Origin of the sequence: Luteibacter sp. 329MFSha (genome assembly GCF_900111665.1) — a bacterium.
Classification (GTDB): domain Bacteria; phylum Pseudomonadota; class Gammaproteobacteria; order Xanthomonadales; family Rhodanobacteraceae; genus Luteibacter.
The window spans coordinates 1,393,656-1,506,473 of the sequence record NZ_FOJE01000001.1 but is presented as its reverse complement, the minus strand read 5'-3'; the positions used below and the strand labels follow the sequence as shown (position 1 = coordinate 1,506,473).

Genomic DNA, 112,818 nt, shown 5'->3' with positions numbered 1-112,818 from the left:
GTCGGCACCAGGGTGTAACCCTTGCGCTCGACGGCGCCGATCAGCCGGTCGATCTCCTCGCGGTGGAGCAGCAGCTTGCGCGTGCGCCGGTCGTTGGCCACCACGTGGGTGGAGGCGCTGATCAGCGGCGGGATCTGGGCGCCGACGAGGAACACCTCGCCGTGCTGGATGATCGCGTAGCAGCCTTCGCCGAAGTTGATCCGGCCGGCACGCAGCGATTTCAGCTCCCAGCCCTGCAGGGCCATGCCGGCCTCGAAGCGCTGGTCGATGTGGTATTCGTGGCGCGCGCGCTTGTTCAGCGCGATGGTGCCGCGACCTTCCTTTTCCGTGTCCTTTGCTTTCGGTTTTGCCATGTCCGTTAAAATCGGTCTATCGGGTCCCTGATACAAGCCCGGCGTATCCATGCGCCGGCGAGATGAGACGAGGTCTTCACGTGATTGAAATCCGCCGCAGTGCGATCGTGCCGTTCACGCCCGCGCAGATGTTCGACCTGGTCAACGATGTGGAAGCATACCCAAAGCGGTTCGGCTGGTGTGACGCCGCCACGGTGGTGGAGCGGACCGACGACGAACTGGTCGCGCGGCTGGATCTGAAATTCGCGGGCATGAAGCAGCATTTCACCACTCGCAACACGATGCAGCGGCCGGAACGGCTCACGATGAAGTTCGTGGAGGGGCCGTTCCGCTCGCTCGATGGCGTCTTCACCTTCCAGGCCCTCGGCGATGTCGGCTGCAAGATCGCCCTCGCGCTGGATTTCGACTACGCGGGCCTGGGCGGCAGCGTGCTGAAGATGGGCTTCCAGCAGCTGGCGAACCGCATGGTCGACGACTTCTGCGACGAGGCGCGCCGCCAGTATGGCTGATGTCGCGATCGAGGTGGCTTACGCCGGGCCGCAAGGGCAGGTGGTGCTGCCGCTGACGGTGCCCGCGGGCACGACGGCCTGGCAGGCCGTGGAGCTGGCGTTGCCGGCGCTGCCGGCGGGCGTGTCGCCCGATCCGGCGAGGCTGGGCATCTTCGCGAAGAAGGTGGCGGCCGACCGGGTGATGGAGGAGGGCGATCGTCTGGAGCTCTACCGCCCGCTGATCCTCGATCCCATGGAGGCCAGGCGGCGCCGCGCGGCGCGCGGCGCCTGATTGCCCGTTCTTACTTCTTGTCGTCGGACGAACCGCCGCCAAAGATGCCGCCGTCGTCGGCGTCCTTCTTCGGGCTGGTGTTCTTGTCGCCTTCGGCGCCGCCCGTCGGGTTGGCCTTGTACTTCTCCGAATCCTTCAGCAGTTCCTTGGCGTCCTCGGCGAAGAAATCGCCTTCGGTGCGGACCAGGGTGTCGTTGTTGAAGGTCAGGGTCAGCGTGCGGGTGGTCATCTTCTTGCCGCGATGGGAGAAGGTGGACACGTAGTCCCAGCGATCCTGGTCGAAGGGCGAGATGACGGACGGGGTACCCAGCAGCACGAGCACCTGGCGCTTGGTCATGCCGGGCTGCAGCTGGTCGACGTTCTTCTTGTCGAGCAGGTTGCCCTGCTGCACGTCGGGGGTATAGACGAGGCCACAGCCCGCGATGGCGGTCGCCATCATGGCCAAACCCAGCGTGCGGATGAGCTTATGCATGCGTAGTAACGTCCGGATCGTGAAGCCTGTGATGATACACTAAGCGCCTTATGGCACCGCGAGGGGTCTGACATGGACCAGGAAACCAAAGAGCTCCGCAAGGCGGGCCTGAAAGTCACGCATCCGCGGATGCGCATCCTCCAGATCTTCGAGGAGGCCGACCAGCCCCACCTTACGGCTGAAGACATCTACAAGCGGCTGCTCGCCCATCAGGAAGACATCGGGCTGGCCACCGTGTACCGCGTGCTGACCCAGTTCGAAGCCGCCGGCATCGTCATGAAGCACAACTTCGAGGGCGGGCAGGCCGTTTACGAGCTCGACCGCGGCAAGCACCACGACCACATGATCGACGTGGACAGCGGAAAGGTGATCGAGTTCATCAGCGAGGAGATCGAGCGTCTCCAGCACGAGATCGCCGACCGGCACGGCTATGTGATCGAGGACCACAGCCTGGTGCTTTACGTGCGGCCGAAGAAGAAGCGCTGAGCGCTGGAATCATTGAAGACGAGAGGGCCCTTCGGGGCCTTTTTTGTGGGCCGAGCCGGTCCGGGGAGCGGGTCGCGAGAAGATGTCGCGCGCAGGGCGCGCTCCTACGGGTAGCGCACATAAAAACGCCGCCGGTGGACTCCTGTCCACCGGCGGCTTGATCCGGCGTTTCCATGGCCCGTGGACCGCGAGTTGCTCGCTGGTACACGGGGTGCCATGTCGCACCGGCGAGGCCGACATCCTGTCGCCTCATCAGGCCGATCGTCCCCACGACCGACCTGGGCTCACCGTCTCTCGACGGCGGCTCCCCCACATCGATAATGGGATGCTAACGAAGCGTTCATGCCCCCGGTATCGGAAAATTTCCTATGTCAGAACCGATACTTGTGCTGCGCAGCAGCACCCGCAGGTGAAGCCCCACGGGCTCCGGGCGGATTCTGAACAGCCCCCCGAGGGCGGTGATCCGGTCGCTCATTCCCTGCAGTCCACGGCCTCCGCCATCGGTTCGGACGGGTCGGGGCGTTGACGGAAGGCCTGCGCCGTCGTCACGAATGTCGAGGATGGCGACGGGCCCGCTGTCGCGTAGCCCGATGCGCAGGCGCAGCATCATCCGACGCGCACCCGAGTGGCGGACGACGTTCGTCGCGCTCTCCTGGACGACACGATAGATGGCCGTCAGGGTGTCGTCGTCGAGCAGCCGGGGGTCTCCGCGCAGGTCTGTCACGTAGTGGATACCCGCGGCGGTGAGCATGTCGCGGATCGGGCCCTCGTCGAGCGCGCGCAGCAGGCCGAACTCGTCCAGCACCGAGGGGCGCAGGCTGTCGAGCATCTTGTGCAGCGCCCGGCGCATGTGGCCGAGGATGCCGTTGATGGACGTGCCGATGTCGTCCAGGCCCGCGTTGCCCAGGCGATTCTGCGCGAGCTTCAGATGGGTCTGGATGGCGGTGAGGTTCTGGCCGAGCTCGTCGTGCAGTTCCGCCGCCATGTGCCTGCGCAGGTTTTCCTCGGCCTGGAGGTTGCCTCGCGCGGCATCGCGCAGCTGGCGCGCCAGCTGGTCGAGGCGCTGGTTGGCGGCGGCCAGGTGGGTGTTCTGCTGGGCCACGCGCTCGCTGCTGCGGCGGAGGGCGTCGGTGGCCGCGCCGAGCATCAGCGTGCCCGTGCCGGCCACGGCGAGGAACAGGTGGGCGGCGGCCGTGGGTGCGCCCCGGCCGATCATGTCCTCGGTGACGTTGAGGCCCACGCTGGTGATCAGCATCGCCAGTCCGGCGCCGCGCCAGCCGTGACGGAAGGCGAAGAACAGCACGGGTGCCAGCGAGAGCACGCGGGCGAACTGGGGTTGCGGCGAATACTCGGCCAGCGTGATGAGGATCGCGAGCGAGGGCAGCATCACCAGCAGGCCGTCGAGCAGCAGTTCCGCCATGGCCGTCCGCGTCGGCCGCTCGCGGAACACCAGCACCATGACCGGCACGACCAGCAGCACGCCGAGATAGTCGCCGAGCAGGTCGCTGCCGAAGGTGGTGCCGAGCATCTCCACCGGGGCGGCCGGGTGCATCGAGGCCATCATCGCGGCATTGCCCGCGGTGGCGACCGTGGCCGTGACCATCGCCGAGAGCAGCAGGCGCGCGACGTCCTCGGGCGTGTTGAGGCTGGCGTGCAGGTGGGCGCGCCGCAGCAGCCAGAGGCAGGCGGCCACCATCAGCGGTTCCGGCGCGTCGCCGAGCACGAACCCCGCGCCGCCGATGGGCAGGCCGCTGCGCCATTCGCAGAACGCGCTGGCGAACATCTCGGCGCCGAGGATCCAGAACCAGTCCCGCGTGCGCATCAGCAGCAGGGCGCCGAAGCGAAGGCCGAAGGGCAGCACCCAGTAGGGCTGCTCGGTCGGCCAGAGCATCACCCAGGCGAGCGCATAGGCGATGGCGAAGAGGGGGCCGGCGAAGCGGGAGGAGCCGAGTAAGCGCATTCCAGAATGTTACACGGCGCATGAGGCGGGCTGACGCATCGGGCGAGCCCATACGCACGCGTCGGGAGAGCCTGCTACATTCTGTCCATGCCAAGAATCGTCCTTGTAGATGACCACGCCATCGTTCGAGAGGGTTTCAAGCGGCTCATCGAGCTGGAACCCGATCTGGACGTCGTCGCCGAAGCCCGCAACGCCGACGAGGCGGTCGACGCGGTCACCCAGCACCGGCCGGATCTGGTCGCGGTGGATCTCTCGTTGCCGGACGGCAGCGGCCTCCCGCTGATCGAGCATCTGGGCAGCATCGCGCCGGGCATGAAGATCGTCGTGCTGAGCATGCACGACGGCGAGCCTTACGTGTCCGAGGCCTTGCGTCGCGGCGCGCGCGGTTACGTGACCAAGGGCGTCGCGCCGGAGGAACTGGTGGCGGCCGTACGCTCGGTGCTCGGGGGCGATCAGTACCTGAGTTCGGACCTACGGGAGCGTCGTTCGGGCCGCACCACCGCCGACCTCGATCCGTTCAACCGGCTCACGGCGCGCGAGCGCGAGGTGTTCCTGCTGCTGGCTGCCGGCCGCGCGCCGAAGCAGGTGGCGGCCGAGTTGGGGATCGGGCAGAAGACGATCTACATCCACCGGGCGGCGGTGATGAACAAGCTCAACGCCGGGTCGGAGCTGGATCTGTACCGGATGGCGCAGGAGCGCGGCCTGATCCGCGCCTGACCCTTCCGCCGTCGTAGGAGCGGACCTGGCCGCGACCGCTCTTCGCGAAGAGCTACAGGGCCTGTTCCATCTGGCGAAAAGCTGTCGCGGCCGGGGCCACTCCCACAAGGGAGGGGCTTCAGCCTTGCGCCTTGTCCAGCATCTTCTTCGCGTGCGCGCGGGTTTCCTTCGTGATTTCCACGCCGCCGAGCATGCGGCTGAGTTCGTCGCGGCGGCCGGCGGCGTCCAGCGAATGGATGCGCGTACGGGTGGCTTCGCCGTCGCTTTCCTTGGCGACCTTCAGGTGCGAATGACCCTGCGCTGCGACCTGTGGCAGGTGCGTGACGCAGAGCACCTGCACGCGCTCGCCGAGCGCCCGTAGTTTCTGGCCGACCACTTCGGCCACGGCGCCGCCGATGCCGGTGTCGACCTCGTCGAAGATCATGCAGCCGATGTTGTCGTTGCCCAACGTGGCGACTTCGATCGCGAGGCTGATGCGGGCGAGTTCGCCGCCCGAGGCCACCTTGCGCAGCGGACGCGGAGGCTGGCCGGGGTTGGCGCTGACGAGAAGCTCGCAACGCTCGCGGCCCTGCGGATCCGGATCGTCGGCTTCGGCCGGTTCCAGCGACACCTCCAGGCGACCGCCGGCCATACCGAGTTCGCCCATCAGCGCGGCGACGGCCGTGCCGAGGCGCGAGGCGGCGTCGCGACGGGCGGTCGACAAGGCGGTGGCGGCGGCGTCCCACGCCGTGCGCAGGCGGTCGCGCTCGCGCCCGAGGCGTTCGAGCGCGTCGCCCGCGCCTTCGAGTTCGGTCAGGCGCCCGCGCAGTTCCTCGGCCTTCGCCGTCAGTTCCTCGATCGGTAGCCGGTAGCGGCGCGAGAGATCGTGCAGATGGGTGAGGTGGGTGTCGACCTCGGCGAGGCGCTCGGGGTCGAGTTCGACGTCCTGCGCGTAGCGGCTGAGGCCGTCGACCGCTTCGCCGACCTGGATCTGCGCGCTGTCTAGCAGTTCCAGCGTCGGGGCGAGCGTGGCGTCGAGTTCGGCCAGCCGCGAAAGCTCGGCGTGGGCGCGGAGCAGGGCGCGACCGATGGCGAACTCGCTTTCGCCGTCGAGCATCTCGACCACGCCGTTCGCGCCCTCGGCCAGACGGCCCGCGTTGGCGAGGCGGCGATGCTGCGTCTCGAGGTCTTCCAGTGCGGCGGGCGCGAGCGCCCAGCGGTCCAGTTCCTCGAGTTCGTGGCTGAGCAGGTCGATCTGGTGCTCGCGGTCGTCGCCACCCGAGAGCGCGCGGATGCGCGACACGGCCTCGCGCCAGGCGCGCGCCGTCTCGCGCACGTCGGCGAGCAGGGCCTCGTTACCCGCGTAGGCGTCGAGCAGCGCCATCTGGTGCTGGCGCGAGAGCAGCGCCTGGTGTTCGTGCTGGCCGTGGATCTCGACGATCAGCGCCGCCAGCGCCGACATCTGCGCGAGGCTCGCCGGGCGGCCGTTGATCCAGCCGCGCGAGCTGCCCTCGGTGCGGATCACGCGGCGCAGCTGGCAGGTCTCGCCGTCGTCCAGTTCTTCCTGGCGCAGCCAGTCGAGCGCTTCGGGCAGGCCGGCGAGGTCGAATTCGGCGGCCAGCTCGGCGCGGTCGGAGCCCGCGCGGACCATGCCGCTGTCGGCGCGCGCGCCCGCGAGCAGCATCAGGGCGTCCACCAGCAGCGACTTGCCGGCGCCGGTTTCGCCGCTGACCACGGTGAGGCCCGGGCCGAAGGCCACCTCGGCTTCTTCGACGACGGCGAACTGGCGGACGTAGAGCGAGGTGAGCATGGGCACCGGTGGTGGCGGATGGAATCGCGCCGATTGTAGCGGCAGCGGCGTCGCAGAAGCCGAGACTTGCAAGCCGGAGCCCCAGACCTTATTGATAGCGCGACGATCCGATCCCTCCACCACCCGCCCAGGCGCATGAATCCGTTCTCCGGTCACGACATCGATGCTCGCGCGCGCCGGCTGCTGCGGACCCTGATCTCCCAATACCTGTCCGACGGCGAACCCGTCGGCTCGCGCACGCTGGCGCGGTCCTCCGGCCTGGAAGTCAGCCCGGCGACCATCCGCAACATCATGGCCGACCTCGAGGACGCCGGACTGGTCGCGTCGCCGCATACGTCGGCGGGCCGCATCCCGACGCCGCGCGGCCTGCGCCTGTTCGTCGACAGCCTGCTCGAACTGAAACCGCTGCCGCGCGACGAGATGGCCCGGCTGCAGGGCGGACTGCCGCCGCACCAGACGACCACGCGCGACCTGCTCGGCAACGTCTCCAACCTGCTTTCGGCGATGACCCACTTCGCCGGCGTGGTCACCGTGCCGCGCCAGGGCGACTTCCCGCTGCGCCACATCGATTTCGTCTCGTTGCCCGACGCCCGCGTGCTGGTGATCCTGGTGTTCTCCGACAACCAGGTCCAGAACCGCGTGGTCCAGCTCGCCCGGCCGATCGACGCCAGCGAGCTCGAGCAGGCGGCCAACTACCTCAACGCGCAGTTCGCCGGCTTCCGCCTGGCGGACATCCGCGCCCACCTGGTCTCCGAACTGCGCGAGGCGGGTGGCGAGCTGAACCGCATGCTGGCGGCCGCCGTCGAACTGGCCACCGCCTCGTTCGCGAGCGATGACGCCGACGACGTCCTCGTCAGCGGGCAGACGAACCTGATGGGCTATTCCGAGCTGGCCGACATCGACCGGCTCCGCGACCTCTTCGACGCCTTCCAGCAGAAGCGCGACCTGCTCCAGCTCATGGAAATGTGCGTCAAGGCGCCCGGCGTGCGCCTGTTCATCGGCGAGGAGTCCGGTTTCTCCGCCCTCGACGGATGCAGCATCGTCACCGCCACCTACGGCACGAACGGCCGCATGCTCGGCGCGATCGGAGTTATTGGACCGACGCGTATGGCATATGAGCGGGTGATTCCGGTGGTCCAGGCCACGGCGGGATTGCTCAGCGACGCCTTGAATCGCGCCGCGGCGACCTCATAAACCGCCTCGGGAGGCGGGTTTAGTAATTTCCCGCGAATGTTCGGCCGCTCCATGGAGCGGGCCGGTAAGCTGACATTTGGAGTAAGCATGCAGAACAACGATCCCCACGTGCCGGATCCGGCGCAGGACGGCGGCGCGGCCGAAGGCATGAATGCCGATCTGGACGCGCTCACCGCGAAGCTTGGCGCCCTCGAGTCCGAGCTCGCCAGCGCGCGCGAGACCGTGCTGCGCGAGCGGGCGGAGATCGAGAACCAGCGCCGTCGCCTCCAGCGCGACCTCGACCAGGCCCGTCGCTTCGCCAACGAGAAGCTGCTCGGCGAGCTGCTGCCGGTGTACGACGGCATCGCGCTCGGCCTGACCAACGAGTCGGCCGATGCGAAGACGCTGCGCGAAGGCCTGGAGCTGACGCTCAAGCAGCTGGAGAAGGTCACGCAGGGCAACGGCCTGAGCGTGGTCGATCCGCTGCACCAGCCGTTCAATCCGGAACACCACCAGGCGATCAGCTCGGTCGAGTCGAACGAGCACGCGCCGGGCACCGTGGTGGCCGTCGTCCAGAAGGGGTTCGTGCTCAACGATCGTCTGCTGCGTCCGGCGCTCGTCGCCGTGGTGCGCGACAACTGAACGAAGCCCCGCGCGTCGCGTGTTCCGCGCCGCCGGGGAGTCTCACAAGGTATTGAATCGATGGGGCCGGGCCCCACTTCACAAACAGTCGCGGCCGCGGGGGCCGCTTAGGAATACGGAGTAACTTCAATGGCCAAGATCATCGGCATCGACCTCGGTACGACCAACTCCTGCGTCGCAGTGATGGAAGGTACGACCGCGCGCGTCATCGAAAACGCGGAAGGCGATCGCACCACGCCGTCCATCGTCGCGTTCACCAAGGACAACGAAGTCCTGGTCGGTGCGCCGGCCAAGCGCCAGAGCGTCACCAATCCGAAGAACACCTTCTACGCGGTGAAGCGCCTCATCGGCCGCAAGTTCACCGACGCGGAAGTGCAGAAGGACATCAAGCTCGTCCCGTACGCGATCGTCGCGCATGAGAACGGCGACGCGTGGGTGCAGACGGCCGACGGCAAGAAGATGGCGCCGCAGGAGATCTCCTCGAAGGTGCTGATGAAGATGAAGAAGACGGCCGAGGATTTCCTCGGTGAGGCCGTCACCGAGGCGGTCATCACCGTCCCGGCGTACTTCAACGACAGCCAGCGCCAGGCGACCAAGGACGCCGGCAAGATCGCCGGTCTCGACGTCAAGCGCATCATCAACGAGCCGACGGCCGCCGCGCTGGCCTACGGTCTCGACAAGACGGCCACGGGCGATCGCAAGATCGCGGTGTACGACCTCGGCGGCGGCACGTTCGACGTCTCGATCATCGAGATCGCCAACGTCGACGGCGAGAAGCAGTTCGAAGTGCTCTCGACCAACGGCAACACCTTCCTGGGTGGCGAAGACTTCGACAACCGCGTCATCGACTACCTCGTCGAAGAGTTCAAGAAGGAGCAGGGCATCGACCTGCGCCAGGACCAGCTCGCGCTGCAGCGTCTGAAGGACGCCGCCGAGCGCGCGAAGATCGAGCTGTCGTCGGCGCACCAGACGGACGTCAACCTGCCGTACGTGACGGCCGATGCCTCGGGTCCGAAGCACCTCAACATCAAGCTGACCCGCGCCAAGCTCGAGTCGCTGGTGGAAGACCTCGTCAAGGGCACGATCGAACCCTGTCGCACCGCGCTGAACGACGCCGGCCTGCGCGTGTCGGACATCAACGAGGTGATCCTCGTCGGTGGCCAGACCCGCATGCCCAAGGTGCAGGAAGCCGTGAAGGACTTCTTCGGCAAGGAAGCGCGCAAGGACGTCAACCCGGATGAAGCCGTCGCCGTCGGCGCCGCGATCCAGGGTGGCGTGCTGGGCGGTTCGGTCAAGGACGTCCTGCTCCTCGACGTGACCCCGCTGTCGCTCGGTATCGAGACGATGGGCGGCGTGATGACCAAGCTCATCGAGAAGAACACCACGGTGCCGACCAAGGCCTCGCAGGTCTTCTCCACGGCCGATGACAACCAGACCGCGGTCACCGTGCACGTGCTGCAGGGCGAGCGCGAGCGCGCCAACGCCAACAAGTCGCTCGGCAAGTTCGACCTGCAGGGCATCCGCCCGGCGCCGCGCGGCACGCCGCAGATCGAGGTGACCTTCGACATCGACGCGAACGGCATCCTGCACGTGTCGGCGAAGGACAAGGACACCGGCAAGGAACAGAAGATCGAGATCAAGGCCGGTTCGGGCCTCTCGGAAGACGAGATCCAGCGCATGGTCGCGGACGCCGAGGCGAATCGCGAGGAAGACAAGAAGTTCCACGACCTCGTGCAGGTGCGCAACCGCGGCGACCAGCTCGTCCACGCCACGCGTAGCCAGCTGAAGGAGCACGGCGGGAAGATCCCGGCCGATCAGCTCGCCACCATCGACGGCGCCGTGTCCGACCTGGAGAAGGCGCTGACGGGCGAGGACAAGGACGCCATCGAGTCGAAGATCGCGAACCTCGAGCAGGCGGCCCAGTCGCTCGCGGCGGCGGCCCAGTCGGGCGGCGCGCAGGACACCGCGCAGCAGTCGGCGCCGGGCGGCGGTTCGGCCCAGCCGGACGACGTGGTCGATGCCGAGTTCACCGAGGTCAAGGACGACCACAAGTAAGTCGTCCGATCAGCAACGAAGCGCCGCGGGTGGATGCCCGCGGCGCGTGGCCAACAGTTGACCGGACCGATCGCGCCGAGGGGTTTCCCGTCGGCGCGTTCGTCCGTCCAGGGAAAGCACACCCGCGATGAGCAAGCGCGACTACTACGAAGTCCTCGGTGTCGAACGCACCGTGACGGAGGGCGACCTCAAGAAGACCTTTCGTCGCGTCGCGATGAAGTACCACCCCGACCGCAACCCGGACGATCCGGAAGCGATCGACAAATTCAAGGAAGCCAAAGAGGCCTACGACGTGCTGTCCGATGCGCAGAAGCGCGCGGCGTACGACCAGTATGGCCATGCCGCCTTCGAGAACGGCGGTTTTGGCGGTCGCGGCAATGGCGCCGGATTCGGCGACGTCGGCGACATCTTCGGTGACATTTTCGGCGACATCTTCGGCGGTGCGGGCGGCGGACGCCAGCGCGCGCGCCGCGGCGCCGACCTGCGCTACATGATGGACCTCGATCTCGAGGAAGCCGTGTTCGGCGTCGAGAAGAAGATCGAGGTGCCCACGCAGGTCAACTGCCACCACTGCAACGGCACGGGTTCGGAAGACGGCAAGGTGTCCACGTGCACGACGTGCGCGGGCCATGGCCGCGTGCGCATGCAGAACGGCATCTTCTCCATCCAGCAGGCGTGCCCGACATGCCACGGTTCGGGGCAGAAGATCGACAAGCCCTGCAAGAAGTGCCACGGCGAAGGCCGCCTCGAGGAAGAGCGCACGCTTTCCGTGCGCATTCCGGCGGGCGTCGACAACGGCGACCGCATCCGCCTCACGGGGCAGGGCGAAGCCGGTCCGGCCGGTGCGCCGGCGGGCGACCTCTACGTCGAAGTGCGCGTGCGCGAGCATGCGATCTTCCAGCGCGACGGGTCCGACCTCTACTGCGAAATGCCCATCCGCTTCGCCCAGGCCGCGCTCGGCACGGAGCTCCAGGTGCCGACGCTGGAAGGCGAGGTCGCGGTGAACGTGCCGCCGGAAACGCAGACGGGGCAGCAGTTCCGCCTGCGCGGACGCGGCGTCAAATCCGTTCGCGGCGGCCGTACCGGCGACCTGATCTGCACGGTGGTGGTGGAGACACCGGTTCGCCTGACGAAGGAGCAGCGCGACATCCTCACGCAGCTCGAAGCGACGTTCGTGGGCGAGGAAGCCGCGAAGCACACGCCGCGCTCGAACACCTTCATGGACGGCGTCAAGGAATTCTGGTCGCGCGTCACCTCCTGAGGGCGCGCTCCTACGTGTGGCGCGCCTGCTACGATCCTCGTTCATCCTGATCGGAAGGCCACCGCATGACCCGCCCCATCCGTCTCGCCATCAGCGGCGCCTCCGGCCGCATGGGCCTCGCGTTGCTCGACCTCGTGCGCGACGACGACCGCTTCGAACTGGTGCAGGCGATCGTCTCGAGTGGCTCGCCGCGCCTCGGCAAGTCGGCGTACGGCGACGTTTCGGCGCTGCGCTTTTCCGACTGGAGCGAGTCCCAGTCCGCTGACGTGGTCATCGATTTCAGCGGTCCCGACGGGCTCGGCGCCGCGCTCGCGTACTGCGAATCCAGCGGGGCATCGCTGGTCACCGGCACCACGGGTCTGTCGGCGGAGATCGAGGACCACCTGGCGAAGGCCGCCGAGCGCATCGCCGTGCTGCGTGCGGCCAACTTCAGCCTCGGCGTGGCCGTCCTCACCCGGCTGTTGCGCGAAGCCGCCGCGGCGTTGCCCGGCTGGGATCTCGACATCGTGGAAGCGCATCACGGCCGCAAGGAAGACGCGCCGTCCGGCACCGCGCTGGCGCTCGGCCACGCCGCGGCGGCGGGACGCGGCGCCACCCTCGACGAACTGGCCGTCTACACGCGCGAAGGCCGGCCGGGCGCGCGCAAGGCGGGCACGATCGGCTTCGCCGTCGTGCGCGGCGGCGACATCGTCGGGGAGCACCAGGCGTGGCTGATGGGGCAGGGCGAGCGCATCGAACTCGGTCACCGCGCGACGGATCGCTCGATCTTCGCCCGCGGCGCTCTGGAAGCGGCCGCATGGATCGCCGGCCGAGCGCCTGGCACGTGGACGATCGAGGATGTGATCGCCGCGAAGGTGTGAGCCTTCCGCGAACGGACCCGCTTCGCGGGATCGCCAATGCGATCGGCTCCCGCGGCGTTGCGAACGCGTCTCACGGCATCCTGCAACCCGTGCTACCATCCGCGCCGATGTCATTGGGGAGTAGCCATCCTCGTTCCCCCTGAGGAGTTCGCGTCAACAGACTTGGCGGCCTTGTGCCCCATGGCGCGAACGGCAGCGACGCACGATCCGTGCGGCGCCGGCCCGGCGAGACCTTTGGCCATCGACACGCTTACCCGGGCCGGGCGAGCGGTGTCGTTGTGCCATCGGTTCTGCGCGCTCGCCCGGCCTCGAAACTGAACATGCTGCTGACGTGTTTCCTGTTCCTGGTGTCCGCCGGGGCCATCTATTTCGCCTGCGAGTACTTCGTCAACGGTGTCGAATGGTTCGGGCGAAAGCTCAGCCTCGGCGCCACCACCACCGGTACGGTGCTCGCCGCGTTCGGCACGGCGCTGCCCGAGAGCGCGGTGACCTTCGTCGCCGTCATCTTCGGCAAGACGCCGGAGGCGCGCGACATCGGCGTCGGTGCCGCGCTTGGTGGCCCGCTGGTGCTCGCCACCATCGCCTATGCGGTGGTCGGATTCGCTTTATATGCGGGCCGTAAGCGGCTGAAGCGCAAGGACACGCGGGTGCGCGTGGACAACCGCCGCCTCGCCCGCGACCAGTCCTGGTTCCTGGCGATCTTCGTGGTGAAGGTCGGCCTGGGCCTGGTGGCGTTCGCGTGGAAACCGTGGCTCGGCGTGCTCTTCCTCGTCGCGTACGCGTTCTACGTCTGGCGCGAGATGCGCGACGACACCAGCGGCCCGGAGGACGAGGAGCTCGAACCCCTGACGTTCCGGCCGCGCGATGCGGACCCGGCCATGAGCTGGGTCGTCCTGCAGACCGTCCTCGCGCTGCTGGTCATCGCCATCGCCTCGCGCACCTTCGTCTGGCAGCTGGAGGCGCTCGGCACGCACTTCGCCCTCTCGCCGCATCTGATCGCGCTGGTGCTCAGCCCGGTGGCCACCGAGTTGCCCGAGACCGTCAACGCGCTGATCTGGGTGCGCCAGGGCAAGGAGCGTCTGGCGTTGGCCAACATCTCCGGCGCCATGATGATCCAGGCCACCATCCCGAGTTCCCTCGCGCTTTTCGCGACGCCGTGGCTGTTCGACACGCCGCTGATCGTGGCGGGCGCCGTGACGATGGTGGCGGTGATCGCCCTGTGGACGATGTTCCGCCGCGGCGCGGTCGAGGCCCGCTGGCTGATGCCGATCGGGCTGCTCTATGGCGTCTTCGCGGTGTTCGTGGGGTGGTACTTCGGGGTGCGCTGAGGAACTCCGGATCGCCGATACGATCGGCTCCCACCCGTTGGTAGCTACCGGAGGGTGGGAGCCGATCGTATCGGCGATCCCGCGTCAGCGGGAAACCCGCGACGACGCTCAATCCGGATGCGAGGCGTTCCGGTCGCGGTCGGCGCCGACCTTGCGATCGAGCTTGCCGAAGATCTTCTTGAACACCCGCGAGAACTTGCCGCGCTTGGTCTTGCGGGCCTTTTCCTCCTCGGAGGTGAGCCAGGCCACCTGGATCACCCGGCGCTCGCCCTCGTAGGGCAGGTGCCCGTGGAAGGAGTTCTCGGCGCGGCGGAAGACGGCGAACTCGCCGTACAGCGGCTTCAACTCGGGCGCGACGATGTCGTCGATGTCGTTGATCGACTTGAGGAATCGCAGGCAGCCATCGCTGGTGTCGGGCCACATCGGGTTGAGGTAGATCAGCGCGGTGGCGATCTTCGACTTGCTGTCGGTGTGGATCGTGCCGTGGCGGCGGTTGAGCAGGCGGCAGAGGGTCACGAGGGTGGGGTAGTTCTCGAGCCCGTCGATGCCCAGATGGCGTCCGATCGCGGCGGAAAACTCCCGCGAGGTCATCTGTTCGACCAGCTCGTTGACCGACGGCCCGCAGTCGCTCGCGTCGTACGGGAAGAAGCCGGCGCTGCTGTACTGGGGGAAGTCCCGGTCAAGGTCGCCGCGGGCGTCGTCCGGCAGCTGCCCATGGGCGATCATGAACGAAAACGGCTCGTGCCTGATGTCGGTGTCGGGACGTTCCAGGCGGGCGGGGTCCAGCAGCATGCGGGCGGTTCTCGGATGGGCTACCACGGTGAGCATTGTATCGTGTCAGGCCGGGTTCCCCGCGACATTCGCGCACGTTTCATTCAGCGATTCCCGGTGGACAGGAAGGGCGTTCGCACCTATCATTCTTACCCGCCCTACGATTCCTTATCCCCAAGGCCCACGAGCCGCATTCCTGCTGGCTTGCGGGCTTTGCTGCACCTGAAGGCGGCCATCCCATGCGTACTCCTGCTCTGCTTGCTCTCGAAGACGGCAGCGTTTTTCACGGCCACGCGGTCGGTGCCCGCGGTGAGACGGTTGGCGAGGTGGTGTTCAACACCGCCATGACCGGTTACCAGGAAATCCTGACCGACCCGTCGTACTCCCGCCAGATCGTCACCCTGACGTATCCGCACATCGGAAACACCGGCACCAACGAGGTCGACGTCGAAGCCGACCGCGTCCACGCCGCCGGCCTGATCGTGCGCGACGTGCCCCGACTGGCGAGCAACTGGCGCAGCGTCGAACCGCTGCCGCAGTACCTCGAACGCCACGGCATCGTCGCCATCGCCGGCATCGACACGCGCCGCCTCACGCGCATCCTGCGCGAGAAGGGCGCCCTCAACGGCTGCATCGTCGCGGGCGACGCGATCGACGCCGACGCGGCGGTGGCGAAGGCGAAGGCCTTCCCGGGCCTCAACGGCATGGACCTGGCCAAGGTCGTCAGCACCACGAAGACCTACCAGTGGTCCGAGGGCGTCTACGACCTCGACAAGCAGGCCTTCTACAACGCGCCGAAGAAATTCCGCGTGGTGGCCTTCGATTACGGCGTGAAGCAGAACATCCTGCGCCTGCTCGCCGGCCGCGGTGTCGACATCACGGTGGTGCCGGCGCAGACGCCCGCCTCCGAGGTGCTCGCGATGAATCCGGACGGCATCTTCCTGGCGAACGGCCCGGGCGATCCGGCCGCGTGCGATTACGCGATCGAAGCGACGAAGCAGATCCTGGAAACGAAGATCCCGACCTTCGGCATCTGCCTCGGCCACCAGATCATGGCGCTCGCGATCGGCGCGAAGACGCTGAAGATGAAGTTCGGCCACCACGGCGCGAACCACCCGGTGAAGGACCACGACACCGGCCGCGTGCTGATCAGCTCGCAGAACCACGGTTTCGCGGTCGATCCGGCGACGCTGCCGGGCAACGTGCGCATCACGCACACCTCGCTGTTCGACGGCTCGCTGCAGGGCTTCGCCCTGACGGATCGCCCGGCGTTCTGCTTCCAGGGCCACCCGGAAGCGAGCCCCGGTCCGGAAGACGTCGGTTACCTGTTCGACACGTTCATCGCCTCGATGGAAGAGCACAAGGCGAAGCGCGCGTCCTGACGCGCCGCTCGTCCCGTACCGCTCATCCATCCGCATAAGCACGCGAGAGAAACCATGCCAAAGCGCAGCGACATCAAGACCATCCTCGTCATCGGCGCCGGCCCGATCGTCATCGGCCAGGCCTGCGAGTTCGACTACTCCGGCGCCCAGGCCTGCAAGGCGCTGAAGGAAGAGGGTTACCGCGTCGTCCTGGTCAATTCGAACCCGGCGACGATCATGACCGACCCCGAGACGGCCGACGCCGTCTACATCGAGCCGATCAACTGGCAGACGGTGGAACGCATCATCGCGAAGGAGCGGCCGGACGCCGTGCTGCCCACCATGGGCGGCCAGACGGGCCTCAACTGCGCGCTCGACCTCGCCGACCACGGCGTGCTCGACACCTACGGCGTCGAGCTGATCGGCGCGTCGCGCGAAGCCATCCGCATGGCGGAAGACCGCGACCTGTTCCGCAAGGCCATGGCCGACATCGGCCTGGAATGCCCGAAGGCCGAAGTGGCCCGTTCGATGGAGCAGGCGCTGGAGATCCAGCAGACCGTGGGCTTCCCGACCATCATCCGCCCGAGCTTCACGCTCGGCGGTTCGGGCGGCGGCATCGCCTACAACAAGGAAGAATTCGTCGAGATCGTCGGTCGCGGCCTCGAGCTCTCGCCCGTGCACGAAGTGCTGGTGGAAGAGTCGGTGCTGGGCTGGAAGGAGTTCGAGATGGAAGTGGTCCGCGACAAGGCGGACAACTGCATCATCGTCTGCTCGATCGAGAACTTCGATCCGATGGGCGTGCACACCGGCGACTCGATCACCGTCGCGCCGGCGCAGACGCTCACCGACAAGGAATACCAGCGCCTGCGTAACGCCTCGATCGCGGTGCTGCGCAAGATCGGCGTGGACACCGGCGGTTCGAACGTCCAGTTCGGCATCAACGCCGAGGACGGCCGCGTCGTCGTCATCGAGATGAACCCGCGCGTCTCGCGTTCGTCGGCGCTGGCGTCCAAGGCCACCGGCTTCCCGATCGCGAAGGTCGCGGCGAAGCTCGCCGTCGGCTACACGCTCGACGAACTCAAGAACGACATCACCGGCGGCTTGACCCCGGCGTCGTTCGAGCCGTCGATCGACTACGTCGTCACCAAGATCCCGCGTTTCGCGTTCGAGAAGTTCCCGGCCGCGGACGCCCGCCTCACCACGCAGATGAAGTCGGTGGGCGAGGTGATGGCGATGGGCCGCACCTTCCACGAATCGATGCAGAAAGCGCTGCGCGGCCTCGAGATCGGCAAGACCGGCCTCAATCCGACCGGCCTCGACATCGGCAGCGAGGAAGGCTTCCTGACGCTCAAGCGCGAACTGCGCGAGCCGCGCCCCGACCGCGTGTTCCACGTCGCCGACGCCTTCCGCGCGGGCCTCTCGCTGCAGGAAGTGCACGACCTGACCCGCATCGATCCCTGGTTCCTCGCCGCGTTCGAGGACATCGTGATGACGGAAGGCGAAGTGCAGCGCCAGGGCCTCACGGCGCTGGACGAAGGCCGCATGCGCGAACTCAAGCGCATGGGCTTCGCCGATGCGCGCCTGGCCGAACTGGTCGGCACCGACGAAGGCGCCGTGCGCCACCTGCGCCGCACGCTCGGCGTGCGCCCGGTGTACAAGCGCGTCGACTCCTGCGCCGCGGAATTCGCCACGACCACCGCGTACATGTATTCCACGTACGAGGAAGAGTGCGAGGCGAATCCGACGAACAAGGACAAGATCATCGTCCTCGGCGGTGGCCCGAACCGCATCGGCCAGGGCATCGAGTTCGACTACTGCTGCGTGCACGCGGCGCTCGCCCTGCGCGAGGATGGTTTCGAAACCATCATGGTCAACTGCAACCCGGAAACGGTCTCGACCGATTACGACACCTCCGACCGCCTCTACTTCGAGCCGCTGACGCTCGAAGACGTGCTGGAGATCGTCGATCTGGAGAAGCCGAAGGGCGTGATCGTGCAGTACGGCGGCCAGACGCCGCTGAAGCTCGCGCGCGCGCTCGAAGCCGCCGGCGTGCCGGTGATCGGCACCAGCGCCGACTCGATCGACCTCGCGGAAGATCGTGAGCGCTTCCAGAAGATGATCCAGAAGCTCGAACTGAAGCAGCCGCCGAACCGCACCGCCCGCAACGCGGACGAAGCGCTCGCGCTGGCGCGCGAGATCGGCTATCCGCTGGTCGTGCGTCCGAGCTACGTGCTCGGCGGCCGCGCCATGGAAATCGTCTACGCCGATGCCGACCTCTCGCGCTACATCCGCGAGGCGGTGCAGGTGTCGAACGAATCGCCGGTGCTGCTCGACCGCTTCCTCGACCACGCGGTCGAGGTCGACGTCGACATCGTCGCCGACGCCGACGGCAACGTGCTCGTCGGCGGCATCATGGAGCACATCGAGGAGGCCGGCGTGCACTCGGGCGACAGCTCGTGCTCGCTCCCGCCGTATTCGCTCAGCCAGGAAGTCCAGGACGAGATGCGCCGCCAGGTGAAGCTGATGGCGCAGGAGCTGAAGGTCGTCGGTCTGATGAACACGCAGTTCGCCATCCAGGGCGACGACGTCTTCATCCTCGAGGTGAACCCGCGTGCGTCGCGTACCGTGCCGTTCGTCTGCAAGGCCACGGGCATGTCGCTGGCGAAGATCGCCGCGCGCGCCATGGCCGGTCGCTCGCTCGTCGAGCAGGGCGCGACGAAGGAGGTCATCCCGTCGTACTACTCGGTCAAGGAAGCCATCTTCCCGTTCCTGAAGTTCCAGAACGTCGATCCGATCCTCGGCCCGGAGATGCGTTCGACGGGCGAAGTGATGGGCGTGGGCCGTACCTTCGGCGCCGCGTTCGCGCGCGGCCACGAGGCGGCAGGCATCAAGGCGCCGCCGAAGGGCAAGGTGTTCATGTCGGTGCGCGACGCCGACAAGGATCGCCTGCTGCCGATCGCGAAGGACGTCGCCGAACGCGGTTACGTCGTCGTCGCCACGGCGGGCACGGCGAAGTTCCTGCAGGACAACGGCGTGCCGTGCGAGCGCATCAACAAGGTGCTCGAAGGCCGTCCGCACATCGTCGACCTGATCAAGAACGGCGAGGTGGTCTACATCGTCAACACGACGGAGGGCAAACAGGCCATCTCCGATTCGTTCTCGATCCGCCGCGAAGCGCTGCAGCAGCGTGTCACGTATTCGACCACGGTCGCCGGCGCGCGCGCCCTCGTGCACTCGCTCGACTTCCATGCGGATCCGGAAGTGAACAGCCTGCAGGAACTGCACAAGGAGCTGAAGGCATGAGCGCGACCCGTCCTCCCATGACCCAGAAGGGTGCCGATCGCCTGCGCGACGAACTCGAGTACCTGAAGCGTGTGAAGCGCCCCGAAATCGTCGCGGCGGTGGCGGAAGCCCGCGCGCACGGCGACCTCAAGGAAAACGCGGAATACCACGCCGCGCGCGAGATGCACGGTTTCAACGAGGGCCGTATCGCCGAGCTGGAAGCCGCGCTGTCGAACTCGGAAGTCATCGACACCGAGCGCCTCAGCGTGGGCAAGCGCATCGTGTTCGGCGCCATCGTCGAGCTCGTCGATCTCGACACGGATGCCGAGGTCACCTACCAGATCGTTGGCGACCTGGAAGCGGACATCAAGCAGAACCTCATCGCGGTGTCCTCGCCGATCGCCCGTGCGCTGATCGGCAAGAGCGAGGGCGACGAGTTCGACTTCAAGGCGCCCAACGGCGTGAAAACGTACGAGATCAAGGGTGTACGGTACGTCTGATCCGCACGCCTGGCGGCATCGTGAAAAGACGCCCCTTCGCGGGGCGTTTTTTTTTCGTGCCTCAGTCGCCCAGCGGCGCGAACCCCTGCAGCCCGAGCACGATGCGCTCCAGTTTGTCCGGATTGCGCTGCACGTGGATGTTGTGGATCGTCTCGCCGTCGGTGACGTACGTTTGCGCGGATTCCAGGACGCCGTCGATGTAGCGCAGCAGCGACCATTCGCCATTGATGCGCACGACACGCACCTGCACGCCCGCGCCGAAGCGCAGGTGCGCCGCGTAGAAGAGCTGGGCGATGCGCTGTCCGCCGAGCAGCGGCTTCGGGAAACTGGTGACCTTGCCTCCGCCGTCGCCGGAGAGCTCGGCATCCGCCGCCAGCATCGAGCGGATCGCCGGGAAATCGCCGCTGGCCATCGCCTCGGCGAACCGCCGCATCAGCGACAGGTGCTGTTCCGTGGGGACACGCTGGCGCGCGCGCTCGTTGCGTAGCTGGTCCTTCGCGCGATGCACGAGCTGGCGACACGCCGCTTCGCTCTTGCCGATCGTCGTGGCGATCTCCGGATAGTCGACGTCGAACACCTCACGAAGCAGGAACGCGGCGCGCGCCTCCGGCGAGAGCCGTTCGAGCAGCAGCAGGAACGCTACGGAGACGTCGTCGGCGAGCTCCCGGATGTCCTCTGGCGAGGCGCCCTCGTCGGTCAGGATGGGTTCCGGCAGCCAGATGCCCACGTACTCCTCGCGGCGCGCCTTGGCGGCCCGGAGGCGATCGATGGAGCGCCTCGTCGTCGCGGCGACGAGCCACGCCTCGGGATTGTCCACGCTGTCCGGACACACGCCGTTCCAGCTCAGCCAGATGTCCTGCACGACATCTTCGGCTTCCGCGACGGATCCGAGCATGCGATAGGCGATACCGTGCAGGCGGGGACGCAGCGCGGAAAAAGTGGCCGTGGCTTCTGTCATTCCCATCAAGACGATCCTGATGGGAACTTTGTGACATGTCTTGTGAAAAAAGTACCGGCCGGTCGCCGATAACGGCCTACTTATCTGCCAGCGTGAGGATCGGCGCGCCCTTGTCCTTCAGGAAGAACACGACGAACTTCGCCGGCCTGGTGGCGCTGGCGTTGCGGCCGACGGTATGCAGGTCGTCGGGGCCCTCGTAGTAGACGTCGCCCGGGTTCAGGGTCTTGTTGGGCTGGCCCTTCACACCCATCACGATCTGGCCCTCGATCACATAGACGATGGCCTGGGCGTCGTGCCGGTGAACGGGGTCCACCGCGCCCGGCGGGTATTCGACCGTAATCAGCTCGAGTTCCTTCTTCGGGTTGTCGGCGGCCACCTTGGTGAACAGCTCGGTGACCTTCGCCATCGGCGCGCCGCCGTTGCCGTGTTCGTCGCCGTGGGCGAGCGCGCCGAGCGGCGCGAGGGCCAGAAACATCGCGATTGTCTTCATCGTACGCATGGTCGATCCTCTTCGCGGTCGGGGGAGTCAGCTCAGGTTGGCCTTGTCGAGGTGCCATTCCTTGTCGAAGCCGCCCGGCACCGGGCGGAAGGCGACGTTCGCGCGGTTCCACGCGTTGATGATCATGATCGAGTACGTCAGCTCGGCGAGTTCGGCTTCCGAGAACTGACCGCGCACCCGCTCGTAGATGTCGTCCGGCACGCCCTCGGCCGGAATCCGCGTGAGCACCTCGGTCCACGCCAGCGCCGCGCGCTCTTTCGGAACGAAAAGGTTCGACTCGCGCCATGCCGCGACATGGTGCAGGCGCAGTGCGCGCTCGCCGTGGATCGTCGCTTCCTTCACGTGCATGTCGATGCAGAAGCTGCAGCCGTTGAGCTGCGAGGCACGGATCTTGACCAGATCCTGGATCGTGTCGCCGAGCGCGCTCTTCGCGGCGACCATGCTCAGTTCCATCAGCTTCTTGGTCAGCGCCGGCGCTTCCTTCATGTAGTCGAGACGCGTCTTCGGCACTACGGGCTGCTGGACGGAGTCGTCGCTCTGCGACGGGGCGGTCTGGGCGTTCATGTCGTCATCCTTCGTCAGGGGTGAGGGTTCCCGCCGCAGGGGGCGGGGCGAGTACAGGCTAGGTTCGCGCCATCGCTGCCGGTAGATCCGTGGGCGTGACCACGGTGTTGCGCAACGGGAACCAATCGGAGGCGTCACAGATCGACCGGCTGCTTCGTCTGATCGATATGGACCCGATGCATTCCACGTACGAGCGGCTGCGACGAGAGCTGGCGAGCCGCCAGCCGGAACCGGCCGTGTGGCTCGGGCTCCTCGATGCGCTCGACCGGCTCCCGGCGGATGCCCGCCTGGCGCTGCTGTTGAGCGACGTGTTCGAAGCGAGCATCGACGACGTGGCGGCCTTGCTGCACAGGGACGCGGCCGCCTGCCGGCGACTGGTCGACGAGGCGCACGAACGAATCCATGCGGCTGCCGCGACGAGGAAGTAAGACATGTCCATCCACCCCATCCATCCCGCGCGGGCGAACGCCCCGGATGCGCTCGCCTCGTCGTTCTCAGCCAGTTATGCCGGCGTGATCGCGTTCATCGCCGTGGTCACGGAAGGCAGTTTCGCCCGCGCCGCGGACCGTCTCGGCATCGGCCGGTCGGCGGTGAGCCGAAGCGTGCAGAAGCTGGAACAGCAGGTGGGTGCGCGCCTCTTTTCGCGCACCACGCGCAGCACCGCGCTGACCGCCGAGGGCGCGATCTTCTTCGAGAATTGCAACCCGGGTGTCGAGCGCATCGCGCAGGCGCTCGACGACATGCGCGAACTGCGCGACGGGCCGCCGCGAGGCCAGTTGCGCATCGGCGCGCCGGTCGGATTCGGTCGCCAGGTGGTGGCGCCGCTGTTGCACCGGTTCCGAGACGCGTTTCCCGAGATCGGCATCGACCTGGTGCTCGACGACCGTCCGGTCGATTTCACGGGTGACCGCATCGATGTCGCGTTTCGCGATGGTCGCATGGAGGACAGTCAGGTGATCGCGCGGCAGATCGTCCCCATGCAGATGTTCGTCGTGGCGACGCCCACGTACCTGCGCGAGCGCGGCGACATCGACCAGATCGACGACCTGCTCGCGCGGCCGGCGGTGCATTACCGCACGGCGTCCGGCCGCATCGCGGAATGGGAGTTCAAGGTCGATGGCCGCCTGCGCAAGGTGCTGCCGCCGTCGATGGAGGTGTTCAACGATGCGGACCTCGTCCTGCAGGCGGTGCTGGAGCATCGAGGCGTCGCCCAGCTCGCCGGTTACCAGGTGTGCGAGCACCTGCGTGCGGGACGGATCGTCGCCTGCCTGCCGGAGTACGCGCCCGACGATCGCGGCCACTACGTCTGTTACCAGAGCCGGCAGCAGCTGCCATCGCGCATCCGCGTGTTCATCGATTTCATGATCGCCGCCATTCGGGAGCTCGATCTCGAATGCGGAACCACGCTTCCGATTGTTGCCGCTTCGGCAACACGGTGAGCCATGCGCCGGGGCTACTGGCTACAAGCCGGCGGTCCTAGCATTCCTGTAAGCCAGTCAAGAAAGGTGATCCACCATGAAGATCCTCGTCATCGGAGGCACGGGCCTCATCGGTTCCAAGGTCGTCGACCGTCTGCGCGACGCGGGCCATGACGTGACGCCTGCCGCGCCTTCGACGGGCGTGAACACGCTCACGGGCGAAGGGCTGGACGCCGCCATGGCGGGCGTCGATACGGTCGTTGATCTTTCCAACTCGCCGTCGTTCGCGAAAGACGATGTCATCGCGTTCTTCACCACCGCGGGCAGGAACATCGCGGAAGCCGAGAAGAAGGCAGGGGTGACGCACCATGTCGCGCTGTCGGTCGTCGGCACCGACGATCTCGATCGCCTCGGTAGCGGCTACTTCGCCGGCAAGGTGGCGCAGGAGCAGCTCATCCGCGCCGCTGGCGTCCCTTACACGATCGTGCATTCCACGCAGTTCATGGAGTTCCTGCCGGGCATCGTCGCCTCGGGCGAGAAGGGCGCGGACGTCCACATGCCGACGGCCGACATCCAGCCGATCGCGTCCGACGACGTCGCCAGGCTGGTCGCGGACGCCACGCTCGAGCCGCCGACGACGCAGGTCGTCGAGATCGCGGGCCCTGCCAGGTTCAGCATGGCGGACCTCGTGGCCACGTATCTGACGAAGACGGGCGATGCTCGCCGCGTGATCGGTTCCGCGGAGACGCCGTACTTTGGCGCGGTGCTGGATCGGGACACGCTGGTGCCGCGCGGCGCGGCGCGCCTGGGCACGATCGGGTTCGACGAGTGGTTCGCCGCGCGGACGCCCGCGGCCGCGGCCTGAGGAAGGACGTCCACGGTGAAGCCGACGCCCCCGCCGCTTTCCTTCCTCGACAGGTACGGTGGCCCGGACTTCCAGCCGCTGTACACCGCGAGCGTGCGTGTCACAGGCGGCGAGGCGCGGCACGGTCGCGCCTCCGGCAGCGCACGCTCGACCGACGGCCACCTGGACGTGGCCTTGCGCCTGCCGGCCGAGCTCGGCGGCCCGGGCGGCGGCACCAACCCGGAGCAACTGTTCGCGGCCGGCTTCGCCGCCTGCTTCCACGGCGCCCTGAACCTGCTGGCGGCGCGCGAACGGGTGGACATTCCGGATGCCGAGGTGACCGCTGAGGTGACGTTCGGCCGCGATCCCATGGACGGCCTGTTCACCCTGGCCGCCAGGGTCCGTATCGCGCTGCCGGGCGTCGATCGGCGCGTCGCCGCCGCGCTGGTGCGCAACACGGAACGCCTTTGTCCTTACGCGAAGATGGCCCGTCAGGGTATCGACTGCGTCGTCTACCTCGACGGCTGACGCGTGCCTCCGACGATGCCTGTCGCGCCAGGTATCTGATCCGCCATTACATTTCCTTTTGTCCCCGGCCGAGTGGCCTACTACTCGACGCGCTCCCATGGGGCTATGATCCGTGCGCGGGCGGCCTCGAGGGGAGGCTGGCAGGGTGGGCCGGGCGCGCTCCCGGCTCAAGGGGCGGGTAGATGGCGAAACTGATCGAATTCCTCGAGCGCGTCGGCAGCGATGCGACGCTTCGCCATGCCGACGCGGAAGCGCTCGAGGCCGCCCTTGCGGACACCGACATCGACGAGGAAACGCGGGCCGCCTTGAGGGATGGCGACCGCGACGCGCTGCATCGCCTCATCGGCGAACGGCCCTTCATCGTCGCGCAGATGCAGATCGGTCCGGACCATGTGGAGACGCCGGACGACGACACGGACGACGACAAAGACAAGGACGACGATGGCACCTCGATTTCACGAACGCCGGTCTCGGGCGAGACGCTCTGACGCCGTGATGCGCCTCGCGCGCCATGCGCTGCTCCTGATGGCTGCCGCGGCGCTCGCGCTGGCGACGGCGGCGCAGGCGGACGAAACCGAAGCGAACCCTTCCTCGCCGGCGGCGATCCTTTCCCGCGCCGACGCGATCAAGGGCTCCGACCCCGCGACCGCGGGAAAGCTGATCGACCAGCTTCTGCGCATCGAAGCCAAGCTCGCGCCGGAGGAGCGCTGGCGGCTGCACTACATCCAGGGCTGGCGCGCCACGTGGCTCGGCGATTACGACCTGGGCAGGAAGGCGCTCGAAGACGTCGCCGACAACGCGAACAACATCGTATTGCGCTTCCGCGCGACGGCGACGCTGATCAACCTGCTCGGCATCGCGCATCGCTACGAGGAAGCGTTCAAGCGCCTCAACCAGCTGCAGGAGATGATGCCCTCGATACGCGATCGCAAGGCGCGTTTCATGGGGCTGGGCGAAGCGTCGCAGCTGCTCAGCTCGGCCGGCCAGTTCGAGCAGGCGGAAGCGTACGCGCAGGAGATGGTGGACAACCCGCCGCCCGGCGACACGATCTGCAAGGGCGCGGAGCACCTCCTTCGCGCGCGCCGTGAAGCCAACCGCCTGCAGTCCATCGATCCGATGTTCGAACGCGCCATCGAGGTCTGCATGAACGTCGGCGACGACGTGTTCGGCCAGACGATGCGCGCGGACATCGCGGCCTTCCACCTCGACAAGGGGCGTCCCGAGGAGGCGGTGAAGTTGCTCACCGCGAATCGCGAAGCCATGCGCGCGCTGAGCTATCCGGTGCTGCTCGCCGAATTCGACGCCACGCTCGCCAAGGCCTATCTCCAGCTCGGCGACCTCGTCAACGCGCGCCGGTACGGGCTTTCCGCCGTCGCCAACGCGAGCCAGGAGGAATTCATGGATTCGCGGCGGATCGGCTACGAGGTGCTGTACGAGGTGGAGCAACGCGTGGGCAACGCCGCCGCCGCGCTCGCGTACCACAAGCAGTACATGGCGGCCGACAAGGCCCATCTCGACGACGTGAGCGCGCGTAGCCTGGCCTTCCAGATCGTCGACCAGCAGCTCGTCGCGCGCCGGGCCGAAGTCGAAGCGCTCAACCGCCAGAACGAGATCCTGCGGCTGACCGGCGCGCTCGATCGCAAGGAGGCCGAAACGAGCCGGCTGTACATCGTGGTGCTGCTCGCCAGCCTGGCCGCCATCGTCTGGCTCGTGCTGTGGCTGCGCCGCTCGCAGCTGCGTTTCATGAAACTGGCGCGCCGCGACGGCCTCACCGGTATCTGCAACCGCGAGCACTTCGTCGAGCAGTCGGAGCGCGTGCTCGCGTACGGCGCGCGGTCCGATCGCGGCGCCTGCCTGATCCTGTTCGACCTCGATCACTTCAAGAACGTCAACGACACCTACGGCCATGCGACGGGCGACGAAGTGCTCAAGCGCGCGGTGGACGTCTGCCGTCGCGCCCTGCACGCATGCGACGTGTTCGGGCGGCTGGGCGGCGAGGAATTCGCGGTGCTGCTCCCGGACTGCAGCCCGGCGCAGGCGCGTGCGCGCGCGGAACAGCTGCGGCTGTCCATCGCGGCGACATCCGCCACGCAGGCGAAGCCGGACCTCGTCGTGACGGCGAGCTTCGGCATCGCCAGCACCATGCCCTGCGGCTTCGAGCTCCATCGCCTGCTGGTCGTCGCCGACGCGGCGCTCTACCGCGCCAAGCGCGCGGGCCGCAATTGCGTGTTCATGGGCGACACCGGCGACATTCCGGATTCGCCGTATCTGACGGAAGCGCGGGGGTAGGGCGGCTCATCGCGACCGATCGCCCCGCCGTGACGCACCGTCATACCGGCGGTATCGACATCCCAGGTGCGGGACGGGTAGCCGGGAGCGCCAGATTCGGGCGCAAAAAAAAAGGCCGCTTTCGCGGCCTTTTCTTCAGAACCCGTCGCAGCCGATCAGCGCTGACGAGCCTTGAAACGCGGGTTGCTCTTGCAGATCACGAACACTTTGCCGCGACGGCGAACGACTTTGCAGTCACGGTGACGCGACTTCGCGGACTTCAAAGAGGAAAGCACCTTCACGGCCAGCTCCTGAAACTTTAAGGACAAGGAAAAACGGGATTGTAACGACCTGGGCGGGCTAGCGCAAGCGCCCGTCGCCATTCGTCTTTCAGCCGAGCCCGAGCTTGGCGCGGGCCTCGCGGACCGTGCGCAGGAAGCTCTCCAGCACGGGGGACGTATTGTCCACGCGCGAGGCCGCCGCGAGCAACAGGTGGGCCTCCGGATCGTCCACGGGAACGAACGCGACGCCGTCCAGCTTCACGGCGCGAAGCGACGCGGGCACGAGCGCGACGCCGATCTCCGCCGCGACCAGCGGCAGCAGGGAAGGGATCTGCTGGGCCTCCTGGCGGATGTTCGGGTGAAACCCGGCCTTGTTCGCGAGCAGTCCAAGGCGGTCGGTCAGGGTGACGGCGTGCGCGCGGGGCGGGGCGACGAAGCGCTCGGTGGCGAGCTCCGTCATCCGGATGGCGTCACGCTTCGCCAGGCGATGGCCGGCGGGCAGGGCGATGACGAGGGGCTCGTGGTCGATCACTTCCACGTTGAGCTGGCGGGCGTTGGCCACCCCTTCCGGACGGGCGCGCAGGAGGCCGACGTCGATCTGCCCCGAGAGCAGGGCGTCGTACTGGGCCCCGGTGAGCATTTCGCCCAGGTGCAGGCTGACTCCGGGTGCCGCATGTGAGAACCGCAGCAAGGTTTCCGGCAGCGCGCGATGGAATGATACGGAGACGGCGTACGCGAGCCGCAGCTGCCCGGTAAAGCCGGCGGCGGCTTCGGTCACTACGGTCCGGGCGCTTTCGGCGCGGGCGAGGATGGCCTTCGCTTCCGCGAGGAACAGACGTCCCGGCTCGGTCAGCGCGACTCGGCGGCGATTCCGGTCGAGCAGCCTGACGCCCAGGTCGGCCTCGAGCGACTGGATCTGCTGCGACAACGGTGGCTGCGAAATATGCAGGCGCTGCGCGGCCTGGGTGAAACTCAGGGTTTCCGCCACTTCGACGAAGTAGCGCAGCTGGCGCAGGTCGAACATAGTCGTTTTTCGTATAAGTGGTCGCTGAAAGATATATTGGCCGGAAATTCCTAGGAAATCTAATATTGATCCTGACCTACCACCAACCCCTCCCCCGGGTCGGTAGGTCCCTCGCCCCGCATCGACGCTAACTACCGGCATCTGGCCTACCTCCCCCCCCGAGGCCCATGCTGAGGCGTCCTCTGCGGGGCGACTTTATTTCCGGGCCCCGGTCGCCAGACCGGGGCCTTGTCGTTTCAGCGGGGCGAAGAGCATCGCCGATGCGATCGGCTCCCACCCTTCGGTAGCATGTGCGACGTACTCAATGCAGGCGCGTCTCGAACCCGCAGCCCGTCTTCTCCCGAACGCTGGCCTCGTCCACGCCCGGCGCGAGTTCGATCAGCACGAGGCCCTCAGGCGTCACGTCGAACACGGCCAGCTCGGTGATGATGCGGTTGACGACGCCCTTGCCGGTGAGCGGCAGGGTGCATTCGGTGAGGATCTTGGGCGAGCCGTCCTTCGCGGCGTGCTCCATCACGACCACGACGCGCTTCACGCCGGCCACGAGGTCCATCGCGCCACCCATGCCCTTGACCATCTTGCCGGGCACCATCCAGTTGGCGATGTCGCCCTCGCAGGTGACCTGCATGGCGCCGAGAATCGAAATGTCGATGTGGCCGCCGCGAATCATCGCGAAGGAGTCGGCGCTCGAAAAGAAGGACGCGCCGGCGCGGGCCGTGACGGTTTGCTTGCCGGCGTTGATGAGGTCGGCGTCCACCTCGTCCTCGGTCGGGAACGGGCCGATGCCGAGCAGGCCGTTCTCGGACTGCAGCCACACGTCGACGCCGTCCGGAAGGTGGTTGGCCACCAGGGTCGGCAAGCCGATGCCGAGGTTCACGTAATCGCCGTCGGAGAGTTCCAGGGCGGCGCGCTGCGCCATCTGATCGCGGGTCCAGGCCATGGGAGTCTCCTTCAGGCGCGCACGGTGCGCTGTTCGATGCGCTTGGACGGCGCGGGATTGTGCACGATGCGGTCGACGTAGATGCCGGGGGTGTGGATCTGGTCCGGATCGAGCTCCCCGATCTCCACCATGATCTCGACCTCGGCGACGCAGACCTTGCCCGCGGTGGCGGCCATCGGATTGAAGTTGCGCGCGGTCTTGCGATACACGAGGTTGCCGGAGGGGTCGGCCTTCCAGGCCTTGACCAGCGCCACGTCGGCGACGATCGAGCGCTCCATCACGTACATGTGGCCGTCGAATTCGCGGGTTTCCTTGCCTTCGGCCACCTGCGTGCCGTACCCCGTGCGCGTGAAGAAGGCCGGGATGCCCGCGCCGCCGGCGCGCAGCTTCTCCGCGAGCGTGCCCTGCGGGGTGAACTCGACCTCGAGCTCGCCCGCGAGGTACTGGCGCTCGAATTCCTTGTTCTCGCCGACGTACGACGAGACCATCTTGCGGATCTGCCGCGTCGCGAGCAGCTGGCCCAGGCCGACGCCGTCGATGCCCGCGTTGTTGGAGACCGCGGTGAGGCCCTTCACGCCCGAATCCCGCAACGCCTCGATGAGGAGCTCCGGGATGCCGCAGAGGCCGAAGCCGCCGACGGCGATCGTCTGTCCGTCGGCCACGAGGCCTGCCAGGGCCTCACGGGCCGAAGCGACACGTTTGTCGCGGGAGTGCGACTTCACCTGGTTCATGCGTCATCGATCCTTCCGGACGGTCCGGCCGCCGGTTCGCCGCTCATGATAGCGGAGGGCGGGGCGGCCCCGCGGGTGCCCTTTGGTCCAATCGCGTCCGTGCACGATTCCGCCAAGAACTCGCCCGTGGACGGCGCTTTGATGGGCGGCGTTCCATCCTCGGCACCTTAGTCATCCGGAGAACCCACGTGAGCAAGCAGAAGATCGGTGTGATCGGCATGGCCGTGATGGGCCGCAACCTGGCATGGAACATCGAGAGCCGCGGGCACGCGGTGTCGATCTTCAATCGCAGCAAGGAGAAGACCGACGAGGTGATGGCCGAGAGCTCGGGCAAGAAGCTCGTGCCGACGTACAGCCTCGAGGAATTCGTCGACTCGCTGGAGAAACCGCGCCGCATCCTGCTCATGGTGCAGGCCGGCAAGGGCACCGATGCCGTGATCGAGCAGCTGCGTCCCCTGCTGGACAAGGGCGACATCCTGATCGACGGCGGCAACACGTTCTACAGGGACACTGTGCGGCGTGGCGACGAGCTGGCCGCCGACGGCCTGCACTTCATCGGCACGGGCGTGTCCGGCGGCGAGGAGGGCGCGTTGAAAGGGCCGTCCATCATGCCGGGCGGACCGCGCGACGCATACGACCTCGTGGCGCCGATCCTCACCGAGATCGCGGCCCGCGCACCCGACGGCGAGCCCTGCGTCACCTACATCGGCCCGGGTGGCTCGGGTCACTACGTGAAGATGGTCCACAACGGCATCGAGTACGGCGACATGCAGCTGATCGCCGAAAGCTACGCCGTGCTCAAGCACGTGCTGGGGCTGTCGAACGAGGAACTGGCCGACGTCTACCGCGAGTGGAACGAGGGCGAACTGGACAGCTTCCTCATCGAGATCACCTCGAAGATCTTCCGCCGCAAGGACGAGAAGACCGGCAAGATGCTGGTCGACGTGATCCTCGACCGCGCGGCCCAGAAGGGCACCGGCAAGTGGACGAGCCAGAGCGCCCTCGACCTCGGCGTGCCGCTGACGCTGATCACCGAATCCGTGTTCGCCCGCGTGCTTTCGTCGATGAAGGACGAGCGCGTGGCGGCGAGCAAGGTGCTCGCGGGACCGCCGGCGAAGCCATTCGGTGGCGACCGCAAGGCGTTCATCGAATCGGTGCGCCGCGCGCTTTACATGAGCAAGATCATTTCTTACGCCCAGGGCTTCGCCCAGCTGCGTGCCGCCTCCGACGAGAACCAGTGGGACCTCCACTACGGCGCCATCGCCAAGATCTTCCGGGCGGGCTGCATCATCCGGGCGCGCTTCCTGCAGAAGATCACCGAAGCGTACGACCGCGACGGCGCGCTGAAGAACCTGCTCCTCGATCCATACTTCCGCGACATCGCGCAGGACTACCAGGCGGCGCTGCGCGAGGTCGTCGCGGCGGCCGTGGGTACCGGGGTGCCGGTACCGGGTTTCTCGGCGGCCGTGGCTTATTACGACAGCTACCGGGCGGACACGCTGCCGGCGAACCTGATCCAGGCCCAGCGCGACTTCTTCGGCGCCCATACCTTCGAACGCGTCGACGAGAAGGGCAGCTTCCACGCCGAATGGGCGGAATGAGATCCTGAACGGCCGTCCGGAAAGCCCGGCCGCGGCGGGCTTTCCGGGCTCGCGCCGTGTCGTGGTGCGAATTGCGCCACACCGTCTTCACGCGACGCTGGCGCTGTAACAACCCTCCCTTTAGAGTTGGCGCATTCGGCGGCACCCCAGGGTGTGCCGACCGGGTCCAACGAGGGAGTACGTTGTTTCATGTTGAGAAGTTCGCTGATCGGCGCTACGGCGCTCGCGGTCGCTCTTGCCGGATGCACGACGCTGCCGCAGCCCCGCGACGATGGGTCGCTGCAGCGCGAGGCGCTCGCAGGCACCGAAAAGCCCGTTCCCCGGCCGCTCACGGTCGGCACGACCAACCCGCCGGTTCCGCCGGCCGCCCAGCCCGACGTCACGACGGGCACGGGTGAATTCGTCAAGGCCGTCGGCCTGCCGAAGGCGAAGCCGGTCGACGCGGGCGCGGGCACGGTCACCTTCAATTTCGAGAACCAGCCGGTCGAGTCGGTGGTCAAGGCGATCCTCGGCGACCTGCTGCACGAAAATTATTCGATCGTGCCCGGCGTGCAGGGCAACGTATCGTTCTCCACGTCGCAGCCGGTCACCGCCGAGCAGGCGTTGCCGATCCTCGAGACGCTGCTCTCGTGGACCGGCAACGCGCTCGTCCGCTCGGGCGACCGTTACGTGGTGCTGCCCGCGAAGGACGCGGTCGCGGGCAACCTCGTGCCGAGCATCGGCGCGTCGGCACCGCCCGGCGGTCTGCAGGCGCGGCTGTTCCCGCTGCACTTCATCTCCGCCACCGAGATGCAGAAGCTGATCAAGCCGTTCGCGCGGCCGGACGCCACGCTGCTGGCGGATCCGACGCGCAACGTGCTGGTGATGGCCGGCACCCCGAGCGAACTGGAGAACTACCAGCGGACCATCGCGACGTTCGACGTCGACTGGCTGCGCGGCATGTCCGTAGGCGTGTTCAGCCTGCAGCGCGCGGAAGTGAAGGACCTCACGCCGACGCTCGACAAGCTGTTCGGCGAGAAGGGCAACACGCCGATGGCGGGCCTGCTGCGCTTCATTCCGATCGAGCGCACCAATTCGCTCGTCGTCATCAGCCCGCAGCCGGCCTACCTCGACGAGGTGAAGAGCTGGATCGACCGCATCGACCGCGGCGGCGGCAACGAGCCGCAGCTGTATGTCTACGACGTGCGCAACGTGCAGGCGGCGGATCTGGCCGATTACCTCTCCGACATCTATGGCGGCGGATCGGGCGGCGGCCGTTCGGGCGATCGCGGCGGCCGCGTGGGTCCCGGCCTTACCTCGGGCACGCTCGGCGGCGGCGACAGCGACCTGGGCAACCGCGGCGGCTCCGGTCTCGGCAGCACCACCGGTTCGTTCGGCAACAGCACGTCGAATTCGTCGGGGCTGCTCAACACCACGAACAACAGCGGTTTCGGTAGCGGTTCCTACGGTTCGAACGGAAGCATGGGCTCGTCGTTCGGCGCGGGCGGCTCGTCGGGGAGCGGCTTCGGCGACGACGACTCGTCGCGCCGGCAGCACAGCGGTCCGGTCACCACCGATGAAGGCGTGCGCATCACCTCGGTGGACGCGAACAACCAGCTGATGGTCCGCGCGCGTCCGTCGCAGTGGGCCGAGATCGAACAGGCGATCAAGCGTCTCGACGCCGTGCCGCTGCAGGTGCAGATCGAGACCCGCATCCTCGAGGTCGCGCTCACCGGCAGTTTCGAGTTCGGCGTGCAGTGGTACCTCGAAGGCCTGGTCGGCGGCACGAACGGCTCGGTCGGCCAACCCGGCAACAAGCAGCAGTGGGCGCTGGGCGACGGTGGCAACGTCTTCACGCAGGGGAAAGATGCGTTCTTCTATTCGTTCGTGAACAACAACCTCGCGGTCGCGCTGCGTGCGATCGAGAAGAGCGGCAATACCAAGACGCTCTCCGCGCCGTCGCTGGTGGTGCTGAACAACCAGAAAGCGCACATCCAGGTCGGCGACCAGATTCCCATCACGCAGACGTTCGTCAACACCAATGCCAATTCGGACAACACGATCGGCCAGGTGGAATACAAGGACACCGGCGTGATCCTCAACGTGCGTCCGCGCGTCAATCCGGGCGGCCTCGTGTACCTCAACATCAACCAGGTCGTGAGCGCGCCGGGTCCGAGAGACATCAACGCGACCAACTTCCCGATCCAGCAGCGCGAGGTCTCCACGCAGGTGGCGGTGCAGAGCGGACAGACCGTTCTGCTCGGCGGGCTCATCAAGCAGCAGGAAGGCACGTCGGATACCGGCATTCCGGGACTGAACCGCATCCCGGTGTTCGGCCGCCTGTTCGGCTCGACGGTGCGCAACCGCGACCGCACGGAGCTGATCGTGCTGATCACCCCGCGCGTGATCAGCAATGGCGACGAAGCGAAGCAGGTCACCGACGAGTACCAGCAGAAGTTCGAATCGCTGCGGCCGTTCCGTGCCGAGGCGCCGGCCGGCACCCGTCCGGCGACGGTCGTGTTGCCGCTCAACAAGCCCTGAGGCGGCGCCGGCGGCGCGTGAGCGCGCTCCCACCCGAAGGTACGCGGGTGGGAGCGGCCCCGGTCGGGGAGGATGCTCGCGGCAGGGCCGTGGCTTGCCAGAGCCACCGTCACACAAATTCGGCAGCGTCGAACCGTGACGCAAGCCGCACACGCCGTACTCACGGAAGCCGTCGCAGATTGGGCCAGCGACTCCTGTGGGGAGAATCCGGTGATCCACGACCTGGCTGGCTGGTCGAAGGTGCTCGAACTGATGCCGACCGCGATGTTCATTCGCGACGCCAGGCACCGCTGGGTGCTGGTGAACCGAATGGGCTGCGAGTATTTCGGCATCCATCCCGACGAGGTGATCGGGCGCAGCGACAGCGAACTCTTCCCGCCGGACCAGGCCGCGCGTTTCGCCGCCGGCGACGACGCCGTGCTGCGCAGCCACGAGGTGGTGGAGACCGAGGAAACCGTGACCGACCTGCAGGGCCGGGTCCGCACCCTGCTCACGCGCAAGACCTGCGTCGAACTCGACGGCACGCCGCATGTGCTGGCGTCCGTCACCGACATCACCGAACTGCGCGAGTCCGAAGCGCATGTGCGCTGGCTCGCCTGCCACGACGCGCTGACCGGGCTGTCGAACCGCACGGCGCTGTTCAGCCGGCTGGATGCCGCGATCGCGCGGGCCGCCGGGGGCGGTGGCAAGGCCGCGCTGTTCTACCTCGACCTCGACGGCTTCAAGCGCGTCAACGACACCTACGGCCACCTCGCCGGCGACGAGCTGCTCGTGCAGTTCGGAACGCGGCTGCGCAACCTCGTCGCGCCGGGCGACACGGTCGCGCGCATCGGCGGCGACGAGTTCGCGCTGCTGGTGGAAGACGGCGGCGACCTGGATATCGAAGCCGTCGCAGAGAAGATCCTCGTCCTCGCCAGCATGCCGTTCGACGTGCCGGCGAATACCGCGTTCATCGGAACCTCCGTCGGCGTGGTGCCCATCGATGCGGATGCCGTCGCGGCCGGCGAAATGGCACGCAAGGCCGACAGCGCGCTCTACGAGGCGAAACGCGCGCGTAATCGCCATGTGATCTACACCAACGAACTCGACAATGCGCTCGCCCATCGGCGCAAGGTCGAGATCGCCCTGCGCCAGGCCCTGCGCACGGGCGAGGGCCTCGACTGCTACTACCAGCCGCTCGTGCGCGCGAGCGACGGCAAGGTGATCGGTTTCGAAGCCCTCGCGCGCTGGCGGCATGCCGAACTCGGCGCGGTGCCGCCGGTGCAGTTCATCGGCGTGGCGGAGGAGACCGGGCTGATCGGTGCGCTTGGCGAATGGATCCTGCGCACCGCCTGCATGCGGCTGGCGCCGATGGGCGACATGTTCGTGGCGGTGAACGTCAGCGCGGTGCAGCTGCGCGACGACCGTTTCGCTGCGATGGTGCTCAACGCGCTGGCCGAGTCCGGCCTGCCGCCGCACCGCCTCGAGCTCGAGATCACCGAGACGGCGATCGTCAACGCGGACAGCACGACGGTCCGCCTGCTGAAGAACCTGCGCCGCGACGGCGTGCGGATATCGCTGGACGACTTCGGCACGGGTTATTCGAGCCTGACGCTGCTGAAGGACCTCGACGTCGACAAGGTCAAGATCGACCGCTCGTTCGTGCAGATGGCGCCGTTCGCCGACGATTCCGCCGCGATCGTGCGCGCCGTGTCGAACCTCGGCGCGGCGCTGGGCCTGTGCGTGGTGGCGGAGGGCGTGGAGACGGAACAGCAGCGCGCGTTCCTCCGCGAGGCCGGCTGCGACGAGTTGCAGGGGTACCTCTTTTCCGCCGCGGTGCCGCAGGAGGGGATCGACCGGGTCCTCGGTTTCTTTCCCGCGAACGAGCCGGTCTATTCGGCCGGGTAAGCCTCGGCCGGCATCGGCCAGGTGCGGCGCAGGTCGGGCATGCCGGGCACGGTGGTCGGCTGCGGGAGCGGCAACGGCATGCGCATGCCGAGGATGCCGCCGGTGGCGTCGCCGACGATGGCGATCACGCAGCCGCCGCTGTCCTGCGACGTGCCGAACGACAGGCGCCCCCAGGGCATCTGCATCACGAGATAGCGGTTGGGCAGCATCGACGGCGCGGCGGGCAGCTTCGTCTCGGACGATGGCGCGTGGAACGCTTCGTCCACCTCGGTTCGCTGGAAGCAGGGGCGCTGTTCGAGCTGGATCGAGGTGAAGCGGACCATCGGGACGTCGCCGCCTTCGTTGAAACCACGGGCTTCGAACGCCGTGATTCGGTAGCCGTCGCGGGTGACGAAGGGCTGGCTGCGCACGATCTGCGGCGGGGCGTCGGCGGTCGCGTGCAGGCCCCCGGGCAACTTGTTCGCGAGCGCATCGACCGCGTTGGGCAACGTTCCCATGGTCCCGTTGATGATCTCCACCAGGGTCTTGTCGCTGCGGGGTACGCTCACCGGCACGGCGCCGACGGACATCGCCAGGGGCGCGACGAGCAGGGGAGCCAGGAAGCGGAGGGGGCGCATGAAGTCCGGAGCGGCGGGTTCGGGGGCGCTAGTGTGCACGAGTTGGCGATTTTCCACGCAGGGCGGATGGCATGGCGCGCCGCGCGGCCTTGCACTTGGCCCGATCGCCCGGATATTCCCCATAACGCCTCGACCCCCGCCCCGATGACAGCCCTCCGCTTCGACAACGCCTTCGTCCGTGAGTTGCCCGCCGATCCCGATCATCGGAACGTGCCGCGTCAGGTCGCCGGCGCGGCCTATTCGTTGGTCGACCCGACGCCGGTCTCCGACCCGCGGACGATCGCGATCTCGGACGAGGTGGCCGCGATGCTGGGCATCGCGCCGGAAGCGCCGGACTTCGCGCAGGTGTTTTCGGGCAACGTGCGCTGGCCGGGCATGACCGGGTACGCGATGGCGTACGGCGGGCACCAGTTCGGACACTGGGCCGGGCAGCTCGGAGACGGCCGGGCGATCGGGCTCGGCGAGGTGGTCACGGCGGAGCATGGGCGGCAGGAGCTTCAGTTGAAGGGTGCTGGCCGGACGCCTTACTCGCGAGGCGCGGACGGTCGCGCCGTCCTCCGCTCGTCCATCCGCGAGTTCCTCTGCAGCGAGGCGATGCATCACCTGGGCGTGCCCACCACGCGTGCGCTGTCGCTGGTCGCGACGGGTGACAGCGTGGTGCGCGACATGCTTTACGACGGCCATCCCGCGCCCGAACCCGGCGCGATCGTGTGCCGTGTCGCCCCGTCGTTCGTGCGCTTCGGCTCGTTCGAGCTGCCGTCCTCGCGTGGCGACGTGGCGCTCCTGCGACAGCTCGTGGACTTCACCATCGTCCATCACTACCCGCAGTTCGCCGATCTTCCGGGAGAGGAGGGCTACGCCGCGTTCTTCGCCGAGGTCTGCGAACGCACCGCGCGGCTCATGGCGCACTGGATGCGCGTGGGCTTCGTGCACGGCGTCATGAACACGGACAACATGTCGATCCTCGGGCTGACCATCGATTATGGCCCGTATGGCTGGATCGACGATTTCAATCCGGACTGGACGCCGAACACGACCGACCGGCACCAGAAGCGCTACCGTTTCGGCCAGCAGCCGCAGGTCGGCTACTGGAACGTGCAGCGGCTCGCGCAGGCGTTGTCGCCGCTCTTCAGCGGCGTCGAGGCGCTGCACGCGGGCCTGGCCCGTTACGTCGAGGTGTTCGAGGCGTCGGACGCGGCGTTTTCCGCCGCGAAGCTCGGGCTCGCGCAGCCCGATGAGGGTGACGACGCGTTGATCGCCGACCTCCGTGGGTTGCTCCGTGCGGGCGGCATGGACATGACGATCTTCTATCGCGACCTGGCGGCGCTCGATCCGCACGCGCCGCACGTGGACACAGTCGGAGCGTCGTTCTACGACGACGCGGGGCGCGTCGCGGTCGAGGACGCGCTGCAGGCGTGGCTGCGGCGTTACGCGGCGCGCGTGCGTGCCGACGGCGCCGCGGAGAGCGGGCGCCTGGCGTTGATGCACGCGGCCAATCCACGGTACGTGCTGCGCAACTACCTCGCCCAGCAGGCGATCGATCGCGCGGAGCAGGGCGACGAAACCGGCGTGCACGAGTTGCTCGATGTCCTGCGCCGGCCGTACGACCTGCAGCCCGGCAAGGAACACCTAGGCGGTCGCCGTCCCGACTGGGCGCGCGAGCGTGTCGGCTGTTCGATGTTGTCGTGCAGCAGCTGAGTCGCTGGGACTGTCGCTCGTCCGGGCGACGGCGCCTCACGCGCAGCGTCTGACGAACGTCAACGACCGGGGGGCGCGTTATCCGGCGGTAGTTCGGGCGTCGCCTTCCTCAGCGACTGCTTCACCGTGCCGACGTCGGCGGTGTCGTCGCTCATGTCGCTGGCGGTGGCGTGGTCCTGGCTCATGCCATCCGCGCCGGTCATCTTGATCGAGCGTGTGCCGGTGAAGCGCATGGCGTCGTTCGCCGCTTGCTGGTTGGCCACCGATTTCGCGGGGGCGGACGGTGCCTCCTGCGCGAACACGCTACCGGCCAGCAGGCAGCCCGCGAGAAGGACAAGGATGGGTGTCGTGCCGCGCATGATCTGTCTCCCCGGGCGGTGAGGGCCGCCGTGTCGTCGCTGCCAGGGAAGAACGTATGCCGATGCGCCCCGCGTTTCTTGTAGATAGCCCCAGTTTTGACCGGAAAGCGCGCCCATGAAAAAACCCGGCGCCTCGCGGCACCGGGTTTCCTGTCATGCGCTGCGCATTACATGCCGGAGGTGGAGGACTTCGCCGGCTCGGCCGTCTTCTTGTGCTTCTTGTGGGTCGACTTCATCGACTGGTTTTCCATCGAGTCGTTACCCATGGCGCTCTTGGAGGCGTGATCCTGGCTCATGCCGTCGGCGCCGCTCTGCTTCATCGAATCGGTGCCCGCGTGTTTCATCGAATCGCTGGTGGAATGCGTCGGGGTTCCGGCGGTCGAAGCCGGCGTGGGAGCCTTCGAAGCGTCCTGTGCGAGAGCGGCACCGCTCACGGCCATACAGCCGGCCAGCATCGCGACGATCAGTTTCGTGTTGCGCATGACGAGTCTCCTGAAAACTTATGGCGCCTGGGTAGCAGAGCGATGCACGGCGCAGAGGCATCGCTTACCGGTAGACCGGTCGGGTGGGCAAAACCTATCGCTTTTCGATGACGGACGCTCCTGCATAGCAGCAATTTTCGCAGCCACCGTTCAGGCAGAAATTAGGCGTGGTTCAGTGATGCCGCGGCGGGAGATGCGTGACGGCAGGCATCACTAGTGGAAGTCCCGCGAGACGGAGCCCAGCGCGGGCAGCAGGTCGCTGAAATCGTGCAGTCGGCTGGCGACGAGGTGGCGGACGCCGTCGATCGATTGCCACTGTCCGTCCACGGCGAGAAGCACGGCGTCGAGGAGAGCATGGCGGCAGGCTTCGGCGACCCTGGGCCGTACGATCACGTTGACCTGCCCGGTTTCGTCTTCGATCGTGACGAACGTGATGCCGCTGGCGGTCTGCGGGCGCTGGCGCACGGTGACCAACCCGGCATGGCGCAGCCACGTGCCGTTGCGTTCGTGTTCGAGGTCGGCGGCGCGACGCGCCCGGCGCGCCTGCAAGTTCTTGCGAATCAGCTGCAGGGGGTGCGCGGTGAGCGACAGGCCGTGCGTGGCGTAATCGGCGAACACGTTCTCGGCGAGCGTGGGCGGACGCAGGGTGGGACGTTCCTCGGCGACAGCGTCGATCAACGGCAGGCCGCGTTCGATGCCGGAGCTTTCCCAGCGGGCGCGGTGGCGGTGGCCGCTGAGCACGCGCAGGGCGCCGGCGTCGGCGAGACGTTCGCGCTCGAAGCGGTTCATGCCGGCGCGGCGCGACAGATCGGCGAGGTCGCGCAGTGGCGCGGCGGCGCGCGCGGCGACGATGCGTGCGCCGAGATCGGCCGAGAGGCCACCGACGAGGCGCAGCCCCAGCCGTAGCGCGTACCCGCCATGGGTCTTCGGCTGGGGTTCGAGCGTGCAGTCCCAGTCGCTGGCGGTCACGTCGGGCGGGCGCACTTCGACACCATGCCGGCGCAGGTCCGCGACCAGCTGCGCCGGCGCGTAGAAACCCATCGGCTGGCTGTTGAGCAGGGCGCAGGTGAAGATCGCCGGGTAATGGCACTTCATGTACGACGACGCATAGGCGATGAGCGCGAAGCCGGCGGCATGCGATTCGGGAAAGCCGTAGCTGCCGAAGCCCTTGATCTGGTCGATGATCTGCTGGATGAATTCGGTGGAGTAGCCGTTCTTCGCCATGTTGCGGCGGATGCGCGGCTCGAACTTCTCCAGCCCGCCGCGACGCTTCCAGGCGGCCATCGAGCGGCGCAGGTCGTCGGCCTCGCCGGCGCTGAAATCCGCCACGACCTGCAGCAGCTTCATCACCTGTTCCTGGAAGATCGGCACGCCGAGCGTGCGCTCGAGCACGGGTCGCACGCCCTTCTCGTAGACGATGTCTTCCTTCGGCATGCGCCGCCGTTCGAGATAGGGATGCACCATGCCGCCCTGGATCGGGCCGGGGCGGACGATCGCGACCTGGATCACGAGGTCGTAATACTCCTTCGGCAGCAGACGCGGGAGCATGGACATCTGCGCGCGCGATTCGATCTGGAAGACGCCGGTGGTATCGGCCTTCTGGATCATCGCGTACGTCCGTGGATCCTTGTCCGGGATGTCCGCGAGCCGGCGGAAATCCGGACCGCCCTGGGCGCGCAGCATGTCGATCGCCTTGCGCATGCAGGTGAGCATGCCGAGCGCGAGGCAGTCGACCTTGAGCAGCTTCATCGTTTCCAGGTCGTCCTTGTCCCACTGGATGATCGTGCGATCGGCCATCGCCGCGTTCTCCACCGGCACGAGGTGGTGCAGCGGCGTGTCGGAGATGACGAAGCCGCCGACGTGCTGCGACAGATGGCGCGGCATGCCGGACAGCTGGTCGACCAGCAGCATGAGCAGGCGGACCGTGCGGCTGCCGGTGTCGAAGCCGCGCTCGCGCAGGCGTTCAACGATGGAGACCTCGCCATGCGCGTGGGAATACGCGCGGCTGAGCTGGTCGAGCTGGTCCTCGGACAGGCCGAGCGCGCGACCGACGTCGCGCGCGGCGCTCTTGTGCCGGTAGCTGATGACGGTGGCGGCGAGCGCGGCGCGTTCGCGGCCGTACTTGTTGAACACGTACTGCAGCACTTCCTCGCGGCGTTCGTGCTCGAAGTCGACGTCGATGTCGGGCGGCTCGTCGCGTTCGATGGAGATGAAGCGCTCGAACAGCGTCGATATCTGCGAAGGGTTGACCTCGGTGATGCCGAGGCAGAAGCACACCACGGAGTTGGCCGCCGAGCCGCGACCCTGGCAGAGGATGTCCTTCGAGCGCGCGAAGTGGACGATGTCCTGCACGGTGAGGAAGAACGCCTCGTATTCTTTTTGCGCGATGAGGGCCAGCTCGTGCTCGATGCGATCGACGAGGGTGGCCGGCGTGCCTTCCGGGAAACGCCGCGCGGCCCCTTCGTAGGTCAGGCGGCGCAGGTGCGTGGGAGGATCGAGGCCTTCGGGCACCAGCTCGTTGGGATAGACGTAGTTGATCCGGCGGATGTCGAAGCCGGTGCAGCGGGCGGCGACGACGAGCGTCTCGTCGATGATGTCGCGCGGGTAGATGCGCGCGATCGTCTCGCGCGGGCGCAGATGGCGTTCGCCATTGGGGAAGAGCGCGTGGCCCGCCTCGGCGACGGACGTATTCAGGCGGATCGCCGTCATGACATCCTGCAGCGCGCGGCGATGGCGCACGTGCATGTGCACGTCGCCCGCCGCGACGCAGGGCAGGCCGTGGCGGACGGCGAGGTCGCGCAGCGCGGCGAGGTCGGCGCCGTCGTGCTGACCGCGATGCAGTTCCACGGCGAGCCATGCCCGCCCGGCGAAATGGGCGGCGATCCAGGCGGCGCGGTCCTCGTGCGTCGCGGGCTCGGTGTCGGTGTACGCGCCCGGCGCCCAGAGCACGCTCAGGCCGTCGCCGAGGGCCTCGATGTCGCGCCGGTGCAGTTCGTACGTTCCCTTCGCTGCGCGGCGGCGTGCCAGCGTGATGAGACGGCAAAGCTCGGTGTAGCCGGCCTGGTCTTCCACCAGCAGCACGACGACGGTGCCGTCGGACAGGCGGAATTCGCTGCCGACGATCAGCGGTACGCCGGTGTCGATCGAGGCTTCGAGGCCGCGCACGATTCCGGAGAGCGAGCACTCGTCGGTGATGGCCAGCGCGCCGTAACCGAGGACCTTCGCGCGCTCGAACAGCTCGCGCGCGCAGGAGGCGCCGCGCTGGAAGCTGAAATCGCTGAGGACGTGCAGCTCGGCGTAGGCCGGAACCTCGCTGTCCTCGTCGTTGGCGGGGACGAGGTGGGACGGGTCGAGGCGCATGTCAGGCGAACCAGCCGTGGAGCATCCAGCCGTCGAGGGTGCCCGGGGGGAGATAGGCCCATGCCTGCTGCCCCTGCGCGGTACGGACGATGTAGTAATCGCGGCGCGCGTCCTCGCCGTCCCACCAGCCGCTTTCGATACGTTCGGGGCCGGCCAGCACCATCGCGGGCTCGGGGCGCATGGGGATCGGTCGCGGCAGCAGCCACAGCGGACGGCGCCGGCGCGGCGGCGAGACGACGTTGCCGGGGGTGCCGTAACGCGAGGCGCGCTCGGGACGGTGATCGGCGACCAGCGCGATCTGCCGCAGCGCCGCGTCGCCGAGCCGTGCGCGCAGGCGTTCGTCGAGCGTGGGCCAGTCCAGTCCGTCGCCGCGGATGGGCTCGAAGAGATCGCGCAGCGGCGGGCGGAACGTCGGCAGCTCGGCGGCGTCGATCTCGATCGAGCGGGCGGGCGCGGGCAGCGTGGCCCGCTCCAGTCGCGTGCGCGCCAGTTCGAACAGGCGCTCCGCGTCGCGCTGCGGTGCCGCCATGGCGACGACGATGCGCGTGGATTCGCCGCGCGCATGCTCCAGCGTGAGCGTGAACCGCTGCACGCCGCCGTCGCGCGCCGCCAGCAGGTTGGCCAGCGAACGCGTGAGGCGGCGCAACGGGAAGAGCAGCGGCTGGCTGCCGTCGAGTTCCATGTCGAACTCGATCTTCTGCACGAAGTTGGCCGGCGGTTGCCAGGCGGGCAGGGCGTCGGCGGCGTCGCCGCGCAGACGGTCGAGCCAGTTCACGCCGTCACGCCCGATGCGTCGCGTGAGTTCGGGACGGGGCAGGCGGAAGATCTCGCCGAGGCGGCGAAACCCCATGGCCTGCAGCGACGTCACCGTGGCGGCGGGCAACCCGGCCTGTGCCAGCGGCAGTTCGCCGAGCATGCGGCGCACGCCCTCGCGTTCGCCGATGACCATGCCGTCGGCGCTGGCGGCGAACACCCAGGACGCGGCGGCGAACGGCGTGGCGGCCATCGTGTGCGCGTGGCCCTGTTCGGCCAGGCCCGCGCGCAGGCGTTCGGCGAGCACGGGCCAGCCGTCGAACAGGCGCAGGCTGGCGCCGACCTCCATCAGGATCGCGTTGTAAGGCACCAGGCTCACGTGGCCGCTGAACTGGTAGCACCACGCGGCCAGCTCGGTCAGCAGGCGGTTCTCCGCCGCGGGATCGCGGGGGCGTACCTCGAGCGAAGGACACAGCGCGCGGGCGGCGGCGAGGCTCTGTCCGCGACGAACGCCCTGCGCGCTGGCATCGGCGTTCGCGGCGGCGATCAGGCGCTGGCGCGCCTTGTGATCGAGAAGGGCGGAGGGGCCTGCCTCCGGGCTCGCGGCGAAGGCGGCGGAGAACGCCAGGCCGGGAAAACGGAGACAGGCCCAAAGCATGGCTGTGCAGGAATGGCGACGACGACGCGTCCGTCATGACGGCGTGGGACACGCATCGTCACGACGACGTCCATCAGGCCCGCATGCGCAGCAGCGGAGCGGTGGTGGTCAGCAGACCGCGCGACTTGAGCACCTCGACATAGGTAGCCTCGTCGCTGTTGCTGACCTTCAGGCGGAGAGCCGCGGGGCTGTTCTGCGCGGCGTGCCCGGCGGGGCGGAAGATCATGGCGCAGGCGTCGCCGCTTTCCGCGGCCAGCTGCAGGCGGCGCAGGCTGCGGTAGTCGATCTCGGGCAGCCAGCCGACCACGGCGCCGCAGCAGCCGGAGCGCAGGCACTGCTCCATGCTCCAGGCGGCCTCGGTGCTGCCGGCATGGATCTCGTGCAGGAAGCGCAGGTCGACACCGGCCGCGGTGAGCGCGGGCGCGTAGGGCAGGTAAGGCGGCGCCACGAAGATCACGCGGCGGTGTTCCTGCGTCAGCGCGGCGAGCGCGGGCATGACCAGGTCCAGCTCGCCCAGGCCGTCGTGTTCGAACAGGATCTCGCTCAGCGCGCCCTGCGGCCAGCCGCCGCCGGGAAGCTTGGCATCCAGCGAGGTCCAGCCCGTGGACAACGCGCGCACGCGCGGCTGCCGATCGGCGGAACGGCGCCAGATACCGGGATGGTCGAGCACCTGGGCGAGGTTCGGGGAGGCGATGGCGTTCATGGTCAGGTCCTGCGGATGATGCCGACGTAACGCCCTTCGATGGCGAACGCGTGGCGACGGGGGTCGACTTCGATCGGCGAGAAGTCGGGGTTTTCGGGCAGCAACAGGAGGCGGTCGCGTTCGTGCTTCAACCGCTTCACGGTGACTTCGTCGTCGAGGCGGGCGACGACGATCTGGCCGTCGTTCGCGGTGGCGGTCTTGTGCACGGCGAGGAGGTCGCCGTCGAGGATGCCGGCGTCGCGCATGCTCATGCCCACCACGCGCAGCAGGTAGTCGGCGCGCGGGCGGAACAGCGCGGGATCGACCTCGAGCTGCGACTCGATGTTTTCCTCGGCGAGGATCGGCGAACCGGCGGCGACGCGGCCGATCAGCGGAAGATCGTTCGCGGCGCCGCGCAGGAGCGCCGCGTTGCCGGCCGGGAGTCGCAGGCCGCGATGCTGCGGCGAACGCTCCAGCACGCCCTTGCGGACCAGCGACTCGACGCAGGCCTGCGCGGAACTGTGGCTGGAGAAGCCCAGCGCGTCAGCGATTTCGCGTAGCGTAGGCGGCAGGCCCTGGGCCTGCAGGTATTCCTGCAGGAAGGCCAAGGTCTTTTGCTGACGCTCTGTAAGGGTTGGGCTCGACATGTGTACATTTGTACAGCGGTCGGCGCGGCGGTGCAAGCGGGATTCGTGATTGCACGTTTATGCACGATTGCGTACATTGATGCGCATTCCGATGCCCGATGGAGCACGCATGCGGCCCGCAAGAGCCACCCGACTGATCTTCCTGTTATCCGGCATCGGCATGGCCAGCTGGGCGCCCATGGTTCCGTATGCGAAGGCCCGCCTCGGCCTCGACGACGCCACGCTCGGCCTGGTGCTCCTGTGCATGGGCTGCGGCGCGGTGGCGGCGATGCCGCTCGCCGGCTTCCTCACCCATCGTTTCGGCAATCGCGACGTCATCGGCGTCAGCGGCCTGCTCGTGTGCGTGGCGTTGCCGCTGCTGACGATCGCGCCGGACGTCTACTGGCTCGGCGCGGCGCTGCTGTTCTTCGGCGCGTCGCTCGGCGTGGTCGACGTCGCCATGAACGCGCACGCGGTGGACGTCGAGAAACACGCGGGCAAACCCATGATGTCCGGCTTCCACGGACTCTTCAGCGTGGGTGGCCTGGTCGGTTCCGCCGGCATGGCCGCGCTGCTGAAGGCCGGTGCGCCGCTCACCGGCAGCGCGCTGTCCGTGTCGGCCGGGTTGCTCGCGATCGTCGCGACGCAGTGGCGGCACTTCATGGTTCGCCTCGAGGAAGGCGAGCATGCGTCCACCGGGTTCCGCATGCCGTCGGCCACGGTGTTCCTGCTCGGGTTCCTGTGCCTCGTCGTCTTCCTCGCGGAAGGTTCGATGCTCGACTGGAGCGCGGTCTTCCTGCGTTTCTCGCGTGGTTTCGACGCGTCGTCGGCGGGGTTCGGTTACGCCGCGTTCTCCGTCGCGATGGCCGTTGGCCGCCTGCTGGGCGACCGCATCACGGCGCACGTCGGGCCCGTCACGATCGTCCGTGGCGGCGCCTTCATCGCGGCCCTGGGATTCTTCGTCGCCACGCTCGTGCCATGGGGACCGGCCGCGATGGCGGGCTTCGTCCTCGTGGGCCTCGGCGCGTCGAACATCGTGCCGGTGCTGTTCAGCGCGGCGGGTCGCCAACCGGGCACGTCGGCCGGCATCGGCATCGCGACCGTCACCTCGCTGGGTTACGCGGGCATGCTCGCCGGACCCGCGGCCATCGGTTTCGCCGCCCACCTGAGCAGCCTGTCGACGGCGCTGTTCGGCGTGGCCGTGCTGCTCGTCGTCGTTTCCGCCTGCGCTTCCATCGTTCGCCGCTGAGGGCCTGACCATGCACAACAAACGCGATGTCGTGATCTTCGATTTCGGCGGTGTCCTGATCGACTGGAACCCGCGCTACCTCTATCGCAAGCTGTTCGGCGACGACGAGGAGGCGATGGAAACCTTCCTCGCCGAAGTCACCACGCCGGAGTGGAACCTGCAGCAGGATGCGGGCCGTTCGTGGGACGAAGCGGTGCGTCTGCTCACCGCGGAGCATCCCACCAAGGCCGACCTCATCGCTGCCTACCAGCACCGCTGGGAGGAGACGCTGGGCGGTCCCATCGACGACAGCCTGCACATCCTGCGCGATCTCAAGGCGGCGGGGCATCCGCTCTACGGCCTCACCAACTGGTCGCAGGAAACCTTTCCCTTCGCGCGCGAACGGTTCGATTTCCTGGCCCTGTTCGACGGCATCGTGGTGTCGGGCGAGGAGGGGATGATCAAGCCCGATCCGCGCCTGTACCGGACGCTGCTCGAGCGCTACGACATCGATCCGTCCCGCGCGGTGTTCATCGACGACAACCGGGCGAACGTCGATGCCGCCAACGCGCTGGGCATCCACGGCATCCACTTCCACGATCCGGCGCAGCTGCGCAGGGATCTCGCGGACCTCGGTTTCCTGCCGTGAACGGCATGCCCGACACCACGCTTCCGCGCGAGCGGCAGCAGCTGATCCTCGATCGGCTCCGCCGCGACGGGAAGGTCGTCGCCGCGGACCTGGCGCAGGAGTTCCGTGTGTCGGAGGACTCCATCCGTCGCGACCTGCGCGACCTCGCCGCCCAGGGACTGTGTCGCCGCGTCTACGGTGGCGCGCTCCTGGCCGCGCAGGTCGCGCCGCTGGACGAGCGCCACCATGAGCGCGCCGAGCTGAAGCGATCGCTGGCGAGGGTCGCCGCCGGACTGGTGGGCGAGGGGCAGATCCTCTTCATCGACGCGGGCTCGACGAATACCGCGCTGGCGCGCGCGTTGCCCGAGCATCGCGGGCTGACGGTGGTGACGAACGCGCCGGACGTCGCCATGGCCGTGCTCGGCCGGCCCGGGTTCGACGTGATCCTGCTGGGTGGCCGGGTCGATCCGCGTATCGGCGGCGCGATCGGATCGCGCACGGTACGGCAGGCGCAGGACATCCGCGCCGATCTGTGCTTCCCCGGGGTGTGCGCCATCGACCCGGAGCGCGGGTTGTGGACCTTCGACGAGGAAGAGACCGTCTTCAAGCAGGCGATCATCGAGGCCAGCGGCGAGACGGTGGCGATCGCCACGCCGGACAAGCTCGTGGCGTCGGCGACGCATCACACGGCGCCGATCGGGGCGATCACGCATCTGGTGGTGGCGGCGGATACCGACGGGGCGATGCTGACGCCGTATCGCGAGGCGGGCGTGTCGGTACATATGCCGTAGGAGCGCGCCTTGCGCGCGACAGCTTTTCGCGGTGAGCAACGGATCCTGTCACTCACGGCCTCAAAAGATGTCGCGCGCAAGGCGCGCTCCTACGATGGATGGAGCAGCAGCGGGCGTCAGCCCGCCTTCTTCTTCGCCAGGCGCAGCCAGGTATCGACCACGGTGTCCGGGTTCAGCGACATCGACTCGATACCCTGTTCCATCAGCCACTCGGCGAGGTCCGGATGGTCGGACGGGCCCTGGCCGCAGATGCCGACGTACTTGCCCTTTTCACGCGCGGTGCGGATCGCCATCGACAGCAGCTTCTTGACCGCGGCGTCGCGCTCGTCGAACAGGTGCGCGACGATGCTCGAATCGCGGTCGAGACCGAGGGTGAGCTGGGTCAGGTCGTTCGAGCCGATGGAGAAGCCGTCGAAGATGTCGAGGAACTCGTCCGCGAGAAGCGCATTGGACGGCACCTCGCACATCATGATGACCTTCAGGTCGTGCTCGCCCTGCACGAGGCCGTTTCCGCGCAGCACTTCGATCACCCGGCGACCTTCGTCCAGCGTGCGCACGAACGGGATCATCACCCAGACGTTGGTGAGGCCCATCGTCTCGCGCACGTACTTCACCGCCCTGCATTCCAGCGCGAAGGATTCGGCGAAGCCCGGGTCGACGTAACGGCTGGCGCCGCGGTAGCCGATCATCGGGTTCTCTTCGTGCGGCTCGTAGCGCGAACCGCCGAGCAGGCCGGCGTACTCGTTCGACTTGAAGTCCGACAGGCGCACGATCACCGGCTTCGGGAACACCGAGGCCGCGATGGTGGCGATGCCTTCGCCGAGGCGATCGACGTAGAACGACACCGGATCCTTGTAGCCGGCGATGCGCGTGTCGATGCGGGCCTTCGTCTCGGCGTCCTGCTTCGCGTACTCGAGCAGGGCCTTCGGATGCACGCCGATATGGCTGGCGATGATCATCTCGAGGCGGGCCAGGCCGATGCCTTCGTTCGGAAGCATGCCGAAGTCGAACGCGCGCTCGGGATTGGCCACGTTCATCATGATCTTCAGCGGCGCCTCGGGCATGGCGCCGAGGTCGGCCGTGATGCGCTCGAACTTCAGGATGCCCTCGTAGATGCTGCCGGTGTCGCCTTCGGCGCACGAGACGGTGACGTCGGCGCCATCGGGGATCGCGTCCAGCGCGTTGCCGCAGCCGACGACGGCGGGCACGCCGAGTTCGCGGGCGATGATCGCCGCGTGGCAGGTGCGGCCGCCGCGGTTGGTCACGATCGCCGCGGCGCGCTTCATCACCGGCTCCCAGTCGGGATCGGTCATGTCGGCCACGAGCACGTCGCCCGGCTGCACCTTGTTCATGTCGGCGAGCGAACGGATGACCCGCGCCTTGCCGGCGCCGATCTTCTGGCCGATGGCGCGGCCCTCGGTGAGCACCTTGCCCTTTTCGCCGAGCTGGAAGCGCTCGAGCGTCGTCGCATGCGCGCGCGACTTCACGGTTTCCGGGCGGGCCTGTACGATGTAGAGCTTGCCGGTGTTGCCGTCCTTCGCCCACTCGACGTCCATCGGACGGCCATAATGCTTTTCGATCACCAGCGCCTGCCGCGAGAGTTCCTCGACGTCGGCGTCGGTGATGCAGAAGCGGTGGCGGTCGGCCTGCGGCGTTTCCTCGATGCGCACGCGCTCGCCGGGCTGATCCGAATAGACCATGCGCTGCTGCTTCGCGCCGAGGCTGCGACGGAGCACCGACGGCTTGCCGTCGCGCAGGGTGGGCTTGAACACGTAGAACTCGTCCGGGTTCACGGCGCCCTGGACGACCATCTCGCCGAGGCCGTACGAGCCGGTGACGAACACGACGTCGCGGAAGCCGGATTCGGTGTCGAGGGTGAAGAGCACGCCCGACGCGCCGACGTCCGAGCGGACCATCAGCTGGACGCCGGCGGAGAGGAACACGTCCTCGTGCTTGAAGCCCTGGTGCACGCGGTAGGCGATGGCGCGGTCGTTGTACAGGGAGGCGAACACCTCCTTGACCTTGTGCAGCACGTCGTCGATGCCGACGACGTTGAGGAACGTTTCCTGCTGCCCGGCGAACGACGCGTCCGGGAGGTCTTCCGCCGTGGCGGAGGAGCGGACCGCGACGGCGATGTCCTTCGCGCCGGCGTCGTCGCACAGCTTGGCGTAGGCAGCGCGGATGGCCTGCTCGAGGTCGGCGGGCAGGGCGGTGTCGACGATCCAGCCGCGGATCTCCTTGCCGCCGCGGGTGAGTTCGTCCACGTCGTCCACGTCGAGCGTGGCGAGGCGTTCGGCGATGCGCTTCGCCAGGCCGCTTTTCTCGAGGTAGGTCTGGAAGGCATCGGCCGTCGTGGCGAAGCCACCCGGTACGGAGACACCCAGTTTCGCGAGGTTGCCGATCATCTCGCCGAGGGAGGCGTTCTTGCCGCCCACCTTGCCCAGATCGGTCATGCGTAGCGCGTCGAGCCAGAGAACCAGGTCGCTCAAAGGAAAATCCTCACATCGGTTGGGCGGCGGGCCGCGCTGGGGAAAAACCGGCGCATTGTCGTAGTGGTATTGCACACGGGCAAGCGGCAATGCACAAGAACGGCCCGACATTCTGGGAGGTGGATGGTTATGGCGGCGTATTGGTCTTAGGGCCTACTCACACTGTTTGCATGGCCCGCGTTGTCATGGAGTGGCTGTCAGGTGGTAGTGCGTGGCGCCGGCTTGGCTGGCTGCCAAGCCAAGCCGCGCGCTGCCGCATGACGGCCACTCCATGACAACCCGAAGGGCCGGGTCTGTTTGCGCCCCAGGCGGCGTCATCACTCGGTCGTGTACGGACGTACACTCCCTCGTTCTTCCTTGCCTGGCGCGCAAACAGATCCCGGCGCGGGCCATGCAAACAGTGTGAATAGGCCCTAAGGTAAGGCCATGGACTCCATGCAGGGAAACCGTTCCATGCGGCGCACCGTCTTCTTCATTTCCGATTCCACCGGCATCACGGCCGAGACCATCGGCAACAGCATGCTGGCCCAGTTCGAGGGGGTGCAGTTCGATACCCACCGGCTGCCCTTCATCGACAACGCGGCCAAGGCGGAAGCGGCCTCGCTGCGGATCAAGACGAAATACGCCCAGGACGGCCAGCGCCCCATCGTGGTCAATACCATGACCTCGCGAAGCCTGTGCGACATCGTCGCCGGTAGCGGCGCCCTGATGCTGGACGTGTTCGCCCCCTTCATCGAGCCGCTGGAGGCCGAGCTGGGCGCCAAGCAGTCGGGCGCGGTGAACCGCTCGCACGGCCTGGTGGATTTCGAACGCTACGAGGCCCGCATCGAGGCGACCAATTACGCCCTGGCGCACGACGACGGGCTCGATGTCGACTACAACCAGGCCGACGTGGTGCTGGTGGGGGTGTCCCGGTCGGGCAAGACGCCGACCTGCCTGTACATGGCCTTGCATTACGGCGTCTGTGCCGCCAATTATCCGCTCACGGACGACGACCTCGACAAGCTCGAGCTGCCGACGCGTCTACGCCCTTATCGCAGCCGGCTGTTCGGCCTCACCATCGACCCGAACCGCCTGGCGCAGATCCGCGAGCAGCGCCGCCCCGGCAGCCGCTACGCCACGCTCAAGCAGTGCCGCTGGGAACTCGAACAAGCCGATCGCCTGATGCGCCGGGAGAACATCCCGGTCCTGAACACGACGCATACGTCGATCGAGGAAATATCGAGCAAGATCTTCGAATACCTCGGCATCGAACGCCATATGTACTGATGTGACGCACACCGGAGAAACGTGACACCCATGACCGCCGTGATCGAACGCCCCATCGCCCTCATTCCGGGACGCTTCGAGTTCCTGATGGGCCTTTACGCCGAGAACTACCATCGGCTGGCGCGTCTGTTCGCTCCGCAGCGGCTGTCCGCCGGCCGCTACGTCTCCGACGTGGACGACGGCCTCAAGGTCCGGCTCGACGTCCAGGAGAAGCATCCTTACACCCTGGAACTGGAACTCACCTACGACTTCGTCGACGAGGCCACCGGCCAACCGTCGCCTTCGGCGCAGCTGCGCATGTACACCGACGCGCACGTCGCGGAGGCCATGCATTGCCAGCCGGGCCGCAAGCTGTCCGAGGTGCTGGGCCCGTTCCCGCCGGCCCATACGGTGCTGCAGCACCGCCTGCGCATGAACGGCTTCCTCAGCCGCTGGCTGGAGTACCTGGCGGAGCAGGGGCATTCGATCGGGACGCTGGAGCGGGTGGGCGGGTAATGCATCCCCCGTCTCCCGCGGCGTAAAGCGCGCAAAATCGTCAGGCAAAAAAAATCCGCCAATCGGCGGATTCTTCTTTGAAGTAATGGCGGAGCGGACGGGACTCGAACCCGCGACCTCCGGCGTGACAGGCCAGCATTCTAACCGACTGAACTACCGCTCCACACTACGTTCAACTTCCAACTACTACCAACTTCCTTCTTCTTCCTTGACACTCTCCGGCGGACCGGAAAGTGGCGTCCCCACGGGGATTCGAACCCCGGTCGCCACCGTGAAAGGGTGATGTCCTAGGCCTCTAGACGATGGGGACGTACTAGAAGTTGGTGGAGCCAGCCGGGATCGAACCGGCGACCTCCTGCATGCCATGCAGGCGCTCTCCCAGCTGAGCTATGGCCCCCTGCTGGAAGCCGCAAAGATTACGTCCGACCCGCGATTCCGTCAAGCATTCATTACACTTTTTTTGAATTTATTTTCGACGAATCGAGAATGACGAGTCGTGGCGCGTACTTGCGCGAGCGACGCTTCCGACGCCTGGCGACGCGTCGCGTGTCGATGGCAGTGTCCGCGGGTTAACCTGTCCGTCCATACATACAGGGACAGGCATGCACGGCATCGTTTTCATCCAGGACCTGGCCACGGTGATGCTCGTCGCCGGCCTCACGACGGTGCTCTTCCAGCGCCTCAGGCAGCCGGTCGTGCTCGGTTACATCATTGCGGGACTGATCGTCGGTCCACATACGCTGCCGGTGATCTTCATCCACGACGAGGAGACGATCCGCACGCTGTCCGAGCTGGGCATGATCCTGCTGCTGTTCGCGCTCGGCCTCGAGTTCAGCCTGAAGAAACTGCGTGCCGTGGGAGGCGCGGCGCTCGTCGCCGCGTTCGCGGAAATCGTGCTGATGGTATGGATCGGCTACGAGATGGGCCGCTTCTTCGGCTGGACGGCGATGGATTCGCTGTTCCTCGGCGCGATGCTCTCCATCTCCTCCACCACCATCATCATGAAGGCGCTGGAAGACCTCGGTCTCAAGCGCGAGCGCTTCGCGCAGCTGATGTTCGGCATCCTGATCGTCGAAGACGTGCTCGCGATCGTGCTCATGGCCTTGCTCACCGGCATCGCCGGCACGGGCGATCTCGAAGCGGGCGAGGCGTTCGCCGCCATCGGCCGCCTCGGCCTGTTCATGGCGGTGTCGCTGGTGGTGGGCCTGCTGCTGGTGCCTCGGGTGGTCGATTACATCGCGCGCGTCAGCCGCAACGACGTGCTGCTCGTCGCCGTGCTGGGCATCTGCTTCGGCTTCTGCCTGCTCGTCACCGAGATGGGTTACAGCGTGGCGCTGGGCGCCTTCATGATCGGCGCCATCGTGGCCGAATCCGAAAGCGTCGCGCGAATCGAGCGCATCGTGATGCCCGTCCGCGACATGTTCAGCGCGGTGTTCTTCGTCGCGATCGGCATGCTGATCGACCCGCGCCTGCTGGTGCAGTACGCGCTGCCGATCACCGTGGTGACGATCGCCGTCGTCGTCGGCAAGGTGGTCACCTGCAGTTTCGGCAGCTTCGTCGCGGGCAACGACGGACGCACGTCGTTGCGCGTGGGCATGGGCCTGGCGCAGATCGGCGAGTTCTCGTTCGTGATCGCCTCGCTGGGCCTGACACTGAAGGTGACCAGCGGCTTCCTCTACCCCGTGGCGGTGGCGGTTTCGGCGATCACCACCTTCCTCACTCCCTATCTGATCCGTTCGTCCGACCCGCTGGCGCGCTTCCTCGGGCGGGTGCTGCCGACGCGCGTCACGGGCGTGTTCGGCGCCTATACGGAGTGGATGGGCAGTCTGGGCCTGCAGGGGCAGGGCGCGATCGTGATGAAGATGATCCGTCGCCTCGTCTGGCACGTCGTCATCAATACCGCGCTGGTCGTGGCCGTCTTCATCGGCATGGCGTTCGCGTACCGCCGCGGCTTCCTGCACCTGGACCTCTTCAGCGACGAGCCCGCAGTGCGGCGCACGCTGGCCTGGTCGCTTGCCGCGCTGCTCTCGCTGCCCATGGTGGTGGCGACGTACCGCAAGGCGGCGGCCCTGGGCATGCTGCTGGCGGAGCTCTCGATCCCCGATCGCTTCGGTGCGCGGACGTGGCAGATCCGCTCGGTTCTGGGCCGGATCATTCCCCTGGCCTCGATGCTGATCCTGGGCCTGCTGGTGGCGGCGCTCGCGTCCACGATCCTCCCGCCGCGGGAGGTGGCGCTGGTGCTGGTGCTCATCGGGATCGGGCTGACCTGGCTGCTCTGGCGGGTGCTGGTCCAGGTCCATGCCCGGCTGCAGGCGGCCATCCGGGACACCCTCGAGAAGCCCGGCCAGGATCGCCACGAGTGACGGGTCCCTCGATTTCACGAAAGGTTGATGAACTTTTGGTGTGAAACCCTGTCTCTCGCCACGTCATTGCAAGCAGGGCGCGAACCACCGCACAATGGCGTTTCCGCCTCCACAAGGAGGTGTACCGGCGGCGTCGCCGAATCTTTCCAAGAGAGGGAGTATCGAATGAAGCACTTTTTGCGTCCCACGATGACGGCCGTCGCCCTGGCGGTTGCGCTGGGTACGGCCGCGGGCGCATCCGCCCAGGCCGCCAAGCCGGCCGCCGCCCCCGCGGGCGCGGTCGATAAGCAGAAGGCCAGCTATGTCGTGGGTTGGGACCTTGCCAGTTCGCTTCCGCCGCTCGTGGCGAAGGAAGTCGACGCGGCCACGGTCGCCAAGGCGCTTCAGGCCGCCCTGTCGGGCCAGAAGCCGACCATGAGCGAAGCCGAAGCCAAGTCCGTCCGCGAGGCCTTCGTGGCCCAGCTGAAGGTCAAGGCCGAGGCCGAGTACAACAAGGTCGCCGCCCAGAACAAGAGCGAAGGCGATGCCTTCCTGGCCAAGAACAAGTCGGCCGCCGGCGTGAAGACGACGGCTTCGGGCCTGCAGTACCAGGTCGTCCAGGCCGGTACCGGTCAGCGTCCGGGTCCGAACGACACGGTCACCATCAACTACACCGGCACGTTCGTGAACGGCGAGAAGTTCGACTCCTCGGCCGACCACCAGCCGGCCGGCCCGGCCCAGATTCCGCTCGCCGCGGTGATCCCGGGCTTCCGCGAAGGCCTGCAGCTGATGCAGACGGGTGGCAAGTACAAGCTGTTCATCCCGTCGAACATCGCCTACGGCGCCAAGCCGGAGAACGGCTTCCCGCCGAACGCGACGATCATCTTCGACGTCGAGCTGATCAAGACCGGTCCGACCCCGGCGGGTCAGGGTCCGGGCGCCGGCGCGGCACCGCAGGGTGGCGGCAAGTAAGCCTCCCGCGACACGCGTTACATCCCGAGAAGGGCCGCGAGCGATCGCGGCCCTTCTTTTTTGGGTGGAGCGGCCCGGCTCCCCCCTTCGTCGACGCCACTTGCCGCGCATCCGCCACTACAATAGGCGGCTACGGACATGCCGGGAGCACCATGAAAGTCACCATCTTTGGAACCGGTTACGTCGGCCTCGTCACCGGCACCTGTCTGGCCGAAATGGGCAACCACGTGGTCTGCGTCGACGTGGACGCCGGCAAGGTCGAGCGCCTGAAGAACGGCGACGTGCCCATCTACGAGCCTGGCCTGGAGCCGATGGTCGTGCGTAACCACGCCGAGGGCCGCCTGGACTTCACGACCGACGCCGCACCGGCGATCGCCCATGGCGACATCGTGTTCATCGCCGTCGGCACGCCGCCCGACGAGGACGGCAGCGCCGACCTCCAGTACGTGCTGGCCGTGGCGAAGACGATCGGCGACCACATCGACCGCTACACCGTGGTGGTGAACAAATCGACCGTGCCGGTGGGCACCGCCGACCGCGTTCGCGAAGCGGTGGCGGCGCGCCTCGAAGCGCGTGGCGTGGACGTGCCGTTCGACATCGTCTCCAATCCTGAATTCCTCAAGGAAGGCGACGCGGTCGAGGACTGCATGCGTCCGGACCGCATCATCGTCGGCGCGTCGAGCCCGAAGGCGATCGGCCTGCTGCGCAAGCTGTACGCGCCGTTCAACCGCAACCACGATCGCATGGTGGTGATGGACGTGCGCTCGGCGGAGCTGACGAAGTACGCGGCGAACGCGATGCTCGCGACGAAGATCAGCTTCATGAACGAGATCGCCAACATCGCCGAGCACGTCGGCGCGGACGTCGAACTCGTGCGTCAGGGCATCGGTGCCGATCCACGCATCGGCTATCACTTCATCTACCCCGGTGCCGGCTACGGCGGTTCCTGCTTCCCTAAGGACGTCCAGGCGCTCGCGCGCACCGCGCATTCGGTGGGTTACGACGCACGGCTGCTCGACGCGGTGGAAGCGGTGAACGATGCGCAGAAGTCCCGCCTGTTCGCGTTGGTCTCGAAGCACTTCGGCGGCAAGCTCGCCGGCCGCACCATCGCCGTCTGGGGCCTGGCCTTCAAGGCGAATACGGACGACATGCGCGAGGCCTCGAGCCGCCGCCTCATGGAGCAGCTGTGGGACGCCGGTGCGAAGGTGCGCGCCTTCGATCCCGAAGCGGCGCACGAAACCCGTCGCATCTATGGCGACCGCGACGACCTCGTGCTCGTGGAGCGCCCGTACGACGCGCTCGAGGGCGCGGACGCCCTGGTGATCGTGACCGAGTGGAAGGCTTTCCGCAGCCCGGATTTCGCGCGCGTGAAGTCGATGCTCGGCACGCCGGTCATCTTCGACGGCCGCAACATCTACGATCCGGCGCTCGTCGAGGAAGCCGGCATCGCGTACTACGGCATCGGCCGCGGTCGCAGCCTCGCGGGGAGCGATCATGGGTGATGTCGAGGAACGCGTCACCGAACTCGAGGTGCGCCTCGCGTTCGTGGACGATACGGTCAACGGTCTTTCGTCGGCGGACGTGGAAATCGCGCGCCGGCTGGACCTGCTGGAACGAGCCGTGCGCGATCTGCGCTCGGACCTCGTGAACATGCGCGCGGGCCTCGGCGGCGACACCGCCAACGAGCCGCCGCCGCCGCACTACTGAAGCTTTCGAACGAGCCTTACCGAACATGGCAGAGTCCCTGCGCGACCAGTTGTTGAAGAGCGGCCTCGTCAAGGAGATCCGCGAAGAGAAACGGACGTCCACGCCGCCGCGGCAGGGCGGTGGATCGTCGGCGAGCGGCCAGCCCTATGCGGGCAACCGGCCGAAGCAGGGCGGCAAGCCCCAGGGCGGTGGCGGAAATCGCCATGGCGGCCGGCCCACGCAGCACGCGGGTAAGCCGGGCCAGGGCGGACAGCGTCCGCAGAAGCGCAACGATGGCGAGATCGATCTGGCGAAGGCCTATGCCATTCGTGCGCAGACCGACGCGAACGAACGCCGCAAGGCCGAGGCCGAAGCCGCCGAGCTGGCGAGGCTGCGCAAGGAGAAGAAGCGCAAGGTCGAGGAGCTGCTCAAGGGCAAGGCGCTCAACCTCGCCGAAGCCGACCAGGTGCGGCATTTTCCTTATGGCGACAAGATCCGTCGCGTCCACGTCGACGCGGCGCAGTTGGCCGCGATCAACGCGGGCGAACTGGGCGTCGTGCAACAGGGTGGCCGGTATCTCGTCGTGCAGAAGGCGGTCATCGACGAACTGCGCGGCATCGCGCCCGAGTTCATCGCGCTGCTGGTCGATCCGAACGCCGTGAGCGAATCGGACGATGGGGTGCCTGACGATCTGATGTGGTGACGCCGCGCGCTTCGGTCGTGCTCCCGTAGGAGCGCGCCCTGCGCGCGACATCGTTTCGCGAAGAGCGACAGGTCCTGTTGCTCAGGGCCCCAAAACATGTCGCGCGCAGGGCGCGCTCCTACGCGGCAGGCGCCGATCGCCGATCGTATCGGCGATTCGGGTGCTCGCCCCGGTTCGTTTCGTCAGGCGGCAGGCGCCGAAAGCTCGGGGTTATCCCAGCCTTCCTTCTTCGCGAAGCGCGCGCCGTGCTTCTGCTCGAGCTTCGCCAGCCGTTCGCGCACGACGGCCACGCCTTCGGTTCGCACGTACTGGATCGGACCGCCGCGGAAGGGCGCGAAGCCCGTCCCGAAGATGACGCCCGCATCGAGCAGGTCGGCGTCGTCGACCACGTTTTCCGCGAGGCAGGCGATCGCCTCGTTGACCATGGGCAGGATCATGCGATCCGTGATGTCCGCCGGCGGCACGTAATCCGGATCGACCTCGGGCTTCTCCGGCTTGCCGTCCTTCCACACGTAGAGGCCTTCGCCGTCCTTCTTGCCGCGCTTGTTCGCCGCGAGCTTCTCCTCGAGACCTTGCGGGACCTCGAGGCCGAGGAACGGTGCGAGCTCCTTGCCCACCGAGGCGCACACGTCGAGGCCGACGGTGTCGGCCAGTTCGATCGGGCCCATCGGCATGCCGAACTTCTTCGCTTCGCGATCGAGCACGGGCCCCGGCACGCCTTCGTTGTACAGACGCATCGCTTCCATCAGGTACGGCATGAGGATGCGGTTGACGAGGAATCCGGGCGTGCCCTTCACCGGCACCGGGAGCTTGCCGATCGCCTTGCAGAAGGCCAGGGCACGCTTCTCGATCGCGGGATCGAGCGCGTCGTGGCGCACGACTTCGACCAGCGGCATCTGCGCCACGGGGTTGAAGAAATGCAGGCCGAGGAAGCGCTGCGGCGCCTTCAGTCCCTGGCGCAGTTCGTCGAGCGGAATCGACGAGGTGTTGCTGGCGAGGATCTCGTCCGCCTGGAACTGCGGTTCGATGGCCGCGTACAGGGCGTGCTTGGCTTCCGGATTCTCGAAGATGGCCTCGATCGCGAGATCGGCGTCGGCCACGCCCTTGCCTTCCACGTCCGCGCGCAGGCGCGCCACCGCGGCATCGACCTTCGCCGGCGCCTTGAGCTTCTTCTCGAACAGCGTGCGGGCGCGCTTGATCGCGGGCTCGACGAAGCGGGCCTCGCGGTCCTGCAGCGTCACCTGGAACCCCTTCAGCGCCGACCAGGCCGCGATGTCGCCTCCCATGGTGCCGGCGCCGACGACGTGGACATGAGAAATGCCGTGGTCGGTGCCGCCGCCGAGGCCCTTCAGGCGCTCCTGCAGGAAGAAGATGCGGATGAGGTTGCGGGCGGTCGGCGTCGTGGCGAGCTTCGCCACCGACTTCGCCTCGAGCTTCAGGCGCTGCTGGATGGACGGGCCGCCGCGCGCCCATGTGTCGATAAGCGCGAATGGCGCCGGATAGTGCTCCCGGCGGACCTTGGCGGCCGTCTGCTTGCGCACCATCGGCGCGAGGATCGCGCGGGCCAGCAGCGTGTTGGTGGCCCAGCCCTTCGCGCGCTGCGCGAACGGGCGGGCGGCCGGCCGGCGCGCGAGGGCGCGGGCTTCGGCGAGCAGTTCGTCGGGGCGCGCGAGACGGTCGACCAGGCCGACCGCCTTCGCGCGGCGGGCATTGAACGCCTTGCCGGTCAGCATCGCCGGCAGGGCGTCCGGCGCACCGATCAGGCGCGGCAGGCGGGCGCTACCGCCCCAGCCTGGATGGATGCCGAGCATGACCTCGGGCAGGGCGATCTTCGTCGCGTCGTCGTCGGCGGCGATGCGCAGGCGGCAGGCGAGGGCGAGTTCGGTGCCGCCGCCCATGCAGGCGCCGTGGATGGCGGCGACGGTCGGGAAGGGCAGGCGGGCGAGGTTCTCGAAGACGCGCTGGCCGTTCTCGATGTTCTCGAGCACGGTGCCGGTCTGCGCGTATTCGACGAATTCGCGGATGTCCGCACCGACGGCGAAGCCCATCGGCTTCGCGGAATGGATGACGACGCCCTTCGGTCCTTCGATGGCCAGGCGCTCCACGAGCGTGTCCAGCTCGTCGAGCACCTCGCGCGACAGCGCGTTCGCGCTGGCGCCCTCGCGGTCGAGCGTGAGGACGACGATGCCGTCGTCGCCTTCGCTGGTCTTCCAGTGCTTGAATCGGAGTCCTTCGAACATGGCTGGTCGTGCGGTGGCGAATGAGCGCATCACCATACCGTTCCCCCGTGCCGAATGCGATACCCGCGCGTACGGTTCCGGCCGCCGGGGGTGTCTGGCGTACGCCCCCGCATTGGACGGATACTGCCCGCCAGCCAAGCCGCGCGACCGCCCATGGATCACCACGTAGGAAACGACGTCTTCGACCGCATCCTGTCGGCGTCCGGGCCGCTGGTCGCCCTGAAGACGAACGAACCGGCCGTCCTGGTCGAGCAATTCCGGCTCGTCGCCCGGCGCACCGGCCAGGCCGCCTACCTGTGGCGCCATGGCGAAGGACTGGTAAGCCTGCGCGACGCCCAGATGCGGGTGCCCGGATGCCAGCGGCTGGGCGACGCGCTGCGCTACATCCTGCAGAGCCTGCACTTCGGCGTGTACCTGATCGACATGCCGCCGGGCGTGCCGAGCGCGACGGACGGTGCGCTTTTGCGGCAACTCTCGCGTACCCAGACGGGCCACGTGCGTCGCGTCGTCCTGCTTGGTGCCGGCCCCACGCTGCTGGCCACGTTCGAGAACGACGTCAGCGTCGTCGAGGCCGACTGGCAGGCCCGGGCGGCCGCGCCGCGCCTGCGCGACGGTCGTTGGGTCGTCTGATGGCGCCCGCGAACGGCCCGGACGGCGTCCTCATCTTCACGGCGCGGCGCGACGTGCGCCGCGCGGTTTTCGACGCGCTCGACATGGACGGCGACTTCGTCCTCCTCAGCGCGCGCGACGCGGCGCAGCTCGAGGCGCTGCTCGCCGACGCGCCGCCCCTGCATGTCGCGGTGATCGGCGCCGACGCCGGTCCGGACATGGCACAGGGCCTTCGCATCCTGCGCGCGTCGCCGGCCTACGCGTCGCTACCGCTGGTATACGTGGTCGACGATGTACCGGGCATCGCGCCCGACGACGCGATCGCGTGGTTGCGCCAGGGAGCGATCGGCGCGGAACTGGCGCAGCGAGTGCGCGCCGCGATCCGCATGCCGGCGACGCCTTCCGTGCCGGCGCCGCCGGACTGGCGCTTCGCCTTCGACGCGGGAGCCGCGTGGGTCGTGGCAACCACTCCCGACGGCTGCATCGTGGAAAGCGGCGCGGCGATGGAGCGGCTGTGCGCTGGCGATGGCCCGGTGCAGGGAAGGCTGCTTTCCGAATGCTTCATCCTCGCCAGCGGTGCGGCGTGGCCCGTGCCCGATGGCGACGGCATGCCGTGCAGCGTGCGCCTGCGAGATGGCAGGGAGATCGTCGGCGAGATCGATGTCCGCCACCTCGCGGTGGGCGGTCGGCACCGGATCGCGGTGGCATTCCGCGACCTGCGCGCCGTGGAAACGGCGGGTCGCGCGCTGTCGCTGCTCGCGGTGCTCGACGCGTGCCCCAGCGACGACGAAGGCCTCGGCGAGGCCGCGGCCATGCTGGCCGACGCGCTGGAACTCGATGTCGTCGGCGTGTGGTCTGCGCTGCCGGAGAGCGACACCGGCCCCGAGGTGGTCGCCAGGATATGGAACGGAGACGGCACGGTCTCGTGGCCCGCCGCGGACGACCTGCCGCTGCTGAAGCTCTGCCTCGGCGGCGAGGTGCTGCTGCGGCTTGGCGACGCCCACGCCTCCCCGGGCGATCCGTTGGTGGACTCACTCGGCCTGGCGTCCTATGCGTGGCTGCCGTTGCTGGACGAACGGCGCAGCGTCCTCGGCGCGCTTTTCGCGGGTCGGCGGCGCCCATCCGGCGATACCGCCGTGCTCGGCGCGGCGCTGCGCGCCGCGACCTCCCGCTTCGCGGCGGCGCTGGAACTGCGCCGGGCGCGCGAGCAGGGACGCGAACGCGGGCTCGTCGACGCGCTCACGGGCTTGCCGAACCGACTCCTGTTCAACGACCGGCTCGACACGACGATCCGCGAGGCCGCGCGCACCGGCGAGCTGTTCGCGACGCTGCTGGTGGATCTCGACCGGTTCAAGACGATCAACGAGACGCTCGGCCACGCGGTGGGCGACCAGGTGCTCACGTCGGTGGCGAAGCGCCTCCGCGCCAGCGTCCGTGCGTCGGACACGGTGGCGCGCTACGCGGGGGATGAATTCACGCTGATCCTCCGCCACATCATCAAGCGCGACGACGTGCTGCGCATCGCCGAAAAGATCGTGCAGGCGATGGAGGTGCCCCTGGCGCTGGCCGACGGCTCGGAACTGCAGGCCACCGTGTCGGTCGGCATTTCGTTCTTTCCCGACGACGCGGTCGAGGGCGAGCTGCTGCTGCGCCACGCCGACGAGGCCATGTATGGCGCGAAGAGCCTGGGCCGGAACAACTACCAGGTGTACGCGGCGAACGTGGACACGGCGCAGCAACAGCAGGCCGAGCTGAAAGCGCGCCTGCGCCATGCGGTGCGCAACGACGAGCTGCGCGTCTTCTACCAGCCGCAGGTGGACGCGGGAAGCGAGGACATCGTCGGCATGGAGGCGCTGGTCCGCTGGGAGCATCCCGAACTTGGGATGATCAGCCCCGGGTTCTTCATCCCGCTGGCCGAGGCGAGCGGCCTGATCGTGCCGATCGGCGAATGGGTGCTCCGCACGGCCTGCGCCCAGGCGAAGGTCTGGGAAGACCGCTATGGCCTCGGATTGCGCCTGGGCGTGAACCTGTCCGCCGTGCAGCTCATGCAGCCGAACCTCGCGGCCGTGGTCGCCGGCGCGCTGCGCGATTCGGGACTGCAGGCGAGCCAGCTGGAGCTCGAGGTGACGGAAAGCATCAGCGTGAAGACCGTACCGCACCTGGTCGAAACGCTCGACGCGCTGCATGCCATGGGCTGCCGCATCGCGATCGACGACTTCGGCACCGGGGCGGCGTCGCTGGATTACCTGCGCCGCCTCCCCGCCGACCGGATCAAGATCGACCAGAGTTTCGTGCGCAACATCGGCGTCGACCCCGACGATGAAGCCATCGTCCGCGCGACGATCGACATGGCCCATCGGCTCAAGCGCGGCGTGGTGGCCGAGGGCGTGGAGATCGAGCAGCACCTGCATTTCCTGCGCGCCAACGGCTGCGACGAGCTCCAGGGGTACCTGTTCTGTCGCCCGTTGCCGACGCCCGCGTTCGAGAAATTGCTAGGCGAGCGGGAGCGGCTGGTTTCCGAGGGACAGGCCGTCCCCGCCTGACCCGCGCTTGAGGTCCGCCCGCATGCCCCGCATAGTCTTAAGCGGCAGGACGATCGGCGGGCGCGGGTGAACTTGCGTCCGGCCCGCTTGTCTCAGCTGCGCCCGCGACTGGCCCCGTAAGAGTTGAGGAGACGGCCCGGATGGGCGAAAACGAATTGGATCAGGCACTTGTCGAGCGTGTGCAGCAAGGGGATCGCCGCGCGTTCGACCTGCTTGTCCGCAAGTACCAGCACAAGGTGGTCGCGCTGATCTCGCGCTACGTCCACGACTGGACGGAATGCGAGGACATCGCCCAGGAGGCCTTCGTGCGCGCCTGGCGCGCGCTGGGCTCGTTCCGCGGCGAGAGCGCCTTCTACACCTGGCTCTACAAGATCGCGGTGAACACCGCGAAGAACCACCTGGTGGCCATGGGCCGCCGTCCGCCCACCGGCGACATCGACATCGAAGATGCCGTTTACGTGCCTGGCGCCACCCGCATGCACGAGAGCGCCACCCCCGAGCGCGAGATGATGCGGGAGCAGGTGGAACAAACGGTGTTTTCCACTGTCCAATCCCTGCCCGAAGAACTTCGGGCCGCGATCACCCTGCGCGAAGTGGACGGCAAGAGCTACGAAGAGATCGCCGCCATCATGGATTGCCCCATCGGGACGGTCCGTTCGCGTATTTTCAGGGCTCGCGAAGCCATCGACCAGAAACTGCGGCCGCTGTTGTCCGACCGCGAGGACCACACCCCATGAGCGAAGCCAATCGGGAAATTCTCTCCGCCGGCATGGACGGCGAGTTGTCTCGGGAGGAAATCCGTTTCCTGCTGCGTCGTCTCGAGGCCGATCCGGTGCTCGCCGATACCTGGGAACGCCTCCACGTCGCACGCGACGGCCTGCGTCGGCAGGGCGCTCCGCTGGTATCGGGCGACTTCGCCAGCCGCGTCATGGCGGCCATAGACGCCGAGCCCGCGGCTTCGGCGGCGCCGCGTCGTCGCTGGCTGCACTGGTCCGCGGGCGGCGCCATCGCCGCGAGCGTGGCCGTGGCGGCGCTGATGCTCGCGCAGCCGGCCGGTAACGGTTCGGTTCCCGCGGACGTCGCACAGCGTGCCGTCGCCGGTGGCGACACCGAAGTCGCGGAGGTGTCGGTTCCGGCCGCCGCGCCGGTCGCGCCGCAGTGGCTCACCGGCAGCAACGCGTCGCAGTTCACCCAGAAGGCCGCCTTCGACAGCAGCGGCGATGCGGGTGCGGCCTACCTGCCGCGCTCGACGCCGTATCAGATCCATCGCGCCCGGGCGGCGGCGTCCACGCCGGATGGCAACGGTTACATGCTGCTCATCCGTCCGGACGGCAGTCGCTATGTCCAGCCGGTCGCCGCGCCGCAGGCTCGCTGAGCCCTCCGTGTTTCGCGCGCCGGCGGCTCGCCGGTGCGCCCCATCCCATTCGTAAACCCCCGTGCGGCGTCGGCCGCACGGGCAGCCATGTCCAGGTAAAAAGGAGGAAATCGATGGCTTTGTGGCATGCACGCGCACTGTTGGGCGGTGCGTTCGTCGTGGCGGCGGCCGGCGCGCAGGCGCAGTCGCTGCCGGATTTCACGGGCATCGTCGAAAAGAACGCGCCGGCGGTGGTCCACGTCGAGGCGAAGACGACGGGCGCGGCGCGCAAGGCGCGCGGTCCCGGCGGCGGTCAGGACGACCAGGAAGAACTGCTACGCCGCTTCTTCGGCATGCCGGGCATGCCCATGCAGCCGCGGGAGTCCACCTCGCTCGGCTCCGGCTTCATCATCTCGGCCGACGGCTACGTCCTCACGAACGATCACGTGGTCGACGACGCCGACGAGGTGAAGATCCGCCTGCAGGACCGCCGCACCTTCACGGCGAAGGTCGTCGGCAAGGATCCCCAGTACGACATCGCGCTGCTGAAGATCGACGGCTCGGCGCTGCCGACCGTGACCATCGGCGACTCGCGCGGCGTCAAGCGCGGCCAGTGGGCGCTCGCCATCGGCTCCCCGTTCGGCCTCGACGCCACCGTGACGCACGGCATCATCAGCGCCGTCGGACGCAACCTCGGCAGCGGCGATCAGCCCTACACCTCGTTCATCCAGACCGACGTGCCGATCAACCGCGGCAATTCCGGCGGCCCGCTGTTCAACCTGCAAGGCCAGGTCATCGGCGTGAACTCGCAGATCTACTCGACCTCGGGCGGTTACCAGGGCCTGTCGTTCTCCATCCCGATCGACGTGGCGATGAACGTCGTCCAGCAGATCAAGGAAAAGGGCTACGTGTCTCGCGGCATGCTCGGCGTCACGGTGCAGCCGGTCGACCAGTTCGTGAAGAACCTCGACCTGCCCGACGCGAACGGCGCTCTCGTGGCGCAGGTCACGCCCGGCAGCGGCGCCGACAAGGCGGGGCTGAAGCAGGGCGACGTCATCCTCTCGTTCAACGGCACGCCCGTGACCCAGTCGGCGGACCTGCCGCCGCTGGTCGGCATCACGAAGCCGGGCTCGATGGCGAAGGTCGAGATCCTTCGCGATCACAAGAAGCAGACGGTCGACGTCAAGGTGGGCGAGCTGCCCCGGGACAAGAACGCCCTGGCCGCCGCGGCCGGTGGCGACGAGGCGACTCCCGGCGGGTCCGCCGCCGCGCTGGGCATGTCGGTGCAGGACATCGACGCGTCGGCGCGTGCCGAGCTCGGGCTCAAGGCCGGGGAGGGCGTGGTCGTCAGCCGTATCACCGGCGGTGGCGCGGCGAGTGCCGGCCTGCAGGCGGGCGACGTCATCCTGATGGTCAACCAGAAGCGCGTGGGCACCTCCGCGGCCTTCCGCGACGCGGTCAAGGGCATCAAGCCGGGCGATACGGCCATGCTGCTGGTGCGCCGCGACGACTCGACCCGCTTCGTCGGCGTGACGGTCCCCAGCGACCGCTGATCGCCGTGGGCCGGCCGTCGCTCGGCGGCGGTCGGCCTTCCATGCGATAATCCTCCGATTCGCGCGGGCCAAATGAGGTTCGCGCGCGTCGTTCGCGCCGCGAGCGATGGTGAACGTGACCACGGCGCTCCATGGAACTCATCCGCAACTTCTCCATCATTGCCCATATCGACCACGGCAAGTCGACCCTGGCCGACCGCATCATCCAGCTTTGCGGCGGCTTGTCCGAGCGCGAAATGGAAGCGCAGGTCCTCGACAACAACCCGATCGAGCGCGAGCGCGGCATCACGATCAAGGCCCAGTCCGTGTCGCTGCCGTACAAGGCGCGCGACGGGAAGACCTACCAGCTGAACTTCATCGACACGCCGGGACACGTCGACTTCTCGTACGAGGTCAGCCGCTCGCTCTCCGCGTGCGAAGGCGCGCTGCTCGTGGTCGACGCGGCGCAGGGCGTCGAGGCGCAGTCGGTCGCCAACTGCTACACGGCGATCGAGCAGGGTCTCGAAGTCATCCCCGTGCTGAACAAGATCGACCTGCCCACCGCCGACATCGACAAGGCCAAGGCCGAGATCGAGGCCGTGATCGGTCTGGACGCGAGCGATGCGATCCCCGTCAGCGCCAAGACCGGCCAGAACGTGGTCGAGGTGCTGGAAGCCATCATCCATCGCATTCCGCCGCCCAAACCGCGCGACACCGACAAGCTGCAGGCGCTGATCATCGATTCGTGGTTCGACAACTACCTCGGCGTGGTGTCGCTCGTGCGCGTCATGCAGGGCGAGATCCGTCCGGGCGACAAGATCCTGGTGATGTCGACGGGCCGCACGCACCTGGTGGACGACGTCGGCGTGTTCACGCCCAAGCGCAAGAAGCTCGACAAGCTTTCGGCGGGCGAGGTGGGCTGGATCAACGCGTCCATCAAGGACGTCCACGGCGCTCCGGTCGGCGACACCCTGACCCACGCCGGCAAGCCGGCGGAGGAGCCGCTGCCGGGCTTCCAGACGATGCAGCCGCGAGTCTTCGCGGGTCTGTTCCCGGTTTCGGCCGACGATTACCCGGCGCTGCGCGAGGCCCTCGACAAGCTGCGCCTGAACGACGCGGCCATGTTCTTCGAGCCGGAGAGCTCCGAAGCGATGGGCTTCGGCTTCCGTTGCGGCTTCCTCGGCATGCTGCACATGGAGATCGTGCAGGAGCGCCTCGAGCGCGAGTACGACCTCGACCTCATCACCACCGCCCCGACCGTCGTGTACGAGGTCGTGAAGACGGATGGCACGGTCATCCAGATGGACAACCCGGCCAAGCTGCCTCCGCCGCAGCAGATCGCGGAGATCCGCGAGCCGGTCATCGTGGCGAACATCCTCACGCCGTCGGACTACGTCGGCAACGTGATCAAGCTGTGCGAGGAAAAGCGCGGCGTGCAGCGGTCGATCCAGTACCTCGCCACGCAGGTGCAGGTGACCTACGAGCTGCCGCTGGCGGAGGTCGTGCTCGACTTCTTCGATCGCCTGAAGTCGGTGTCGCGTGGCTACGCCTCCATGGACTACCACCTCGACCGCTTCGACGCCGGTCCGTTCGTCCGCGTGGACGTCCTGATCAACGGCGATCGGGTCGACGCCCTGAGCCTGATCGTGCACCGTTCGCATGCCGAACGGCGCGGCCGGGAGCTGGTGGAGCGGATGAAGGACCTCATCCCGCGCCAGCAGTTCGACGTGGCGATCCAGGCCGCCATCGGCGCCGCCATCATCGCGCGCTCGACCGTGAAGGCGCTGCGCAAGAACGTGCTGGCCAAGTGCTACGGCGGCGACGTCTCGCGCAAGAAGAAGCTGCTGGAGAAGCAGAAGGAAGGCAAGAAGCGCATGAAGCAGGTCGGCAGCGTGGAAATCCCGCAGGAAGCCTTCCTCGCCGTGCTCAAGGTCGACAAGTAAACCCGGCCACGGTCGTGGCATGACGTTTCACCCATGGATTCCCGGCGCCGGATGCGCCGGAATGGGCCGTAAGGGCCCCTCACTACTGATGGAGTTGGTATGGCGGCATTTGATTTCTCGGCGATCCTTCTCGGCCTGACGGTCCTCTTCGGCGTCGTCTGGCTGTTCGATCGCCTGTTCCTCGCGAAGGCGCGCCGCGCCCGGTCGGAAGCGGCCGGCACCGAGCAGCCCGAGCCGTGGCCGGTCGACTGGGCCCGTTCGCTGTTCCCGGTGATCCTCGTCGTGCTCATCCTGCGCTCGTTCGTCGCGGAGCCGTTCCGGATCCCTTCGGGCTCGATGATGCCCACGCTCGACGTCGGCGATTTCATCCTGGTCAACAAGTTCGCCTATGGCCTGCGCATGCCGGCCTTCAACAACAAGCTGCTCGCCAACGGCGAACCGCGCCGCGGCGACGTGGTCGTGTTCCGCTTTCCGGGCTACCTGTGCAAGGACGAAAACGGCAAAACGGTCCGCAGCGGCGACCTGACCTGCCAGGATCCGAACGCGCCCGTGCCCAGCGAGAACTGGATCAAGCGCGTCATTGGCCTTCCCGGTGATCGCATCGAGACCCGGGGCAGCGAGCTGTACATCAACGGCGAGCGCGTCACGGCGGACGAGATCGGCCCGTTCAAGGGCAGCATGAGCCGTCCCGAGGACCGTCTGCTGATGACCTTCGGCTCGAAGCTCTACACGGAACACCTGGGGAGCATCAACCACACGATCGCGCTCACCCCGGCCTACAACATGCCGCTGGACATCCCCAACGCGATGGTCCCCTCGGAAGTGCCGAAGGGCTGCTACATCGTGATGGGCGACAACCGCATGAACAGCACGGACAGCCGCTGGTGGGGCTGCATGCCGGAGCAGAACCTGGTCGGCAAGGCGTTCTTCGTCTGGCTCGCCTGGCGCGGCCCGGGCAACGGCTGGCTCGATTTCTCGAAGATGGGTCGGGTCATCCATTGATGTCGTGGTGCGTCCGTGACGCCATGGGCGTTGCGGATGGCGCCGGACAAGGTAATCTCCGCTGCGGGGCGCACAGGGCGCCCCGTACGCATTCCACGTCTTGCACAGGGGGCCGCCACGGCGGCGGGACACGATCATGAAATCCAGGCAATCGGGCATCACCCTCATCGGCTTCGTCATCGTGCTGCTCGTGCTCGGCTTCTTCGCCTTCATGGCCATGAAGCTCGTGCCGTCCTACATCGAGTACTTCGGCGTGAAGAAGGCCATGTCGCAGGTCGCGACGAGCGGCAGCGCGCAGGACCTCGACAGCATCCGTCGCGATCTCATCTTCAAGATGGGCTTCCAGTACGTGGACGATGCGACGATCCAGCCCAAGGACATCACGCTGGACCGCGCCGGCAACGGCGCCACGCTGAAGATCGCCTACGACAAGAAGATCCCCTTCCTCTACAACATCGACTTCCTCCTGCACTTCTCCAACGCGGTGCAGTTGAGGAATGCGCCCATGTAACGAGACATCGTGCCGTTTCCTCATTCCTTCCGTAACCCGGACCTGGCCCAGCTGGCGCTGACTCATCGCAGCGCCGGCAAGCCGAACAACGAGCGCCTGGAGTTCCTCGGCGATGCCCTGCTGGGCGCCACGGTCGCGGAGCTGCTCTTCGAGGCGCACCCGAAGGCGAGCGAAGGCGAACTCTCCCGGCTCCGCGCGCAGCTCGTGAACGGGCAGGCGCTCGCGGTGATCGCCCGGGAGCTCGAACTCGGCGACCAGCTGAAGCTCGGGCCGGGCGAACTGAAGAGCGGCGGTTTCCGTCGCGATTCCATCCTCGCCGACGCCTTCGAGGCCCTGGTGGCCGCGGTCTACCTGGACGACGGCTACGACGCCTGCCGCCAGGTCGTGCGCAGGTTGTTCACGCCCCGCGTGGCAGAAATCAAGCGTTCCAGCAAGGACGCCAAGACGCGCCTGCAGGAATGGTTGCAGGGCAGGGGCATGCCCTTGCCCGTTTACGAACTCATCGACAGCTACGGCGAAGATCACGAGAAGATCTTCGACGTGAGCTGCGCCATCGAGGAGCCGGAGCCGATCCGCGTCGAAGGACGCGGGGGCAGCCGGCGCTCAGCCGAGCAGGACGCAGCCGAAGCGGTGCTTCGCCGTCTGCTGGAAGAAAAGACATGAACGACATCGATACCCCCGAAAACGACACCTTGGTCGACGACGATTTCCGCTGCGGTTACGTGGCGCTGACCGGCCGCCCGAACGTCGGCAAGTCGACGCTGCTCAACGCCCTCATCGGCGTGCGACTGAGCATCGTCAGCCATCGCCCGCAGACCACCCGCCACCGTATCCTCGGCATCTCGAGCAAGCCCGAGGGCCAGATCCTCTACGTCGACACGCCGGGCCTGCACCGCGGCGGCAAGCGCGCGATGAACCGCAGCCTCAACCGCGCCGCGCGGGCGGCGATCACCGAAGTGGACCTCGCGGTCCAGGTAATCGAAGCCGGCCGCTGGACGGACGAGGACATGGCGATGTACGCGGCCCTGTCCGAGCAGAAGGACATGCCGAAGCTGCTCGCGATCAACAAGGTCGACCTGCAGAAGGACAAGGCGGCCATGCTGCCGTTCGTCGCGGACCTGATGCAGAAGCATCCGTTCGACGACGTCTATTACGTCAGCGCGCTGAAGTCGAAGGGGCTGGCGGGGCTCGAGAAGGGCATCCTGAAGCGCCTGCCGGAGCAGCCGGCGATCTACGGCGAGGACGAGATCACCGATCGCAGCGAGCGCTTCCTCGCGGCGGAGATGGTGCGCGAGCAGCTGATGCTGCGTCTCGACCAGGAGCTTCCGTACGCCACCACCGTCGAGATCGAGCGCTTCGAGGATCGCCCCGACGGCATCGCCGAGGTCCATGCCGTGATCTGGGTGGAGCGCGACGGCCAGAAAGCCATCGTCATCGGCGACGGCGGCGCGCAGCTCAAGGCCATCGGCACGTCCGCCCGCAAGCAGATGGAGCACCTGTTCGAACGCAAGGTGTTCCTCAAGCTCTGGGTGAAGGTGCGCGAAGGCTGGGCCGACGACGAGAACCTGCTCAAGCGCTTCGGCTACGAGTAAGCCCTCCGGGCGCCGTTGCCGATGCGCGTCGAACAGCAGCCCGCGTTCGTCCTGCACGCCCGGCCGTACCGGGAGACGTCGCTGCTCGTCGAATGCCTCACGCCGGATCTCGGCCGGATCGGCGTGGTCGCGCGTGGCGTGCGCAACGAACGCGCGCGCCTGCAGCGGGCCCAGCTCGAACCGTTCCAGCGTCTGGCGATGGACCTGATCACGAAGGGCGAACTGGCGACGCTGCGCGGCGCGGAGCCGTCGGGCGCGGTCATGCGACTCATCGGCGACGCCGGGCTGGCCGGCCTCTACCTCAACGAGCTGGTCGTGCGTCTGACCGGTCGCCAGGATCCGAACCCCGAACTCTTCGCCCTTTACGAGCGAACGCTGCGCCGGATGGCTGCCAGCGAGCCTCTGGCATGGACGCTGCGCCGGTTCGAGCGCGACATGCTCGATTCGCTGGGTTACGCGTTGCAGCTCGACGTCGACGCGTCGTCCGGCGAAGCGGTCGATCCGGCAGCTGCGTATTTCTACGATCCCGAATCCGGCGTCATGCCCGGACGCATGGGCGACCCGCACGCGATCCGCGGAGCCGACCTGCTGGCACTCGCCGCCGACGAAGCGCCGGATACGGCCGGCCTCGCATCGCTGCGGCGGATGATGCGCCAGGTGATCGCGTTCCATCTCGGCGGCGGCGAACTACGCGCCTGGCGCGTGTTGCGCTGAGGCGGCCCTTGCCGCGGCGCCGCTGGGGCCGTGAGCCCACAGAGCCTGCTGCGTTTTCGCGAGAAGCCGTCGCGGCCGGGTCCGCTCCCACGGGCCGCGGATGGCATCTGTGGGAGCGGCGCTCGCCGCGACGCCGTTGGGGCCGCGGGCCACAGGGCCTGCTGCCTTTCGCGAGAAGCCGTCGCGGCCAGGTCCGCTCCCACACGGCACCGATGCCTGTGGGAGCGGCGCTCGCCGCGACGCCGTTGGGGCCGTGAGCCACAGGGCCTGCTGCCTTTCGCGAGAAGCCGTCGCGGCCTGGTCCGCTCCCACACGTCACCGATGCCTGTGGAAGCGGCGCTCGCCGCGACGCCGTTGGGGCCGCGGGCCACAGGGCCTGCTGCCTTTCGCGAGAAGTCGTCGCGGCCAGGTCCGCTCCCACACGGCACCGATGCCTGTGGGAGCGGCGCTCGCCGCGACGCCGTTGGGGCCGTGAGCCACAGGGCCTGCCGCCTTTCGCGAGAAGTCCGCTCCCACGGGCGGCTTTCTACGGCGTCAACGCCGCGAGGGTCGCCTCGACTTCCATCCGGAAACGACCGAGCGCATCCGGCGCGATGCCGTGGCCGTTCTCGATGTGCGCCTGCAAGGCCTTCGCCTGCATGCCGAGCCGGGTGGCGCCGCAGAAGCCGCAGGCGGAGCGCAACCGGTGGAGCTCTTCGACGAGGCCGGTGGGCACGTACGCGCGCTGGTCGAGCGTCGCGAGCAGCTCGACCAGTTCGCCGCGCAGCAGGCCGCGCAGGGCGGCCATCGTCCCCGCGTCGCCGGTGGCCTTGAGGCTGGCGTCGTCGTCGAGCACGCGGAGGTCCCGATCGACGCCAAGGGTCGCCGCGAGCGTCTCCAGCAGCGAGGCGATGCGGCACGGCTTCTCCACCACGCCGACGAAGCCCGCGTCGGCGAGCGCCACGCGCAGCGTCGCGGGCATCTCCGCGCTGGTGGCAAGGGCGACCGCGTCGCGCGACGCCGCCGAGGGGTCGCCACGCAGCGCGGCGAGCACCTCGACCGCGCCCCCGCCCGGCATGCGGCAGTCCAGCAGCAGCGCGTCGAAACGCTCCGACCGCGCGAGCGCGCAGGCCTCGGCGCCGTCCTGCGCCACGGAGGCGAGGTAACCCTGCGTCCGCAGCGCCGCGCTTAAGAATTGTCGTGTCGACGCATCGTCGTCGGCGACGAGGATGCGCGCCCGTACGACGGGATCGATGACGGAAAGGGCTTCCTCGGGCATGTAACGTTCCGTGTCGTTCATCTGGATTTGGCAGAATGGCCGAGCATGCTTTCCGTATCAACCCGCACGATCCCCCTGATCCTCGTCGCCCTGGCCGTTCTGGCGTGGAGCGGCGGCGCGTGGGCGGGGCTTTCGGTCGGGGCGGACGCGCTGACCGTGCCGGGCATGGAACTGCGCGGCATGCATGCGGACATCGACCCCGTGGCCGACGGCCAGGGCCTGACCCTGAAGCTGGCGGCGGATCGCGCCGACCTCCCCGCCCTGGGCTGGCGCAAGACGGGACTCGCGATGGACGGCACGCTGGACCGCGACGAGCTCGGCCGCTGGGTGTTCGACGGTTCGGTGCGTCTTCGCGGGGCGCCGGGCGGCGCCCTCGGCGACGCCCGGCTGCACATGGTGGCCGACGACGCGGCGAACACCCTGGCCATCTCGATCACGCAGGACAAGGCGCTGGCCGAGGTCGCCATGCCGATCGATCAGCCGTCGCATGCCCAGATCACGCTCAAGGGCCTGCCGGCCGGGTGGCTGCAGGGCCTGCTGTCCACCGTCTGGTCGGGCAAGACCACGACGGGCCGCGTCGACGCCGACCTCGCGCTCGACCTGCTGGATGGGGGCGTGCAGGCCGCCGGGCAGTTCGCGCTCGACGGCGTCGGGTTCGACACGCCGGGCGGAAAGATGGCGGGACAGTCCATTTCCGGCTCGGGCCGCCTCGGCTTCGACAGCCGCGCGGATGGGAGCTCGATCGACCTCGACGCGACCCTGCGCGGTGGCGATGTCCTGCTCGGTGCCCTGTACGCCGATCTCCCGGCGCATGCCGTCCAGCTCTCACTCGCCGCGCGCTCGCAGAAAGGGGCGCTGGCGATCCGGCGCCTGCGCCTTACCGATCCCGATGCGCTGCAGCTCGAAGGCGAGATGGCCTTCGCCGCCAATGGCGACCTCTCCACCCTCAAGCTCGACCGCTTCAACGCCCGCTTCCCGGCGGCGTCCACGCGCTACGGGAAGGGGATCCTGCGGGACGCGGGGCTGGGCGACCTGCGCCTGACCGGCGAGGTGGCGGGCCACCTCGCGATGGACGGTGGCGCGATCAAGGCATTCGCCATGCAGACGCAGGGCCTGGACCTCGCGCTCTCGGAGGGGCGGCTGGGCGTCGACGGTATCCATGGCGCGCTCGACTGGAGCGCCGTCGACGACCGGCCGCAGACCCGCCTCGGCTGGCGCGCGTTGCGGGTCTACCGCATCCCCAACGGCGCGGCCGAGGCGACATGGCGCAGCACGGGCGGCGTGCTTCGTCTGGAGAAGTCGCTGGCGATCCCGGTGCTCGACGGGCAGCTTCGCGTGCTGGGTCTCTCGTTGCGGCCCGCCGCCGCGACGGGCGAACGCCTGGAGACTTCGCTGGCGCTGACACAGATCGACATGGCCGCGTTCTGCCGCGCGCTGGGCTGGCCCGAGTTCCAGGGCAAGCTCGGCGGTGCCGTGCCATCGCTGCGCTACGTGGACGACCGCGTGGAGCTGGGCGGCGGTCTGTCGATCAATGCCTTCGACGGCTTCGTCGACGTGACCGGCATGACGCTCTCGCGTCCCTTCGGCGATGCACCGGTACTCACCGGCGACATCGCGCTGCGCCAGCTCGACCTCGGGCTGCTCACGTCGGTGTTCGACTTCGGCAGCATCACGGGCAGGTTGCGCGGCAGCGTGGACGACCTGCGCCTCGTCGGCTGGACGCCCGCGGCGTTCAGGGCGAATTTCGTGGCGGACGAAGGCGGACGCATCAGCCAGAAAGCCGTGAACAACCTTACCTCCGTGGGCGGCGGCGGCATCGCCGGCGGGCTGCAGGGCGCGGTGATGAAGCTCTTCAAGACCTTTGGCTACAAGCGCATCGGCCTGTCCTGCACCCTCAAGGGAGACATCTGCAGCATGGGCGGGCTGGGTCCCGCGAAGGATGGCTACACTATCGTCGAAGGCAGCGGATTGCCGCGTCTGACGGTCGTCGGCCACCAGCGCGACGTGGATTGGCCGACGCTCGTCCGCCGGCTGCAGGCCGCGACCCAGGGTGACGGACCCGTCGTACGATAGGTCGACCCGATCTCGAAACGGAGCAAGGAATCATGCGTAAACCGCTTATTTTCATGCTGCTGACGGCGCTCGTCGCGCTCGTCGGCTGCGTCACGATCAATGTCTATTTTCCCGAGGCCGCGGCCCAGAAGGCGGCGGACCAGTTCATCGGCACGGTGCTCGACGAGAGCGGCGCGACGAAGCCCGCCCCGAAGGAACCGGCGCCAGCGAAGCCGCCGGCCGGCAAGCAGCCCTCGGCGTCGATCCTCGACCTCGTCGTCCCGGCCGCCCATGCGGCCGATTCGCCGGACATCCAGATTCGCACGCCCGCGACCGATGCCATCCGGGAACGCATGAAAGGGCGCTTCGCCGGTCAGCTCAAGGGCCTGTTCGACAGTGGCGCCGTCGGCTTCACCGCGAACGGCGACGTGGCCGTGCGCGACGCGGGCGCGCTGCCGCTCGACCAGCGTTCGCAGGCCAATGCCCTGGTCGCGCAGGAGAACGCGGACCGTGCCGCCCTCTACCGCGAGATCGCGAGCGCCAACGGCCACCCGGAATGGGAGCCGCAGATCCGCAAGACCTTCGCGGACGGCTGGATCCAGAAGGCTCCGCCGGGCTGGTATTATCGTGACGCCTCCGGCGCCTGGAAACGCAAATAGGCGCCTTCGCCAGGAACGCTCGCGCCACCGTGTGGCGCGTCCTCCCAGCCAGCCCGGGCCATCGGCGGTCCGGGCTTTCACGTTTTTGAGCGCATGACCGAATTCGAAGCCACCATCACCGACCTCAGCCATGACGGCCGGGGCGTCGCCCGTATCGACAACAAGGCCACGTTCGTTTCCGGCGCGCTGCCGGGCGAACGCGTGCTGCTGAAATATCGCAAGCGGCACCGCAACTACGACGACGCCGAAGTCGTCGAGATCGTCGAACCCTCGCCCGACCGCGTCGTGCCGCGTTGCCGTCACTTCGGCCAGTGCAGCGGCTGCTCGTTGCAGCACATGGCGCCCGCGGCGCAGATCGCGGCCAAGCAGCACGTGCTCGCCGAGAATTTCGAGCGCCTGGGCAAGGTCACGCCGGAGGCGTGGCTGCCTCCGCTGGTCGACCAGCCGTGGGCCTACCGTCGCAAGGGTCGCTTCTCCGTGCGCTACGTCGCCAAGAAGGAGCGCGTGCTGGTGGGATTCCGCGAGGAATCCAATCCGCGTTTCGTGGCCGACATCGAGACCTGCGAGGTGATCCATCCCGCACTTGGACCCAAGGTCGGCCTGCTCGCCACGCTGATCGGTGGGCTCGACGCGGCGCGCGACATTCCGCAGATCGAATTCGCCGCCGGTGACGACACCGTCGCGCTGGTGTTCCGTCACCTCGCGCCGCTTTCGGACCGCGACCGCGACGCGCTCGTCGCCTTCGGCAAGGCGCACGGCTTCGCGATATTCCTGCAGCCGGGCAACCACAGCACCGTGCATCCGATCTGGCCCGACGCGCCTCGCCTCGCGTTCGCGGTGCCGGCCGACGACGTCGAGCTGGAATTCCAGCCGCTGGATTTCGTCCAGGTCAACGCGGGGATGAACCAGCGGATGCTGGCGCGCACGCTCGAGCTGCTCGACCTGCGTCCGGGCGATCGCGTGCTCGACCTCTTCTGCGGCCTCGGCAACTTCACGCTGCCCATCGCGCGTCACGTCGCCGAGGTCGTCGGTGTGGAGGGCGAGCATGGCCTGGTGGAGCGGGCGGCCGCCAACGCCGCGCGCAACGGACTGGCGAACGCGTCCTTTCGCGTCGCCAACCTGTTCGAGGACCAGCGTGACGAGCCCTGGGCGAAGCAGGCGTGGGACAAGATCCTCCTCGACCCGCCGCGCGCCGGCGCGGACAAGGTGCTGGAATATCTCCCGCGCAAGGGCACCGACCGGATCGTCTACGTGTCGTGCCACCCGGGTTCGCTGGCCCGCGATGCGGGTATCCTCGTGCAGAAGCACGGCTTCAGGCTCGTGTCCGCGGGCGTGATGGACATGTTCCCTCACACCGCGCACGTGGAGTCGATCGCGCTGTTCGAGCGCGGCTGATAGAGACGGAGCACGCATGGGCGTCGAAATCGAGCGCAAGTTCCTCCTCGCCGGCGACGGCTGGCGCGCCCTCGTGGAGCGGAGCGAACGCATGGCGCAGGGTTACCTCGTCGGCGCGGCCGCCATCGCGGGCGGCATGGCGAAAGCGTCGGTGCGCGTGCGTCTCGCCGACGGTCATGCCTGGCTCAACATCAAGTCCGCCACGCTGGGCATCGAGCGCCACGAATTCGAGTACCCGGTGCCGCCGGACGACGCGGAGCAGCTGCTGCGCGAACTGTGCGACGGCGTCGTGGAGAAGGTCCGCCATCACGTCATGATCGAAGGGGCGCACTTCGAGATCGACGAGTTCCTGGGCGAGAACGCCGGGCTCGTCGTGGCCGAGGTGGAACTGCCGTCGGTCGACGCGCGTTTTCCGCGGCCGGCGTGGCTGGGCGCGGAAGTGAGCGAGCAGGCCCGCTACTACAACGTCAACCTGATCGACCGGCCGTTCGCGGCGTGGTCGATCGCCGAACGGGAAGGGAAGGGAGACACCGCATGCTGATCATCGGTCTTGCCGGCACCGAACTCGCGCCGCACGAGCACGGCCAGCTGCTCGCGCCCGGCGTCGTCGGGGCGGTCCTCTTCTCGCGCAATTTCGCATCGCGCGAGCAGGTGACCGCGCTCATCGAGGCCATCCGCGACGTCGCCGGCGAGGACTTCCTCGTCTGCGTCGACCAGGAAGGCGGCCGCGTCCAGCGGTTCCGCGAAGGATTCACCCGGCTTCCGCCGCTGGCCGCGATCGGCGCGCTGTACGACACCGATCCGGTCGAGGCGGTGAACCGCGCCGAGGAACACGCCTGGATCATGGCGAGCGAGATGCGTGCCATCGGCGTCGATTTCAGCTTCGCTCCCGTGGCCGACGTCGGGCACGGGAACCGCGCGATCGGCAATCGGGCGTTCCACGCCGATCCCGACGTCGCCGCCGAACTCGTGCAGGCCTACGTGCGCGGCATGCACCTCGGCGGCATGGCCGCCGTGCTCAAGCATTTCCCCGGCCACGGGTTCGTTCGCGAGGACACCCACGAGGCCGCCGCGATCGACACCCGCAGCAAGGCCGACATCCTCGGTGGCGACCTCAAGCCGTTCGTCGCGGGCATCGAGGCACGTGCCGAAGCCGTCATGGCGGCGCACGTCACGTACACCGCGGTCGACGACCAGCCGGCCGGTTACTCCCACGTCTGGATCGAGGAGATCCTGCGCGGCGAACTCGGCTTCCGCGGCTGCGTGTTCGGCGACGACATCAGCATGGCCGCCGCCGGCAGCGTCGGCGGTGTCGCGGCACGCGCCGCGGCGAACCTCGACGCCGGCTGCGACCTCGTGCTGGCCTGTTTCCCCGACGTGGTGCCCGAAGCGATCGAGGCGGTGAAGGACCGCCGACCGTCGCCGGTCGAGCGCATCGCGCCCCTGCGCGGTGCGATCGGCTCGACCTGGGAAGGCCTCGTCGACAATCCCCAACGCGACCGCTTCATCGCGCGCGTGACCGCCCTGGAGTCCTGATCCGCCCATGACCGCCGCTTCGCTCGATACCGCGCTTCAGAACGCCGACATCCTGTTCACCCGTGAGCAGCTCGACGTCGAAATCGCCCGCATGGGGCAGGAGATCGACGCCGCTCTCGCGGGCGAGCGTCCCGTGTTCCTCACCGTCATGCACGGTGCCCTGATCTTCGCCGGTCAGCTCGCGCTGCGGATCGGAACGGACCTCGAGTTCGACTACGTGCACGCCACGCGCTACCGCGGGCAGACCAGCGGCAGCGAACTGCACTGGTTGCGCCGTCCGGAGGTGCCGCTGAACGGACGTACGGTGGTGCTCGTCGACGACATCCTCGACGAAGGCCATACGCTGAAAGCCGTCCGCGACGCCTGCCTCGACATGGGCGCGGCGCGGGTGCTGCTCGCCGTGCTCTGCACCAAGCTCCATAGCCGCCGGGCCGAAGGCATCGAGGCCGACTTCAGCGGCGTCGACCTGCCGGACCGCTACGTGTTCGGCTACGGCATGGATTACCACGAGCAGGCGCGCAACCTGCCCGCCATCTACGCGCTGAAGGACTGACTCCGATGAGCATCGATCTCGCCGTCATCGGCGGCAGTGGCCTCTACGCGTTCGACGGTCTGGAGAACCCCGAGCGGCACGCGGTGGACACGCCGTTCGGGCCGGCCTCCGGCGATGTCGTCACGGGAACCTTCCGTGGCAAGCGGCTCGCGTTCCTCGCGAGGCACGGCGAGAGCCACACCGTGCCCCCGCACCGCGTGAACTACCGCGCCAATCTCTGGGCCCTGCATGAGCTCGGCGCGCGCCGGGTCGTCGCGATCAACGCCGTCGGCGGCATTCGCGACGACATGGGGCCGCGCACCCTCGTGGTGCCCGACCAGATCATCGACTACACCCACGGCCGCTACACCAGCTTCAACGACGTCGAGGGTGCCGAAGTCCGCCACATCGATTTCAGCGAGCCGTATACGGCGAGCCTGCGCGCGGCGATCGTCGCGGCAGCCCGCGCCGAGGGGCTCGCGGTGATCGACGGCGGCGTCCACGGCGTGACCCAGGGGCCGCGCCTGGAAACCCGTGCCGAGATCGCGCGGATGAAGCGCGACGGCTGCGACCTGGTCGGCATGACGGGCATGCCGGAGGCGGCGCTGGCGAGGGAACTGGATCTGGAATTCGCCTGCCTGGCGCTGGTGGCCAACTTCGCCGCGGGCGCCGGCGACGACGAGGAAATCAGCATCGAGGAGATCTTCGCGCACCTGGCGGCGGCCACCGCCAACGTGCCGCCGATCCTGGGCCGCCTGCTCGCGCAGGGGTAATCGGAAAGAGTCGCAGTTGCGCTTTGGTCTGAAACATGTTGATACTTCCGTCGCGCCGCGGGGGCAGGCCAAGGGGATCCATGGGGAACGCCTCGCCATCCGGGAGCGCTTCCAGTCCATGTCCAGAGGTTTCCGCAATGCGTTTCGGTACGGTCAAGTGGTTCAACGATGCCAAGGGTTTCGGTTTCATCGCGCCCGAGGACGGTGGGGAGGACGTGTTCGTCCACTTTTCTGCGATCAATTCGAAGGGGTTCCGTAGTCTCCAGGAAGGCCAGCGCGTGAAGTTCGAAGTGACCCAGGGCCCGAAGGGTGCCCAGGCGTCGGGCGTCGAAGTCGCCGCTTAATCGCCGGCGCATCGCCGAAAAAAGACCCCGCCGGTGACGGCGGGGTTTTTTTTGGCTGGCTGTCGTGGGAGCCCGCTTGCGGGCGAAGGGTGCTCGCGACGACGCATCGGCATGGCAGGTTTCCATCGGTGCACGAGGCCACGACCGGCTTCGCCGCCGCCCGCGGCCCCGCACGCTCGCACGCATGCATCGCACCGCCGGCTCGTCCCTCATCGAAGCCCTCGTCGCGCTCGCCGTCTTCGCGATCGGCGCGGCGGCCAACGCGACCTGGATGGCGCACGCGCTGGCGACGCATGCGCGAGCGTCCCGGCTCGTCGCCGCCGCGTCGATCGCCGCGGGACTCGAGGGGCGCATGCGCGTCAACAGCGCGGCGGCATGGGCCGGCGAGTATGCGCGTCTCGCGAAGCCAACCATCGACTGCCGCACCGGATGCGACGGCGCGCAGCTCGCGGCCACCGACATCGCCGCCTTCCGCGCCGCGCTGCGCGACCACCTCGGGCCCGCCGCGTCGGGCGATGTGTCGTGCGACCGTTCGGCATGCACGATTCGCATCGCGTGGCAGCGCGACGAATTGCTCGCCTGGCCCGTCGTTCCATGACGCCCGCCGCACGGGGCACCACGCTGGTCGAACTGCTCGTCGGGCTTGCCGTCGCCACGGTCGTCTCGGCCATCGCCATGACGTCCCTGTCGTTGGCCGGCGTCGCGGCGGCGCGCAGGCTCGCGACGGCGCGCGCGGACGACGCGGCATGGCTGGCGCTCGCAGCGATCGCCCGGGACCTCCGGTCGTCGGACACGTGGCGCGGTTGCGTGGGTTCGATCGCCTGCGCCGGGCACGAGGGCCACGAGGGGCCCGCGGCCCTCGTGCTGACGGTGGACGGCAGGCAGGTCGCCTGGTTCACGGAGCGCGGGCTGATGCGTTGCGAGCTTACCTGCGAGACCTACCTCGACGGCATCGCGCGCGTCGCCTTCCGGGCCGACGTGCCCGGCCCGAACGGATCGATCCGGCGCGTGCCGCTCGCGGAAGGACACGGCGACGACGCACTGGCGATCGGCGTCGCGCTGTGGACGATCGATGGCCGTCGTTTCGAACGCACCGTGTGGCGACCGCGTGCGCGCTGAGCGCGGCGCCATCCTCGTCGTCGTGCTGGCGATCCTCGCCATGCTCTCGATCGTCGCCGCGGCGCTGGCCGAATCGGCGCGGGCACGCCTGCTCGCCGCCCACGCGTTCGTTCGCGCCGAGCGCTGCGCGGCTGGCCGTCCGGGCGACGGGCATGCGACCATCGGGAACGACGCGACAGGCGCGTCGTCGATTGAGGGTACCCATGGATCGCAGACGTTTCCTCCAGGGGGCGACGATCGCCTCCGGCATGGCGCTGACCGCGCAGGGCATCGCCAGGGGCGCGGCGCCGGTTGCGACGGCTAGCGGCGGCATGCTTCCGCGCGTGTGTTCGACGTGGGACTTCGGCGTCGCCGCCAACCAGGCGGCGTGGAAGGTACTCTCGACGGGTGGCCGTTCGCTCGACGCGGTGGAGCAGGGCGTGCGCGTTCCCGAGGCCGACCTGCGCAACCACAGCGTGGGCAAGGGCGGCTATCCCGACCGCGACGGCAAGGTCACCCTCGACGCCAGCATCATGGACGAGCACGGCAATTGCGGGGCCGTCGCGGCGATGGAGCACATCGCCCATCCGATCTCGGTGGCGCGCCGCGTGATGGAACGCACACCGCACGTGCTGCTGGCGGGCGACGGCGCCCTGCAGTTCGCGCTCGAGCAGGGGTTCCCGCGCGAGGAACTGCTGACGCCGGATTCGGAGAAGGCCTGGCACGAGTGGCTGAAGACGGCGAAGTACAAGCCGGTCGCCAACAGCGAAGTGAAGACGTACAACGCGGGCCCCGGCGGCACGCCCGGCGACGCGAGCAATCACGACACCATCGGCATGATCGCCATCGACGCGAAGGGCAACCTGTCCGGCGCCTGCACGACCAGCGGCATGGCATGGAAGCTCCACGGCCGCGTCGGCGACAGTCCGATCATCGGCGCGGGCCTCTACGTCGACAACGAGGTCGGCGGCGCGACGTCGACGGGCGTGGGCGAGGAAGTGATCCGCAACGTCGGCAGCTTCCTGGTCGTGGAGCTGATGCGTCAGGGCCGTTCGCCGGAAGACGCCTGCCGCGAAGCGGTGGAGCGCATCTTGCGCCGCAAGCCGGAGGCGAAAGACCTCCAGGTCGGCTTCCTCGCCATGGACAAGAAGGGCAATGTCGGCGCGTGGGCGATCCAGAAGGGATTCTCGTACGCGGTGTGCGATGCGACCCGGCAGGACACGCTCATCCCCGGTAAGAGCACCTACTGAGATGGCGCTGCTCGAAGTCGCGGCCAACTCGGTGGCTTCCGCGTTCGCGGCGCAGGAGGGCGGCGCGGGACGCGTGGAACTCTGCGCGAGCCTGGAGGAAGGCGGCGTGACGCCGTCGCACGGCACGATCGCGCTGGCGCGCGAAGGGCTGGACATTCCGCTGTATGTGCTCGTCCGACCGCGCGCCGGCGACTTCGTCTACGAGAACGCCGAAGTGGAGGCGATGCTCGACGACATCGCGCACTGCTGTGCACTCGGATGCGATGGCGTGGTCATCGGTGCGCTCACCGCGGAAGGCGAGGTCGACGCGGACACCTGCGCGTTGTTCGTGCGCGCCGCGGAAGGGATGGGCGTCACGTTCCATCGCGCGTTCGATCTGATCGCGGACAAGCACGCCGCGCTCGAGACCATCGTCGGGCTGGGTTTCGAACGCGTGCTCACGTCGGGCGGGATGGCGACCGCGGTCGCGGGCGCGTCGACGATCGCGCAGCTCGTGTCGCAGGCGGGCGACCGCATCGTCGTGATGCCCGGTGCCGGCATCGAGCCCGGCAACGTCGCGGATCTTCGCGACGCGACGCGCGCGCGGGAATTCCACGCGTCGGCGAAGCGGCGCCTGCCCTCGGCGATGCGGCGCATGGCGGGCGACGCGCTCGGCATGGGCGCAGGCGAAACCCGCACGGACGTCGCGACGGTGCGCGCGCTGGTCGCGGCGCTCGCCGAAAGGCCCGCCCAATAGCTGTTGGAGCGCACCTGGGCGCGATCGGGTGCTCGCCGCAAGCACCCATCGCGCCCAGCTGCGCTCCTACGACGGTCGCGTCAGGAGCGGTCGAGCGGCGTGGTCAGCTTCAGCCCGGTGTTGACCAGGAAGAGCGAACCGTCCGGTACCGCGTCGCTCGCGGCGGGGGATGCCTCGGCCCAGGGTGCTTGCTCCTTCGGGCCCGGCACGTAGGCCTGCCAGGTGCCGTACCGATCGGACCTCGCCGGGTCTCGGTTGATGCGGAAGGTCACCGGCACACGGACGATGTAGAACGGATCGTTCGCATGCGGCCCCTTCGTCGGCGGCTGGAAGGTCCACGTCTTCGCGGCCTGCACGGCCGGATTGGCGAGCGCCTTGCGCCAGACGCGCAGCTCCGAATCCGATCCGACCACGCCCATGTTCACCTGCTCGGCGAAGGCATCGGTGACCTTGCCGTCATGGTCGACGCGCAGCAGGAGGTATACCGTGCCTTGCACGCGTGCCGCGGCGGCGGCCGAGGGGTACGACGGCGGATGCCGGTCGAGGTAGGTGATCTCCTCGCCGCCCTTGCCGTCGTCGCCGAAGCTGGCGCCCACGATGTGCGCGGTGAATTCCTTCTTCGTCGGATCGTCGCGACGCGCCACGATGCGCAGTGCCATGTGCGCCTTCGCGCTCACGGCCTGCCCGTCGCGCAGCACGGGCTCGAAGCGCCATGCCGTCGTGGCCGATCGGACGAGTTCCACGATCTCGGGCGGGATCTTGTCCTGCTTGTCGAGTTCGTAACCGGTGACGTTCCCGTCGGGTGCCACCACGATCGAGCCCGTGACAAGCATGCTCGCCTCGATCCTCTGCCTCACCGCGAGCGGGCCGGCGGCGAACGCCGCACTGGCCATCGCGGCCGCGAATACCCCCACCAACAGACGCTTCATGCGATCCCTCCTTGTCGTGGGCGCGATTATGCCAGCCTCCGACGAAGGCAACAGGCTCAGCGCATCGGGACGAGCCCTGCCGGCGTCGCGGCGACGATGCGGCGGCCGGGCTCGACGCGCACGTCGTGCAGTCCCGTCAGCGTGCCGAAGGCGGGCAGCATGCCGACATCGCGATCGAAGACGAAGGCGGGCAGGCGATGCTTGCGCCAGCCGTCGCGGACGGCCACGCCGGGATGGACGTGGCCGGCGAGCGTGTAGCCGCCGTCGTGCCGTTCGGGATGGTGCGCGAGGACGAACGGGGCGACGTCGAGGTGTCCCGGGCGCACGTCGATGCCCAGGGACGCCACGTCGAAGTGACGATCGTGGTTGCCGGCGATCAGCAGCATCTCGGTGGCATGGTGACGGCGGCGCCAGGCCCGCACGTCGTCGACCCACGCGCTGCGTTCGGTCGCGTTGCCGTGGACAAGGTCGCCGAGTACCGCGAGCGTCGCGGGAGCGAATGTTTCGATCAGCCCGTCGAGGCGCGCGAGATCGTCCTCGGTATCGCCGCTGGGCACCGCGATGCCCGCACGGCGGAACACCGCGCCCTTGCCGAAATGGACGTCCGCCACCATCAGCATGCGACGGGCGGGCCAGTAGAGCGCCCGGTGCGCATGCAGCGTCAGCCGCTCGCCGGCGACTTCGATGTCGTGCGTCATCATGCGTCCGCCCCCGCTTCCAGCGAGGCGAGCATCCGCTCGACGCGCGTCTTCCAGTCGTCCGCCGCGATGCCGCCGCGCAGGCGTTCCACCCATAGCGGGAACGCGAGGGGACTCAGACGCTTCGTCTCGTGCCAGACGAGCCGCGACCGGGCGACGCGAAGCAGGCACGCACGCAGGCGCGAGTAGTCGAGCTGCTGGTCGAGCACCTCGCGCTCGGCCTGCCAGAGCAACGGATGGGCGGGGTCGTGGCGGCGCAACACGTCGAACAGCAACCCGCTCGACGCCTGCAACTGGCGTAGCGTCTTGCCCTGCGCCGGATAGCCGTTGAACACGAGACCGGCCACGCGGGCGATCTCGCGGAACTGGCGCCGGGCGAGCTCGGAAAGATTGATGCTGGCGCGGATGTCGGTACGCAGGCCCCACGGATGCAGCAGCCGGCGCATCGTCTCCGCGTCGAGGGCCGGCATGCGCGCGGCGGTGATCGTCAGGCCGTAGTCGTTGACGGCGTAGCCGTAATCGCCCGGACGCATTTGCGCGAGGCGATAGGCGAGCACGGCCGCGAGTCCCTCGTGCGCCAGGCGTCCCGCGAACGGAAAGACGAACAGGTAATCGCCTTCGCGGGTGCGCGTCGCCTCGCACAGCGTTTCGTCGATGGCCGGGATCGACGACTGGTTGTCCTGGACGGCGAGCAGTGGACGCAGCGCGCGCATCTCCGCCGTCCCGCCGCTGCCGCCGGCGAGGGTGAGGCGAAGCTCGTCGGAGAGTTCACCGGAGAGCGGCATGCGTCCCCCCATCCAGCGCGGCACGCCACCGCGGCGATGCGTCGACGCTCGCACGTACGCCGTCATGTCGCGGACGCGGACCAGTTCCAGATGCCGTCCGGCGAACAGGAACTTGTCGCCCGGCCGCAGGCGGGACACGAAGCTCTCCTCCACGCTGCCGAGGCGCGCGCCCTTCATGTAGCGCACCTGCAGCGTGCCGTCCGAGGTGATCGTGCCGATCGACAGGCGATGCATGCGCGCGATGCGTCCGCTGTCGACGTGATAGCGGCCGTCGGTCTGCACCAGTTTCTGGTATTCCGGATAGCTGGCGAGTGCGGAGCCGCCCGTCTGCAGGTAGGCGAGCACGGCGTCGAACTGTTCGCGCGGCAGGTTGGCATAGGCGAGCGACGACGTGATTTCGGCGTACGCGGCGTCGGCGTCGAACCCGCCGCCGAGCGCCATCGTCAGCAGGTGCTGGGCGAGGACGTCGAGGCAGCCACGCATCGGCCGCCGCGGTTCGAGGTGACCGGTCTCGAGCGCATGCCGCGCGGCAGCTATCTCGGCCAGTTCGAGCAGATGGGTGGGCACGCAGAGGATGCGCGACGGCATGCCGGGCTGGTGGCCGCTACGGCCCGCGCGCTGAAGGAGGCGGGCGACGCTCTTCGGACTGCCGATCTGCACGACGCGTTCCACGCTCGCGAAGTCCACGCCGAGATCGAGGCTCGACGTGGCGACGACGCAGCGTAGTGCGCCGACGCGCAGCGCTTCCTCCGTCGCGAAGCGCAGCTTCGGATCGATGGAACCATGATGCAGGGCGAGCGTCTCCGGCGCCTCCGGCCAGACCGACGACAACGCCTCGTGCCAGAGTTCCGCCTGCGAGCGCGTATTCGCGAACACCAGACTCGTGCGCGCGCCGAGCACGGCATCGAGCACCCGCGGCAGTTGCGACAGGCCCAGGTGTCCCGCCCAGGGGAAGCGCTCGCCTGCCTCCGGCAGGGCGGTTTCGATGATCGTCTTCTTCTTCGTGGCGGCGCCGATGAGCACGCCGTCGCCCGCCAGGGCGTGCAGCGCCTCGTCGAGATTGCCGAGCGTGGCGGACAGGCCCCAGGTGCGCAGTTCGGGGAGCCAGTGGCGAAGACGCGCGAGGCCGAGCTGGAGGAGCGTGCCGCGCTTGTTGCCGATGAGCTCGTGCCACTCGTCCACGACGATCCCGCGCAGGCGCGTGAAGCGCTCGCGGGCGTCCGGATAACTGAGCAGCAGCGCGAGGCTTTCCGGTGTGGTGACGAGCAGTTCGCACGCACCGCGGCGCAGCTTCGCGCGCTCCGCGCTGCCACTGTCGCCGGTACGCCGCAGCACGCGCCACGGCAACTCCATCGCCCCCACCGCGGCGGCGAGGTGTTGCGCGGTATCGGTGGCCAGCGAGCGCAACGGCGTGATCCACAGCAGTTGCAGCCCCGTCTGCGGGTTGAGCACGGCGTCGATCAACGGCCCGCCCGCCGCCGCGAGCGTCTTTCCGGTGCCGGTCGGCGCATGGATGAGCCCGTTCCGGCCGTCCCGCCACGCGCGCCATGCCGCGCGCTGGAACGGCGCGGGACGTCGCTCCTGCGTCGCGAACCACGCGACGAGGCGCGCCTCAGCCCGACGCCAGGCGGCGGAGGTCATCGAGCTTGTCGGCATCGCGGATCGCGAGGTCGGTGCGCCAGCGGAGGATGCGCGGGAATCGCACGGCCACGCCGGCCTTGTGACGGCCGGAGGCCTGGATGGCTTCGAAAGCGAGTTCGAACACGTGGGTCGCCTCGACCGAGCGCACGGGACCGAAGCGGTCGATCGTGTGGGCACGGATCCAGCGGTCGAGACGGCCGATCTCGGCATCGTCCAGGCCCGAATAGGCCTTGGCGACGGGAACCAGCGCGTCGCCGTTCCACACGCCGAAGGTGTAATCGGTGAAGAGTCCCGAACGCCGGCCATGGCCGGGCTGCGCGTAGAGCAGCACCGCGTCGATCGTGTACGGGTCGACCTTCCACTTCCACCAGTCGCCGCGCTTGCGACCGACGCGGTAAGGGGAGTCGAGGCGCTTGAGCATCAGGCCCTCGGTGCGGCGCTCCCGCGATTCGACGCGAACGGCGGCCAGCGCCTCCCAGTCCGGCGCGTCGACCGCGGGGGAAAGCATCAGCGTCGGGCCGCGGTCCTCGATCAGCGTGGCGAGCAACGTCCGGCGCTCGGCGAGGGGGCGCTCGCGCAGATCGTCGCCGCCGAGCTCGAGCAGGTCGTAGGCCATGAGCCGTACGGGGGTGTCGGCCAGGAGTTTCGCGCCTGGCTTGAGCTTGCCGATGCGTTTCTGCAGGGCGGCGAAAGGCAGCGGATGCGCCTCGTCGAGCGTCCAGGCGAGGATCTCGCCGTCGAGCACGCATCCCACGGGAAGATCGGCCGCCGCGGTTTCGATCTCCGGGAAACGGCCATCGAGTCGTTCTTCGCCGCGCGACCAGATGAGGGCATGATCGTCCCGACGCATCAGCTGCGCGCGGATGCCATCCCACTTCCATTCCGCGAGCCAGTCGCCGACCTCGCCGAGCGACGCGACGTCCTGTTCCAGCGGCGACGCGAGGAAGAACGGGTAGGGGCGTTCGCCGGCATGTTCGTCCGCGCGCTCGGGACCCGCCAGCGCGACGAAGGCTTCCGCGCCCGGCTTCCACGTGCCGCTGAGCCGGTGGGCGATCAGATCCGTCGGCAGGTCGGCCCATTGCGCGAGCGCCTGCACGACGAGGCGATGCGACACGCCGACACGCAACGAACCGGTGAGCAGCTTGTTGACGAGGAAGACCTGCTCGCGCGGCAGGCCGCGCCACCATTCGCGCAACAGCTCGATGCGTTCGGGCGATTCCAGGCGCCCGAGGGACGGCAGGCGCGCCTCCATCCACACATGGAGCGGCGTGTCTTCGTGCGCCTGCTCCTCGCGGGGAAGCATGAGTGCGATCGTCTCGGCGAGGTCGCCCACGTGCTGGTAGCAGTCGTCGATCAGCCAGTCGGCGTAGCCGGTCTCGCGGGCGAGGGCCGTGCGCAGTTCGGTGGACGACGCGGTGCGTTTCAGCTTGCCACCGCCCAGGACGTACACCGCCCACGCCGCGTCCTGCGCGGGCGCGTCGGCGAAATACGCCGCCATGGCGTCACGCTTGGCCGACGTCGACGACGTGCGGTCGAGGATCTCGAACAACGCGGCGAAGCGGCGCATCAGTCGCCTTCCTCGCTGCTGCGCAGATCGGGCATCGTGCCACCGAGCGAACGCAGCGGAAACGCCTCATGGCCGGTATCGCGCAGATGGCGGACGAGCGCCTCGCCGTCGCCGTGCGTGACGTAGATGCGCTTCGCGCCACAATCGTCGACGCTGCGCAGCAGGCCTGGCCAGTCGGCGTGGTCGGAGACGACGAAGCCGCGGTCGTAGCCGCGCCGCCGCCGTGCGCCGCGCACCTGCATCCATCCCGACGCGAAACCGGTGGAGGCCTTGCCGAAGCGTCGCATCCAGGTCGAACCCGCGGCCGACGGTGGCGCCATGATGAGCTCGCCCGCGAAATCCTTGCCGCGCGCCGATTCGCTCACGGGAGCCGTCGGCAGCATGCGCACGCCGGCCTCGCGATAGGCTTCGACGAGCCGCAGCATCGCCCCGTGCAGGTGGACCGTGCGGTCGGTGCGCGCGGCCATCTCGGCCAGCACGCGCTGCGCCTTGCCGAGCGCGTAGCAGAACAGCACCGCGGCGACGCCGCGCTCGCGGCACTCGTCGAGCCAGCCGAGGATGTCGCTGACGACGTCGTGCATGGGTGGCCAGCGATAGATGGGCAGGCCGAACGTCGATTCGGTGACGAAGATGTCGCACGGCACCGGCTCGAACGGCTCGCAGGTCGGATCCGGATCGCGCTTGTAGTCGCCGGAGACCACGGCGACCTTGCCGCGGCCTTCGATGCGCACCTGCGCCGCGCCGAGGATGTGTCCGGACGGATGCAGCGAGATCGTCGTGTCGCCCAGGGTGAAGCGTTCGGACCAGTCGTGTTCGTGGATGACCGAGCCGGCGCCGAGGCGTTCGCGCATCAGCGCGCCACCGGCGCGCGCGACGTGGTAGAGCGCGCTGCCGGATCGCGCGTGGTCGCCGTGCGCATGCGTGACCACCGCACGCGCCACGGGTTGCATGGGATCGATGAAGAAATCGCCCGCGGGGCAGTACAGCCCTTCGGGACGGGGTAGCAGCAGGTCGCTGTCCATGTCCGCGAAGGTAGGGGCGGGATCGTCAACGGGGCGAAAAGATGCTCCGCTTCAGGCCACGAACTGCAGCCGCGCGAGTTCCGCGTACAGGCCGCCTTCGGCCAGGAGGCTTTCGTGCGTGCCTTGCGCCACGATCCGTCCGTGCTCCATGACCACGATCCGATCGGCGCGCTGGACGGTGGCCAGGCGATGGGCGATCACGAGCGTCGTGCGCCCTTTCTCCAGCCGTTCCAGCGCGTGCTGGATCGCGGCTTCGGACTGGGCGTCCAGTGCCGAGGTGGCTTCGTCGAGCAGGAGCAGGGGAGCGTCGCGCAGGATGGCCCGCGCGATGGCGATGCGCTGCTTCTGGCCGCCGGACAGCCGCACGCCACGCTCGCCGAGGGCGGCCTCGTAGCCTTCGGGCAGCGCGGCGATGAAGCCGTCGGCCTCCGCGAGCCGGGCGGCTTCGCGTACCTCGTCGTCCGTGGCGTCGGCGCGGCCGAAGCGGATGTTGTCGGCCGCCGTGCCGCCGAAGATCACGGTTTCCTGCGGCACGAGCGCGATCGCGCCACGCAGTTCGGGCAGGGCGAGCGCGCGAAGGTCCACGCCGTCGAACCGGATCGCCCCGGAACGCGGATCGTGGAAACGCAGCAACAGGCTGAACACGGTGCTCTTGCCCGCGCCCGACGGACCGACCAGCGCGACGGTTTCCCCCGGCGCGATGTCGAGATCGAAGTCGACGAGCGCGGGAACGTCGGGACGCGACGGGTAGCGGAATTCCACATGATCGAAACGCAGGGCGCCCGTGACCGGACGCGGGAGCGGTTCCGGCGCCTCGGGCGTGCGGATCGCCGGCTGCTCGGCGAACAGTTCCCCGATGCGCTCCATCGCGCCGGCGGCGCGCAACACGTCGCCCCAGACCTCGGACAGGCCGGCCACCGAGCCGGCCGCGAAGATCGCGTAGAGCACGAACTGGCTCAGCACACCGGGCGCGAGATCGCCCGCGATGACGTCGCGCGCACCGGCCCAGAGCACGAGCGTGATGGCACCGAAGATCAGGACGATGACCGCGGCGGTCAGCAGCGAACGCATGCCGATGCGACGGCGCGCGGTGGCGAGCGCGAGGGCGATGGCGCCGGCGTACCGACGGCTTTCGATCGGCTCGCGCGCATACGCCTTGACCGCCTGCGCGGCGTTGAGCGTTTCGTTGGCGACGGCGGCGGCATCGGCGATGCGGTCCTGGCTGTGCCGCGAGAGTTTCTGCACGCGGCGGCCGAAGACAAGGATCGGCAGCATCACGGCGGGGATCACGAGCGCCGTCAGGCCGGCGAGGCGCGGGCTCGTCCAGGCCATCGCCACGGCGGCACCGATGAGCATGACGGCGCTGCGCAGCGCGACGGAAATGCCGGAGCCGACGAGGGTCTGCACCACTTCCGTATCGGTGCCGAGGCGCGAGGTCAGCTCGCCGACGCGCGTGCTTTCGTAGAACCCCACGTCGAGGTCGATCACGTGCGAATACAGCGCCGTGCGCAGCGAGGCGAGCGAACGTTCGCCAAGCAGGGCGATGCAGTAATAGCGGGCGGCGGTCGCGAGCGCGAGGACGACCGCGACGCCGAACAACCCGAGGAACGTGCCGTTGATCGTCGCCAGATCCGAGGCGAGGAAGCCATGGTCGATGATGTGCCGCACGGCCACCGGCAGCAGCAGCGAGGCGCCCGAGGAGAGGCCGAGGAAGACGAGCCAGCCGATCGCCAGGCCCTTGTGCGGCTTGAGGAAGGGCCAGAGGTTGCGGAGCGCCCCGATCCTGCGTGAAGTCTCCCTGCGCTCTTGCGTCATGCCTGCCTTGCCCTTGTGCGGATTTCTGCACGGATGGGGTTCGCGAGGTCGTTATTCAACACGAGCCCCGAGTTCAGGCATCGAGGCGGCGGGGAACGACGCGACCCCGCGTCAGGTCGCGAACCCGGTCGGCGATCGCGTCACGCTGATCGTGCGGGGCCCGCACGATCAGCGTGACGCCGTCGGCGTGGAAGGTCTCCTCTTCGATCGTCACCTCCATCTCCCGCAGGCGCGCGGCGATCAGCGCCAGTTCGCCGAAGTCGCAGCGCAGCGACAGGCGGCCCGTCGCGACGATCGGGACGCGGGGTGCGAGTCGCAGGCACTCGGCGGCGGAACCACCGTACGCGCGCGCGAGGCCGCCCGCGCCGAGTTTGATGCCGCCGTACCAGCGTGTGACCACCACCGCGACGCGGTCGCAGCCCTGGCCGTCGATCGCCTGCAGGATCGGCCGGCCCGCGGTGCCGCCTGGCTCGCCGTCGTCGTTGAAGCGATAGGCGTCGCCGATGCGGTACGCCCAGCAGTTATGCGTCGCCGCCGGATCGCCCGCCGCCGCGAACCATTCGAGCGCTTCGGCCGGCGTCGCGACGGGCGACGCCTGGGCGACGAAGCGGCTCTTCCGGATGTCCTCCTCGTGACGCCATGCGGCCACGAGCGTTTCCAGTGGCCGACTCAAGGCGTGAGGTCGCGCAGGTCCTGGGGCAGCTCGTAGCGCGGGTAGCGCTCGCGCAGTTCGCGAAGCCGCCGCAGGGCCTCGTCGCGCTGCCCTCGGCCCAGCAGTCGACGGATCTCGCCGACACGATCGTCCGGGCCGAGTGCCGGATTCGCCGCGAAGCCCTGTGCCGCGGCGGGGGCGGGCGCGCGTATCGCCTGCACACGAAGCCGGGGCGGTTCGTCGGCGATGTCCGCGGGTGGCGACGGCGGAGGCGGCGGAGCGGGTGGCGCCGGGGCGACCGGCGGTGCCGGAGGCGCCATGGGTGCGGCCGGCACGGGCGCGGCCATCGGCGCCGCCGACATGTGCTTCATGGGCCGTCGCGCCGTCGCGTCGGCAGCCTTGCTTCGTGCGGCCGGCGACGATGCCGGTGTCGCGGCGGGTGCCTCGGCGTTCGCTGGGCTGGCCGCTTCCGGCACGGCGATCGGCACCTGCTCGCGCACGATGGCGGCCGGTGCCGACGAGGCCGCCGGCGGGTGCGCGTCGCGCAGTTGCCAGGCGAGGCCCGCCGCCAGCACGAGCACCGCCGCCGAGCCGAGGGCGACGGGCCAACGCGAACGCAGGCGAGGCGTCGGGTAGCTCGTCGCGGCGTGGCGGACCCGCGCGTCGAGCGCGGCGTCCGGCTCCGCCTTCGGCAGGCGCGCGTACATCGCCGCGAGCTCGCGCTCGTCGGGCAGGTCGTCGTCGTTCGGCGGAGGCGTGTTCGGGTTCATGGCTGTGCCGTCATCTGTTCACGGACCCGGGCCATCGCATAGCGCAGGCGCGATTTCGCCGTTTCCTTACCCACGCCCGTGATGCTGGCGATGTCCTCGATGGACAGTTCGTTCTCCATGCGCAGGACGAAGGTCGTGCGCTGATCGTCGGGCAGGCTTTCGATCGCCTGCTGCATGCGCCGCCGTAGCTCGAAGTCGGAAAGGGCGTGCTCGGGCTGCTCCCGTTCGGGCGCGGCTTGCGCGGCGAAGACCACTTCGGCCTCCTCGGCGCCCGCCTGCGGGCGCCGCTTCCGGAAGGTGTCGATCGCGAGGTTGTGGGCGATCTGCAGGAGCCACGTGGTGAACCTCGCCTCGGGCCGGTAGCGCGCGCGTGCCGCCACCACGCGACTCCAGGTTTCCTGGAACAGCTCGTCCGCCGTGCCGCGGTCCTTCACCGTGCGCAGCAGGAAACGGTAGAGCGGCCCCTTGTGACGCGCATAGAGCTCGTCGAAGGCGGCCGCGCTCCCGCTCGCCCAGGCGAGCATCAGTACGCCATCGTCGGCCGAACGTGCATCCATGGCGCGGAAGGTTACGGCATCGCCCCCGCCATTTCGACCAGGTGCACGAATTGCGCGCGATAGCCGTGCTCGTCCGTGCCGCGTGCGCCGCGTGCCAGATCGGCGACCTTGTCGTAGCCGAAGCCGTCGCTGTACTTGCCACCGCGCAGGTGGTCCGCGAAGGCCGCCACCGCCGCGGCGAAGCGCAGGCGTTCGCTCGGCGCGGCCGCCGCGTCGGCGGACAGCGGCCGTTCGATCAGGCGGCTCGGGCCGCCGTCGGGCGACTTGTAGCGCAGTCGCAGGAAGCCCAGTTCGCCCGACGGCCGCGACGCTTCGACGGCGCGCGGCGCATCCGCGGCGTAACGCAGCGGATCGACGTGCGCTCCCTTGGACCCCCGCAGCGTGATTTCGTAGAGCGCCGTGACGTTGGCGCCCGCGCCGATGTCGCCGGCGTCCACGGCGTCGTTGTTGAAGTCCTCGCGCGCGAGCGCGCGCTTTTCGTAGCCGATGAGGCGGTACTCGGTCACGACCGCCGGATTGAACTCCACCTGCACCTTCACGTCCTTCGCGATGGTCATCAATGTCGCGGACATCTCGTCGACGAGCACGCGGCGGCCTTCCTCGAGGCTGTCGATGTAGTGGTGACTGCCGTTGCCGGCGTCGGCGAGCGTGACCGCCATCGCGTCGTTGTAGTTGCCCTCGCCGAAGCCGAGCGTGGTCAGGGCGACCCCGCCGCGGCGCTTCTGCGCGATACGATCTTTCAGCGCCTCGATGCCCGTCGTGCCGACGTTGAAGTCGCCGTCGGTGGCGAGGATGACGCGGTTCACGCCGTGGGGGATGAATCCTTTCGCAGCCTGTGCGTACGCGAGGTCGATTCCCGCCGCGCCGTTGGTGGAGCCGCCGGCGCCGAGCGCGTCGATCGCCGCGAGGATCGTCGCGTGGCGATCGCCGGGCGTGGACGGAAGGGCGACGCAGGTCGCGCCGGCGTACGTGACCAGCGAGATCCGGTCCCGTGCGCGCAGCTTCGGGACGATCTGTTTCAGCGACGCCTTGAGCAACGGTAGCTTGTCGGGCGAATCCATCGAGCCGGAGACGTCGACGAGGAAGACGAGGTTGCTCGCCGGGATATCCGCCGCGGGCACGTCGTAGCCCTGAACGCCTACCAGCAGCAACTGGCGTTCCGCGTTCCACGGGGCCGGGGCGAGTTCGGTCGTCACCGAGAATGGCTGCTCGCGCGACGCGGGCTTTGCGTACCCGTAGTCGAAGTAATTGATGAACTCCTCGCTACGCACCGCATCCGCGGGCGGCAGTCGCCCTTCGGAGAGCATGTGCCGCACGTTGGTGTACGAGCCCGTGTCCACGTCGAGGCCGAAGGTCGAGACCGGATCGGTGGCCGCGAGGTGCACGGCGTTCTGATCGCGATGCGTGTAGTTGTCGCGGTCCACCGGGGCGTAGGGCGCGGGCAGCGACATTTTCCCGCGCGTTGCCACGGGAGGCGAGGCCATGTCGCGAGACGCTGGCGCCGCCAGGGCCGCGACCATCGGAGCCTGCTCGACGATCGCCGCCGGCGGCGAGGGTGGCGGTGGCGGCGCGGCCAGTGCGCGTATCGGCAGCGGATGCGGATGCGGGTAACGGCCGTCGGACATGCAATCGACCGCCGCATCGGGTTCTCGCGGCGCGACGGCGCGTTGCGACGCGGTGGCGGGATCGGGCGCGGTCATGCCGGCGGCGGCGACCAGACCGGCGAAGAGCAAGGGGAGGGTGACGCGGAGCGTGTTCATCGTGCATGACCTCGTGGGGGACATGACGGTGAAACGGAGCAGGGGGTGAAACGGGGTTAACTCATGCGCCGGGTGTCGGCGCGGGCGGCGCCGAGCCGCGGGCCGTCGGGTGCGCCGACCCGGTTCCGACCCGACTGCTTGGCCCGGTACAGGGCCCTGTCCGCGGCATTGAGCAGGTCCAGGGGGCCGCCGTCGGAGCTTGGATGCGCCAGGCCGACCCCGATGCTGATCGTCAGGCGCTGGAATGGGCTCGCCGGGTGCGCGATCTGCAACGACTCGACGTGCGTGCGCAGGGACTCGGCCAGCGCGAGCGCCTCCCCGGGACGCGTACCGGGCGCAACGACGGCGAACTCCTCGCCGCCGAAACGCGCGATGAAATCGCCGGCGCGCGTGCCATGCGCCAGCATGCCCGCGGCGAGGGCGCGCAGGCATTCGTCGCCGGCGAGGTGGCCGAAGCGGTCGTTGTATTCCTTGAAGAAGTCGACGTCGATCATGAGCAGCGCGATCGGCTCCTGCTGGCCCTGGCGGTGCCATTCGCGCAAGAGGCGCTCGTCGAGCGCCCGACGGTTGGCGAGCCCGGTGAGGCTGTCGACGAAGACGAGGCCCTGCAACTCGTCGCGACTGCGCGAAAGGCGGAATTCCTCCTCGACGAGGTCGACCTGGGCGAGCGTGCCGCGCAGGCCGATCCCGATCACCGCGGCGATCGCGCCGACGATGCCCAGCGTGGGATAGCCGGGGATCACCATCAGGCCGAAGCCGAGCACGCTCATGGCGAGGAACGTGGGGCTGGCGCTCTGCACGAAGCGCACGAGGTAGACGGGCGGGTGCCAGTGGCGTTGCGGCTGGCGCGTGACCGCGGCGATGAACAGCGCGAGGAAGGGCAGGTCGAGCAGGGCGTCGAACGGCGATGTGCCGAACTCCGGATGACCGGCCAGCGCGACGTGGTGGTTGTAGACGTAACCGCAGATCGCATACGTCACGAAGAACGCCGTGACGCCGCGGAAGAAGAAGTGATCGTCCTTGCGGTCGGTGGCGACGTATCGCAGCAGCGCCGCCATGGCGAGGCACGCGTTCTCGAAATCGAGCATGTAGGCGACGTCGGTCGCCTGTTGCGTGCCCATGGCCCCCTGCACGGAGACGATGGAGAACGTGCGCACGTAGAACAGCACGCCCAGGAGCGTCGCCAGGACGAGGTCGATCGACATCGCCCAGCGCTTTCGCGCGGCCACCGGCGCGGACGAAACGGAAACCAGCACCGGCAGCACGTACAGGATGTAGAAGAACATGCTGTCGCCGGGCGCGGGATTCGAGTTGTCCAGCACGTAGTTCTGCCGTGCCGATAACGCCATGCCGGTCATCCACAGCGCGAGGCTGGCCAGCAGCAGCCACCAGCGCCGGTCGCGCGGGGTGCCGGAGCGCGTCCAGGCGTACACGACGCTGCCCATCGCGAGGGCGGCGACGCCGAAAAAGAAGACATACGAAATCGCCATGCCGGGGAGCGGCACGGTGAGCAACGCCAGAGCATGAGCCGCGGCGATAGCGACCGCGGCGATCCGGGCTTTCATGGCGAGCCTCCCGCCACCTGCAACCTGGTAGTCATATCGGCCGGCTCGTCGGGATGTTTAGGCACGCGGGCTCATCCGCCTCCCCCCGGAGGACGCAGCGCCATGGTAAAGGCGCGGGGTGGCCATGTGTGAAGAAGTCCGGCAAGCATGCCGCGGAAACGGCGAAAACCGTACAAGATCGCGATTCATGCGAATCGGTAATCTCACCTGTTCCGGGCAGTCGACTTGGATTCGCCGCCCATGGGTCGCAGGATGGGGAGACCCCCTGAGGAAAGAGGAACGCGCCATGTCCGAACGTCCCCGCAGGATCCCCGGTCCCGATCATCCCATCACCGTCGAACCAGCCGGTGGCCGTGTCGTCGTCCGCTACGGCGACGAGGTGATCGTCGACTCCCGCGCCGCCCTCGTGTTGCGGGAGGCGAGCTATCGCCCCGTCTTCTACCTGCCGCGCGACGACGCGCGAATGGAGGCGCTGCGCCGCAGCGATACCCACACCTACTGCCCGTACAAGGGCGAGGCGTCGTATTTCAGCCTCCCGGGCGACGCGCCCGGCGCCACCGACGCCATCTGGACCTACGAGGCCCCCTACGACGCCGTGGCGCCGATCCGGGACCACCTCGCCTTCTACGCGGACCGCGTCAGCATCGAGCACACGCCGGACTGATACCCCGCCGCACCACGGAGTTCCCCATGCACGCCATGTTCGACACCCCCGCGCCGCCCGGCGCCGCCGCCGCGCGGCCAGGACCCGCCGCCGCCTCGACGGCCGACCGTTTCGACACGGTCAGGGCCCGCACGCTCGCCCTCGTCGCCTCGCTGGGGGCGGAAGACATGGTGGTGCAGTCGATGCCCGATGCCAGTCCGGCGAAGTGGCACCTGGCGCACACGACGTGGTTCTTCGAAACCTTCCTGCTCGGTCCGAACCTTCCGGGTTACGGCGTCTTCGACCCGGACTTCGGCTACCTCTTCAACTCGTACTACGACGCGGTGGGCCCCCGCCACCCGCGGCCCATGCGCGGGCTGCTCACGCGTCCGGCGACGGAGCACGTGCTGGCGTATCGCGAGCATGTCGACGCCCACATGCGCGTGCTTCTGGCACAGGGCTTGTCCGCGGACCTCGCGGCGCTCTTCGAGCTGGGCCTCGCTCATGAGGAGCAGCATCAGGAGCTCCTGGTGATGGACGTGCAGCACCTGTTCGCGCAATCGCCACTGAAACCGGCGTTCGATCCGGCGTGGCCGGGGCTTCCCTCCGAGGGCGTCGCGGGGTTCCGCCCGGTCGGTGGAGGGCCGGTGCCGATCGGCGTGAAGAACGGGGCCTTCGCCTTCGACAACGAAGGTCCCGCGCATACGGTCTGGCTCGAGCCCTTCGAGATCGCCGACCGCCTGGTGACGAACGGTCAGTGGCTGGCCTTCATCGCGCAGGGCGGCTACCGGCGTCCGGAACTGTGGCTGTCCGATGGCTGGGCGCAATGCCAGGAGGAAGGCTGGGACGCGCCGCTGTACTGGCAGCACGACGGCACCGCCTGGTCGCACATGACCCCCGGCGGCTGGCGTCCGGTGGATCCCGACGCCCCCGTCGTGCACGTCAGCTATTACGAGGCCGACGCGTTCGCCCGCTGGGCCGCCGCGCGGCTGCCGACCGAAGCCGAATGGGAGCACGCCGTTCGCACGCGCGACGACCTGCGCCAGATCGACGACGTGGCCTGGCAGTGGACCGCGAGCGCGTACGCGCCGTACCCCGGCTTCAAACCGGCGGACGACGCCGTGGGCGAGTACAACGGCAAGTTCATGAGCGGCCAGATGGTGCTGCGGGGCGGCGCCTGCGTGACGCCGGCCGGCCACGCGCGTCCGACGTACCGGAACTTCTACCGTCCGGCGCAGCGATGGATGTTCTCCGGCGTGCGGCTCGCACGCGACGGCGGCACCGCGCCGGACACCGATCGCCTGGCCTTCCTGCGCGACACGCTCGCCGGTCTGTCCTCGGCGCCGAAGACGTTCTCGCCGAAATACTTCTACGACGCGACGGGCTCCGAACTCTTCGAAGCGATCTGTCGGACCGCCGAGTACTACCCGACGCGCACCGAGACCGCGCTCCTGCGCGACATCGCACCGGCGCTCGCGGCGTCGATCCCCGAAGACGCCGTGTTGCTGGAACTGGGCAGCGGCGCGAGCGACAAGACGCGCATGCTGCTGGACGCCGCGCCCTGGATATCCGCTTACGTGCCGGTGGACATCAGCCCCGACGCGCTCGATGGCGCGGCGAAGCGCCTTCGCGCCGCGTATCCGTCGCTGACCGTGCATCCGCTGGTCGCCGATTTTACCCGCGATATCGAGGTTCCCAGGGCGTTCGCCGGCCGGCCCGTGGTCGCGTTCTTCCCGGGCTCGACGATCGGCAACTTCACGCACGACGAGGCGGCCGATCTGCTGCGCTCGGTGCGCGAACGACTCGGTGAGGGAGCGCGGTTCATCGTGGGCGCGGACCAGGTCAAGGACATCGACGTGCTGCTGGCGGCGTACGACGATGCCGAAGGCGTCACCGCGGCGTTCAATCGCAACGTCCTCGTGCGGGTCAACCGCGAGCTTGGCGGCGACTTCGACGTCGACGCGTTCGAGCACCGTGCGCTGTGGAACGCGGAACGCGAACGCATCGAGATGCATCTCGTCAGCCGCGTCGACCAGCATGTGACGATCGCCGGGCGAACGTTCCCTCTCGCGGCGGGCGAATCCATCCACACCGAGAACTCGCACAAGTTCACGCCCGCGTCGTTCGCGCGGCTCGCGGCCCGTGGCGGGTGGCGCGTCGAGCGCGAGTGGATCTCGGCGGATCCGGCGTTCGGGGTCTATCTGCTGGAAGCGATCGACTGACTCGATGCCTTGTGGGAGCGGCCAGGGCCGCTCCTACAAGGCACGCGGCCAGCCCGTCTGGATCAGCGCACGTCGTCGACCGAGAGGAAACCGGCGTCGGAAACGCTGATCACCGCGCGGCGGTGATGCAGGAGGCGGGTGGCGTCTTCCGTCGTCGCTCCGATCGCGGCGGCGGTTTCCACCACGCCGACCGGCTTGTTGCCGCGGCGCTTCTGCTTGCCCGAGAACCGCGCCCGGTTGTAGTTCGACCAGCCGGTGAACACGACGGCACAGACGATCGCCACGATGAGGATGACGTTGATGTCGCCCCCGTCGCTGATCGGTGAGAGCACGTGCAGCTGCACGTAGGCGTTGCGCAGGCCGAAGGCCCAGGCGCCCAGCGTCACCAGCGGCAGCCAGAGGAACGCCCAGAAGAGCCACGCGACCACGGTGATGGCGGCGAAGACGGCTTTCTGCGCCTTCGACTGGCGTTCGGGCCGCTGGATGAGGATGGCTTCGGCTTTCATCGCAGGCCCCGGTCCGGGCTGACCCATACCGCACGCGTTCCCTTGCGCTTCATCAGCGCCTTGGGCATCGCGACGATCGAGGTCGCCGTGTTGAGTACCCAGTAGACCAGCGGGTACCAGATCATCCAGTAGTAGTTGCGCCCGATGCGCGTTTCGTAGCGGCGATCGACGAGCAGGCTGATGAGGAACTGCAGCAGGCAGATCGCGCCGAGCACCACGCCGTGCCACTGGGGAAGCAGCGTGTCGATGTACAGCGACGGCGGCAGGGGCATGAGCCGGCCCAGCACCCATAGCGTCACGATGATCGCCATCGTGTACGACCACAGCAGGCTCATCACGTACTCGAACGCCACGGGCCACATGCGGCGCTGGCGCCATTTGAAGAGCTTCGTCGTGTAGCGCAACAGCACCTCCGAGCCCCCCTGGGCCCAGCGCAGGCGCTGTTTCCACAGGCCACGGAGCGTCTCGGGCATCAGGATCCAGCACAGCGCGTTGGGCTCGTAGCGGATCTCCCAGTGGCGCATCTGCAGCCGCCAGCTCACGTCGATGTCTTCCGTGACCATGTCGGTATTCCAGTAGCCGACATCGTGCAACGCGCTCTTGCGGAAGCAGGCGATGACGCCCGAGACCGTGAAGATGCGGCCGTAGACGCGCTGCGCGCGCTTGATCAGGCCGATGATCGACGAGAACTCGCCGACCTGGAGCTTGCCCAGGAGCGTCGACCGGTTGCGGATGCGCGGGTTGCCCGTGACCGCGGCGACGCGCGGGCTCTCGAGCATGTGCATCATCATCCAGTGCGTGGCGTAGTCGTCGAGCAACGCGTCGCCGTCCACGCACACCAGGAAGTCGGCACGCGAGGCCAGCGCGGCGGCGCGCAGCCCCATCGCCTTGCCCTGGTTGCTGGACATGTGGATCACGCGCAGTGCCGGGTACTGCTCCATCAGCTGGTCGAGCTGTGCGCCCGTGTCGTCGGTGGAGCCATCGTTGATCGCGATGATCTCGAAGTTCGGATACTGCTGCGAGGCGAGGTGCGCGATCGTCTCGCGCACCTGCTCGCCCTCGTTGTGGCAGGGCACGACGAGGCTCACCATCGGGTATTCGCCGAGCATCCGCGGACGCACGCGCGAGGGTTCCCGACGCTCCCAGCGGATGAAGTAGATGACGCCGCCGCTCATCCAGATCAGCGACATCACCAGCGGGTAATAGAACGCGAACTCGAGCAACGCGTGGACAAGGCCGCCGTTCATCGCGCGGGCTCCGGGTAGGGATAGTCGGACGCCGAAATGGTCGGGCGTATGGCTTCGAGGCCAGGGTGGTCGCGAATGAAGTCGTCGGGGTAGTAGCCGATGTGGCGAGCCCCCTTCGCCTGAACGGCGCGCATGCGCTCGGCGAGCGTCGCGTCGGGGATCGGTTGCTTCGTGCGCCAGTCCTGCGTGGCGAATTCGAAGAGCGTGTGCTCCAGCGCGTCGGGCGTCGTGGCCACGGCGTCGACGAGCTTCCGATACCAGGCGAGCGTGTCGGCCTGCTTGTCCAACTGCGGCATCGCCATCACCGCGGTCATGTCGTACGCCTTGTTGAACGCCGGCAGGCTCTGCGCGAACCAGGCCTCCGCCTTCGGCTGCACGATCGGACGGGTGAACATGTTGCGGGCGGTCAGCAACTGCGGACGCCACCGCTTCATCCGCGTGGCGAGTTCGAGCGTGAAGTCGATCAGCGCCTGCGTGTTCTGCGCGGGCGTGTTCTTCGCCCACGGGCCGAGGCGGTCCGTGTCGCGGATGTACGCGTCGTCGGAGAAGAGGACGCCGGCTTCGTCGGCATGCATGGCGAGATCTTCGTAGACGTCGCCGATCATCGCGCGGACCTTCGGATCGTAAGGCGCGAGCCGGAAATGGTCGCCGCCGGCCTTCGGCTCGCCGCCGAGCGACGGCAGGTCCCGACCTTGCGGAAAGCGGAAGGCGAGCACCGGCATCCAGGCGTACACGCGGACGCCCGCGCGGGTGCGCAGCTGCCAGGAGACGCGCGAGAAGAGATCGGCGCGCACCGGCAGGTGACGGTTCGGGAAGTACACGGCATCGGCCACGCCGTCGCCGTCCGGATCCGAATACGCCTGAAGCCAGACCTGGCTGGGGTGGAGCCGCTTGATGCGGTCGAGCAGCTTCGACAGGTTGCGGTCCTGCTGTGCCGGGTCCGGGTCGTAGACGTAGTCGAGGTCGATCTGGACCGCGCGCACCGGATCGATACGCGTGGAATGGCGCATCAGCCAGCCGAGGCGGTTTGCGGTGACGTTGTCGCTGACCAGGATGCGCGGGATCGTCTTGCCGGGAAGGAGCGTGGGCAGTCTGTCGCCGAGGCTGAAGGTCACCGGCATGCCGAGGTCGCGCGCGACGTCGCGGCCGACCTGCGTGTACGCGCCGTACGGCCAGGCGACGGCGCGGGGGCGCACGCCCGTGTGCTTCTCGATTTCGTCGGCACTGCGCGAAAGATCGGCGCGGATGCGTGCCTTGTACTCGTCGACCGTCTCGTAACGCTGTTTCGTGGCGTCGTAGGCGAGCGCGGCGGCCGTCGGCAGAAGGTTGCCCTGCGGGTTCGCGTTCATGCCCTGGTGCATCTGCCACGAGTGCGAGGCGAACTCCACCAGCCCCGACTTCTGCATTTCCTCGACCTGCTCCCAGCTGAGGAAGCACGAGCGGTCGCAGTCGGCACCGTTGTACGGCATGCGCTGGCCGGCGGGCATGTCCATCCACGATCCGACCAGCGCCTGCACGGCGGGATAGTGGTAGGCGCGCAGCAGGGGATAGACGCGGGTGTAGAAGCTGACGAGGCCGTCGTCGAAGGTGAGCAGCACGGCGTCGCGCGGCAGCGGCGCGCCGCCGTTGGTCGCGTCGACGACCTGCTGGAGGCTGACGACGTTGTAACCGTTCGCCTTGAGCCAGTCGAAATGCGCGATGAGGTGGTCGGTGCTCAGGGCATCCGGATCGCGATCGATGCCGGTACGCACGTCGTCGCGGACGTCGTGGTAGCCGAGCACGATCAGGGCCGGGCGCGCCGGCGCTTCCGGCGACGACTGCGCGAACGCGGGAAGCGCGAGCCCGAGGAGGGCAAGCAGGATCAACAGCGGGCGCATCGTACTCATTCTCCCCAGTGCAGCGTCAGGTCGAGGACGACACGGTGTTCGCGCCTGCCATCGTAAGGTTGGTTGTGCCAGCCCAGGCCCCAGCCGAGGCGGAAGCCGGGCGCGGTCTGGATGGTCTGGCCGTAGCGCACGGTCGCCATCCAGTCGGTCGCGAAGCCTTTCTCGGCGTACTGGCCGACGGCGACGTCGACGCGCTGGGTCACGTTGCGCTCGTAGAACTGGCCGAGCAGGTTTTCGAGGCGGCCGGTCAGCGCGTAGCTGTAGTCGCGGCGTGGATTGAAGTACGGGCGATCGGTGCGCGTGTTCATCGAGCCGCCGAGTTCCACGCCGCCATCGATCGTGAGGTTCGGCGCGGTGTGCAGCCGCTGGATCACGTTGGCGAGCCAGCCGGTGCGCGTGTTGCCGTCGGTGAAGCGATCGCGCGACAGACCGACGCGGGCCTGGGTCAGCTCGCTCGCGCGCCACGTCACCGCCGTATCGAGCGTCTTCGCCGAGATGCCGTAGTACTGCGCGCGCAGCGGGGTGTCTTCGCCCGCCGTGCTGAAGTCGGCGGCCCAGGCCCAGTGATCGGTGATGGACCAGTCGAAGCCGGCTTCGAGCGCGGTCTTGCCGACGTAGCGGTCGGTGGCGGGCAGAACCTGCACGTACGCTTCGAGTCCACGCGCGTAGCCACGGACGCCGAGGCCCACGCGACTGCGGCGGACGTCGCCTTCGGGAAGGTCGGCGGTCGAATAGCGACCGAGCGCGAGCACGCGCCAGTGATCGTCGATCAGCGGGCTGGCGATGGTGGCCTGCGTGGTGCCGTCGCGGTCGCCGAAATCCGGACTCGAGCCCTTGCCCTGCTCGGTGGCGAGGTCGAACTGCCAGCCGCGCTCGCGGTCCCACGCCTTCACGGCGCGGTCGACGCGGCCGTTGCGGTCGCCAAGGGTCTGCGCCATGGCGAGGTTCTCGTCGACGCCTTCGTAATCGTTGAGCACGCGCGCCGCATCGGCCTCGCCGATGTACGCGCCGAGGTCGCGGCGATCCAGCGTCGCCGCGATGTTGAAATCGTCCTGCGCGCGACGCGGCCAGCCGCGGGCGAGTTCCACCATGCCCAGCTCGCGGCGGATCTGCGCGTTCGCCGGCGCTTCGCGACGCATCGGCTCGAGGCGGGCATAGGCCTCCGCCGGCATGTCCACGTACTCGCGCAGCGTCGCCGCGTTGAGGTCGGCGTCGACCTTGCGCGGGTTCTGCAGGGGTAGCCGGATACCCGGGATACGCCTCCAGGTCGGTTCCCGGGCGGCCAGCTCGTCGATCGTCTGGATCGCCTTCCGTGTCTGGCCGGATTCCAGATACGCGTACATGAGGCCGATGCGCGGTTCGCTTTCGGTCACGTCGTAGGGGCCCGGATCCTTCGCGATGCTGTCTTCGTACAGACGCGCGGCCTCGGCCGGGCGACGCCTGACCAGCAGCGCGTCGGCGACCGCGCGCTCGACGTACGGCGGAAGGGCGACGCCCTTCGCCTTCAGGGCGTCGTAACGGGCGACGGCCTCCTCGGCCCTGCCGGCGCGGTCGAGCGCCACGAGCAGGTCGAATTCGGCGCGCTGCCGCAGGTCGGCCGGTAGCAGCGGATCGTCGACCAGCTGGCGCGCGTCGGCGACGGCGCGGTCCGCTTCCGCGTAAGGGTGCTTCGGATCGGCGGGTTCTCCCTCTGCCCAGCGGATCTCCTGGGCGACATGGTCGGCATCCAGGTGGAAGCGTTCCGCGACGCCAGGTGCCGGCCGGAGCGCGGAGGCCAGTTCCCCGGCGCGCGTCGAAGCGCCCAATTCCGTCAATAAAGTGACGTTGAGCGCCTGTGCCTCGCGGTCGTCCGGCCAGCGGTCGAGCAGGGCCTGGCAGTGGGCCAGGGCGTCGACGCGACGACCCGCGTCGCGTTCCTGCCGGATCTGCGCCATCAGGGCGTCGCGCCCGGCCGGGGCATCGAGGGCATGGGCGAGCGGGCCCTGCAGGGCCAGCAGCAGGGCAAGGCAGAGCCGCCCTCGGGGCGCACGCGCGGCGCGCGGCGGTTTCAACGACATCAGTCCCATCCTGCCAACTTCACCCTTGGCGGCTACCGGACGCGCGCGACCGGCAGCGGCATTGAAAAGTCAGGCCGTCTTCGTCGCGAAGTCTCGGCCAAGCCTGATATTGTCGCCGCAAACACCATGCCAAGGCGACATGACAGCTCGTCGGCCATTGGGGCTAGGCCGGATGATATAGCGTCATCCGCCCACGGACGCCTGCAGGGCGGCGGCGAGGCCGGCGTCGCCGTTGAGAATGTCCTTCCAGGCGAGCGCGATGCCGTTCCGTTTTCCTTTCGGCACCAGCTTCAACCCATCCGGGTCGATGGACAGCGTGTACGCCGCGCCGTCGACGACGAGTTCGCGCTTGAGGGGTTTGTCGAGTGGCGTCATGGCGGTGCTCCGGTCGTTGGCACGAGGAGCCTGCCGCCGAGGGCGTCGTTCCTGTGTCGATGGGCCAGATTGGCCTTTATGGGTATAATGGCCTCAAATCACGCGGAGGCCGCCATGGCACTGACGCTCAAACTCGATGCGATCGAAGATCTGCCCCGTACGCCCGCTTCGGACGTCAAGAAGCTGGGATGGCGTGGCGTCATGCGCGCCATCGCACGGAAGGGCAAGGTGGTGGTCACCAACCACAGTGAACCCGAGGCCGTGATCCTTTCGGCCGACGAATACAGTCAGATTCTCCACGCCCTCGAGGATGCCGGTGTCCGTCAGGCGTCCGCGCTCGACACGCTGCGTCTGCGCTTCGACGAACGGCTGGCGTCGTTGCAGGCCGCCGACGCGAGCGATCGCCTGCGCGCCCTGATGGATGGCGTCACGACACTGGATGGCCAGGTGAAGGCGGGGGATAGCCATTGACCGGACGTCCGGCGCTTTACGTGTTGGCGGGGGTCAACGGCGCAGGCAAGAGTTCCATCGGCGGATACCGGCTGCGGCAGGCCGGCCTCGACTGGTTCAACCCCGACACGTTCGCGCGCGAACTGCTGTCGCTGGGCGGGTACGATCAGGTTCGCGCCAACGCCGAAGCGTGGCAGGAAGGCATGCGACGGCTCGACCAAGCGGTGGCGACGGGAAGCGCCTACGCCTTCGAGACGACGTTGGGCGGCAATACGGTCCCGCGTCGCATCGCCGCAGCCGCGCGGACGCACGATGTCCTCATGTGGTTTTGTGGCCTTTCTTCGCCGGAACAGCACATCGCACGCGTGCGGGCGCGCGTCGCGGCGGGCGGACACGACATTCCCGAGGCGAAGATCCGCGAGCGGTACCGCACCGCGATGGAGAACCTGATCGCCCTCATGCCGTCGATCGCCTCGTTGCAGATCTACGACAACAGCGTCGATGTTCCGCACGGCGCCGCGGTTCCCGATCCGCTACTGCTGGCTCGGGTAAGGCACGGGAAACTTCAATGGCCCGAGGACGTGGCGACGCTCGGACGCACGCCGGTCTGGGCCCGTCCCCTGCTCGAAGCCGCTCTGTCCTGATCGATAGCTGTCGGGGCAGGTGATTGACGGCGCGCGTGGGGCCGCCGCACACTCCGGTCGTCATTGTCGGGGGGCAATCATGGAAACGATCTATCCGGCCGGGCCGGCCGAGGTGCCGGCGGCCTTCACGCGTCCTGGCGCGTCGTACCGACGCCACGCCTGGATCGCCGTGGGCAGCCTGGTGCTGTTCATCGCGGTGTATCTCGCGCTCACGGCGTGGTTCGTCCTGATCGGCGTCAACGAGCTGAGCCGCATCGGCGGCGGAAACGGAGTGCTCCGTTTCGGCGTGGGAGCGTCGAGCCTCTTCCTCGCCTTCTTCATGATCAAGGGGCTCTTCTTCGTGAGGAAGGGCGGCTCGGGAAACAACGGTATCGAACTGACACGCGCGGAGGAGCCGCGCCTGTTCGCCTTCCTCGACCGGATCGCGGACGACGCGGGTGCGCCACGTGCGCATCGCGTGTTCGCGTCGGGCAGGGTCAACGCGGCGGTCTTCTACGATCTGTCGCTGCTCAACCTCCTGTTTCCCTCGCGCAAGAATCTCGAGATCGGCCTGGCGCTCGTGAACATGCTCAACATGAGCGAGTTCAAGGCGGTGCTCGCGCACGAGTTCGGTCACTTCGCGCAGCGCTCCATGGCGGTCGGTCGCTGGGTGTACACGACGCAGCAGATCGCGGCGCACATCGTCGGTCGGCGCGACGCGCTCGATACGTTCCTGCGTCAGCTGTCCCGGTTCGACTTCCGCATCGCCTGGATCGGCTGGGTGCTGGGGACGGTGATCTGGGCGTTGCGCGCGGTCGTCGACATCGCCTTCCGGCTCGTCGTCGTGGCCCAGCGCGCGCTCTCCCGCGAGATGGAGATGCAGGCGGACCTCGTGGCCGTGTCGCTGACGGGAAGCGATGCGCTGATCTGCGCGTTGCATCGTCTGCAGGTGGCCGACGACGCCTGGGACCGCGCCGTGAACTTCGCGCGGGGCGAAGCCGCCGCGAAGTTGCCGCCCGCCGATCTCTTCGCCGTGCACCACGCCATCGCCGAGCGGCTGGGCCGGATCTACAACGATCCCGCCTACGGCACGCGTCCCGTCGTCCCGGTGGACGGCGCCGCCGCGTTCCGCGTGTTCGAAGGCGAACTGGCGCAGCCGCCGCGCATGTGGTCGACGCATCCGATGAACCACGAGCGCGAGCACAATGCGAAGCGCGTCTACCTGCACGCGCCGGTCGACGACCGTAGCGCGTGGACGGTGTTCGACGACGCGCCCGGCCTGCGCGAACGCATGACCCGGGAGCTGGTCGGCGAAGCGGAATCGCCGGCAGAGTCGCAGGTCACGGTCGATCGCCTCGATTCGCAATTCGAGCGCGAACACCTCAAGGCCCACTACCGGGGGATCTACCTCGGGTTCCCCGTCACGCGGCACGTGACCCGGGTGGACGAGCTGCACGCGGAAGTGCCCGTGTCGCGTCCCCTGCAACGGGACGAACTCTATCCCTCGGCGATCGGTGACGATCTGGAGCGCCTTCGCTCCGTCGATCGCGAACACGCGCTGCTGTGTTCCCTGCGCGATCGCGTCTATGACGCGCCCGATGGCGTGATCCGTCATCGCGGCAGGATCCTTCGGCGCAACGAGCTTCCCGACGCGATCGCCGCGGTGGATGCGGAGCGCAAGGCACTCCGCGCCCGTCTGGAAGACGCGATGAAGTCGGTACGCAGCCTGCATGTCTCGGCGGCGGGGCGAATCTCCGCGGCGTGGCGGGATTACCTGCTGGGCGTGCTCGGCATCCTGCTCTACGCGGAACACGCGGAAGCGAACCTGCGCGATGCGCAGGCGGGCCTCGGACAGGCCTGGCGACGGGCGACCGTGCGTGGCGCCATCGACGAGAAGGGTGCGCGCATCATCATGGCGGCGTCCAACGATGTCTGGCGCGCGCTTTATGGAGCGTACGACATCGCCGCGCAGGTGCAGCCGGGGGCGGCGATCCTTCGCGAGCTCGATGCCGAGAGCTGGTCGGCCGCGCTCGGCGAGCTGGGCCTCAACGCGCCGAGCCGCGAGAACATCAACGACTGGCTGCGTCACGTCGACGGCTGGGTCGGCCATGTGGCCGGAACGATCGGCGCCCTGCGCCGCGCGGCGCTCGACGAACTGCTGCGCGCCGAAGCCGTCGTCGCCGATGCGACGCGCGGCGTCGCGCCACCGGCCGCGCCGGACGTCGTTCCTTCCGCGCCACCGGCGTACGACACGCTGCGCGTCGGCACCGAGCGCGGACAGCGCGTCGACAAGCCAGGCTTCTGGGACCGCTTTCTCGGCGCGAGCGGCTTCGTGCCGGCGCTCGCCCGCACCGTCGTCGCCGTGGCGATCGTCGGTTCCGTGCTCGTCTTCGGCTGGATGGTCGACCGCGCGAAAATCACCGTCTACAACGGTCTGGCCCGAACGGTCGTGACTACGATCGACGGCCACCGCGCGGAGGTTCAGCCGGGTGCGCATGCGGTGGTGACGGTGCGCGGCGGTGGCGACGTGCAGGTCGAGACGCACGCGCTCGACGGACAGCCGATCGAATCGTTCACCGCGACGGTCGACCGCTCCGCCGAGCAGGTCGTCTACAACGTCGCCCAGGCGGGCATGTTGCGGGCATGGACCGCCGTCTATGGCAATGTCGCCCCGGTGCCTCCGGCCATTCCCACGCCGCAGCGCTGGATGCCGACGTCCGCGGAGGTGCTGTTCGAAGCGCCGCCGCAGCGTATCGAATCGAAGTCCGGCGGCGGCAGCCGCAGCGTGCTTGACGCCGCGAGCGATCTCACGCCCGAGACGTACGCCGACCAGGTCGTGAACAAGAGCGAGCTGGCGACGCTCGTCCTGGCGCACGTGCGCCACGACGCGCCGGATTCGACGTACCTGCTCGACTGGCTCGCGCTGGGTGCCGAGCTGCCCGGTTTCGGCGATGCCTTCGCCGCGCGCCGGGCGCAGTTTCCGATGGACATCGTGGCGATGCGCGCCGAGCAGAACCTCGCGAAGGGTGCCGCGCGCGACGCCGTGTGCGCGAAGCATCGTGCGCTCGCCGACGCGTCGCCGGACGCCGCCGACCTGTCGTACCTCGCCACGCGCTGCCTGCCCGATGGCGACGCGCGGGATACCGCGTTCGAAGCGGGATTCACTCGTTGGCCGGCGTCGCCGTGGTACGCCAACGCGGCGGCTACCAGCTTCAGCCAGCACGGGAAATACACCGAGTCGCTCGCGGCGTACCGGGTCGCCCTCGCCGGGAGCCCGGCCTTGCGCCAGGCGATCGCACCGGAGGCATTCCGCGTCGAACGCCTGGTGGAACCGGCGGCCGCCGCGCGTGACGGAGAGGCGTTCGCGCGCATGTCGCCGTGGATCGGCACCATGCTGCGACTCGAAGACACCGTCCATGTGCCCGATGGCGATTATCGTTCGCTGGTGCTTCTCGCCGGGGGGCGCCTCGACGACGCGGTAACGGCCGCCAGGGGGACGCCGATCGAGGCCCATGTGCTGCGAATGGCCGCCGCGTCCCGTGGCGCGCCGGCGGCGCTGCGCGAACGCGTCGCGAAGCTGGCGCCCGCCGATGGCCTCGACGAGCAGACGGTATGGCTGGCGCTGGCCGATGGGGTGAGCGCGGCCGACCCCGCGGTGGCCAAGGTCCTGGAGGGCGTCGAGAAAGGCTTCGATACGCCGGGCGCCGTCGGCAAGGTGCAGCGTTTCATCGCCGCGGTGCGCAAGGGAGCCGCGACCTCGGCGGAGGCGGAACTGGACGGGGTGCCGATGCAGCTGCGCGCGCGTGCGTACCTCGCCGGCCTCTCCGTGCTCGGCGAGCGGGCGCCACAGGCGTGGCGCACGTTCGCCAGCCGCGTCTTGTTCGCGGCGGAGCGTCCTTACCTGGGGTGATTCCGGCCCACTTTATCCGTGACACGGCTGTCCCAATGTCGACCGGTGGTGGCGGCCGTTCCGGCCGTTCCTCCCGAACCCATCCGAGAAGGATCAGCATGAACACATCGCAGAAGATCGCGCTCGTCACGGGCGCCACGCGCGGCATCGGCCGCGAGACGGTGAAGCAGCTCGCCGAAGCCGGGGTGCTGGCGTTGCTTGCCGGACGCGATCCGGGACGCACGAAGGAAGCCGTCGCGGCGCTGGCCTCGACGGGGCTTCCCGTGGAGGCGCTGGTGCTCGACGTCGCGGATCCGAAGAGCATCGCGAAGGCCGTGGCGGACGTCGAGACCCGGTTCGGACGGCTGGACATCCTCGTCAACAACGCGGGCATCTTCCTCGACGACATCGGCAAGGCGCCCTCGGAACAGTCGCTGGCCACGTGGCGGGAGACGTTCGACACGAACCTCTTCGCGGTGGTCGGCGTCACGCAGGCCTTCCTGCCGCTGCTGAAGAAGTCGCCGTCGGCACGTATCGTGAACGTGTCGAGCGTGCTGGGCTCGCTGGCCATGCACGTCGACCCCGCGTCGCCGGTCTATGGCTTCAAGGTGCCGGCGTACGACGCCTCCAAGAGCGCCCTGAACGCGTGGACGATCCATCTCGCCTACGAACTGCGCGACACGCCGATCAAGGTCAACGCCATCCACCCGGGCTACGTGCAGACCGACATGAACGGCGGCCAGGGCGAGATCGACGTGCCGACCGGCGCGAAGAGCAGCGTCGGCATGGCGTTGCTGGCCGACGATGGCCCGACCGGCACGTTCACCCACCTGGGCAAGACGCTACCCTGGTGAGCGGTTCGCGACTCACACGCGACCGGGCAGCCGGTCGGTGACTTCCTGCACGATCCACTCGTTGCCATCGGGGTCGTGGAAGGAAAGGAACGAGCCGTAGCTCTTGCGACCCTCGGCGGGACCGCTGATGCGGTTCTCGCCGGCGGGTCGGTGGAACACACCGTAGGCGTCGTGGAAGATGTCGCTCACGTCGACGCCACGGCGCGCGAACTCGTCGTGCGCACGCACGATGTCCGGAACGACCAGGTGCAGGCCCTGCACGGAGCCCGGTGTCGCGGTCGTCATCTTCTCACCGAACATCAGCGAGCAGCCCGAACCCGGCGGCGTGTACTGGATCACGCGAAAGCCGTGCTCGTCCCGGTAATCGATGTCGAATCGCCAGCCCAGCCGCGCGTAGAAGTCCTTCGCCCGGTCGACGTCCGCGACCGGGATCACGACGATCTCGAAGGTGACGGGAAAGGGGAGGGGTCCGAACTTCTCCCCTTCAGCGCTTGCTGGCAGCAATGTGCTCATGGCTGGCTCCGTGTGATCAGTCGACGCCCTGGACGAGGATCGAGCGGTACGTCGCGCCCTTGAAGCGGTGCTGCGCGACGGCCTGGTACGCCGGGCTGTGGTACCACGCGCGGGCCTCGTCCATCGTCGGGAACGACACGATCACCACGCCCTCGACCGGTGGGCCTTCGAGCACCTCGTAATCGCCGTAGAGCGCGTGGAACGCGATCGGGTGGCCTTCGAAGCTCGGCTTCACCGTGGCGTTGTACGTGGCGAGTTCGTCCGGATCCTGGGTGCTCTCGCGAATGAAGACGACGTACGCGGTCATGGGGCGGCTCGGCAGTGGGGGTGGCGCGAGTCTCGCGCCGCGTCACTGGGCGGTATTGGACGAACCGGGCGCCCGAGGGTGTTCCTTCGGCCCAAAAGCAAGAAAGCGCGCTACGCGACAA

Annotated in this window: 103 protein-coding genes, 3 tRNA genes and 1 riboswitch (1 of these 107 cut by a window edge); of the genes, 63 read left to right on the top strand and 43 right to left on the bottom strand. The window is 68.3% G+C overall.

Going from position 1 to position 112,818, the window contains the following annotated elements:
- On the bottom strand, positions 1-353 hold the 5' portion of the coding sequence (smpB, locus tag BMW54_RS06645) for an SsrA-binding protein SmpB (protein WP_090053994.1). 148 nt of this gene lie to the left of the window's left edge; only the first 353 of its 501 coding nucleotides appear in the window; it begins with the start codon at positions 351-353; its stop codon lies off the left edge, out of view.
- A gap of 80 nt (positions 354-433) precedes the next feature.
- On the opposite strand from smpB, the gene BMW54_RS06640 reads away from it, so the two are divergent.
- Positions 434-862, top strand: coding sequence for a type II toxin-antitoxin system RatA family toxin (locus BMW54_RS06640; RefSeq protein ID WP_090053992.1), 429 nt, complete (start codon positions 434-436; stop codon positions 860-862).
- Positions 855-1,133 (top strand): RnfH family protein, encoded by a 279-nt coding sequence (locus BMW54_RS06635; RefSeq protein ID WP_090053990.1) that lies wholly within the window; start codon positions 855-857, stop codon positions 1,131-1,133. The genes BMW54_RS06640 and BMW54_RS06635 overlap by 8 nt, the downstream gene beginning before the upstream one ends.
- A 10-nt stretch (positions 1,134-1,143) precedes the next feature.
- On the opposite strand, the gene bamE is transcribed toward BMW54_RS06635, so the two are convergent.
- Entirely contained in the window at positions 1,144-1,605 is a 462-nt protein-coding gene (gene bamE / locus BMW54_RS06630) for an outer membrane protein assembly factor BamE (RefSeq protein ID WP_090053988.1), read from the bottom strand.
- Between the two features lie 72 nt (positions 1,606-1,677).
- Here bamE and fur point away from each other — a divergent pair, with 72 nt between their 5' ends.
- Positions 1,678-2,091 (top strand): ferric iron uptake transcriptional regulator, encoded by a 414-nt coding sequence (gene fur / locus BMW54_RS06625; RefSeq protein ID WP_090053987.1) that lies wholly within the window; start codon positions 1,678-1,680, stop codon positions 2,089-2,091.
- 340 nt (positions 2,092-2,431) lie between these two features.
- On the opposite strand, the gene BMW54_RS06620 is transcribed toward fur, so the two are convergent.
- A complete protein-coding gene (locus BMW54_RS06620) occupies positions 2,432-4,051 on the bottom strand; it encodes an MASE1 domain-containing sensor histidine kinase (protein ID WP_090053984.1) in 1,620 nt (539 codons plus the stop codon).
- A gap of 87 nt (positions 4,052-4,138) precedes the next feature.
- Here BMW54_RS06620 and BMW54_RS06615 point away from each other — a divergent pair, with 87 nt between their 5' ends.
- Positions 4,139-4,768, top strand: a complete 630-nt coding sequence (locus BMW54_RS06615; protein ID WP_090053981.1) for a response regulator transcription factor — start codon at positions 4,139-4,141, stop codon at positions 4,766-4,768.
- 118 nt (positions 4,769-4,886) lie between these two features.
- On the opposite strand, the gene recN is transcribed toward BMW54_RS06615, so the two are convergent.
- On the bottom strand, positions 4,887-6,557 hold the full coding sequence (gene recN / locus BMW54_RS06610) for a DNA repair protein RecN (RefSeq protein ID WP_090053978.1): 1,671 nt from the start codon (positions 6,555-6,557) through the stop codon (positions 4,887-4,889).
- 135 nt (positions 6,558-6,692) lie between these two features.
- On the opposite strand from recN, the gene hrcA reads away from it, so the two are divergent.
- The 6 genes from hrcA to BMW54_RS06580 all read left to right on the top strand — a co-directional run bounded on the left by hrcA (position 6,693) and on the right by BMW54_RS06580 (position 13,876).
- Positions 6,693-7,751: a heat-inducible transcriptional repressor HrcA gene (gene hrcA, locus BMW54_RS06605; protein WP_090053976.1), complete on the top strand. Its 1,059-nt coding sequence runs from the start codon at positions 6,693-6,695 to the stop codon at positions 7,749-7,751.
- 87 nt (positions 7,752-7,838) lie between these two features.
- Positions 7,839-8,372, top strand: a complete 534-nt coding sequence (grpE, locus tag BMW54_RS06600; RefSeq protein ID WP_090053974.1) for a nucleotide exchange factor GrpE — start codon at positions 7,839-7,841, stop codon at positions 8,370-8,372.
- Positions 8,373-8,501: 129 nt separating this feature from the next.
- Positions 8,502-10,427 carry a molecular chaperone DnaK gene (gene dnaK, locus BMW54_RS06595; RefSeq protein ID WP_090053971.1) on the top strand — a complete coding sequence of 642 codons (1,926 nt, stop codon included), beginning with the start codon at positions 8,502-8,504 and terminating at the stop codon, positions 10,425-10,427.
- A 127-nt stretch (positions 10,428-10,554) separates the two neighbouring features.
- Positions 10,555-11,688 (top strand): molecular chaperone DnaJ, encoded by a 1,134-nt coding sequence (gene dnaJ, locus BMW54_RS06590; RefSeq protein WP_090053969.1) that lies wholly within the window; start codon positions 10,555-10,557, stop codon positions 11,686-11,688.
- 65 nt (positions 11,689-11,753) lie between these two features.
- Complete coding sequence (gene dapB, locus BMW54_RS06585) at positions 11,754-12,548, top strand: 4-hydroxy-tetrahydrodipicolinate reductase (RefSeq protein WP_090053967.1); 795 nt, start codon at positions 11,754-11,756, stop codon at positions 12,546-12,548.
- Between the two features lie 103 nt (positions 12,549-12,651).
- Positions 12,652-12,847: riboswitch (yybP-ykoY riboswitch) on the top strand.
- A 21-nt stretch (positions 12,848-12,868) separates the two neighbouring features.
- Positions 12,869-13,876 (top strand): sodium:calcium antiporter, encoded by a 1,008-nt coding sequence (locus BMW54_RS06580; RefSeq protein ID WP_090053965.1) that lies wholly within the window; start codon positions 12,869-12,871, stop codon positions 13,874-13,876.
- Between the two features lie 108 nt (positions 13,877-13,984).
- Here BMW54_RS06580 and BMW54_RS06575 read toward each other — a convergent pair whose 3' ends face one another.
- Entirely contained in the window at positions 13,985-14,668 is a 684-nt protein-coding gene (locus tag BMW54_RS06575; RefSeq protein ID WP_254779116.1) for a 2OG-Fe(II) oxygenase family protein, read from the bottom strand.
- Positions 14,669-14,886: 218 nt separating this feature from the next.
- Here BMW54_RS06575 and carA point away from each other — a divergent pair, with 218 nt between their 5' ends.
- Genes carA through greA form a run of 3 tightly spaced genes read left to right on the top strand, consistent with a single transcriptional unit; the run spans position 14,887 to position 19,790 of the window.
- Positions 14,887-16,029: a glutamine-hydrolyzing carbamoyl-phosphate synthase small subunit gene (gene carA, locus BMW54_RS06570; protein ID WP_090053961.1), complete on the top strand. Its 1,143-nt coding sequence runs from the start codon at positions 14,887-14,889 to the stop codon at positions 16,027-16,029.
- A 54-nt stretch (positions 16,030-16,083) separates the two neighbouring features.
- The gene (gene carB / locus BMW54_RS06565) at positions 16,084-19,311 is read left to right on the top strand and encodes a carbamoyl-phosphate synthase large subunit (RefSeq protein ID WP_090053959.1); all 3,228 of its coding nucleotides are present in this window, start codon (positions 16,084-16,086) and stop codon (positions 19,309-19,311) included.
- The gene (gene greA / locus BMW54_RS06560) at positions 19,308-19,790 is read left to right on the top strand and encodes a transcription elongation factor GreA (protein WP_090053957.1); all 483 of its coding nucleotides are present in this window, start codon (positions 19,308-19,310) and stop codon (positions 19,788-19,790) included. Before carB ends, greA begins: the two co-directional genes overlap by 4 nt.
- Positions 19,791-19,851: 61 nt before the next feature.
- On the opposite strand, the gene BMW54_RS06555 is transcribed toward greA, so the two are convergent.
- The 3 genes from BMW54_RS06555 to BMW54_RS06545 all read right to left on the bottom strand — a co-directional run bounded on the left by BMW54_RS06555 (position 19,852) and on the right by BMW54_RS06545 (position 21,811).
- The gene (locus BMW54_RS06555) at positions 19,852-20,748 is read right to left on the bottom strand and encodes an RNA polymerase sigma-70 factor (RefSeq protein ID WP_090053955.1); all 897 of its coding nucleotides are present in this window, start codon (positions 20,746-20,748) and stop codon (positions 19,852-19,854) included.
- Between the two features lie 76 nt (positions 20,749-20,824).
- Positions 20,825-21,247, bottom strand: coding sequence for a cupin domain-containing protein (locus BMW54_RS06550; RefSeq protein WP_254779113.1), 423 nt, complete (start codon positions 21,245-21,247; stop codon positions 20,825-20,827).
- A 27-nt stretch (positions 21,248-21,274) separates the two neighbouring features.
- Positions 21,275-21,811, bottom strand: coding sequence for a carboxymuconolactone decarboxylase family protein (locus BMW54_RS06545; protein WP_090053953.1), 537 nt, complete (start codon positions 21,809-21,811; stop codon positions 21,275-21,277).
- A gap of 89 nt (positions 21,812-21,900) precedes the next feature.
- On the opposite strand from BMW54_RS06545, the gene BMW54_RS06540 reads away from it, so the two are divergent.
- The 6 genes from BMW54_RS06540 to BMW54_RS06525 all read left to right on the top strand — a co-directional run bounded on the left by BMW54_RS06540 (position 21,901) and on the right by BMW54_RS06525 (position 26,890).
- Positions 21,901-22,239, top strand: a complete 339-nt coding sequence (locus BMW54_RS06540) for a sigma factor-like helix-turn-helix DNA-binding protein (protein ID WP_090053951.1) — start codon at positions 21,901-21,903, stop codon at positions 22,237-22,239.
- A gap of 3 nt (positions 22,240-22,242) precedes the next feature.
- Complete coding sequence (locus BMW54_RS06535) at positions 22,243-23,250, top strand: LysR family transcriptional regulator (RefSeq protein ID WP_090053949.1); 1,008 nt, start codon at positions 22,243-22,245, stop codon at positions 23,248-23,250.
- Positions 23,251-23,326: 76 nt separating this feature from the next.
- Entirely contained in the window at positions 23,327-24,094 is a 768-nt protein-coding gene (locus BMW54_RS18780) for an SDR family oxidoreductase (protein ID WP_175472794.1), read from the top strand.
- A 15-nt stretch (positions 24,095-24,109) separates the two neighbouring features.
- Positions 24,110-24,601 (top strand): Ohr family peroxiredoxin, encoded by a 492-nt coding sequence (locus BMW54_RS18775; RefSeq protein ID WP_175472793.1) that lies wholly within the window; start codon positions 24,110-24,112, stop codon positions 24,599-24,601.
- 182 nt (positions 24,602-24,783) lie between these two features.
- On the top strand, positions 24,784-25,089 hold the full coding sequence (locus tag BMW54_RS18770) for a hypothetical protein (protein ID WP_175472792.1): 306 nt from the start codon (positions 24,784-24,786) through the stop codon (positions 25,087-25,089).
- Positions 25,090-25,096: 7 nt separating this feature from the next.
- Entirely contained in the window at positions 25,097-26,890 is a 1,794-nt protein-coding gene (locus BMW54_RS06525; RefSeq protein WP_175472791.1) for a GGDEF domain-containing protein, read from the top strand.
- A 155-nt stretch (positions 26,891-27,045) separates the two neighbouring features.
- Here BMW54_RS06525 and ykgO read toward each other — a convergent pair whose 3' ends face one another.
- The 4 genes from ykgO to BMW54_RS06505 all read right to left on the bottom strand — a co-directional run bounded on the left by ykgO (position 27,046) and on the right by BMW54_RS06505 (position 29,845).
- Positions 27,046-27,171, bottom strand: a complete 126-nt coding sequence (gene ykgO / locus BMW54_RS06520) for a type B 50S ribosomal protein L36 (protein ID WP_029213509.1) — start codon at positions 27,169-27,171, stop codon at positions 27,046-27,048.
- 88 nt (positions 27,172-27,259) lie between these two features.
- On the bottom strand, positions 27,260-28,174 hold the full coding sequence (locus BMW54_RS06515; protein ID WP_090053945.1) for a LysR substrate-binding domain-containing protein: 915 nt from the start codon (positions 28,172-28,174) through the stop codon (positions 27,260-27,262).
- Positions 28,175-28,475: 301 nt separating this feature from the next.
- Entirely contained in the window at positions 28,476-29,114 is a 639-nt protein-coding gene (locus tag BMW54_RS06510; RefSeq protein ID WP_090053943.1) for a CoA transferase subunit B, read from the bottom strand.
- Positions 29,115-29,125: 11 nt separating this feature from the next.
- Positions 29,126-29,845, bottom strand: coding sequence for a CoA transferase subunit A (locus BMW54_RS06505; protein ID WP_090053941.1), 720 nt, complete (start codon positions 29,843-29,845; stop codon positions 29,126-29,128).
- A 188-nt stretch (positions 29,846-30,033) separates the two neighbouring features.
- Here BMW54_RS06505 and gndA point away from each other — a divergent pair, with 188 nt between their 5' ends.
- From gndA to BMW54_RS06490, 3 genes are all read left to right on the top strand, one after another.
- Positions 30,034-31,446, top strand: a complete 1,413-nt coding sequence (gndA, locus tag BMW54_RS06500; protein ID WP_090053939.1) for an NADP-dependent phosphogluconate dehydrogenase — start codon at positions 30,034-30,036, stop codon at positions 31,444-31,446.
- A gap of 189 nt (positions 31,447-31,635) precedes the next feature.
- Positions 31,636-33,966: a type II secretion system secretin GspD gene (gspD, locus tag BMW54_RS06495; RefSeq protein ID WP_090053937.1), complete on the top strand. Its 2,331-nt coding sequence runs from the start codon at positions 31,636-31,638 to the stop codon at positions 33,964-33,966.
- Positions 33,967-34,176: 210 nt separating this feature from the next.
- Entirely contained in the window at positions 34,177-35,853 is a 1,677-nt protein-coding gene (locus tag BMW54_RS06490) for a putative bifunctional diguanylate cyclase/phosphodiesterase (protein WP_175472790.1), read from the top strand.
- Here the strand turns inward: BMW54_RS06490 and BMW54_RS06485 are convergent.
- Complete coding sequence (locus tag BMW54_RS06485; RefSeq protein ID WP_090053933.1) at positions 35,838-36,470, bottom strand: hypothetical protein; 633 nt, start codon at positions 36,468-36,470, stop codon at positions 35,838-35,840. The two genes, BMW54_RS06490 and BMW54_RS06485, sit on opposite strands and share 16 nt — an antisense overlap.
- Before the next feature lie 144 nt (positions 36,471-36,614).
- Between BMW54_RS06485 and BMW54_RS06480 the strand changes: the two genes are divergently transcribed.
- On the top strand, positions 36,615-38,168 hold the full coding sequence (locus tag BMW54_RS06480) for a protein adenylyltransferase SelO (RefSeq protein ID WP_090053931.1): 1,554 nt from the start codon (positions 36,615-36,617) through the stop codon (positions 38,166-38,168).
- Between the two features lie 59 nt (positions 38,169-38,227).
- Here the strand turns inward: BMW54_RS06480 and BMW54_RS06475 are convergent, their stop codons facing one another.
- From BMW54_RS06475 to lexA, 6 genes are all read right to left on the bottom strand, one after another.
- On the bottom strand, positions 38,228-38,527 hold the full coding sequence (locus BMW54_RS06475) for a hypothetical protein (protein ID WP_090053929.1): 300 nt from the start codon (positions 38,525-38,527) through the stop codon (positions 38,228-38,230).
- Between the two features lie 167 nt (positions 38,528-38,694).
- Positions 38,695-39,009 (bottom strand): hypothetical protein, encoded by a 315-nt coding sequence (locus tag BMW54_RS06470; RefSeq protein WP_090053927.1) that lies wholly within the window; start codon positions 39,007-39,009, stop codon positions 38,695-38,697.
- 213 nt (positions 39,010-39,222) lie between these two features.
- Positions 39,223-42,369: an error-prone DNA polymerase gene (locus BMW54_RS06465; RefSeq protein WP_090053924.1), complete on the bottom strand. Its 3,147-nt coding sequence runs from the start codon at positions 42,367-42,369 to the stop codon at positions 39,223-39,225.
- 1 nt (position 42,370) lies between these two features.
- Positions 42,371-43,780, bottom strand: coding sequence for a Y-family DNA polymerase (locus tag BMW54_RS06460; protein WP_090053922.1), 1,410 nt, complete (start codon positions 43,778-43,780; stop codon positions 42,371-42,373).
- A gap of 73 nt (positions 43,781-43,853) precedes the next feature.
- Positions 43,854-44,483, bottom strand: coding sequence for a translesion DNA synthesis-associated protein ImuA (gene imuA, locus BMW54_RS06455; RefSeq protein ID WP_090053920.1), 630 nt, complete (start codon positions 44,481-44,483; stop codon positions 43,854-43,856).
- 2 nt (positions 44,484-44,485) lie between these two features.
- Complete coding sequence (lexA, locus tag BMW54_RS06450; protein ID WP_090053918.1) at positions 44,486-45,109, bottom strand: transcriptional repressor LexA; 624 nt, start codon at positions 45,107-45,109, stop codon at positions 44,486-44,488.
- Between the two features lie 109 nt (positions 45,110-45,218).
- Here lexA and BMW54_RS06445 point away from each other — a divergent pair, with 109 nt between their 5' ends.
- Genes BMW54_RS06445 through BMW54_RS06435 form a run of 3 tightly spaced genes read left to right on the top strand, consistent with a single transcriptional unit; the run spans position 45,219 to position 47,735 of the window.
- The gene (locus tag BMW54_RS06445) at positions 45,219-46,337 is read left to right on the top strand and encodes an MFS transporter (RefSeq protein ID WP_254779110.1); all 1,119 of its coding nucleotides are present in this window, start codon (positions 45,219-45,221) and stop codon (positions 46,335-46,337) included.
- Positions 46,338-46,347: 10 nt separating this feature from the next.
- Complete coding sequence (locus BMW54_RS06440; RefSeq protein ID WP_090053914.1) at positions 46,348-46,965, top strand: HAD family hydrolase; 618 nt, start codon at positions 46,348-46,350, stop codon at positions 46,963-46,965.
- Positions 46,966-46,970: 5 nt separating this feature from the next.
- Positions 46,971-47,735: a DeoR/GlpR family DNA-binding transcription regulator gene (locus BMW54_RS06435; protein WP_090055766.1), complete on the top strand. Its 765-nt coding sequence runs from the start codon at positions 46,971-46,973 to the stop codon at positions 47,733-47,735.
- Between the two features lie 116 nt (positions 47,736-47,851).
- On the opposite strand, the gene ppsA is transcribed toward BMW54_RS06435, so the two are convergent.
- Positions 47,852-50,224: a phosphoenolpyruvate synthase gene (gene ppsA / locus BMW54_RS06430; RefSeq protein WP_090053912.1), complete on the bottom strand. Its 2,373-nt coding sequence runs from the start codon at positions 50,222-50,224 to the stop codon at positions 47,852-47,854.
- Positions 50,225-50,677: 453 nt separating this feature from the next.
- Here ppsA and BMW54_RS06425 point away from each other — a divergent pair, with 453 nt between their 5' ends.
- Both BMW54_RS06425 and BMW54_RS06420 read left to right on the top strand, forming a co-directional pair.
- Complete coding sequence (locus BMW54_RS06425) at positions 50,678-51,493, top strand: posphoenolpyruvate synthetase regulatory kinase/phosphorylase PpsR (protein ID WP_090055763.1); 816 nt, start codon at positions 50,678-50,680, stop codon at positions 51,491-51,493.
- A gap of 30 nt (positions 51,494-51,523) precedes the next feature.
- Complete coding sequence (locus tag BMW54_RS06420) at positions 51,524-51,988, top strand: DUF1249 domain-containing protein (protein WP_090053910.1); 465 nt, start codon at positions 51,524-51,526, stop codon at positions 51,986-51,988.
- Between the two features lie 86 nt (positions 51,989-52,074).
- Here the strand turns inward: BMW54_RS06420 and BMW54_RS06415 are convergent.
- The 3 genes from BMW54_RS06415 to BMW54_RS06405 all read right to left on the bottom strand — a co-directional run bounded on the left by BMW54_RS06415 (position 52,075) and on the right by BMW54_RS06405 (position 52,385).
- Positions 52,075-52,151 (bottom strand) — tRNA-Asp (locus BMW54_RS06415).
- A 71-nt stretch (positions 52,152-52,222) separates the two neighbouring features.
- Positions 52,223-52,298 (bottom strand) — tRNA-Glu (locus tag BMW54_RS06410).
- A gap of 11 nt (positions 52,299-52,309) precedes the next feature.
- Positions 52,310-52,385, bottom strand: a tRNA-Ala gene (locus tag BMW54_RS06405).
- A gap of 205 nt (positions 52,386-52,590) precedes the next feature.
- Between BMW54_RS06405 and BMW54_RS06400 the strand changes: the two genes are divergently transcribed.
- The 5 genes from BMW54_RS06400 to BMW54_RS06380 all read left to right on the top strand — a co-directional run bounded on the left by BMW54_RS06400 (position 52,591) and on the right by BMW54_RS06380 (position 57,691).
- A complete protein-coding gene (locus BMW54_RS06400) occupies positions 52,591-54,351 on the top strand; it encodes a cation:proton antiporter (RefSeq protein ID WP_090053908.1) in 1,761 nt (586 codons plus the stop codon).
- A gap of 165 nt (positions 54,352-54,516) precedes the next feature.
- Positions 54,517-55,302 carry an FKBP-type peptidyl-prolyl cis-trans isomerase gene (locus BMW54_RS06395; RefSeq protein ID WP_090053907.1) on the top strand — a complete coding sequence of 262 codons (786 nt, stop codon included), beginning with the start codon at positions 54,517-54,519 and terminating at the stop codon, positions 55,300-55,302.
- A gap of 152 nt (positions 55,303-55,454) precedes the next feature.
- Complete coding sequence (locus tag BMW54_RS06390; protein WP_090053905.1) at positions 55,455-56,804, top strand: UDP-glucose dehydrogenase family protein; 1,350 nt, start codon at positions 55,455-55,457, stop codon at positions 56,802-56,804.
- Positions 56,797-57,009, top strand: a complete 213-nt coding sequence (locus BMW54_RS06385; protein WP_090053903.1) for a SlyX family protein — start codon at positions 56,797-56,799, stop codon at positions 57,007-57,009. The genes BMW54_RS06390 and BMW54_RS06385 overlap by 8 nt, the downstream gene beginning before the upstream one ends.
- A 25-nt stretch (positions 57,010-57,034) precedes the next feature.
- Positions 57,035-57,691 (top strand): DUF2058 family protein, encoded by a 657-nt coding sequence (locus BMW54_RS06380; RefSeq protein WP_090053900.1) that lies wholly within the window; start codon positions 57,035-57,037, stop codon positions 57,689-57,691.
- Between the two features lie 182 nt (positions 57,692-57,873).
- On the opposite strand, the gene BMW54_RS06375 is transcribed toward BMW54_RS06380, so the two are convergent.
- Positions 57,874-59,931 carry a 3-hydroxyacyl-CoA dehydrogenase NAD-binding domain-containing protein gene (locus tag BMW54_RS06375; protein WP_090053898.1) on the bottom strand — a complete coding sequence of 686 codons (2,058 nt, stop codon included), beginning with the start codon at positions 59,929-59,931 and terminating at the stop codon, positions 57,874-57,876.
- Between the two features lie 153 nt (positions 59,932-60,084).
- On the opposite strand from BMW54_RS06375, the gene BMW54_RS06370 reads away from it, so the two are divergent.
- From BMW54_RS06370 to recO, 11 genes are all read left to right on the top strand, one after another.
- On the top strand, positions 60,085-60,561 hold the full coding sequence (locus BMW54_RS06370; RefSeq protein ID WP_090053896.1) for a hypothetical protein: 477 nt from the start codon (positions 60,085-60,087) through the stop codon (positions 60,559-60,561).
- A complete protein-coding gene (locus tag BMW54_RS06365; protein ID WP_090053894.1) occupies positions 60,561-63,083 on the top strand; it encodes a putative bifunctional diguanylate cyclase/phosphodiesterase in 2,523 nt (840 codons plus the stop codon). Before BMW54_RS06370 ends, BMW54_RS06365 begins: the two co-directional genes overlap by 1 nt.
- Before the next feature lie 140 nt (positions 63,084-63,223).
- A complete protein-coding gene (rpoE, locus tag BMW54_RS06360; RefSeq protein WP_090053892.1) occupies positions 63,224-63,820 on the top strand; it encodes an RNA polymerase sigma factor RpoE in 597 nt (198 codons plus the stop codon).
- The gene (locus BMW54_RS06355; protein ID WP_090053891.1) at positions 63,817-64,458 is read left to right on the top strand and encodes a sigma-E factor negative regulatory protein; all 642 of its coding nucleotides are present in this window, start codon (positions 63,817-63,819) and stop codon (positions 64,456-64,458) included. The genes rpoE and BMW54_RS06355 overlap by 4 nt, the downstream gene beginning before the upstream one ends.
- Positions 64,459-64,571: 113 nt before the next feature.
- The gene (locus BMW54_RS06350; protein WP_090053889.1) at positions 64,572-65,990 is read left to right on the top strand and encodes a DegQ family serine endoprotease; all 1,419 of its coding nucleotides are present in this window, start codon (positions 64,572-64,574) and stop codon (positions 65,988-65,990) included.
- Positions 65,991-66,121: 131 nt separating this feature from the next.
- Positions 66,122-67,912 (top strand): translation elongation factor 4, encoded by a 1,791-nt coding sequence (gene lepA, locus BMW54_RS06345; RefSeq protein WP_090053887.1) that lies wholly within the window; start codon positions 66,122-66,124, stop codon positions 67,910-67,912.
- A gap of 99 nt (positions 67,913-68,011) precedes the next feature.
- Positions 68,012-68,914 carry a signal peptidase I gene (gene lepB, locus BMW54_RS06340; RefSeq protein WP_090053885.1) on the top strand — a complete coding sequence of 301 codons (903 nt, stop codon included), beginning with the start codon at positions 68,012-68,014 and terminating at the stop codon, positions 68,912-68,914.
- Positions 68,915-69,050: 136 nt separating this feature from the next.
- On the top strand, positions 69,051-69,425 hold the full coding sequence (locus tag BMW54_RS06335) for a DUF4845 domain-containing protein (protein WP_090053883.1): 375 nt from the start codon (positions 69,051-69,053) through the stop codon (positions 69,423-69,425).
- A 9-nt stretch (positions 69,426-69,434) separates the two neighbouring features.
- Positions 69,435-70,088 carry a ribonuclease III gene (rnc, locus tag BMW54_RS06330; protein ID WP_090053882.1) on the top strand — a complete coding sequence of 218 codons (654 nt, stop codon included), beginning with the start codon at positions 69,435-69,437 and terminating at the stop codon, positions 70,086-70,088.
- Positions 70,085-71,017 carry a GTPase Era gene (gene era / locus BMW54_RS06325; RefSeq protein WP_090053880.1) on the top strand — a complete coding sequence of 311 codons (933 nt, stop codon included), beginning with the start codon at positions 70,085-70,087 and terminating at the stop codon, positions 71,015-71,017. Before rnc ends, era begins: the two co-directional genes overlap by 4 nt.
- A gap of 21 nt (positions 71,018-71,038) precedes the next feature.
- Entirely contained in the window at positions 71,039-71,731 is a 693-nt protein-coding gene (recO, locus tag BMW54_RS06320) for a DNA repair protein RecO (RefSeq protein ID WP_090053878.1), read from the top strand.
- A gap of 526 nt (positions 71,732-72,257) precedes the next feature.
- Here the strand turns inward: recO and BMW54_RS06315 are convergent.
- Positions 72,258-72,989, bottom strand: coding sequence for a response regulator (locus BMW54_RS06315; RefSeq protein WP_175472789.1), 732 nt, complete (start codon positions 72,987-72,989; stop codon positions 72,258-72,260).
- A gap of 45 nt (positions 72,990-73,034) precedes the next feature.
- Here BMW54_RS06315 and BMW54_RS06310 point away from each other — a divergent pair, with 45 nt between their 5' ends.
- The 13 genes from BMW54_RS06310 to BMW54_RS06255 all read left to right on the top strand — a co-directional run bounded on the left by BMW54_RS06310 (position 73,035) and on the right by BMW54_RS06255 (position 83,364).
- Positions 73,035-75,062 (top strand): hypothetical protein, encoded by a 2,028-nt coding sequence (locus tag BMW54_RS06310; protein WP_090053874.1) that lies wholly within the window; start codon positions 73,035-73,037, stop codon positions 75,060-75,062.
- A 32-nt stretch (positions 75,063-75,094) separates the two neighbouring features.
- Positions 75,095-75,700 carry a YdbL family probable chaperone protein gene (locus BMW54_RS06305; RefSeq protein WP_090053872.1) on the top strand — a complete coding sequence of 202 codons (606 nt, stop codon included), beginning with the start codon at positions 75,095-75,097 and terminating at the stop codon, positions 75,698-75,700.
- Between the two features lie 93 nt (positions 75,701-75,793).
- Positions 75,794-77,095: a 23S rRNA (uracil(1939)-C(5))-methyltransferase RlmD gene (rlmD, locus tag BMW54_RS06300; protein ID WP_090053871.1), complete on the top strand. Its 1,302-nt coding sequence runs from the start codon at positions 75,794-75,796 to the stop codon at positions 77,093-77,095.
- A gap of 16 nt (positions 77,096-77,111) precedes the next feature.
- Positions 77,112-77,636 carry a CYTH domain-containing protein gene (locus BMW54_RS06295; RefSeq protein WP_090053869.1) on the top strand — a complete coding sequence of 175 codons (525 nt, stop codon included), beginning with the start codon at positions 77,112-77,114 and terminating at the stop codon, positions 77,634-77,636.
- A complete protein-coding gene (gene nagZ / locus BMW54_RS06290; protein ID WP_090053868.1) occupies positions 77,630-78,631 on the top strand; it encodes a beta-N-acetylhexosaminidase in 1,002 nt (333 codons plus the stop codon). The genes BMW54_RS06295 and nagZ overlap by 7 nt, the downstream gene beginning before the upstream one ends.
- Before the next feature lie 7 nt (positions 78,632-78,638).
- Positions 78,639-79,184: a hypoxanthine-guanine phosphoribosyltransferase gene (locus BMW54_RS06285; RefSeq protein ID WP_090053866.1), complete on the top strand. Its 546-nt coding sequence runs from the start codon at positions 78,639-78,641 to the stop codon at positions 79,182-79,184.
- A gap of 5 nt (positions 79,185-79,189) precedes the next feature.
- Positions 79,190-79,936, top strand: a complete 747-nt coding sequence (locus BMW54_RS06280) for an S-methyl-5'-thioinosine phosphorylase (protein WP_090053864.1) — start codon at positions 79,190-79,192, stop codon at positions 79,934-79,936.
- 137 nt (positions 79,937-80,073) lie between these two features.
- Positions 80,074-80,280 (top strand): cold-shock protein, encoded by a 207-nt coding sequence (locus BMW54_RS06275; RefSeq protein WP_090053863.1) that lies wholly within the window; start codon positions 80,074-80,076, stop codon positions 80,278-80,280.
- Between the two features lie 184 nt (positions 80,281-80,464).
- The gene (locus BMW54_RS06270; RefSeq protein ID WP_090053860.1) at positions 80,465-80,878 is read left to right on the top strand and encodes a prepilin-type N-terminal cleavage/methylation domain-containing protein; all 414 of its coding nucleotides are present in this window, start codon (positions 80,465-80,467) and stop codon (positions 80,876-80,878) included.
- A complete protein-coding gene (locus BMW54_RS06265; RefSeq protein WP_090053858.1) occupies positions 80,875-81,399 on the top strand; it encodes a pilus assembly FimT family protein in 525 nt (174 codons plus the stop codon). Before BMW54_RS06270 ends, BMW54_RS06265 begins: the two co-directional genes overlap by 4 nt.
- Complete coding sequence (locus tag BMW54_RS18765) at positions 81,389-81,703, top strand: hypothetical protein (RefSeq protein WP_175472788.1); 315 nt, start codon at positions 81,389-81,391, stop codon at positions 81,701-81,703. Before BMW54_RS06265 ends, BMW54_RS18765 begins: the two co-directional genes overlap by 11 nt.
- Positions 81,603-82,628, top strand: a complete 1,026-nt coding sequence (locus tag BMW54_RS06260) for a N(4)-(beta-N-acetylglucosaminyl)-L-asparaginase (protein ID WP_090053857.1) — start codon at positions 81,603-81,605, stop codon at positions 82,626-82,628. Before BMW54_RS18765 ends, BMW54_RS06260 begins: the two co-directional genes overlap by 101 nt.
- Position 82,629: 1 nt before the next feature.
- Positions 82,630-83,364: a copper homeostasis protein CutC gene (locus BMW54_RS06255; protein ID WP_090053855.1), complete on the top strand. Its 735-nt coding sequence runs from the start codon at positions 82,630-82,632 to the stop codon at positions 83,362-83,364.
- Between the two features lie 80 nt (positions 83,365-83,444).
- On the opposite strand, the gene BMW54_RS06250 is transcribed toward BMW54_RS06255, so the two are convergent.
- The 11 genes from BMW54_RS06250 to BMW54_RS06195 all read right to left on the bottom strand — a co-directional run bounded on the left by BMW54_RS06250 (position 83,445) and on the right by BMW54_RS06195 (position 97,125).
- Positions 83,445-84,293 carry an energy transducer TonB gene (locus BMW54_RS06250; RefSeq protein WP_090053854.1) on the bottom strand — a complete coding sequence of 283 codons (849 nt, stop codon included), beginning with the start codon at positions 84,291-84,293 and terminating at the stop codon, positions 83,445-83,447.
- A gap of 56 nt (positions 84,294-84,349) precedes the next feature.
- A complete protein-coding gene (pdeM, locus tag BMW54_RS06245; protein WP_175472787.1) occupies positions 84,350-84,994 on the bottom strand; it encodes a ligase-associated DNA damage response endonuclease PdeM in 645 nt (214 codons plus the stop codon).
- Positions 84,991-87,417, bottom strand: a complete 2,427-nt coding sequence (locus BMW54_RS06240) for a ligase-associated DNA damage response DEXH box helicase (protein WP_254779107.1) — start codon at positions 87,415-87,417, stop codon at positions 84,991-84,993. Before BMW54_RS06240 ends, pdeM begins: the two co-directional genes overlap by 4 nt.
- Positions 87,389-88,984, bottom strand: a complete 1,596-nt coding sequence (locus BMW54_RS06235; protein WP_090053851.1) for an ATP-dependent DNA ligase — start codon at positions 88,982-88,984, stop codon at positions 87,389-87,391. Before BMW54_RS06235 ends, BMW54_RS06240 begins: the two co-directional genes overlap by 29 nt.
- Positions 88,984-90,006, bottom strand: a complete 1,023-nt coding sequence (locus BMW54_RS06230; RefSeq protein ID WP_090053849.1) for a ligase-associated DNA damage response exonuclease — start codon at positions 90,004-90,006, stop codon at positions 88,984-88,986. Before BMW54_RS06230 ends, BMW54_RS06235 begins: the two co-directional genes overlap by 1 nt.
- A gap of 51 nt (positions 90,007-90,057) precedes the next feature.
- A complete protein-coding gene (locus tag BMW54_RS06225) occupies positions 90,058-91,821 on the bottom strand; it encodes an ABC transporter transmembrane domain-containing protein (RefSeq protein ID WP_090053847.1) in 1,764 nt (587 codons plus the stop codon).
- A 73-nt stretch (positions 91,822-91,894) separates the two neighbouring features.
- Entirely contained in the window at positions 91,895-92,470 is a 576-nt protein-coding gene (locus tag BMW54_RS06220) for an IMPACT family protein (protein ID WP_254779104.1), read from the bottom strand.
- Positions 92,471-92,490: 20 nt separating this feature from the next.
- A complete protein-coding gene (locus BMW54_RS18485; RefSeq protein WP_139206053.1) occupies positions 92,491-93,243 on the bottom strand; it encodes a hypothetical protein in 753 nt (250 codons plus the stop codon).
- Complete coding sequence (locus BMW54_RS06205; RefSeq protein ID WP_090053839.1) at positions 93,240-93,800, bottom strand: RNA polymerase sigma factor; 561 nt, start codon at positions 93,798-93,800, stop codon at positions 93,240-93,242. Before BMW54_RS06205 ends, BMW54_RS18485 begins: the two co-directional genes overlap by 4 nt.
- A gap of 11 nt (positions 93,801-93,811) precedes the next feature.
- A complete protein-coding gene (locus BMW54_RS06200; RefSeq protein WP_090053837.1) occupies positions 93,812-95,560 on the bottom strand; it encodes a vWA domain-containing protein in 1,749 nt (582 codons plus the stop codon).
- A gap of 56 nt (positions 95,561-95,616) precedes the next feature.
- On the bottom strand, positions 95,617-97,125 hold the full coding sequence (locus BMW54_RS06195; RefSeq protein WP_090053836.1) for a GGDEF domain-containing protein: 1,509 nt from the start codon (positions 97,123-97,125) through the stop codon (positions 95,617-95,619).
- A gap of 286 nt (positions 97,126-97,411) precedes the next feature.
- Here BMW54_RS06195 and BMW54_RS06190 point away from each other — a divergent pair, with 286 nt between their 5' ends.
- Complete coding sequence (locus BMW54_RS06190) at positions 97,412-97,789, top strand: DUF427 domain-containing protein (RefSeq protein WP_090053834.1); 378 nt, start codon at positions 97,412-97,414, stop codon at positions 97,787-97,789.
- A gap of 26 nt (positions 97,790-97,815) precedes the next feature.
- On the top strand, positions 97,816-99,990 hold the full coding sequence (gene egtB, locus BMW54_RS19150; protein ID WP_217642618.1) for an ergothioneine biosynthesis protein EgtB: 2,175 nt from the start codon (positions 97,816-97,818) through the stop codon (positions 99,988-99,990).
- A 62-nt stretch (positions 99,991-100,052) separates the two neighbouring features.
- On the opposite strand, the gene pgaD is transcribed toward egtB, so the two are convergent.
- The 5 genes from pgaD to BMW54_RS06160 form a co-directional block, all read right to left on the bottom strand.
- Positions 100,053-100,496 carry a poly-beta-1,6-N-acetyl-D-glucosamine biosynthesis protein PgaD gene (gene pgaD, locus BMW54_RS06180; RefSeq protein ID WP_175472786.1) on the bottom strand — a complete coding sequence of 148 codons (444 nt, stop codon included), beginning with the start codon at positions 100,494-100,496 and terminating at the stop codon, positions 100,053-100,055.
- Positions 100,493-101,743, bottom strand: coding sequence for a poly-beta-1,6-N-acetyl-D-glucosamine synthase (pgaC, locus tag BMW54_RS06175; protein ID WP_090053829.1), 1,251 nt, complete (start codon positions 101,741-101,743; stop codon positions 100,493-100,495). Before pgaC ends, pgaD begins: the two co-directional genes overlap by 4 nt.
- On the bottom strand, positions 101,740-103,620 hold the full coding sequence (gene pgaB, locus BMW54_RS06170) for a poly-beta-1,6-N-acetyl-D-glucosamine N-deacetylase PgaB (RefSeq protein ID WP_175472785.1): 1,881 nt from the start codon (positions 103,618-103,620) through the stop codon (positions 101,740-101,742). Before pgaB ends, pgaC begins: the two co-directional genes overlap by 4 nt.
- Before the next feature lie 5 nt (positions 103,621-103,625).
- Entirely contained in the window at positions 103,626-105,686 is a 2,061-nt protein-coding gene (gene pgaA / locus BMW54_RS06165) for a poly-beta-1,6 N-acetyl-D-glucosamine export porin PgaA (RefSeq protein ID WP_175472784.1), read from the bottom strand.
- Between the two features lie 183 nt (positions 105,687-105,869).
- Positions 105,870-106,061: a hypothetical protein gene (locus BMW54_RS06160; RefSeq protein WP_090053823.1), complete on the bottom strand. Its 192-nt coding sequence runs from the start codon at positions 106,059-106,061 to the stop codon at positions 105,870-105,872.
- Between the two features lie 114 nt (positions 106,062-106,175).
- Here BMW54_RS06160 and BMW54_RS06155 point away from each other — a divergent pair, with 114 nt between their 5' ends.
- The 4 genes from BMW54_RS06155 (at position 106,176) to BMW54_RS06140 (ending at position 111,877) form a co-directional block, all read left to right on the top strand.
- Positions 106,176-106,532 (top strand): type II toxin-antitoxin system prevent-host-death family antitoxin, encoded by a 357-nt coding sequence (locus BMW54_RS06155; protein WP_090053821.1) that lies wholly within the window; start codon positions 106,176-106,178, stop codon positions 106,530-106,532.
- Positions 106,529-107,155: a hypothetical protein gene (locus BMW54_RS06150; RefSeq protein WP_090053819.1), complete on the top strand. Its 627-nt coding sequence runs from the start codon at positions 106,529-106,531 to the stop codon at positions 107,153-107,155. The genes BMW54_RS06155 and BMW54_RS06150 overlap by 4 nt, the downstream gene beginning before the upstream one ends.
- A 79-nt stretch (positions 107,156-107,234) precedes the next feature.
- The gene (locus BMW54_RS06145; protein ID WP_090053816.1) at positions 107,235-111,044 is read left to right on the top strand and encodes a M48 family metallopeptidase; all 3,810 of its coding nucleotides are present in this window, start codon (positions 107,235-107,237) and stop codon (positions 111,042-111,044) included.
- A 98-nt stretch (positions 111,045-111,142) separates the two neighbouring features.
- Positions 111,143-111,877, top strand: coding sequence for an SDR family oxidoreductase (locus BMW54_RS06140; protein WP_090053814.1), 735 nt, complete (start codon positions 111,143-111,145; stop codon positions 111,875-111,877).
- Positions 111,878-111,889: 12 nt separating this feature from the next.
- Here the strand turns inward: BMW54_RS06140 and BMW54_RS06135 are convergent, their stop codons facing one another.
- Both BMW54_RS06135 and BMW54_RS06130 read right to left on the bottom strand, forming a co-directional pair.
- Positions 111,890-112,390, bottom strand: coding sequence for a VOC family protein (locus BMW54_RS06135; protein WP_090053812.1), 501 nt, complete (start codon positions 112,388-112,390; stop codon positions 111,890-111,892).
- Positions 112,391-112,406: 16 nt separating this feature from the next.
- Positions 112,407-112,697 (bottom strand): DUF1330 domain-containing protein, encoded by a 291-nt coding sequence (locus BMW54_RS06130; RefSeq protein WP_090053810.1) that lies wholly within the window; start codon positions 112,695-112,697, stop codon positions 112,407-112,409.
- Between the last annotated feature and the right edge of the window lie 121 nt (positions 112,698-112,818).

Coding starts and splice junctions, on each gene's coding strand:
- BMW54_RS06515 (WP_090053945.1), bottom strand. CDS start 28,174: ATGTTCGACCTGCGCCAGCTGCGCTACTTCGTCGAAGTGGCGGAAACC.
- BMW54_RS06250 (WP_090053854.1), bottom strand. CDS start 84,293: ATGAAGCGTCTGTTGGTGGGGGTATTCGCGGCCGCGATGGCCAGTGCG.
- BMW54_RS06400 (WP_090053908.1), top strand. CDS start 52,591: ATGCACGGCATCGTTTTCATCCAGGACCTGGCCACGGTGATGCTCGTC.
- BMW54_RS06390 (WP_090053905.1), top strand. CDS start 55,455: ATGAAAGTCACCATCTTTGGAACCGGTTACGTCGGCCTCGTCACCGGC.
- lexA (WP_090053918.1), bottom strand. CDS start 45,109: ATGTCGAGCCCAACCCTTACAGAGCGTCAGCAAAAGACCTTGGCCTTC.
- BMW54_RS18770 (WP_175472792.1), top strand. CDS start 24,784: ATGGCGAAACTGATCGAATTCCTCGAGCGCGTCGGCAGCGATGCGACG.
- BMW54_RS06535 (WP_090053949.1), top strand. CDS start 22,243: ATGTCCATCCACCCCATCCATCCCGCGCGGGCGAACGCCCCGGATGCG.
- BMW54_RS06575 (WP_254779116.1), bottom strand. CDS start 14,668: ATGCTGCTGGACCCCGCCCGCCTGGAACGTCCCGACACCGACATCAGG.
- BMW54_RS06545 (WP_090053953.1), bottom strand. CDS start 21,811: ATGAACGCCCAGACCGCCCCGTCGCAGAGCGACGACTCCGTCCAGCAG.
- BMW54_RS06235 (WP_090053851.1), bottom strand. CDS start 88,984: ATGCGCCGCTTCGCCGCGTTGTTCGAGATCCTCGACCGCACGTCGTCG.
- BMW54_RS06615 (WP_090053981.1), top strand. CDS start 4,139: ATGCCAAGAATCGTCCTTGTAGATGACCACGCCATCGTTCGAGAGGGT.
- BMW54_RS06440 (WP_090053914.1), top strand. CDS start 46,348: ATGCACAACAAACGCGATGTCGTGATCTTCGATTTCGGCGGTGTCCTG.
- dnaJ (WP_090053969.1), top strand. CDS start 10,555: ATGAGCAAGCGCGACTACTACGAAGTCCTCGGTGTCGAACGCACCGTG.
- BMW54_RS06380 (WP_090053900.1), top strand. CDS start 57,035: ATGGCAGAGTCCCTGCGCGACCAGTTGTTGAAGAGCGGCCTCGTCAAG.
- BMW54_RS06435 (WP_090055766.1), top strand. CDS start 46,971: ATGCCCGACACCACGCTTCCGCGCGAGCGGCAGCAGCTGATCCTCGAT.
- BMW54_RS06130 (WP_090053810.1), bottom strand. CDS start 112,697: ATGACCGCGTACGTCGTCTTCATTCGCGAGAGCACCCAGGATCCGGAC.
- BMW54_RS06315 (WP_175472789.1), bottom strand. CDS start 72,989: ATGCCCGAGGAAGCCCTTTCCGTCATCGATCCCGTCGTACGGGCGCGC.
- BMW54_RS06635 (WP_090053990.1), top strand. CDS start 855: ATGGCTGATGTCGCGATCGAGGTGGCTTACGCCGGGCCGCAAGGGCAG.
- BMW54_RS06160 (WP_090053823.1), bottom strand. CDS start 106,061: ATGACGCCACTCGACAAACCCCTCAAGCGCGAACTCGTCGTCGACGGC.
- BMW54_RS06580 (WP_090053965.1), top strand. CDS start 12,869: ATGCTGCTGACGTGTTTCCTGTTCCTGGTGTCCGCCGGGGCCATCTAT.
- BMW54_RS06225 (WP_090053847.1), bottom strand. CDS start 91,821: ATGACGCAAGAGCGCAGGGAGACTTCACGCAGGATCGGGGCGCTCCGC.
- hrcA (WP_090053976.1), top strand. CDS start 6,693: ATGAATCCGTTCTCCGGTCACGACATCGATGCTCGCGCGCGCCGGCTG.
- BMW54_RS06485 (WP_090053933.1), bottom strand. CDS start 36,470: ATGCGCCCCCTCCGCTTCCTGGCTCCCCTGCTCGTCGCGCCCCTGGCG.
- BMW54_RS06445 (WP_254779110.1), top strand. CDS start 45,219: ATGCGGCCCGCAAGAGCCACCCGACTGATCTTCCTGTTATCCGGCATC.
- carB (WP_090053959.1), top strand. CDS start 16,084: ATGCCAAAGCGCAGCGACATCAAGACCATCCTCGTCATCGGCGCCGGC.
- BMW54_RS06280 (WP_090053864.1), top strand. CDS start 79,190: ATGAGCATCGATCTCGCCGTCATCGGCGGCAGTGGCCTCTACGCGTTC.
- BMW54_RS06295 (WP_090053869.1), top strand. CDS start 77,112: ATGGGCGTCGAAATCGAGCGCAAGTTCCTCCTCGCCGGCGACGGCTGG.
- BMW54_RS06310 (WP_090053874.1), top strand. CDS start 73,035: ATGCTTTCCGTATCAACCCGCACGATCCCCCTGATCCTCGTCGCCCTG.
- BMW54_RS06365 (WP_090053894.1), top strand. CDS start 60,561: ATGGCGCCCGCGAACGGCCCGGACGGCGTCCTCATCTTCACGGCGCGG.
- imuA (WP_090053920.1), bottom strand. CDS start 44,483: ATGAACGCCATCGCCTCCCCGAACCTCGCCCAGGTGCTCGACCATCCC.
- dnaK (WP_090053971.1), top strand. CDS start 8,502: ATGGCCAAGATCATCGGCATCGACCTCGGTACGACCAACTCCTGCGTC.
- carA (WP_090053961.1), top strand. CDS start 14,887: ATGCGTACTCCTGCTCTGCTTGCTCTCGAAGACGGCAGCGTTTTTCAC.
- BMW54_RS06385 (WP_090053903.1), top strand. CDS start 56,797: ATGGGTGATGTCGAGGAACGCGTCACCGAACTCGAGGTGCGCCTCGCG.
- BMW54_RS06155 (WP_090053821.1), top strand. CDS start 106,176: ATGGCACTGACGCTCAAACTCGATGCGATCGAAGATCTGCCCCGTACG.
- pdeM (WP_175472787.1), bottom strand. CDS start 84,994: ATGATGACGCACGACATCGAAGTCGCCGGCGAGCGGCTGACGCTGCAT.
- grpE (WP_090053974.1), top strand. CDS start 7,839: ATGCAGAACAACGATCCCCACGTGCCGGATCCGGCGCAGGACGGCGGC.
- dapB (WP_090053967.1), top strand. CDS start 11,754: ATGACCCGCCCCATCCGTCTCGCCATCAGCGGCGCCTCCGGCCGCATG.
- BMW54_RS06395 (WP_090053907.1), top strand. CDS start 54,517: ATGAAGCACTTTTTGCGTCCCACGATGACGGCCGTCGCCCTGGCGGTT.
- BMW54_RS06240 (WP_254779107.1), bottom strand. CDS start 87,417: ATGACCTCCGCCGCCTGGCGTCGGGCTGAGGCGCGCCTCGTCGCGTGG.
- recN (WP_090053978.1), bottom strand. CDS start 6,557: ATGCTCACCTCGCTCTACGTCCGCCAGTTCGCCGTCGTCGAAGAAGCC.
- fur (WP_090053987.1), top strand. CDS start 1,678: ATGGACCAGGAAACCAAAGAGCTCCGCAAGGCGGGCCTGAAAGTCACG.
- lepB (WP_090053885.1), top strand. CDS start 68,012: ATGGCGGCATTTGATTTCTCGGCGATCCTTCTCGGCCTGACGGTCCTC.
- BMW54_RS06265 (WP_090053858.1), top strand. CDS start 80,875: ATGACGCCCGCCGCACGGGGCACCACGCTGGTCGAACTGCTCGTCGGG.
- pgaB (WP_175472785.1), bottom strand. CDS start 103,620: ATGCGCCCGCTGTTGATCCTGCTTGCCCTCCTCGGGCTCGCGCTTCCC.
- BMW54_RS06550 (WP_254779113.1), bottom strand. CDS start 21,247: ATGCGTACGATGAAGACAATCGCGATGTTTCTGGCCCTCGCGCCGCTC.
- BMW54_RS06285 (WP_090053866.1), top strand. CDS start 78,639: ATGACCGCCGCTTCGCTCGATACCGCGCTTCAGAACGCCGACATCCTG.
- BMW54_RS06135 (WP_090053812.1), bottom strand. CDS start 112,390: ATGAGCACATTGCTGCCAGCAAGCGCTGAAGGGGAGAAGTTCGGACCC.
- BMW54_RS06195 (WP_090053836.1), bottom strand. CDS start 97,125: ATGAAAGCCCGGATCGCCGCGGTCGCTATCGCCGCGGCTCATGCTCTG.
- rpoE (WP_090053892.1), top strand. CDS start 63,224: ATGGGCGAAAACGAATTGGATCAGGCACTTGTCGAGCGTGTGCAGCAA.
- BMW54_RS06270 (WP_090053860.1), top strand. CDS start 80,465: ATGCATCGCACCGCCGGCTCGTCCCTCATCGAAGCCCTCGTCGCGCTC.
- BMW54_RS06205 (WP_090053839.1), bottom strand. CDS start 93,800: ATGGATGCACGTTCGGCCGACGATGGCGTACTGATGCTCGCCTGGGCG.
- BMW54_RS06230 (WP_090053849.1), bottom strand. CDS start 90,006: ATGGACAGCGACCTGCTGCTACCCCGTCCCGAAGGGCTGTACTGCCCC.
- BMW54_RS06370 (WP_090053896.1), top strand. CDS start 60,085: ATGGATCACCACGTAGGAAACGACGTCTTCGACCGCATCCTGTCGGCG.
- BMW54_RS06475 (WP_090053929.1), bottom strand. CDS start 38,527: ATGCGCGGCACGACACCCATCCTTGTCCTTCTCGCGGGCTGCCTGCTG.
- BMW54_RS06505 (WP_090053941.1), bottom strand. CDS start 29,845: ATGAACCAGGTGAAGTCGCACTCCCGCGACAAACGTGTCGCTTCGGCC.
- BMW54_RS06460 (WP_090053922.1), bottom strand. CDS start 43,780: ATGCTTTGGGCCTGTCTCCGTTTTCCCGGCCTGGCGTTCTCCGCCGCC.
- greA (WP_090053957.1), top strand. CDS start 19,308: ATGAGCGCGACCCGTCCTCCCATGACCCAGAAGGGTGCCGATCGCCTG.
- BMW54_RS06335 (WP_090053883.1), top strand. CDS start 69,051: ATGAAATCCAGGCAATCGGGCATCACCCTCATCGGCTTCGTCATCGTG.
- gspD (WP_090053937.1), top strand. CDS start 31,636: ATGTTGAGAAGTTCGCTGATCGGCGCTACGGCGCTCGCGGTCGCTCTT.
- BMW54_RS06355 (WP_090053891.1), top strand. CDS start 63,817: ATGAGCGAAGCCAATCGGGAAATTCTCTCCGCCGGCATGGACGGCGAG.
- nagZ (WP_090053868.1), top strand. CDS start 77,630: ATGCTGATCATCGGTCTTGCCGGCACCGAACTCGCGCCGCACGAGCAC.
- BMW54_RS06470 (WP_090053927.1), bottom strand. CDS start 39,009: ATGCGCAACACGAAACTGATCGTCGCGATGCTGGCCGGCTGTATGGCC.
- BMW54_RS06305 (WP_090053872.1), top strand. CDS start 75,095: ATGCGTAAACCGCTTATTTTCATGCTGCTGACGGCGCTCGTCGCGCTC.
- BMW54_RS06145 (WP_090053816.1), top strand. CDS start 107,235: ATGGAAACGATCTATCCGGCCGGGCCGGCCGAGGTGCCGGCGGCCTTC.
- BMW54_RS18485 (WP_139206053.1), bottom strand. CDS start 93,243: ATGAACCCGAACACGCCTCCGCCGAACGACGACGACCTGCCCGACGAG.
- recO (WP_090053878.1), top strand. CDS start 71,039: ATGCGCGTCGAACAGCAGCCCGCGTTCGTCCTGCACGCCCGGCCGTAC.
- pgaC (WP_090053829.1), bottom strand. CDS start 101,743: ATGAACGGCGGCCTTGTCCACGCGTTGCTCGAGTTCGCGTTCTATTAC.
- BMW54_RS06140 (WP_090053814.1), top strand. CDS start 111,143: ATGAACACATCGCAGAAGATCGCGCTCGTCACGGGCGCCACGCGCGGC.
- BMW54_RS06620 (WP_090053984.1), bottom strand. CDS start 4,051: ATGCGCTTACTCGGCTCCTCCCGCTTCGCCGGCCCCCTCTTCGCCATC.
- BMW54_RS06510 (WP_090053943.1), bottom strand. CDS start 29,114: ATGGCCTGGACCCGCGATCAGATGGCGCAGCGCGCCGCCCTGGAACTC.
- BMW54_RS06260 (WP_090053857.1), top strand. CDS start 81,603: ATGGATCGCAGACGTTTCCTCCAGGGGGCGACGATCGCCTCCGGCATG.
- BMW54_RS06375 (WP_090053898.1), bottom strand. CDS start 59,931: ATGTTCGAAGGACTCCGATTCAAGCACTGGAAGACCAGCGAAGGCGAC.
- BMW54_RS06420 (WP_090053910.1), top strand. CDS start 51,524: ATGACCGCCGTGATCGAACGCCCCATCGCCCTCATTCCGGGACGCTTC.
- BMW54_RS06275 (WP_090053863.1), top strand. CDS start 80,074: ATGCGTTTCGGTACGGTCAAGTGGTTCAACGATGCCAAGGGTTTCGGT.
- BMW54_RS06425 (WP_090055763.1), top strand. CDS start 50,678: ATGCGGCGCACCGTCTTCTTCATTTCCGATTCCACCGGCATCACGGCC.
- era (WP_090053880.1), top strand. CDS start 70,085: ATGAACGACATCGATACCCCCGAAAACGACACCTTGGTCGACGACGAT.
- BMW54_RS06525 (WP_175472791.1), top strand. CDS start 25,097: ATGCGCCTCGCGCGCCATGCGCTGCTCCTGATGGCTGCCGCGGCGCTC.
- BMW54_RS06465 (WP_090053924.1), bottom strand. CDS start 42,369: ATGCGCCTCGACCCGTCCCACCTCGTCCCCGCCAACGACGAGGACAGC.
- BMW54_RS06190 (WP_090053834.1), top strand. CDS start 97,412: ATGTCCGAACGTCCCCGCAGGATCCCCGGTCCCGATCATCCCATCACC.
- rlmD (WP_090053871.1), top strand. CDS start 75,794: ATGACCGAATTCGAAGCCACCATCACCGACCTCAGCCATGACGGCCGG.
- bamE (WP_090053988.1), bottom strand. CDS start 1,605: ATGCATAAGCTCATCCGCACGCTGGGTTTGGCCATGATGGCGACCGCC.
- BMW54_RS06255 (WP_090053855.1), top strand. CDS start 82,630: ATGGCGCTGCTCGAAGTCGCGGCCAACTCGGTGGCTTCCGCGTTCGCG.
- BMW54_RS06555 (WP_090053955.1), bottom strand. CDS start 20,748: ATGACAGAAGCCACGGCCACTTTTTCCGCGCTGCGTCCCCGCCTGCAC.
- egtB (WP_217642618.1), top strand. CDS start 97,816: ATGCACGCCATGTTCGACACCCCCGCGCCGCCCGGCGCCGCCGCCGCG.
- BMW54_RS06200 (WP_090053837.1), bottom strand. CDS start 95,560: ATGAACACGCTCCGCGTCACCCTCCCCTTGCTCTTCGCCGGTCTGGTC.
- pgaA (WP_175472784.1), bottom strand. CDS start 105,686: ATGTCGTTGAAACCGCCGCGCGCCGCGCGTGCGCCCCGAGGGCGGCTC.
- BMW54_RS18780 (WP_175472794.1), top strand. CDS start 23,327: ATGAAGATCCTCGTCATCGGAGGCACGGGCCTCATCGGTTCCAAGGTC.
- pgaD (WP_175472786.1), bottom strand. CDS start 100,496: ATGAAAGCCGAAGCCATCCTCATCCAGCGGCCCGAACGCCAGTCGAAG.
- lepA (WP_090053887.1), top strand. CDS start 66,122: ATGGAACTCATCCGCAACTTCTCCATCATTGCCCATATCGACCACGGC.
- BMW54_RS06350 (WP_090053889.1), top strand. CDS start 64,572: ATGGCTTTGTGGCATGCACGCGCACTGTTGGGCGGTGCGTTCGTCGTG.
- BMW54_RS06480 (WP_090053931.1), top strand. CDS start 36,615: ATGACAGCCCTCCGCTTCGACAACGCCTTCGTCCGTGAGTTGCCCGCC.